Source organism: Bradyrhizobium erythrophlei (assembly GCF_042430365.1).
Classification (GTDB): domain Bacteria; phylum Pseudomonadota; class Alphaproteobacteria; order Rhizobiales; family Xanthobacteraceae; genus Bradyrhizobium; species Bradyrhizobium erythrophlei.
Map to the genome: position 1 here is coordinate 59,822 of NZ_JBHMET010000036.1, position 106,423 is coordinate 166,244.

General features: G+C 62.5%; 106 protein-coding genes and 2 pseudogenes. 34 read left to right on the forward strand and 74 right to left on the reverse strand.

The window, feature by feature from the left end; all coding sequences use genetic code 11:
• Positions 1–483 precede the first annotated feature (483 nt).
• A complete protein-coding gene (locus ACFFWD_RS05490; protein WP_376962251.1) occupies positions 484–1,743 on the reverse strand; it encodes a serine hydrolase domain-containing protein in 1,260 nt (419 codons plus the stop codon).
• A gap of 114 nt (positions 1,744–1,857) precedes the next feature.
• Between ACFFWD_RS05490 and ACFFWD_RS05495 the strand changes: the two are divergent.
• From ACFFWD_RS05495 to ACFFWD_RS05505, 3 genes and pseudogenes are all read left to right on the forward strand, one after another.
• Positions 1,858–2,040, forward strand: a pseudogene (locus tag ACFFWD_RS05495) (peptide deformylase); the annotation flags it as partial.
• 66 nt (positions 2,041–2,106) lie between these two features.
• The gene (locus ACFFWD_RS05500; RefSeq protein ID WP_376962253.1) at positions 2,107–2,523 is read left to right on the forward strand and encodes a nuclear transport factor 2 family protein; all 417 of its coding nucleotides are present in this window, start codon (positions 2,107–2,109) and stop codon (positions 2,521–2,523) included.
• Positions 2,524–2,533: 10 nt separating this feature from the next.
• Positions 2,534–3,160: a TetR/AcrR family transcriptional regulator gene (locus ACFFWD_RS05505; RefSeq protein ID WP_376962255.1), complete on the forward strand. Its 627-nt coding sequence runs from the start codon at positions 2,534–2,536 to the stop codon at positions 3,158–3,160.
• Positions 3,161–3,167: 7 nt separating this feature from the next.
• Here ACFFWD_RS05505 and ACFFWD_RS05510 read toward each other — a convergent pair whose 3' ends face one another.
• From ACFFWD_RS05510 to ACFFWD_RS05565, 12 genes are all read right to left on the reverse strand, one after another.
• Entirely contained in the window at positions 3,168–3,998 is an 831-nt protein-coding gene (locus ACFFWD_RS05510) for an HNH endonuclease (protein WP_376962257.1), read from the reverse strand.
• A gap of 72 nt (positions 3,999–4,070) precedes the next feature.
• The gene (gene rpiB, locus ACFFWD_RS05515) at positions 4,071–4,520 is read right to left on the reverse strand and encodes a ribose 5-phosphate isomerase B (protein WP_376962259.1); all 450 of its coding nucleotides are present in this window, start codon (positions 4,518–4,520) and stop codon (positions 4,071–4,073) included.
• 504 nt (positions 4,521–5,024) lie between these two features.
• Positions 5,025–5,741 (reverse strand): SDR family oxidoreductase, encoded by a 717-nt coding sequence (locus tag ACFFWD_RS05520; RefSeq protein ID WP_376962261.1) that lies wholly within the window; start codon positions 5,739–5,741, stop codon positions 5,025–5,027.
• 22 nt (positions 5,742–5,763) lie between these two features.
• On the reverse strand, positions 5,764–9,135 hold the full coding sequence (locus ACFFWD_RS05525; protein ID WP_376962263.1) for an indolepyruvate ferredoxin oxidoreductase family protein: 3,372 nt from the start codon (positions 9,133–9,135) through the stop codon (positions 5,764–5,766).
• On the reverse strand, positions 9,108–9,503 hold the full coding sequence (locus ACFFWD_RS05530; protein ID WP_376962265.1) for a RidA family protein: 396 nt from the start codon (positions 9,501–9,503) through the stop codon (positions 9,108–9,110). Before ACFFWD_RS05530 ends, ACFFWD_RS05525 begins: the two co-directional genes overlap by 28 nt.
• 6 nt (positions 9,504–9,509) lie before the next feature.
• The gene (locus tag ACFFWD_RS05535) at positions 9,510–10,340 is read right to left on the reverse strand and encodes an alpha/beta fold hydrolase (RefSeq protein ID WP_376962267.1); all 831 of its coding nucleotides are present in this window, start codon (positions 10,338–10,340) and stop codon (positions 9,510–9,512) included.
• On the reverse strand, positions 10,330–11,664 hold the full coding sequence (locus ACFFWD_RS05540) for an amidase (RefSeq protein ID WP_376962269.1): 1,335 nt from the start codon (positions 11,662–11,664) through the stop codon (positions 10,330–10,332). The genes ACFFWD_RS05535 and ACFFWD_RS05540 overlap by 11 nt, the downstream gene beginning before the upstream one ends.
• A 49-nt stretch (positions 11,665–11,713) precedes the next feature.
• Positions 11,714–12,457, reverse strand: coding sequence for an ABC transporter ATP-binding protein (locus ACFFWD_RS05545; RefSeq protein ID WP_376962271.1), 744 nt, complete (start codon positions 12,455–12,457; stop codon positions 11,714–11,716).
• 2 nt (positions 12,458–12,459) lie between these two features.
• On the reverse strand, positions 12,460–14,256 hold the full coding sequence (locus tag ACFFWD_RS05550) for a branched-chain amino acid ABC transporter ATP-binding protein/permease (RefSeq protein WP_376962273.1): 1,797 nt from the start codon (positions 14,254–14,256) through the stop codon (positions 12,460–12,462).
• Between the two features lie 2 nt (positions 14,257–14,258).
• Entirely contained in the window at positions 14,259–15,287 is a 1,029-nt protein-coding gene (locus ACFFWD_RS05555; RefSeq protein WP_376962275.1) for a branched-chain amino acid ABC transporter permease, read from the reverse strand.
• Positions 15,288–15,290: 3 nt separating this feature from the next.
• A complete protein-coding gene (locus tag ACFFWD_RS05560; RefSeq protein WP_376962277.1) occupies positions 15,291–15,425 on the reverse strand; it encodes a hypothetical protein in 135 nt (44 codons plus the stop codon).
• Positions 15,426–15,454: 29 nt separating this feature from the next.
• Positions 15,455–16,066, reverse strand: coding sequence for an ABC transporter substrate-binding protein (locus ACFFWD_RS05565; protein ID WP_376962279.1), 612 nt, complete (start codon positions 16,064–16,066; stop codon positions 15,455–15,457).
• A 167-nt stretch (positions 16,067–16,233) separates the two neighbouring features.
• Here ACFFWD_RS05565 and ACFFWD_RS05570 point away from each other — a divergent pair, with 167 nt between their 5' ends.
• The gene (locus ACFFWD_RS05570) at positions 16,234–16,764 is read left to right on the forward strand and encodes a flavin reductase family protein (protein ID WP_376962281.1); all 531 of its coding nucleotides are present in this window, start codon (positions 16,234–16,236) and stop codon (positions 16,762–16,764) included.
• An 8-nt stretch (positions 16,765–16,772) separates the two neighbouring features.
• Here the strand turns inward: ACFFWD_RS05570 and ACFFWD_RS05575 are convergent, their stop codons facing one another.
• Positions 16,773–17,432, reverse strand: a complete 660-nt coding sequence (locus tag ACFFWD_RS05575) for a Crp/Fnr family transcriptional regulator (RefSeq protein ID WP_376962283.1) — start codon at positions 17,430–17,432, stop codon at positions 16,773–16,775.
• A gap of 206 nt (positions 17,433–17,638) precedes the next feature.
• Between ACFFWD_RS05575 and ACFFWD_RS05580 the strand changes: the two genes are divergently transcribed.
• Positions 17,639–18,769 (forward strand): acyl-CoA dehydrogenase family protein, encoded by a 1,131-nt coding sequence (locus tag ACFFWD_RS05580; protein ID WP_376962285.1) that lies wholly within the window; start codon positions 17,639–17,641, stop codon positions 18,767–18,769.
• Between the two features lie 34 nt (positions 18,770–18,803).
• Complete coding sequence (locus ACFFWD_RS05585; protein WP_376962287.1) at positions 18,804–19,217, forward strand: RidA family protein; 414 nt, start codon at positions 18,804–18,806, stop codon at positions 19,215–19,217.
• Positions 19,218–19,987: 770 nt separating this feature from the next.
• On the opposite strand, the gene ACFFWD_RS05590 is transcribed toward ACFFWD_RS05585, so the two are convergent.
• The 8 genes from ACFFWD_RS05590 to ACFFWD_RS05625 all read right to left on the reverse strand — a co-directional run bounded on the left by ACFFWD_RS05590 (position 19,988) and on the right by ACFFWD_RS05625 (position 29,195).
• Complete coding sequence (locus ACFFWD_RS05590) at positions 19,988–20,701, reverse strand: ABC transporter ATP-binding protein (RefSeq protein WP_376962289.1); 714 nt, start codon at positions 20,699–20,701, stop codon at positions 19,988–19,990.
• Positions 20,682–21,446, reverse strand: coding sequence for an ABC transporter ATP-binding protein (locus tag ACFFWD_RS05595; protein WP_376962291.1), 765 nt, complete (start codon positions 21,444–21,446; stop codon positions 20,682–20,684). Before ACFFWD_RS05595 ends, ACFFWD_RS05590 begins: the two co-directional genes overlap by 20 nt.
• On the reverse strand, positions 21,443–22,441 hold the full coding sequence (locus ACFFWD_RS05600; protein WP_376962293.1) for a branched-chain amino acid ABC transporter permease: 999 nt from the start codon (positions 22,439–22,441) through the stop codon (positions 21,443–21,445). Before ACFFWD_RS05600 ends, ACFFWD_RS05595 begins: the two co-directional genes overlap by 4 nt.
• Position 22,442: 1 nt before the next feature.
• Positions 22,443–23,309: a branched-chain amino acid ABC transporter permease gene (locus ACFFWD_RS05605; RefSeq protein WP_376962295.1), complete on the reverse strand. Its 867-nt coding sequence runs from the start codon at positions 23,307–23,309 to the stop codon at positions 22,443–22,445.
• Positions 23,310–23,429: 120 nt separating this feature from the next.
• Entirely contained in the window at positions 23,430–24,605 is a 1,176-nt protein-coding gene (locus tag ACFFWD_RS05610; RefSeq protein ID WP_376962297.1) for an ABC transporter substrate-binding protein, read from the reverse strand.
• A 51-nt stretch (positions 24,606–24,656) separates the two neighbouring features.
• Positions 24,657–26,093: a glutamine synthetase family protein gene (locus ACFFWD_RS05615; RefSeq protein ID WP_376962459.1), complete on the reverse strand. Its 1,437-nt coding sequence runs from the start codon at positions 26,091–26,093 to the stop codon at positions 24,657–24,659.
• A gap of 32 nt (positions 26,094–26,125) precedes the next feature.
• Entirely contained in the window at positions 26,126–27,484 is a 1,359-nt protein-coding gene (locus ACFFWD_RS05620; protein WP_376962299.1) for an aromatic ring-hydroxylating dioxygenase subunit alpha, read from the reverse strand.
• A gap of 49 nt (positions 27,485–27,533) precedes the next feature.
• Positions 27,534–29,195: an amidohydrolase gene (locus tag ACFFWD_RS05625; RefSeq protein ID WP_376962301.1), complete on the reverse strand. Its 1,662-nt coding sequence runs from the start codon at positions 29,193–29,195 to the stop codon at positions 27,534–27,536.
• A gap of 39 nt (positions 29,196–29,234) precedes the next feature.
• Here ACFFWD_RS05625 and ACFFWD_RS05630 point away from each other — a divergent pair, with 39 nt between their 5' ends.
• From ACFFWD_RS05630 to ACFFWD_RS05640, 3 genes are all read left to right on the forward strand, one after another.
• On the forward strand, positions 29,235–29,558 hold the full coding sequence (locus ACFFWD_RS05630; RefSeq protein WP_376962303.1) for a 2Fe-2S iron-sulfur cluster-binding protein: 324 nt from the start codon (positions 29,235–29,237) through the stop codon (positions 29,556–29,558).
• Positions 29,555–30,793: an NAD(P)/FAD-dependent oxidoreductase gene (locus tag ACFFWD_RS05635; protein WP_376962305.1), complete on the forward strand. Its 1,239-nt coding sequence runs from the start codon at positions 29,555–29,557 to the stop codon at positions 30,791–30,793. The genes ACFFWD_RS05630 and ACFFWD_RS05635 overlap by 4 nt, the downstream gene beginning before the upstream one ends.
• A gap of 62 nt (positions 30,794–30,855) precedes the next feature.
• A complete protein-coding gene (locus tag ACFFWD_RS05640; RefSeq protein WP_376962307.1) occupies positions 30,856–31,653 on the forward strand; it encodes an IclR family transcriptional regulator domain-containing protein in 798 nt (265 codons plus the stop codon).
• 28 nt (positions 31,654–31,681) lie between these two features.
• Here ACFFWD_RS05640 and ACFFWD_RS05645 read toward each other — a convergent pair whose 3' ends face one another.
• From ACFFWD_RS05645 to ACFFWD_RS05675, 7 genes and pseudogenes are all read right to left on the reverse strand, one after another.
• Positions 31,682–32,020 (reverse strand): 5-carboxymethyl-2-hydroxymuconate Delta-isomerase, encoded by a 339-nt coding sequence (locus ACFFWD_RS05645; protein ID WP_376962309.1) that lies wholly within the window; start codon positions 32,018–32,020, stop codon positions 31,682–31,684.
• A gap of 156 nt (positions 32,021–32,176) precedes the next feature.
• Positions 32,177–32,260, reverse strand: a pseudogene (locus ACFFWD_RS05650) (DUF4863 family protein); the annotation flags it as partial.
• A 205-nt stretch (positions 32,261–32,465) separates the two neighbouring features.
• Entirely contained in the window at positions 32,466–33,044 is a 579-nt protein-coding gene (pcaG, locus tag ACFFWD_RS05655; protein ID WP_376962311.1) for a protocatechuate 3,4-dioxygenase subunit alpha, read from the reverse strand.
• Positions 33,045–33,071: 27 nt separating this feature from the next.
• Positions 33,072–33,773: a protocatechuate 3,4-dioxygenase subunit beta gene (gene pcaH, locus ACFFWD_RS05660; RefSeq protein WP_376962313.1), complete on the reverse strand. Its 702-nt coding sequence runs from the start codon at positions 33,771–33,773 to the stop codon at positions 33,072–33,074.
• Positions 33,774–33,829: 56 nt separating this feature from the next.
• Complete coding sequence (locus ACFFWD_RS05665; protein WP_376962315.1) at positions 33,830–34,369, reverse strand: 4-hydroxylaminobenzoate lyase; 540 nt, start codon at positions 34,367–34,369, stop codon at positions 33,830–33,832.
• A gap of 26 nt (positions 34,370–34,395) precedes the next feature.
• Positions 34,396–35,100, reverse strand: coding sequence for a nitroreductase (locus ACFFWD_RS05670; RefSeq protein WP_376962317.1), 705 nt, complete (start codon positions 35,098–35,100; stop codon positions 34,396–34,398).
• Positions 35,097–36,320 carry an ABC transporter substrate-binding protein gene (locus ACFFWD_RS05675; protein ID WP_376962319.1) on the reverse strand — a complete coding sequence of 408 codons (1,224 nt, stop codon included), beginning with the start codon at positions 36,318–36,320 and terminating at the stop codon, positions 35,097–35,099. Before ACFFWD_RS05675 ends, ACFFWD_RS05670 begins: the two co-directional genes overlap by 4 nt.
• A 226-nt stretch (positions 36,321–36,546) precedes the next feature.
• On the opposite strand from ACFFWD_RS05675, the gene ACFFWD_RS05680 reads away from it, so the two are divergent.
• Positions 36,547–37,524, forward strand: coding sequence for a LysR family transcriptional regulator (locus tag ACFFWD_RS05680; RefSeq protein ID WP_376962321.1), 978 nt, complete (start codon positions 36,547–36,549; stop codon positions 37,522–37,524).
• Positions 37,525–37,539: 15 nt separating this feature from the next.
• Here ACFFWD_RS05680 and ACFFWD_RS05685 read toward each other — a convergent pair whose 3' ends face one another.
• Positions 37,540–38,664, reverse strand: a complete 1,125-nt coding sequence (locus ACFFWD_RS05685; RefSeq protein ID WP_376962323.1) for an ABC transporter substrate-binding protein — start codon at positions 38,662–38,664, stop codon at positions 37,540–37,542.
• A gap of 292 nt (positions 38,665–38,956) precedes the next feature.
• Here ACFFWD_RS05685 and ACFFWD_RS05690 point away from each other — a divergent pair, with 292 nt between their 5' ends.
• The gene (locus ACFFWD_RS05690) at positions 38,957–39,550 is read left to right on the forward strand and encodes a MarR family winged helix-turn-helix transcriptional regulator (RefSeq protein WP_376962325.1); all 594 of its coding nucleotides are present in this window, start codon (positions 38,957–38,959) and stop codon (positions 39,548–39,550) included.
• 20 nt (positions 39,551–39,570) lie between these two features.
• Here the strand turns inward: ACFFWD_RS05690 and ACFFWD_RS05695 are convergent, their stop codons facing one another.
• The 3 genes from ACFFWD_RS05695 to ACFFWD_RS05705 form a co-directional block, all read right to left on the reverse strand.
• The gene (locus ACFFWD_RS05695) at positions 39,571–40,809 is read right to left on the reverse strand and encodes an NAD(P)/FAD-dependent oxidoreductase (protein ID WP_376962326.1); all 1,239 of its coding nucleotides are present in this window, start codon (positions 40,807–40,809) and stop codon (positions 39,571–39,573) included.
• Complete coding sequence (locus ACFFWD_RS05700) at positions 40,806–41,162, reverse strand: Rieske (2Fe-2S) protein (protein ID WP_376962328.1); 357 nt, start codon at positions 41,160–41,162, stop codon at positions 40,806–40,808. The genes ACFFWD_RS05695 and ACFFWD_RS05700 overlap by 4 nt, the downstream gene beginning before the upstream one ends.
• Positions 41,163–41,229: 67 nt before the next feature.
• Positions 41,230–42,453 carry a Rieske 2Fe-2S domain-containing protein gene (locus ACFFWD_RS05705; protein ID WP_376962330.1) on the reverse strand — a complete coding sequence of 408 codons (1,224 nt, stop codon included), beginning with the start codon at positions 42,451–42,453 and terminating at the stop codon, positions 41,230–41,232.
• Between the two features lie 102 nt (positions 42,454–42,555).
• Between ACFFWD_RS05705 and ACFFWD_RS05710 the strand changes: the two genes are divergently transcribed.
• Positions 42,556–43,434 carry an SDR family NAD(P)-dependent oxidoreductase gene (locus ACFFWD_RS05710; RefSeq protein ID WP_376962332.1) on the forward strand — a complete coding sequence of 293 codons (879 nt, stop codon included), beginning with the start codon at positions 42,556–42,558 and terminating at the stop codon, positions 43,432–43,434.
• A 19-nt stretch (positions 43,435–43,453) separates the two neighbouring features.
• Positions 43,454–43,960 (forward strand): cupin domain-containing protein, encoded by a 507-nt coding sequence (locus tag ACFFWD_RS05715; RefSeq protein ID WP_376962334.1) that lies wholly within the window; start codon positions 43,454–43,456, stop codon positions 43,958–43,960.
• A gap of 524 nt (positions 43,961–44,484) precedes the next feature.
• Here the strand turns inward: ACFFWD_RS05715 and ACFFWD_RS05720 are convergent.
• From ACFFWD_RS05720 to ACFFWD_RS05780, 13 genes are all read right to left on the reverse strand, one after another.
• Positions 44,485–44,991: a RidA family protein gene (locus ACFFWD_RS05720; protein WP_376962336.1), complete on the reverse strand. Its 507-nt coding sequence runs from the start codon at positions 44,989–44,991 to the stop codon at positions 44,485–44,487.
• The gene (locus ACFFWD_RS05725; protein ID WP_376962338.1) at positions 44,906–45,709 is read right to left on the reverse strand and encodes an enoyl-CoA hydratase/isomerase family protein; all 804 of its coding nucleotides are present in this window, start codon (positions 45,707–45,709) and stop codon (positions 44,906–44,908) included. The genes ACFFWD_RS05720 and ACFFWD_RS05725 overlap by 86 nt, the downstream gene beginning before the upstream one ends.
• Positions 45,710–45,721: 12 nt before the next feature.
• Complete coding sequence (locus ACFFWD_RS05730) at positions 45,722–46,540, reverse strand: ABC transporter permease (protein WP_376962340.1); 819 nt, start codon at positions 46,538–46,540, stop codon at positions 45,722–45,724.
• Complete coding sequence (locus ACFFWD_RS05735) at positions 46,537–47,322, reverse strand: ABC transporter permease (RefSeq protein WP_376962342.1); 786 nt, start codon at positions 47,320–47,322, stop codon at positions 46,537–46,539. The genes ACFFWD_RS05730 and ACFFWD_RS05735 overlap by 4 nt, the downstream gene beginning before the upstream one ends.
• Positions 47,306–48,085, reverse strand: a complete 780-nt coding sequence (locus ACFFWD_RS05740; RefSeq protein ID WP_376962344.1) for an ABC transporter ATP-binding protein — start codon at positions 48,083–48,085, stop codon at positions 47,306–47,308. The genes ACFFWD_RS05735 and ACFFWD_RS05740 overlap by 17 nt, the downstream gene beginning before the upstream one ends.
• Positions 48,086–48,107: 22 nt before the next feature.
• The gene (locus ACFFWD_RS05745; protein ID WP_376962346.1) at positions 48,108–49,052 is read right to left on the reverse strand and encodes an ABC transporter substrate-binding protein; all 945 of its coding nucleotides are present in this window, start codon (positions 49,050–49,052) and stop codon (positions 48,108–48,110) included.
• A 50-nt stretch (positions 49,053–49,102) separates the two neighbouring features.
• The gene (locus tag ACFFWD_RS05750) at positions 49,103–49,495 is read right to left on the reverse strand and encodes a RidA family protein (protein ID WP_376962348.1); all 393 of its coding nucleotides are present in this window, start codon (positions 49,493–49,495) and stop codon (positions 49,103–49,105) included.
• Between the two features lie 28 nt (positions 49,496–49,523).
• Positions 49,524–50,237 carry an ABC transporter ATP-binding protein gene (locus ACFFWD_RS05755; RefSeq protein WP_376962350.1) on the reverse strand — a complete coding sequence of 238 codons (714 nt, stop codon included), beginning with the start codon at positions 50,235–50,237 and terminating at the stop codon, positions 49,524–49,526.
• On the reverse strand, positions 50,234–50,929 hold the full coding sequence (locus ACFFWD_RS05760; RefSeq protein ID WP_376962352.1) for an ABC transporter ATP-binding protein: 696 nt from the start codon (positions 50,927–50,929) through the stop codon (positions 50,234–50,236). Before ACFFWD_RS05760 ends, ACFFWD_RS05755 begins: the two co-directional genes overlap by 4 nt.
• A gap of 79 nt (positions 50,930–51,008) precedes the next feature.
• Positions 51,009–51,887 carry a branched-chain amino acid ABC transporter permease gene (locus ACFFWD_RS05765; protein WP_376962354.1) on the reverse strand — a complete coding sequence of 293 codons (879 nt, stop codon included), beginning with the start codon at positions 51,885–51,887 and terminating at the stop codon, positions 51,009–51,011.
• 11 nt (positions 51,888–51,898) lie between these two features.
• Positions 51,899–52,771, reverse strand: a complete 873-nt coding sequence (locus tag ACFFWD_RS05770) for a branched-chain amino acid ABC transporter permease (RefSeq protein ID WP_376962356.1) — start codon at positions 52,769–52,771, stop codon at positions 51,899–51,901.
• Between the two features lie 24 nt (positions 52,772–52,795).
• Positions 52,796–53,926, reverse strand: coding sequence for an ABC transporter substrate-binding protein (locus ACFFWD_RS05775; protein ID WP_376962358.1), 1,131 nt, complete (start codon positions 53,924–53,926; stop codon positions 52,796–52,798).
• A 79-nt stretch (positions 53,927–54,005) separates the two neighbouring features.
• A complete protein-coding gene (locus ACFFWD_RS05780; protein ID WP_376962360.1) occupies positions 54,006–55,046 on the reverse strand; it encodes a LacI family DNA-binding transcriptional regulator in 1,041 nt (346 codons plus the stop codon).
• Between the two features lie 111 nt (positions 55,047–55,157).
• On the opposite strand from ACFFWD_RS05780, the gene ACFFWD_RS05785 reads away from it, so the two are divergent.
• The 6 genes from ACFFWD_RS05785 to ACFFWD_RS05810 are packed head-to-tail and all read left to right on the forward strand — an operon-like array spanning position 55,158 to position 60,494.
• The gene (locus ACFFWD_RS05785) at positions 55,158–56,273 is read left to right on the forward strand and encodes an acyl-CoA dehydrogenase family protein (RefSeq protein WP_376962362.1); all 1,116 of its coding nucleotides are present in this window, start codon (positions 55,158–55,160) and stop codon (positions 56,271–56,273) included.
• Positions 56,274–56,287: 14 nt separating this feature from the next.
• Positions 56,288–57,823, forward strand: a complete 1,536-nt coding sequence (locus tag ACFFWD_RS05790) for an AMP-binding protein (protein WP_376962364.1) — start codon at positions 56,288–56,290, stop codon at positions 57,821–57,823.
• Positions 57,824–57,833: 10 nt separating this feature from the next.
• Positions 57,834–58,613, forward strand: coding sequence for a citryl-CoA lyase (locus tag ACFFWD_RS05795; protein WP_376962366.1), 780 nt, complete (start codon positions 57,834–57,836; stop codon positions 58,611–58,613).
• A 10-nt stretch (positions 58,614–58,623) separates the two neighbouring features.
• Complete coding sequence (locus ACFFWD_RS05800) at positions 58,624–59,082, forward strand: acyl-CoA thioesterase (RefSeq protein WP_376962368.1); 459 nt, start codon at positions 58,624–58,626, stop codon at positions 59,080–59,082.
• Between the two features lie 2 nt (positions 59,083–59,084).
• A complete protein-coding gene (locus tag ACFFWD_RS05805) occupies positions 59,085–59,846 on the forward strand; it encodes an enoyl-CoA hydratase/isomerase family protein (RefSeq protein WP_376962370.1) in 762 nt (253 codons plus the stop codon).
• 3 nt (positions 59,847–59,849) lie between these two features.
• On the forward strand, positions 59,850–60,494 hold the full coding sequence (locus ACFFWD_RS05810) for a flavin reductase family protein (protein WP_376962372.1): 645 nt from the start codon (positions 59,850–59,852) through the stop codon (positions 60,492–60,494).
• 303 nt (positions 60,495–60,797) lie between these two features.
• Here the strand turns inward: ACFFWD_RS05810 and ACFFWD_RS05815 are convergent, their stop codons facing one another.
• Genes ACFFWD_RS05815 through ACFFWD_RS05840 form a run of 6 tightly spaced genes read right to left on the reverse strand, consistent with a single transcriptional unit; the run spans position 60,798 to position 65,483 of the window.
• A complete protein-coding gene (locus tag ACFFWD_RS05815; protein WP_376962374.1) occupies positions 60,798–61,178 on the reverse strand; it encodes a PaaI family thioesterase in 381 nt (126 codons plus the stop codon).
• Positions 61,178–62,371, reverse strand: coding sequence for a CaiB/BaiF CoA transferase family protein (locus ACFFWD_RS05820; protein ID WP_376962376.1), 1,194 nt, complete (start codon positions 62,369–62,371; stop codon positions 61,178–61,180). Before ACFFWD_RS05820 ends, ACFFWD_RS05815 begins: the two co-directional genes overlap by 1 nt.
• A 2-nt stretch (positions 62,372–62,373) precedes the next feature.
• Positions 62,374–63,174 (reverse strand): enoyl-CoA hydratase/isomerase family protein, encoded by an 801-nt coding sequence (locus ACFFWD_RS05825; RefSeq protein WP_376962378.1) that lies wholly within the window; start codon positions 63,172–63,174, stop codon positions 62,374–62,376.
• Between the two features lies 1 nt (position 63,175).
• Entirely contained in the window at positions 63,176–63,931 is a 756-nt protein-coding gene (locus ACFFWD_RS05830) for an SDR family NAD(P)-dependent oxidoreductase (protein ID WP_376962380.1), read from the reverse strand.
• A gap of 2 nt (positions 63,932–63,933) precedes the next feature.
• Positions 63,934–65,085 (reverse strand): thiolase family protein, encoded by a 1,152-nt coding sequence (locus tag ACFFWD_RS05835; RefSeq protein ID WP_376962382.1) that lies wholly within the window; start codon positions 65,083–65,085, stop codon positions 63,934–63,936.
• A complete protein-coding gene (locus ACFFWD_RS05840) occupies positions 65,082–65,483 on the reverse strand; it encodes a Zn-ribbon domain-containing OB-fold protein (RefSeq protein WP_376962384.1) in 402 nt (133 codons plus the stop codon). Before ACFFWD_RS05840 ends, ACFFWD_RS05835 begins: the two co-directional genes overlap by 4 nt.
• Before the next feature lie 137 nt (positions 65,484–65,620).
• On the opposite strand from ACFFWD_RS05840, the gene gcvA reads away from it, so the two are divergent.
• Positions 65,621–66,559, forward strand: a complete 939-nt coding sequence (gene gcvA, locus ACFFWD_RS05845) for a transcriptional regulator GcvA (RefSeq protein WP_376962386.1) — start codon at positions 65,621–65,623, stop codon at positions 66,557–66,559.
• A gap of 41 nt (positions 66,560–66,600) precedes the next feature.
• Here the strand turns inward: gcvA and ACFFWD_RS05850 are convergent, their stop codons facing one another.
• From ACFFWD_RS05850 to ACFFWD_RS05865, 4 genes are all read right to left on the reverse strand, one after another.
• A complete protein-coding gene (locus tag ACFFWD_RS05850) occupies positions 66,601–66,813 on the reverse strand; it encodes a hypothetical protein (protein WP_376962388.1) in 213 nt (70 codons plus the stop codon).
• A 104-nt stretch (positions 66,814–66,917) separates the two neighbouring features.
• Positions 66,918–68,396: an aldehyde dehydrogenase gene (locus tag ACFFWD_RS05855; protein ID WP_376962390.1), complete on the reverse strand. Its 1,479-nt coding sequence runs from the start codon at positions 68,394–68,396 to the stop codon at positions 66,918–66,920.
• A 77-nt stretch (positions 68,397–68,473) separates the two neighbouring features.
• Positions 68,474–70,270: an MFS transporter gene (locus tag ACFFWD_RS05860; protein ID WP_376962392.1), complete on the reverse strand. Its 1,797-nt coding sequence runs from the start codon at positions 70,268–70,270 to the stop codon at positions 68,474–68,476.
• The gene (locus tag ACFFWD_RS05865) at positions 70,224–71,660 is read right to left on the reverse strand and encodes an FAD-binding protein (protein WP_376962394.1); all 1,437 of its coding nucleotides are present in this window, start codon (positions 71,658–71,660) and stop codon (positions 70,224–70,226) included. The genes ACFFWD_RS05860 and ACFFWD_RS05865 overlap by 47 nt, the downstream gene beginning before the upstream one ends.
• 336 nt (positions 71,661–71,996) lie before the next feature.
• Between ACFFWD_RS05865 and ACFFWD_RS05870 the strand changes: the two genes are divergently transcribed.
• Both ACFFWD_RS05870 and ACFFWD_RS05875 read left to right on the forward strand, forming a co-directional pair.
• Positions 71,997–72,944: a D-2-hydroxyacid dehydrogenase family protein gene (locus tag ACFFWD_RS05870; protein ID WP_376962396.1), complete on the forward strand. Its 948-nt coding sequence runs from the start codon at positions 71,997–71,999 to the stop codon at positions 72,942–72,944.
• A 230-nt stretch (positions 72,945–73,174) separates the two neighbouring features.
• On the forward strand, positions 73,175–73,528 hold the full coding sequence (locus ACFFWD_RS05875) for a hypothetical protein (RefSeq protein WP_376962398.1): 354 nt from the start codon (positions 73,175–73,177) through the stop codon (positions 73,526–73,528).
• 795 nt (positions 73,529–74,323) lie between these two features.
• Here the strand turns inward: ACFFWD_RS05875 and ACFFWD_RS05880 are convergent.
• The 9 genes from ACFFWD_RS05880 to ACFFWD_RS05920 all read right to left on the reverse strand — a co-directional run bounded on the left by ACFFWD_RS05880 (position 74,324) and on the right by ACFFWD_RS05920 (position 83,250).
• Positions 74,324–75,121, reverse strand: a complete 798-nt coding sequence (locus ACFFWD_RS05880; protein ID WP_376962400.1) for an enoyl-CoA hydratase/isomerase family protein — start codon at positions 75,119–75,121, stop codon at positions 74,324–74,326.
• A 27-nt stretch (positions 75,122–75,148) separates the two neighbouring features.
• Complete coding sequence (locus ACFFWD_RS05885; protein ID WP_376962402.1) at positions 75,149–75,961, reverse strand: amidohydrolase family protein; 813 nt, start codon at positions 75,959–75,961, stop codon at positions 75,149–75,151.
• A gap of 73 nt (positions 75,962–76,034) precedes the next feature.
• On the reverse strand, positions 76,035–76,913 hold the full coding sequence (locus ACFFWD_RS05890) for a helix-turn-helix domain-containing protein (RefSeq protein WP_376962404.1): 879 nt from the start codon (positions 76,911–76,913) through the stop codon (positions 76,035–76,037).
• Between the two features lie 93 nt (positions 76,914–77,006).
• Complete coding sequence (gene trxB, locus ACFFWD_RS05895) at positions 77,007–77,993, reverse strand: thioredoxin-disulfide reductase (protein ID WP_376962406.1); 987 nt, start codon at positions 77,991–77,993, stop codon at positions 77,007–77,009.
• A gap of 18 nt (positions 77,994–78,011) precedes the next feature.
• Positions 78,012–78,911: an ABC transporter permease gene (locus tag ACFFWD_RS05900; protein WP_376962408.1), complete on the reverse strand. Its 900-nt coding sequence runs from the start codon at positions 78,909–78,911 to the stop codon at positions 78,012–78,014.
• A 4-nt stretch (positions 78,912–78,915) separates the two neighbouring features.
• Positions 78,916–79,740 carry an ABC transporter ATP-binding protein gene (locus ACFFWD_RS05905; RefSeq protein WP_376962410.1) on the reverse strand — a complete coding sequence of 275 codons (825 nt, stop codon included), beginning with the start codon at positions 79,738–79,740 and terminating at the stop codon, positions 78,916–78,918.
• Positions 79,741–79,747: 7 nt separating this feature from the next.
• Positions 79,748–80,710: an ABC transporter substrate-binding protein gene (locus tag ACFFWD_RS05910; protein ID WP_376962412.1), complete on the reverse strand. Its 963-nt coding sequence runs from the start codon at positions 80,708–80,710 to the stop codon at positions 79,748–79,750.
• 88 nt (positions 80,711–80,798) lie between these two features.
• Entirely contained in the window at positions 80,799–82,025 is a 1,227-nt protein-coding gene (locus tag ACFFWD_RS05915; protein ID WP_376962414.1) for a CaiB/BaiF CoA transferase family protein, read from the reverse strand.
• 7 nt (positions 82,026–82,032) lie between these two features.
• A complete protein-coding gene (locus ACFFWD_RS05920; protein WP_376962416.1) occupies positions 82,033–83,250 on the reverse strand; it encodes an acyl-CoA dehydrogenase in 1,218 nt (405 codons plus the stop codon).
• Between ACFFWD_RS05920 and ACFFWD_RS05925 the strand changes: the two genes are divergently transcribed.
• From ACFFWD_RS05925 to ACFFWD_RS05940, 4 genes are all read left to right on the forward strand, one after another.
• Positions 83,226–84,269: a LysR family transcriptional regulator gene (locus ACFFWD_RS05925; RefSeq protein WP_376962461.1), complete on the forward strand. Its 1,044-nt coding sequence runs from the start codon at positions 83,226–83,228 to the stop codon at positions 84,267–84,269. The two genes, ACFFWD_RS05920 and ACFFWD_RS05925, sit on opposite strands and share 25 nt — an antisense overlap.
• A gap of 115 nt (positions 84,270–84,384) precedes the next feature.
• A complete protein-coding gene (locus ACFFWD_RS05930) occupies positions 84,385–85,506 on the forward strand; it encodes a hypothetical protein (RefSeq protein ID WP_376962418.1) in 1,122 nt (373 codons plus the stop codon).
• Between the two features lie 20 nt (positions 85,507–85,526).
• A complete protein-coding gene (locus ACFFWD_RS05935; RefSeq protein ID WP_376962420.1) occupies positions 85,527–86,078 on the forward strand; it encodes a UGSC family (seleno)protein in 552 nt (183 codons plus the stop codon).
• 128 nt (positions 86,079–86,206) lie between these two features.
• Positions 86,207–87,865: a thiamine pyrophosphate-binding protein gene (locus ACFFWD_RS05940; protein ID WP_446680513.1), complete on the forward strand. Its 1,659-nt coding sequence runs from the start codon at positions 86,207–86,209 to the stop codon at positions 87,863–87,865.
• 181 nt (positions 87,866–88,046) lie between these two features.
• On the opposite strand, the gene ACFFWD_RS05945 is transcribed toward ACFFWD_RS05940, so the two are convergent.
• The 6 genes from ACFFWD_RS05945 to ACFFWD_RS05970 form a co-directional block, all read right to left on the reverse strand.
• The gene (locus ACFFWD_RS05945; protein ID WP_376962421.1) at positions 88,047–89,045 is read right to left on the reverse strand and encodes a C-terminal binding protein; all 999 of its coding nucleotides are present in this window, start codon (positions 89,043–89,045) and stop codon (positions 88,047–88,049) included.
• A 21-nt stretch (positions 89,046–89,066) separates the two neighbouring features.
• Positions 89,067–89,504 (reverse strand): VOC family protein, encoded by a 438-nt coding sequence (locus ACFFWD_RS05950; RefSeq protein WP_376962423.1) that lies wholly within the window; start codon positions 89,502–89,504, stop codon positions 89,067–89,069.
• Positions 89,505–89,526: 22 nt separating this feature from the next.
• Positions 89,527–90,387: a phosphoenolpyruvate hydrolase family protein gene (locus ACFFWD_RS05955; RefSeq protein WP_376962425.1), complete on the reverse strand. Its 861-nt coding sequence runs from the start codon at positions 90,385–90,387 to the stop codon at positions 89,527–89,529.
• Positions 90,384–91,628, reverse strand: a complete 1,245-nt coding sequence (locus ACFFWD_RS05960) for a Tm-1-like ATP-binding domain-containing protein (RefSeq protein ID WP_376962427.1) — start codon at positions 91,626–91,628, stop codon at positions 90,384–90,386. Before ACFFWD_RS05960 ends, ACFFWD_RS05955 begins: the two co-directional genes overlap by 4 nt.
• Before the next feature lie 39 nt (positions 91,629–91,667).
• Positions 91,668–92,771 carry a Gfo/Idh/MocA family protein gene (locus ACFFWD_RS05965; RefSeq protein WP_376962429.1) on the reverse strand — a complete coding sequence of 368 codons (1,104 nt, stop codon included), beginning with the start codon at positions 92,769–92,771 and terminating at the stop codon, positions 91,668–91,670.
• Positions 92,772–92,847: 76 nt separating this feature from the next.
• Positions 92,848–93,753 carry a sugar phosphate isomerase/epimerase family protein gene (locus ACFFWD_RS05970; protein ID WP_376962431.1) on the reverse strand — a complete coding sequence of 302 codons (906 nt, stop codon included), beginning with the start codon at positions 93,751–93,753 and terminating at the stop codon, positions 92,848–92,850.
• Between the two features lie 389 nt (positions 93,754–94,142).
• Between ACFFWD_RS05970 and ACFFWD_RS05975 the strand changes: the two genes are divergently transcribed.
• The 7 genes from ACFFWD_RS05975 to ACFFWD_RS06005 all read left to right on the forward strand — a co-directional run bounded on the left by ACFFWD_RS05975 (position 94,143) and on the right by ACFFWD_RS06005 (position 101,524).
• The gene (locus ACFFWD_RS05975) at positions 94,143–95,204 is read left to right on the forward strand and encodes an ABC transporter ATP-binding protein (protein WP_376962433.1); all 1,062 of its coding nucleotides are present in this window, start codon (positions 94,143–94,145) and stop codon (positions 95,202–95,204) included.
• Between the two features lie 50 nt (positions 95,205–95,254).
• Positions 95,255–96,571 (forward strand): ABC transporter substrate-binding protein, encoded by a 1,317-nt coding sequence (locus ACFFWD_RS05980; RefSeq protein ID WP_376962435.1) that lies wholly within the window; start codon positions 95,255–95,257, stop codon positions 96,569–96,571.
• 88 nt (positions 96,572–96,659) lie between these two features.
• Positions 96,660–97,517 (forward strand): carbohydrate ABC transporter permease, encoded by an 858-nt coding sequence (locus ACFFWD_RS05985; protein ID WP_376962437.1) that lies wholly within the window; start codon positions 96,660–96,662, stop codon positions 97,515–97,517.
• 7 nt (positions 97,518–97,524) lie between these two features.
• Positions 97,525–98,400, forward strand: a complete 876-nt coding sequence (locus ACFFWD_RS05990) for a carbohydrate ABC transporter permease (protein ID WP_376962439.1) — start codon at positions 97,525–97,527, stop codon at positions 98,398–98,400.
• A gap of 105 nt (positions 98,401–98,505) precedes the next feature.
• Positions 98,506–99,783 (forward strand): ABC transporter substrate-binding protein, encoded by a 1,278-nt coding sequence (locus tag ACFFWD_RS05995; RefSeq protein WP_376962441.1) that lies wholly within the window; start codon positions 98,506–98,508, stop codon positions 99,781–99,783.
• On the forward strand, positions 99,783–100,697 hold the full coding sequence (locus ACFFWD_RS06000) for a carbohydrate ABC transporter permease (RefSeq protein WP_376962443.1): 915 nt from the start codon (positions 99,783–99,785) through the stop codon (positions 100,695–100,697). Before ACFFWD_RS05995 ends, ACFFWD_RS06000 begins: the two co-directional genes overlap by 1 nt.
• Positions 100,694–101,524, forward strand: a complete 831-nt coding sequence (locus ACFFWD_RS06005) for a carbohydrate ABC transporter permease (RefSeq protein ID WP_376962445.1) — start codon at positions 100,694–100,696, stop codon at positions 101,522–101,524. The genes ACFFWD_RS06000 and ACFFWD_RS06005 overlap by 4 nt, the downstream gene beginning before the upstream one ends.
• 11 nt (positions 101,525–101,535) lie before the next feature.
• On the opposite strand, the gene ACFFWD_RS06010 is transcribed toward ACFFWD_RS06005, so the two are convergent.
• Positions 101,536–102,264 (reverse strand): FadR/GntR family transcriptional regulator, encoded by a 729-nt coding sequence (locus ACFFWD_RS06010; RefSeq protein WP_376962447.1) that lies wholly within the window; start codon positions 102,262–102,264, stop codon positions 101,536–101,538.
• A 1,182-nt stretch (positions 102,265–103,446) separates the two neighbouring features.
• Positions 103,447–103,743, reverse strand: a complete 297-nt coding sequence (locus ACFFWD_RS06015) for an HU family DNA-binding protein (RefSeq protein ID WP_376962449.1) — start codon at positions 103,741–103,743, stop codon at positions 103,447–103,449.
• Between the two features lie 280 nt (positions 103,744–104,023).
• Between ACFFWD_RS06015 and ACFFWD_RS06020 the strand changes: the two genes are divergently transcribed.
• Complete coding sequence (locus ACFFWD_RS06020) at positions 104,024–104,464, forward strand: 2-dehydropantoate 2-reductase N-terminal domain-containing protein (RefSeq protein WP_376962451.1); 441 nt, start codon at positions 104,024–104,026, stop codon at positions 104,462–104,464.
• On the opposite strand, the gene ACFFWD_RS06025 is transcribed toward ACFFWD_RS06020, so the two are convergent.
• Positions 104,458–106,188, reverse strand: coding sequence for a putative bifunctional diguanylate cyclase/phosphodiesterase (locus ACFFWD_RS06025; RefSeq protein WP_376962453.1), 1,731 nt, complete (start codon positions 106,186–106,188; stop codon positions 104,458–104,460). The two genes, ACFFWD_RS06020 and ACFFWD_RS06025, sit on opposite strands and share 7 nt — an antisense overlap.
• Between the last annotated feature and the right edge of the window lie 235 nt (positions 106,189–106,423).

Below are 106,423 nucleotides of genomic sequence, written 5' to 3' on the forward strand. Positions count from 1 at the left end.
GCCGCCGTCCTCGCAAAAACGCCTTCACGTCTTGCGAGGAGACACCAGCCACTGGGGCGTCAGGACCACACGACTTCGCCGTCCACGTCTGCCACGCTCGTCAGTCGTGACATCAGCGTCCACCGGATCTCGACCCGCGTTCGTGACGATCGCGATCCGCCCCTCGTTCGGGTGAGACGGGCGAATTCATACACCGATTCCAACTTGCGAAAAACCGAAATATTTTTCACGAGGGCACTTGCGCCGTCGGGCAAATCAGTGGCATGGGCCGCGGAGCTGTAGGATGGGTAGAGCGCAGTGAAACCCATCAACACTCCCGGCGATGCGATGGGTTTCGCTTCGCTCTACCCATTCTACAGCACCGGTTTGCCGTCGGGTTGATTTGTCGCATGCGGGCCAGGCAGACCGGCGCAAATCAATCGCGTGGCGGAGCGCGCGCGGACGAGCCCCGGATGTCGCCACGCTCATCCAGGCTTCGCTTGCTTAACCGCCTGCCATCAAATCCCTGGCCAGCGCCATATAGGCCGGCAACGTCACGGGGTCGTTGGCGACATTTCCCGCGGCTGGGTGCGAGGCGTAGCGCGCGATCACCATCTCGGCTTTCGGGTCGACATAGATGCCCTGGCCATGAATGCCGCGCGCCATGTAAGCGCCGTGCGCGTTGTGCGTGACCCACCATTGATTCCGGTACGAGGCGCCGGGCAGCGTGGTGTAGCCGGCGGGCTTGAACTTCTCGGGATCGCCGCCACGCGCGATGTCCTCGACCACGGATGCCGGCACGATCTGGCGACCGTTGAAGCGGCCGTGATTGCGCATGGTCTCGCCGAAGCGGGCCAGATCGCGCAGCGTCGTCGAGAGACCGCCACCGCCGCTTTCTGCCCCGATGCGGTCGACGTGATAATGCGCGTCCTCCTCCGCGCCCATCGGCATCCAGATACGCTCAGAGAGAAGATCAGACAGCGTCATGCCGCTCGCGCGCCGGCAGATCCAGGCGAGTACGTCGGTGTTGACGGTCTTGTAGGCAAAGGCCTTGCCGTGCTCGCCCTGCTTGCGCTGCGCGCACAGGAAATCGAAATTGGTGGTCGGGCCGTCATAGCCAGGCTCGATCGGCGCCATGCCGTTAGCGCGGCGCAGCCCCCACACATGCGAATTCTTGTCAGTATAGACCTCGGTGTATTCGAGGCCCGTGGTCATATCGATGACCTCGTGGACGCGCGCGTCACCGAACGCGCTTGCTTTCAGCTCCGGCAGATAGTCCGCGACCAGGGCCTGCGGATCGATCCTGCCCTCGGCGATCAGAATGCCGGCCAGCGTGCCGGTGAACGATTTTGTCACCGACATCGCGATATGCGGCTTGTGCGGCTTTAGCGCCCCGAAATAGCGCTCGTAGATCAACTTGCCCCGGTGCAGCACGGCGATGCCGTCGGCATAGGTTTCCTCGAGCATGCGCGCGAAGGTCATCGGACGGCCGTCCATCGTGACCGACGCGGACGCGCCGATATCATGCTCCTCGCGCGGCAGCACCGACGCAGGCCCTGCCCCGCGCCACACATTCACGGTCGGCACCAGTTGGCGGATGTTGCTCCAGGCCCAGCGCAGCTCAGGGAAGCTGCGGAACGAACCGTCCTGGAATGTGATCGTCTTATCCTGCGGCGGCGGAAAGCCCTGCATCCAGCCAAGCGTTTGCGGATCGGTCTCGGCGGCGGTTGCGGGCTGCTGGTTGGGGGCGGTCGCGACGGACATGAGGGCTGGCTCCGGAGGGACGATACTGATGTCGTATCATGCGAGGGCATGCAGCACATCGCGCGTTTGCGCTGGGGTGACCGTCGTCGTGCGCGGTTGGCTAGACACGAGCCGAGGCATTCCCAGGGGCGGGTCCGCATCAGCTACCAGGACGTTCAGGGCCACATGCAGACCGAGGAATCGGAAGGCCTGCGCGCGGTCTATCACCAGCATGAGATCGATCAGCTGAACGGCGTGTTCTGGATCAAGCAGTTGTCCCGCGGCAAACGCGAGCGGCTGGGCGGGCGCAGGACTTGACACGATCGTATCTTGATGAGACATACGTCTCATTACGCACAGATAATCTCACGAAGGAGAAGCACCTTGGCCCTGACCTATGAATTCATGGATCGAAAGATCGAGGAGCATTTCGGTTTCGAGGCGCGCGACGACATTGACGGCGTGCTCTCGACCCTCACGCCCGATTGCGAGCACGACGTCGTCGGTTGGCCGGGCGGCCCCTCCATCGGCCATGCGCAGGCCCGCAAGTTCTACGAGGCGCTGTTCGCCGATCTTGCGGAGAGCAAGACCGAATGCGTCCGTCGTCTCTACGGCGACCACTTTCTGATCGACGAAACGCTTTGGCGTGGACGCGCTGTCGGCAGACCATTCGGCCTCGAGGGAAAGGGGCGCCCTCTCGCGTTCCGGATGCTGCACGTGCTCGAGTTCACCAACGCAGGCGACATCCAGCGCGAGCAGGTCTGGCTCGACTTCGGAGCCATCCTCCAGCAACTGTCCTGAAGGATCGGTCATGTCGGATCGCAAATCCCGCGACCGCGGCAACCAGCAGTACAGAACCCGCAAGGACCTTCTCGCGGCGGCCGCGCAACTGATGAAGCAGGGCCGCAAACCGTCGCTGGAAGAGGTCGCGGAGGCGGCCCTTGTGTCGCGGGCCACAGCGTATCGCTATTTCCCTGACATCGAGATCCTGCTGGCGGAAGCGTCGATCGACATCGCCACGCCCGACGGTCCGACAATGTTCGCGAACGACACATCGAGCGATGCGGAGGCCCGTCTCGAGCGGGCCGAAGCCGCCCTTCACCGCGCGGTCTACGACAACGAACCGGCGCTGCGGGTCATGCTGGCATCCTCGGTGATGGTGGAAACGCAGGGGGTGCCGGTTCGCCAGAACCGGCGCCTGCCGCTGATCGAGGCGGCGCTCGCGCCTGTGCGCAGCAGACTGGATCGCCGCGAGTATGAGCGGCTGTGCAACGCGCTATGCCTGATCTTCGGCCCCGAAGCGATGATCGTATTCAAGGATGTGCTCCGCATCGACGAACAGGCCACGCGCGACGTGAAGGCGTGGGCCATTCGGGCGCTCGTGCGGGCCGCACTCGACAGCAAGCCAACTCGCGGGGCCCGGTCAGCGAAGGCATAACCCGCGATCACGCGCATGACTCGACTACGCCACGGCTAATCGATCGTATCCCTTGAGGATCGTTTGTTTGCCGAGAGATCAATATTTCCAAATCGTCAGTTAGGCTAATAAGACCACGATCAAACATCCAATGTGCGGTGCCGGAAAGAGCGATTCCATTGCTGACGATATCTGGTCCGCTTGCTTCCACCGGCCGGATGTGTGCGGCAGCGACTTCCGCTCGTCCTCTTCCGTTGATGAGCTTTAGCCCGGTGATGGCGCAGCGTTCGTCGTAGGCACGCAGGACAACACGACGAAAAACTCGGTCACGCAATATCCTCGACACGGTGACGCTCATACGGTCGCGCTGCTGGTCAAACGCAAATGGTGTCTGCACCTCGTCAAAATTCGGCGATGGCATGTCATTGTCGAGCCGCGGCAACAGGGGTGCTTTTTCTTCGAAGCCGCGTTCGACTATTCTGCTGAAATCTTCGGGAGAAATTGGACGGACCGCCGCATGAGCGCGGCCGGAAATCCGTCCTTGGTCATTGAGCACGCCTCGCTCGACCGGTCCCATTGCTCCGTTAAACGGGACTGGATTAGCAAAGTCGAGGTAGCTTCCCGGCTCGATCAGCGCGAGGTACATCCCTGAAATGCAGGGATCGGGAATAACTTGACGAACTTTTGCGATTGCAAAGTAGCCTCGCGTCTCAGCAACCTTGCTGGGTTCATAATAGATTATCCAGTCACCGACGCAGGCCTCAACACGACGCAGATACTGGCTGGGAAATTGATATTGCTCTGCTGGGCTGTCGTTGTAGATCGAGTCCGAGCGATGAATGAAAACTCCAAATCCCATGGTTATCTCGGCACGACCCTTCCGCAGATCAAATCTCGTAGGGCCGCTTCTTTCCAGTAGGCATTTGCGCCCCTACCCCTCCAGCGCCCCAATCATCTCCACCCGCGTCGCATGCCGGCCGCCCTCGAACTGGGCGGTCAGGAACGCATCCACGATATCGAGCGCCAGCCCTTCGCCCACCACGCGCGCGCCAATCGACAGCATGTTGGCATCGTTGTGCTGGCGGATCATGCGGGCAGAGAATGTGTCGCCGCAGACGCCGCAACGGATGCCCTTTACCTTGTTCGCCGCCATCATGATGCCCTGGCCGGTGCCGCAAAGGACGATGCCAAACCGGCAATCGCCGGAGGCGACGAGCCGCGCCGCCGCTTCGCCGTGCTTAGGATAGTGTGTGCTCTCCGGCGTCGTCGGTCCGATGTCGACCACCACCCAGCCATGGGCCGCGATATGAGCGGCAATGGCCTGTCGGAGCTGAATGGCGGCGTGGTCGCTGGAGAGGGCGATGCGGTTGCTGGCTGTCATGGAGAAGTCGTCCCGTTTCCGGAAGCAATTTGGCGGCTTGGCCGAGTTGGATCAACTCACCCCTACTCCCACTCAATCATTTAGGACGACATTACCGCGTTGATTTTCAAGCGCAAAGTTCAAAGCTGGCCAAGAAATCCCGACGGAGTTTCCGCTCTAACTTTTTGTTCTTGAATTCACAGGAAAATTCATACGTCTCGCAGGAAGGGCGACTTCGGCAACTATCGGAGTCAATCGACCAAGTGGGCCCGCGTACTTGGCGGGAAGGTAACCGCTCGCCCTTGTGCGGCGTTGGCTCCGATACCGTCAATGATAAGGATTTCGGTGATCGCCCTCACCGCTCATCCGTCCCTGGACAATCAGGTTCTCTTCGCGCCAGAAGCACTCGTGGCCGACAATTGTAGCGCGCCATCCTGGCGGGCCAACTTGCTTGTGGACAAGGCGAAGCCCAGCCAATCAGGCCGGCAGATAAAAGCGCGCGCTCGGACACCGTGGAGTGTGTCGTCAAGCAATAGTGCCGCCTCCATCCACTACGACGGTCGAACCTGTCGCGAAAGGCGTGCATGCCAGAAACAATACAGCGTTCGCGACATCCGAAGAATTCCCAATACGCCGGACCGGTAACCGCTCGGCGGTACTCGCAAACATCGCCTCGCGATCCGTTTGGGACATGCCCGACCATAGGGATGTCGCAATCAATCCAGGCGAGACGGCGTTAACTCTTACGGGGGCCAGCTCCAAAGCAAGGCCACGGCTGAGAGCCTCGAGTGCGGCATTGACAGCGCCTTGGAGAACAGTATTTCCCGACGGACGAACACTCCGAAAACCGGAGACAAAGCAAAGTGATCCGTGGTCTCGAATTTTGGCCGATCGGGCCACATGGTAAGCGCCCCAGAATTTGCTATCCATCGTAGCATGGGCCTCCGATAGACTCAGCTTCCGGACCGAACCACTGGTCGTCTGGGCGGCCGATATGACGACATGGTCCCAAGCCGCTCCTCCGGCAAAGAAGGCTTCGACCGACGCAAGATCGGTCGTATCGAGTTGGCGTCCTGTCGCAGCAGGCCCCAAGCCTGCAAGAGCCGAGTCGAGCTTCGCTTGCGAGCGCGAAGCGATGGTAACCGCCGCACCAGCGGCGGCGGCGGCGGTTGCCACGGCCAGGCCGATGCCGGAACTGCCTCCTACAACAAGAAACTGCGAATCTCTTAGATCGACATGCATACGGGGAATTCCTTGATTAGCTCTAGGCAGCGTTGGTTAAGCCATTGGGAGAGCCCCGGCGAAATTGCGCGCACAATGCCTTGGCGCGGGATTCTGTTCGCCTCACCGATTCATCCTTCACAAGGCCGTAGCCTCGGATCTCGTCCGGATAGCAAGCCAGGGCCACGGCCGCTTCGAAGTTGGTGCCGTCGAGGTTGGCCACGATTTCGTCGACCTTCGCGAAGTACCGATCGCGCAAGGTTCGCTCCGCGCGGCGCTCTTGCATCCAGCCGAACGGATCCAGCGCCGAGCCGCGCAGCACCTTGCATCGCGCCAGCACACGCAGCACAGGCAGCAGAACTCTTGCCGAAAACGCCCTCTTGCGCGGGCGCCCGGTAGCCGGATCACGGCCAAAGAGGATGGGCGGAGCCAGATGCAGCCTGAGTGCGCCGCCGTCGAACCGGCGCCGCACGCCGTCCCAGAAGGATGGATCGGTCAGCAAGCGAGCGACTTCGTACTCGTCCTTGTAGGCCATGAGCTTGAAGGCGTTCCTGGCGACCGCTTCGGTCAGCCGGGTCGAGCCCGCGGCAATGTTGTCTTCCACGCTCCGCACGCGCTCGACAAGAACGCGGAAGCGTTCGGCGTACGCGGCATCCTGATAGGCCCGCAACGCATCGATTCGAACGGCGATACGCTCCTCCAGCGTGTCGCGGGGCTTGGCCGCCATTGTCACTTCCGGCTCATCCGGAGCCAGCAAGCACCGCGCCGCCTCTGGTTCCGCGAAGTACAGTCTGCCGAGGCGGAACGCGCGTAGCGTTCCGGCCACATCCGCGCCGTTCAGCCGGATTGCCTGCTCCATCGACTCCGGCGACAGCGGCAGCGCTCCCATCTGCAAGGCATATCCCAGCATGATCATGTTGGCGGAGATGGGATCGCCAAATGCGCGCCTCGCAAGGTCGTTCGCCGGCACGCGAACGGGCTGTCGGTCGACCCGCCGCTCGAGGCGACGGACGAGGCGTTCGGCGTCGAGATCGATGTTGCTGTTCTCATGAAACGTCTGCGTCGCCACCACCTCGCTTTCAACGAGGACCGTCGTCGAGGGCGCCACTGCCTTTAATGCTTCAAGTTGGGTTGCCGCGACGACATCGGATGCGATGAGGATGCCGGCATCCTCCAGTCCGAGCCGGAGCGGCGCCACGCTTCCTGGCTTGGGCAGGATCCGCATGTGGCTGTAGACGGCCCCGCCCTTTTGCGCGAGGCCGGTCATATCGTAGATGCCGACGCCGCGCCTCTCCAGATGAGCCGCCATGCCGACGATCGCAGAAGCCGTCACCACGCCGGTGCCGCCGATACCCGCGAACAAAATGCCGAACGGCTCTCCGTTGGCTCCGTCGGTTCTGGGTCTTGGCAAATGGGCGACGACGGCGTCGAGGTCCATGGGCTCAGGCTTCTTGAGCTCGCCGCCTTCAATCGTGACGAACGAAGGACAGAAGCCTTCAAGGCAGGACATGTCGCTGTTGCAGCTCGCCTGGTCGATGCGGCGCTTGCGGCCGAATTCGGTTTCCAGCGGCTGCACGGACATGCAGTTCGAGGCACGGGAGCAATCCCCACATCCTTCGCAGACCGCGGGATTGATGACCACCCGTTTCGAAGCAGCAGGGATTTTGCCGCGCTTGCGTCTCTTGCGCTTCTCCGTGGCGCACATCTGCACGGAGAGAATGACCGTCGTTCCGGGGACCTCGCGCAACTCCCGCTGCACGCCTTCCATGTGGCTGCGGTGAAGGACTGCAACGTTAGCCGGCAACGCGTGCCCGGAGCGTAGGCCATCCGGATCTTCGGCCACGACCACGACGCGCGTAGCTCCTTCCAGCAAGACCTGTCGGACCATAGCCTCGACCGACAGACCGCTCCCGACGGTCTGGCCGCCCGTCATCGCGACCACGTCGTTGACGAGGATCTTGAACGTCACGTTCGCGGCGGAAGCCGCCGCAGCACGAATGGCGAGCGAGCCCGAATGCGAGAAGGTGCCGTCGCCAAGATTGACGAACACATGCTTCGTGTCCGTGAAATGCGACAACCCGATCCAGTTCACCCCCTCAGCCCCCATATGGGTGCAGGGCAAAGGGTTGCGGTCCATGAACTGCACCAGGCCATGACAGCCGATTCCGGCGACGCCAAACGAACCCTCCGGCAGCTTCGTCGACCGGTTGTGAGGACAGCCTGAGCAGAAGACCGGACGGCGCGCGAGCGAACCGGCCTCGATCTGCTTGAACGAGGCGAGGCGTCCGGAGAGCCGCCCCAGCGTCGCCTCCAGCGCTGCGCCTTCTGTGAGATCGGTCGGAACGACGGCGAGGACACGACGGCCGATCGCCAGGCCGGCGCCGGCGGCATCCAGCGGTTCGTCCGCTGGAAGCAACGGCTCTCCATCCGGGGTGCACTTCCCCGAAATGTTCGGTCGCCGGGCCCAATGGTACATCAGCGCGGCAGCCTGGAGCTCCATGTGGGGCCGCTTCTCCTCGACGAACAGCAGCTCGGCAGCGTCCTGCGCGAATGCATTCAGGGGCTCCGGGTCGAGCGGATAGATCAGGCCCACTTTCAGGACGCCAATACCCAGCCGGCGCGCGAGGGCGTCGTCGATGCCGAGCAGACGCAACCCATCAACAACGTCCTGGAAAGCCTTGCCGGCGGTCACGATGCCCAGACAAGAAGGCCGTTCCGCTCCGAACGCGACGCGATCGATCCCGTTCCGCCGCGTGAACGCGTGCACGCGCGGCAGCTTGTTTCGGACCATCCTTTGGTCCTGCGCCCTGACCGCGAGCATTTCCACGCGAATGCTAACGTCGTTGCGCGCAGTCGGCGTCTCTTCGAGGACAGGCATCACTTCGTCGAGCGAAAACTCAACCGCCTGGGTGCAGTCCGCTGTCTCGTTGACGAGCTTCAGTCCGGCGAGGAGTCCGCATTCGCGCGACATCGCAAAGCCGGCCAGGCTGATCGCATCGCCGGATCGATCGACACCCGGGCCCTTGCCGTACCACATGCCGAACACGCCATCGACGCGGCGGCCCGGCACGAAGTCGAGCTGCTGACTGCCCCACACGGCGGTCATCGCGAGATCTTCGTTCAGCCCAGGCTCGAAGACGATGTCGGCAGCCTTCAGGCGATCGGCGATCTTCAGGAGCTCGTTGTCGATCGTACCGAGGGGAGAGCCCCGGTAGCCGGAAATATAGCCCGCAGTGCGCAAACCGCGCCGCCGGTCGAGCTCCCGCTGCAGCAGCGGCACTCTCGACAAGGCCTGTTTTCCGGTGATGAAGATCGTGCCGCTGGTGAGGTCGAACTTGCCCGAAAGCGACACTTCGCGCATGGCCCGAGGGGTCTTCGTCTTATCGTTCATTTTTCTGGAATCGCCGCGATGCATTCGATCTCCACCCGGACATCCGGGCGCACGAAATTGGAGACTTCGACAAGCGTACTTGCTGGCGGATCCATGCCTGCGAAGAACTCCTCGCGGATCTTGTTCGTCGCGGGATAGTCGCGGATGTCGAGCACGAACACGTTCATCTTCAGGACGTGACGGAATCCTCCGCCCTCCTCGTCGAGGACCGATCGAATACGCTCATAGATGACGCGCGTCTGCGCTTCCGTATCCTGCGCGCCTGACTCCCGAGCCGTGACACCCGACACAAACACCAGCTTAGTTCCCGCGAGCGGCAGCACTGTCGCATGAGCGAACTTTCCGAGCGGCGCAGGCAGCGCGTCGTAGGTCCGCGATCTCGTCGTCGTCATAATCAGCTACTCCGAGGTGGTGATCGCCGCGGCATCGCGCACAATGTGGGCCAGTGCTCGCTCGCGGAAAGTACGGTCGGCAAGCGCCGAAGCATGATTGGCTCCAGGCACGGTCTGTCCCACGCCTGCGGCAAAGAACGCCGCCACGGGATATGGGGCGCCTGCCAACTTGTCCTGGTCGCCGACCATAACGAGCGTCGGCGCAGTCACCGCCGCGAGGCGATCGAGGTCAAAAGTCCCGGACTGCCCACGCAGGCATGCCGCGAGAACGCTGAGATCGTTGAACGGCCGCGACGCCGCGTGCTGCCTGAACCGAACGGCGTAGGACGGAATCTGCGGTCGGTCGCCAGAGACCTCCTCAGCCTCGTCGAGCGCGTCGGCGAATTCCGGCGCGAGCCCGACGGTTGCGGCGATCCGATCGCCCATGCCACCCAGAACGAGGTTTGCGACATAGCCCGTCAACGCCAGCGCAACTGACATCGCGACGTGCGCCCCCATCGAATAGCCGACCAGGCTGAATGAACGCGTTCCCCAGCAATCGTGGCAGAGCGCGATGACGTCGCTGGTGAACGCATCCAGCCGGTAGTCCGCGGGATCGCGGGATTTGATGCTGCGGCCATGTCCACGCAGGTCCGGAGCAACGACGTCCAATCCTGCGGCGACCAGTGCGTCGAACCAGCCGGTCTCAACCCAATCCTCGTTCGCGTCGGAAGCGAAGCCATGCAGCAGAAGAACGGGTGCACCCTGCCCCGCCCTCAAAAACGAGACGTGAGCCCCTCCGCCCGCGGCGAGAGGACCGACCTCCAGGACATGGCGCGTTGCGCGATCAGCCGACATGACCGGATGTCCGCGAGCCTGCTGCACATCTGCGAGCGTCGAGGGCCTCTATCGTCGCAGCGGCAGCAAGGACGTTGCCATCCCTTCCCGGCGCGGCGCCGACCTGGAGCCCAATTGGAAGCGCGGCGCCCTCACTGTGCCAAGGCACCGAGACGGCCGGACCATGCGAAAGATTGAACAGCGGCGTAAACGGACACCACTTTAACCAATCGACCGCTGCGGAGGCCGGCGCGTCCGTGCGAAGCGGCAGGCATGGCATGGTCGGTGTCAGCAGGACGTCGATCTCGTCGACCAAGAGCGCTGACAACCGGCTCGCAATCTCTTCCCGACGCCGCTGCAGCCCCAGTAAATCCTCGGCTTTAAGATGCTTCACCGGTTCGATGAACGCGAGAAGATCATCATGCAGGCCATCGCGCTTGTCCTCGGAGACCTGAGACACGGCGTAAGCGCAGCCGAGACGATAGAGCGTGCCGACGATGTCCCTCGACTCCTCGATCGGAATCTCGACGGTCGAGACAGGCGTATCGACCGCGATGACGGAGAGAGCATCGTCCCAGGCATTCCTGATATCCAGGTCGAGATGGCCGTCCAGTCCGGCCGGCACCCCGATCCGGATCTTCGACGGCCGCCCTTGGCCCGACAAATGCTCACCAAGCGTCGTCCGGGCCAGCGACGTCCAATCCGATCCCGCCGCACCGCTCATCACGGAGGCGGCAAGCGCTGCGTCCGCCACGCTCCGCGTGATCGGCCCGATATGCGGAAGCTGCCAGAACGCAGCCGGATAGGGATCGAGCGGTATCGCTCCGAACGTCGGTTTGTATCCGACCACACCACAGAACGCGGCCGGAATGCGGACCGATCCGGCAGCGTCGGTGCCTATTCCAACGATGCCGAGCCCCAGGGCCGTGGCCGCTGCGGCTCCACCACTGCTGCCACCCGCATGACGGGCCGGATCCAGAGGACTCACCGTGACGCCGTTGAGCGGGCTTTCGGTCAGCCCTTTCCAGGCGAACTCCGGGGTTGTTGTCTTGCCGAGGAAGACCGCGCCGGCCGCGCGCAGGCGCGCGATCGAGACTGCGTCTTTCGGCGCCGCCGCATTCGACGTCGTCTGTGATCCCCGCCGCGTCGGCCAGCCGGCGACGTTGAGCGTGTCCTTGACCGTGATCGGGACGCCATCCAGCGGGCCAAGCGGCTCGCCCCGGCGATACCGCCCTTCGGACTCCCGCGCCATTTTCAAAGCGAGAACCTCGTCGATCAGGACGAAGGCGTTCACGCCTTGATTCAAGCGGTCAATCGCATCGAGCTGTGCCCGCGCGACGTCCACCGGCGACAGTTCGCGCTTATAGCGTTCGTGCAGCCCTGCGGCTTCGCCTTCAGTCGACATAGACTTGGTCCCGCGCAGCGGCGTAATCGGCGGCGCCTCCGAGGTAGGCCTGGCTCAGCCGAGGATCGGCCGAAAGCTCGGCACTTGAACCTTCAAGCACGATGCGGCCGAGCTCCAGCACATAGCCTCGGTCAGCCACGGACAGGGCAAGTCGCGCGTTCTGTTCGACCAGGATGATGGTCAGCCCTTCCGATTTGAGCTGGCCGATGACACGCAGGATCTCCTGGACGATCAGCGGAGCCAGGCCGGTCGACGGCTCATCGAGCATCAGTAGGCGAGGTTCGGCCATCAATGCCCTGCCGACCGCCAGCATCTGCTGCTCGCCTCCCGACAGCGTCGCGGCCTTCTGGCGACGCCGCTCGGCCAGGATCGGAAACAAGCCGTAGATCCTGTCCAGCGATTTGGCCGGCGCACCGGAGCGATAGCCGCCGAGCCGCAGATTGATTTCCACGCTGAGATTCCCGAACAACTCTCGCCGCTCGGGCACAAGGACCACGCCACGACCGACCAATTGCTCCGGGCGAAGGCCTGCGAGCTCGACGCTGTCGAGCGTGACGGCCCCCGCACGCGGCGGACAAAGGCCCATGATCCCGTTGAGCAGGGTCGTCTTGCCCGCGCCATTGGCACCGAGGACAGTGACCAATTCTCCGGGCTTCACGTCGAGGTCGAGGGATTCAATCACCGTCGCTCGACCGTAGCACACGTTCAATCCGCTGACGCGCAGGTGCGGCATGATCACGCTCCCAGATAAGCGGCGATGACGCGCTCGTCGCGGCGGACCTCATCCGGTTGGCCGGTCATCAGGCCCTGCCCGCGGTCCAGAACGACGACCCGATCGACACAGTTCATGACCAGATCCATGTCGTGTTCGACGAGAAGAACCGACATTCCCGCCCGCTTCAGACGATGCAGCAGCGTGACGAGCTTGAGTTTCTCGCCGCTGCGCAGGCCAGCGGCCGGCTCGTCCAGCAGCAGAAGCCTCGGTCGACTGATCAGCGCGCGGGCAACCTCAACCAGCCTGGCCTGCCCCATCGCCAGGCATGACGCCGGCTCATGGGCCAACCCATCCAGCTCCACGATCTCCAGTGCACGCCAAGCCTTGGCGAAGGTCGCGGCCTCCTCGCTGCGGTCGAAGGCGAACATTCCGGAGACGATTCCGGAACGCCCCTGGGCGTAGGCGCCGAAGGCCACGTTCTCGAGCACGGTCCGCTCCGGCACGATTCGCACATGCTGGAACGTGCGGGAAACTCCCCGATGCACCAGGTCCGACACCCGTGAAGGTGGCGACGCCCCCATGAGGAGAACACTGCCCTCGGAGGGCTCGAGCAGCCCGGTTGCGATATTGAACGTCGTGGATTTGCCCGCACCGTTGGGGCCGATCAGACCCACGATCTGGTCCGGGCCCACCGAGAAGGATACGCCCTGCAGCGCCCTCAGCCCGCCGAAGTTTTTCGCGATTGCCGTGACCGTCAGAAGATCCTCGCCCTCGGCGCCGCGCTTCGACGGGGTGAGTTCTATATTCCAGCTGGGCCGCGCCACCGAGAACGTGGGCCAGCCGCGCTGCAACGCGAACCAGATGCCGCCGGGCCATCGCAGCAGCACGCCGATCAACACGATGCCGAACACGATCATCTCGACATGTCCCGACAATCCAAGCATGCGCGCCACCGTGTTCTGCAAAACCATTTCGAGCGCGGTGATCGCCATCTCGCCGAGCACGGCACCGAGCGGATGGGCCATTCCGCCGAAGATGCAGGCGATCAGAAGGTTGATGCTCGACGTCAGTCCGAACGGCGCCGGACTGAGGAACTTGAAGTAGAAGGCATAGAGGCCGCCGGAAAGCCCCGCCAACGTCGCGGCGACGATGAACACCAGCAACCGCAGTCGCGTGGCATTCACCCCGAATACTTCCGCCATTTCAACATTGGTTTTCAGCGCGGCAACGGCGCGCCCGGTCCGGCTGTGCAGCAATCGCGACAATCCGCCGCCCAACACCGCGACAATCGACCAGACCAGAACCGCGAAAGCGCGCTCGTTCACCAGTTCGAGCCGACCAATCGCAAGCGGGGGAATCTGGCCAAGGCCCGAGGCGCCGCCCGTCATCGATCCGGCAGCGACGATGCCGGCGCTGGTGGCGATGCCGACGGCAAGGGTCGCGAGCGGCAGGAAATGGCCTTTGAGCCGCAACGTGATCGCACCCACGACAACGCCCGCGGCCGCCGACGCCGCGACCCCGATCAAAAGGGCGAGGAGCGAGGGAACACCATGGTCGCGGGCGAGGATCGCCGCAACATAGGCACCGATGGCCATGAAGGCGCCCTGTCCCAGCGACACCTGGCCTGCGATCAGCAGGAGGGTGAGGCCCATCGCCGCAAGTGCGGCCAGCCCCACCGTGACGAGAAGAGTGACGTCGTATTGCGGGCCGAGAATGGCGATGATGCAGGCGAGCACGAACAGACCAATCGCGGCGGCGAGCGAGGCGACGCCGGGCGTACGCCAGGACGATCGGATACCAGATTGCGGAGCGCTCATGATCAATGCTCGTGCGCTTCAGGTGGACGGACCGCGTTCCGCCACAACAGAATGGGAATCACCATCAGAAAGACGACGACGTCGCGGAAGGCGCTCACCTGAAACGCGGAAAACGACTCGGTCAGCCCGACCAGCAGCACGCCGAACAGCGCTGTGGGATATTCCACGATCCCGCCGAGCGCCGCCGCGTCGAAACCCTTGAGACCGATCGGGAAGCCCATGTCGTAGTTCGCGGTCACGAGCGGAGCGAGCAGCAGACCAGAGAGCGCGCTGAAGCCCGCTCCGATCGCGAAGCTGAGCTGGCCGGCCACGCTGACGGGAATGCCGCAGAGCTGCGCCCCGGTCCTGTTGGCCGCAGTGGCCTGCAAAGCCTGCCCGACCAAGGTTCTCTCCGAGAATAGATAAAGCGTGATCATCGCCAGCACCGAGAAGGCGCAGATCCAGAGGCTCTGATAGGTGACGAAGACGGGTCCCAGCGTAAGACCTCCGTCGACGACTGGCGGAACGGAGCGCGGCTCTGCGCCCCAGATCATCACGGCGGTACCGTGGAAGACCATGTAGACGCCGACGCTGACGATCAGGAGCACGATCGGAGATGCGCCGGACACGGGCTCTACGGTCAGGCGATACGCCAATGTTCCCAGCGAGGCGGTCGCCACCAGTGAGGCGAGAACGGCGAGCCAATAGGATCCCGGCAGAAGGCTGGCGGCCCAAGCGGTGGCAAGCACGACCAGGATCCACAGCACCCGCGAGAGGATGATGCGAACTCTGACCGTGGCAGACAGCCGCCGGTCCGCGACATCCTTCAGTGCGAATGCAGCGAGCCCGCCAGCGACGATTGCGCTCAGCACGTTGAACGACCCGGACAGCGCGCCCGCGAACGAAAGCGCTCCTAACGTCACGTACTCGCCTTGCGCAATGTTCACTACGCGCGTCACCGTGTAGATCACGATGAGGCTGAGGGCGACGAGCCCGTAGACGGCACCGTTGGTGACGCCGTCAGCAAGCAGGAACAGGAGCGTGTCGAGCAAGGGTCACTCCTCGACTAGGACGAACTTGCCGCCCTTGATCTGCGACAGGAAGGTCGAACGCTTGTCGAGACCCAGATGGTCGGTCGGGGTGATGTTGAAGACGCCGTTCACGCCCGGCCATTCCTTGGTCCGCTCCATCGCATCCTTGATCGCGACGCGGGCGGCGTTCAGATCATCTGCCTTCGCCCCACATTCTGGAGCTCCTTGAGGCCCCCTTCGCCGTAAGCGTCTTCGAGGCCGAAAAAGCCGATCTTCTTGATACCCTGTCGCTTCATGTAATCGAGCGTGCGCTGGAGCATCAGCTTGTCGGACGTCGGCGTCTTGAAGGTGAACGGGCGAGCGCTTGCCGGCTCGACGATGGTCGCCGACGAGGCCATCGAGATCATCGTGATCTTGGCGGCGTTCACGGTGTCGATGATCGCCATCGAGCTCGGCGTGGTCGTGCAGCAAACCACGACATGGGCCTTGTCCTCCTCGATCGCCTTGCGCGCGAGGCTGACCGACTTGGTCGGGTCCGAGCCGTCGTCGTAGGAAATCACCTTGATCCTGAACGGGAGATCCTCGCGGTTCGACCAGGTCTTGTCGAACAGATCGACTGCGTTCCGCTCCGGCGCCCCGAGGGCTGACGCCGGCCCTGTCACCGCGATGATTGCGGCGATGCGCAACTCCGGCTTCTCCAGAGCATTGGCTGGGCGATGATCGAAAATTGCGATAGCCCCGGCAGTAAGCAGTGTGGACAGGCCGAATGCGATGGAGGCGCACTTCGCGGTCGTGGTCATGTTCCCCTCACGGTTACCGTTATGACTCCAGCGTGACACTGACGCGGCGCGCTCCGCTGTATCTGCGGATACATCGGCCAGTTTGTGCTGCTGGATACAGCGGAGCACGGGTGCCTGACTTAGAACTGGGCACAGAGAGAGCGGCTGAGCTCATGGAGATTGACAACATGAACGGGGATCCCGCCCAGGACTTTCGGACGTTCTTCCGCAGGCTAACGACCGGCGTGACACTGATCGCGGTCGCAGGGGAATCAGGTCCGGCCGGCATGACGGTCAATTCCCTCACGCCGGTGAGCCTAGATCCTCCGCTGCTGCTATTTTGTGCTGCGCTGACCAGTGCAACGGCAAAGCGGATTACCGTTGTCGGCTCTTTTTCCGTCAACCTGCTTGCGGGTGACCAGCAGGATGTCTCAATGCATCATGCCGGCAAGCCCCTCGCCGCGCCGACGTGGCGCTGGAAGGAGACTGAAGGCGTGCCCTGGATCGAGGGAGCCAACGCCACCTTCCGCTGCCGGCTCGTTGCGGAACATCCCGGCGGGGACCACCGCATCCTCATCGGCCAGATCGACGACATGTTCGGGCCGACGACAGCTGCAACGCCACTGCTCTATCATGGAGGCAGGTATGCCCGCCTTCCCTACGATGAGCCGAACCAGGCCACGGAACAACGCATCGACGAACTCTGGTGGACGGGTTGAGTCCAGGCTTAGACGTCGAGGTTCTTGGCGAGGATGGTGAAGCCGTCCTCGACGGACAGCATCCCCTTGTCGCGCAGCCGCCCAAGGGTCCGGGTGACGGTTACGCGGGAAGTGCCCGTCATAGACGCAATCTGCTCGTGCGTCAGATGCGTCAAGATCTTCCGGCCTCGCTCGTGATCGACGGCAAACATCCTGCTCAGCCGATTGAGCAGTTCGAGGATGCGCTCTTCCGGATCGTTGGAGACGAGATGCTCCAGTCGTAGCGCAAGAATCCGCTGCTTGAGACTGGTGAGCCGGAGCATGGCGAGGGCAAATTCCGGGTCCTCTCGAATCAGGGATTCCAGCCTGGCCACGTCGAACTCAAGCGCTTCGGTCGGTTCGACTGCGACAGCCGACGAGAACCTCGGTAGTCCATCGAACGCAGCGCCTTCGCCACACAGGGCGTTCGGTCCCATGTTCTCCAGCACGACTTCAGTGCCGTCCCGCCTGAAGATCGACACCTGGACGAGACCAGACTTCACGAAATAGAAGCAGCCATTGACCTCGTCCTGCCGGTAAAGCTGCTCGCCTTCCGCAAAGCGGCGCAGCCTGACCTTACCCTCGAACGAACGCAGCTTGGCCGCGAGCGCATCCGTCATGCGCCAGGTCGCGGCGGGCTTTTTCGTCATTCATGCCCTCCGCAGATTTCTCCAAAGGAACAATAAGCACGTATCCGGCGATACAGCGCGCAAACGTCACCCCACGGTATCCGACGAGAATGATAGCGCGAGAGGAGGCAATCGCAATGGGCTTGGCACAACGAACCGCAGGCCCCGCATCCGTGGAAGCGGGAGCTGAACAGGTCATTGAAAGAACCGCCGCCCTTGTACCCTGGTTGAGCGAACAAGCGCCTCGGATCGAGGAAGCGCGCCGCATCCCCGACGACGTCGCCGGACGCCTGTTCGAGACCGGGCTGTTCAACCTGATGCGACCTGCGCGTTTCGGCGGTTTCGGCGCATCGCCTCGGCTCGCTTGGGAAGCGACGTTCAACATCGGACGCGGCTGCTCGTCCAGCGCCTGGCTGTCCGGATTGACCAGCGCCAACATCGTGATGCTCGGCAAGTTCTCGGCCGAGGCGCAGGCCGAGATATTCGCGGACGGCGTCTCGCCAATCGTGCCGATGCTGACCGGTGGTGTCGGTCAGGACATCCAGGTCGACCTCGTCGAGGGCGGCATCGTCTTGAGCGGACGCTGGCGTTACGCGTCCGGCGTCGACGTCGCCGATTGGCTGGGCCTTCTGGTTAACATTCCCGGAGCGACCGGAGCACCCGCGCCTCACATCGTTCTTGTTGGCCAGTCAGAGTTCGTGATCGACCACCAAAGCTGGCGCGTCATCGGCATGCGTGGCACCGGCAGCAAGAACATCACTCTCGAGAAATCGTTCGTGCCTCAGCATCGCTTCATGAGCTGGGCCGATCTGCAAACCGGAAAGAAACATCCGACCAGCCCCAACGACGAGAGGTGCTACGACTTTCCGCTCAACACCGCATTCGCGATGTCCGTCCTGGCGCCAACGCTGGGCGTGGCCAGCGCCTGCAGCGAGGAATGCATCAAGATCATGCGCGGCCGGATCAGCTCCGGTAACCAGCAGGCCCAGATCAACGACAAGATCGCACAGGTCGATGCGGGCAGCAGCGCGGCGACCATGAGCCTGCTGCGTGATTTCCTTCTCTCGGAAACCGCCATGATCGAGGACCGCATCGGCCAGGTCGGTATCCTCACGCCGGAAGAACGCGGCCTCAGCCGCACCAAGATCGCCGTCGCCTCGCGACAGGCCCTCGCTTCGACGCAGCGGCTCTTCGCGGCGCTTGGCGGGGCCCTCCTGCCGGAAGGCACGCGGATCGAGCGCCTCTTTCGCGACATCCATGCGATGAGCTCTCACTTCCTTCTCCAGCCCGAACCGATCTCGGAGGCCTACGGACGCCTTCTGCTAGGTCTCGAACTGACACCCGGGACGCGCCTCTGACATCCACAACCTCGAAAACCGTGAGGACTCTTGAATGACCAAAACAGTGTACAGCTCGACGAATCCGATCTTTGCTGCCGCCGGCGGCGGAAAGATCTTCGACAAATTTCAGTATTCATCAGCGGTGAAGGCTGGAGGCCTCGTTTTTGTCGCTGGACAAATTGGGCTCAACCCCGACGGATCAATCCCGGAGAAGCCCGAACAGCAGTTTGTGAACGCCTTCGAACGTTTGAAGCTGGTTCTGGAAGAGGCCGGGTGCCAAATGAGCGACTTGGTCGAACTGGTTTCCTACCACGTCGGGCTAAACACGCATCTCGCCGATTTCGCGAAGGTCAAGGCCCAGTACGTTCCCGCCCCCTTCCCAACCTGGACCATCCTCGACATCGCCGGACTGGCCCGCCCGGGTCTGATCATTGAGATCAAGGCGGTTGCCGCTGCCAAGAACTGAACGAAATCCGTTTTCTCCCAGACTGGGTCGGGATCAAGGTCGATCCCGGCCGCCTTTCTCTTGCGAGTCGCGGCCCAATGAGGGAACAAGGTCGGTCCTCGAGGGCAAACACGACATGTACCGCTTGTCGGCTAATGCAACTCCCGCCTGCGGGCTCCCGAAGCGACTCGCCCCCGACACCAGCATCCTTTAACTCACCGCAGAAAACGATAGGCCCCTACTGCGCGGCGATACGAAGGCAGGTCCGTTCGCCACGCCGCCGTGCGATTGGGCCGCATTGCACGACCTTTCTGCACGCTCGCAGTGCCCCCGCTAACGGAGCGGAGTGGAATGCCGAGCTCAATCGGGTTAAGCGGAGGTCGTAACTCTGGACAATCCCACTGGATACGAAACGTGGACTGCCAAAACATACGCAAAGCTGCGCGATAGCAGCCGGCCACACTACTCCCCATTCAATCATTTAGGACGTCATTATCGCCTTGATTTGCAAGCACAAACTTTCAAAGCTGGCGGTCAAATCCCGACGGTACACCCGCCTAACCTTTTGGTCTTGAATCACAGGAAAATTTATGAGGCTCGGAAATTGGCTACTGCGGCAAGTATCGGAGTCAATCGATTAAGCGGACGCGTGTGCTTACACAAAAAGCCACCGCTCCCCCTCATCGGTTTGCATTCGATACCGTCGATGCTCAGGCAAGGCCTGGTTCGGTTTGCACCGTGACCGCCCGCACCGCTCACCGAACAAATGAGTCATCTTGCCCGACTCGTGCTCAATGGATGCCAACTCCGAGAAGGCGGTCGACGAGAGACTGGTTGGATCTGAGTTCGCTCGAGGCCCCCGACCAGGCCTCCCGCCCGCGCTCCAGGATCAGCACGCGGCTTGCAAAATCCAGCGCGCGCTCGATTTGCTGCTCGACGAGCACGACTGTCACATCACCGGAAGCCGCCATGTGGGAGATCATCGACATGAGCTCGTCGCAGATGACCGGCGCCAGTCCTTCGAGGGGCTCGTCGAGAAGCAAGATGGAAGGTTTTCCAAGCAGAGTCCTCGCCATCGACAGCATTTGCTGTTCGCCACCGGACAGTTGCATCCCAAGATGATGTCGCCGCTCAGCCAGCCTTGGGAACATCTCGTATGCCTCCGCGAGCGCACTTCGCGGCCGATCCTTCAACCCCGTCGAGAGATTATCCTCGACGGTCAGGGAGCGGAATATGCCGCGCGTCTGCGGGACGTACCCAACCCCGAGACGCGAGCGTGACGACGTGCGAAGGTCTGCGAGATCGATCCCATCGACCTTGATTTGCCCAGCGTGACGGGTTGAGAGTCCCATCAGCGTCGCGAGCAGCGTGGTTTTGCCCATCCCGTTCCTGCCGAGGATCGCCAGGCGATCCCCGGCCGCCACGTCGAACGACATGTCGGTGATGATCCTTGTCGCGCCGTAGCCGGCGCTGACATTTGCGACCTCAAGCCGTGCGGCGGGCATCGGCGTAGCTCCCAAGATAGGCACGACGGACCTCTTCATCCGACGTGACCGCTGCCCGCGTTCCTGCAAAAATCAGCGTGCCGTTGGCCAGCACCAAAACCCGCTTCGCGAATCGAAAAACCAGATCCATGTCGTGCTCGATCATGAGGACGGCGATATCGGACGGCAGCCGCTCTATGGCCTCCAGTATCCTCGGCGCCTCGTCGTGAGGCACCCCCGCCGCCGGCTCGTCGAGGAGGAGCACCTTCGGCCTGAGCGCCAGACCGGTCGCCATCTCAAGCAGCCTCTGCTGACCGTAGGCGAGCTCCGATACACGACGGTCTGCAAGGTGGACAATGCCGAGCGTCCCGAGCAACTCCCGGCATTCGTCACGAACGTCGGACGCGCGTCCGGCGACCGACAGGAATTGCCGGGTCATTCCCTTGCGCTGCATCACTGCCAGCGCGACGTTTTCGATTGCCCTCAGCGTGGGAAAGAGGCGCGTGATCTGAAACGTCCGGACGAGTCCACGACGGGCGCGCGGCGCGATCGATAGATCTGTCACGTCCTCGCCGTCGAACATGACCCGCCCTTCAGTCGGCGCAAGGTTACCGGAGATCACGTTGACAAGCGTTGTCTTTCCTGCGCCATTTGGTCCGATCAACGCAACGCGATCGCCGCTCGACAGGTCGAACGAGACGTTTCGGTTCACGTGCAGTCCGCCGAACGATTTCGAGACATCGCGCAGGCTGAGCAGTATCGTCATGCTCGCGTTTTCCACCCCCGCAGTTTCGACCATCCAACCGCCGCGCCGTCGGAGATGCCGCGCGGGACAAAGAAGACAATCAGCACGAGGAGCACTCCGACCAGTGTCATCCAATGGAACGGATTTGTCGCAGCGACGACATGCTCGAAAACCTGAAAGAGCACCGCACCGGTCAATGCTCCCCAAAGATTGCCGGCTCCCCCGAGAACCAGCATCACCAAGGCCTCAGCCGAACGCTCGAACCCGACGCTATCCAGGCCAACCACGCCGGTCGTGATCGCCGTGAGCGCGCCGCCAATGCCCGCAACGGCTCCGGACACGGCGTACATGGCGACCAGCCGCGGGTAGACCGACGCGCCGATCATTTGCACTCGCAGATCGTCATCCTTGATGCCCCGGCAGAGCAGCCCGAACGGCGACCGGACGAAGCGCACCAGGAACGTGAAAACGACGGCCAGTATCGCGACGGAGAACACGAACGCGGTCCGACCATACATGTCGAATGAAAAAACGCCCAGGACAGGCGCGGGCGCGATACCCGACAGCCCGTCGCTTCCGCCCGTCACCCACGCGAGCTTGTTGGACAGTGCCGCAATGAGTTGACCGAAGGCGATCGAGATGACGAGTTGCGGCAATCCTTTGAACCGTGTGATCAACGCACCCGATAGCGACCCTGCCAGAGCCCCGCAGGCCGCACCGACCCCGAGCAGAGCGAAAGGGTCCTTGACCCCCGCGATGCAGGCGTTGCCGGCGGCATAGGCGCCGATGCCGAAGAGCGCTGCATGGCCCAGCGTCGCGACACCGCAATATCCGGTCACGAGGTCGAGCGACAGGACCAGGAATGCGACACCTATCAACCTTGTCAGGAACGCAAGATCGTCGGGAAACAGGACGTACCCGCACAACCCGAGCACGGCGATCGTCGCGACGCCGATCAACTCGGGCGGAAAAGACGGCCTGACCGTCGGCACCTCTCTCGTCACAGCCATCGCCATCTCAATGCGCCCGGCCGAACAAACCGTTCGGGAACAGAAATACGATCAGAATGACCGCAAGATAAAAGAAGAACTCGCCGAATTCGGGGGCCAGATATTTGCCGGTGGTATCCGCCAGTCCGAGCAACAACGATGCAGACATCGCCCCGAAGATGGACCCGGCTCCTCCCACCGAAACAACAACAAGAAAGACGACCATGTAGCGAAGAGCGTAGAATGGCTCGATCGGAAGCAACTCGGCGCCGATGACACCGCCGAAGGCACCGAGGCCAACCGCCAGCGCGAAGGTCGCGGAATAGATTAGCTCGGTCCGAATTCCGAGCGCTTCTGCCATGTCGTTGTCGTCGACCGCGGCCCGGAGGCGTACGCCGAATTCGGTCCGCTCCAGCAGATACCAGAGCGCAAGCGCCACAGTGCCGCCACAGCCGATCACGAACACCCGGTGGGTCGGGAGCATCCGAAAGCCGATGTCCAGCGGACCGCTGAGCGACGCCGGCAGGGGTATCGGCTTGAGCGTGGGGCCGAAGATGAAGTTCGCCACCCCGATGATGAAGAACGCAATTCCGATTGTCATCAGCAATTGGGTCAGGGCATCGGACTTGCGGTAAATTCGACGGTAGAGCAGAAACTCCAGGGGAGCCGAGATCAGGATCGTTCCGGCGATGGCAGCGACAATCGCCACCGGATAACTCATTCCCATTCCGCGCAGCGCGTATGATGCAAGATATCCGCCGATCATGGCGAATGCGCCATGGGCGAGGTTAACGACGCGCATCAGGCCCATCATGACCGACAGGCCGATCGAGATCGTGAACAGCACCATGCCGTATGCGACGGCATCCACGCCGATGCTCAAGATTGTTCGCACGGTTTCATCCCATCGGGCCGGCTGCGCCGCGGCACCAGATCAAGAGAGAGAGAGAGAGAGAGAGAGAGAGAGAGAGAGAGTAACGAAGCCGGCAGTCCGGCTGCGAGCGCCGGATGAAGGTCAGTTTTTGCTGAGCGCCCAATCCGGTTGAGCGTCGAACGTCTGGATTTCCTTGTTGATCAGCTTGCCGTCCTGCTTGGCCACTTCGCGCAGGTAGACGTTCTGCCGGATGTGCCTCGTTTCCGGATCGATCGAAACCGGTCCACGCGGGCTGATCCATTTCATTCCCTTGACCGAGGCAACCGCCTTTTCCGGGTCCCGCTGTCCGTTGGTCGCCTCGATCATCCGGTAGATCAACCGCGCCCCGTCATAAGCCGCGACCGAGGTCATCGTGACTTCGTCGAGCTTGCCACCGTCCTTGACGATCTGATCCAGGAACGCCTTGTTCTCCGGTGATGAATGGGAGAGAGCGTAGTGGTAGGTTGACAGGATGCCGATGCCGCTCTCTCCGATGTTCGGGAGATCCGGCTCCGTCACGACGTCGCCTGTCGACACCAGCTTCACACCGGCCGCCTTCAATCCATTGTCGATATAGGCCTTTACGAAGCCGAGCGTCGGAGGACCTGCCGGCAGGAACGTGAAGATGGTATCGGCGCCAGAGTCCTTGATCCGCTGCATGATCGGACTGAAGTCGGTCGTATTCAGCGGCATGCGAATGACTTCGGTCACGGTGCCGCCGTCGGCTTCGAAGGTCTTCCTGAATGCGCTTTCTGCGTCGAGGCCCGGACCGTAGTCACTGACCGCGATAGCGACCTTCTTCGAGCCACTCCTCATCGCTGCCTTCGCCGCCGGAACGGCGTTCTGCCACATCGTGAACGATGTTCGCACGATGTACGGACTCTTCTCGACGATGGTGGAGGTCGCAGCGTTCAGCACGATGAGCGGCGTCCGGGATTCTCCCAAGAGCGGCGCCACCGCCAAGGCATCCGGCGTGAAATAGAGTCCGGCAAGGTAATGCACCTTGTCCTTCACCAGCAGTTCTTGCGCCAGCGCCTTGGACTTTGCCGGATTGGGAGCCTCCTCGTCGCGATAGATGAACTCGACCTGGTGATCGCCAACCCTGGAACCGTTCTGGGCGACCCAGGCTTCGATCCCCCTTTTGAAGTTCTGGCCGAACAGCGCAAAGGGACCGGACATGGTGCCGATCACCCCAACCTTGATGACGTCCGCGGCCGCCGCCGAACTCATCAGTCCGAATACGGCCACGGCGGAAAGCAGGCTGGTCGGCTTGATCATTTCATCCCTCTCGTGTCGACGGCTTGTCGGGCCATGGTTGCTCGGCTTGGCTCAGAACATCTCGAAATATTCACGCTGTTCCCATTCGGTGACCTCCGCCTGGAAGCGATCGATCTCCGCATTCTTGATATGGACGTAGTAGTCCACCAGCTCCGCGCCCATCGCATTCCGGAAGAAGGGATCCTCCTGCAGAGCGAATACCGCTTCGCGCAAGGACTTGGGCAACAGTGCGGCGTTGGTCTCGTAAGGTGTATCGGCTGACGGCCCTGGATCGAGGGCGCGGTCGACGCCGTCGAGTCCGGAAAGGATCTGCGAGGCCATGTACAGATACGGATTCGCCGCAGGCTCTCCGACCCGGTTCTCCAGGCGCGTCGCCCTGTCGTCTGGACCGCCGAGAACGCGCAGCATCACGCCGCGATTGTCGCGCCCCCAGATGGCGCGATCCGGTGCCAGCGAATAGGACCGATAACGCTTGTAACCGTTGATCGTCGGCGTGGTGAAGACGGTAGCAGCGCGGGCGTGCTCGAGCAGGCCCGCCAGATAATGCCGTCCAAACGTAGACAGCGGCTCTCCCGCGACTTTCGACATGAAAGCGTTCTCGCCCCCCTCGCGGCTGACCAGCGACTGATGCAAATGCCAGCCGGACGAGACGACGTTTGGAATGCGCGGCCTGCACATGAAGGTCGCGTGATAGCCATGGCGGCGCGAGATCTGCTTCACGGCGCCGCGGAACAACACCATGGTATCGGCCGGAACAAGGCCCGTCGTCGGTGCAAAAGTGAGTTCTGCCTGGCTCGGTCCGTACTCGACCTCCATCGAACGAAGCGGAAGACCCAGCGCGACGAGGTCGCGCCGGATGAGCTCGAGCACGGGCTCCATCTGATCGTAGCGCTGCTCCGTCAGATACTGATATCCATGAGAGAGAAGGCTGATTTCGGGCGGCTCGCCGGGTTGGCCTGCATGTTGCGGCTGCATCTTCGGGTCGTTGACCCGAAAGATATGGAATTCGACCTCGAGCCCCGCGACGAAATCGTAGCCGCGTTGGGACAGTTTTTCCAACGCCGCCTTGTACACGCCACGCGTGGCGAATGGGACCGGCCGCCCGTCCGCGAAGTGCAGGTCGCACAACAGCCAACCCGTCGTCGGCGCCCATGGCAGGATCTTGAAGGTGGTCGGATCCGGCACCATCAGGACATCGCTTCCGCCCTGCATCTCGCTCCTGCCGAAGCCGCCGCCGGGCGTAAACACCGGAAATACCGTGCGATGCGAGGTGTCCTTTGCCAGCATCGTCGTCGTGATCGAGCAGCCGCTTTCCAGCGCTTGCAAAGCCTCGGACGCAATCAGCGTCTTGCCGCGCAGGATCCCGTGCTGATCCGGAAACGACAGCCGTATGGTTTCGAGCTTGCTGTCCTCGGCGATCCGCCGCAGCCGCGCGGCCGCATCGTGTTGTTCGTCGGACCAAAGCCCGTGTTTCCTGACAAAGCTCAGGCCAGGTTCATCGGAAGGGAGCCGCAGCAGCATCACTTTGCCGCCGTCAGATGAGGGACCTTCTGCGCGATATCGGCGGGAACCGGCGCCGCCCAGGGAGCGCCCCTCCTCCGCTTCACGTCGACCTCCATCCAGTAGGTCTCCCAGCCTTTGGTCGGGCCGATGCCGTCCATCGTGGCGGGGCCCTGAATGCTCCGGGCGTGCGCCTCGTCTAGAAACATGAAGGGCTTTCCGCCCTGTGAGACCTTCTCGATCTCCTGGCGGAGCAGCCGGCGGTATTGAATGATGGCCTTGTCCGTCTGGCCGAGATGCTCCCGCGTACGATCCTGGATCGCTCCCATTGACTCGACCGCCCACTGGTCATGGACGTTGATGTCCGCCCCCATCCCCGTGTAGGTCGCGTGCGCCTGCTCGTGCGGATCGAAACCGTAGTCGTTGGACTTGTTCTTGCGCGATCGGTATTCAGGCAGTTCATAGAGCTCGAGGCGTTGCTCGCGCATCTTCTGCTTGTTCACGGGCGTGGTGTAGCTGGTGAAGATTGCGTACCAGTAGCAATTCCTATCATCCACCGGCACGTGCCACTGCGTGATCGTCATCTCCGTGCTCATCGGGATTACGAACGCATGCGGGAAGAGCTGATTGGTGACGCGGACATGCGTCCGCTCCTCATCGATAGTGCGCAAGGCGATAAGCCGAAGCCCAAACTCGGTGTGCTCGACATTGATGATCGGCCGATCATATTCGCGCAGCACCTTCGTCATCGGCATTTCACTGTCGGCCGACGCGCCGCGGAACTGCTTTCCATACGCGATCGAGGTGTCTTCATCCTCGAAAAAGCGATGCAGGAACGACGCATGAGCCGGATCGATGCCGACTTCCAACGCCTGAAGCCAGTTGCACTCCATCAAGCCCTTAAAGGCGAAGGTGTAAGCTTCGGGGGCCGCAAAGCAATCGAGCTCCGGAAAAGCCGGCGGCTCGCCCTCAGCGAGATAGGTCCAGAGGATGCCGCCCTTTTCCACGACCGGGTAAGAGCGCTGCCTGATGTTCTTGCAGAGCGACGATCCTGCCGGCTCTGCCGGTGTTTCCAGGCACTGCCCGTTCACATCGAAGAGCCAGCCGTGAAAGGCGCAGCGCAGCCCGCCATTCTCCAACCGTCCGAACGCCAGATCGGCGCCGCGATGCGGGCAGTCGCGATCCATCAGCCCGTAGCGGCCGCGCTCGTCGCGGAACAGCACAAAGTTCTGGCCAAGCAGCTGGACCGCCTTGATCGGCCGCTCGCCCTGGAGTTCATCGACCAGCGCCGCCGGCTGCCAGTACATCCGCATCAACTTGCCTGCGGGATCCGCCGGGCCGATGCGAGTGATCAGGTCGTTTTGCTGTTGGCTCATCATCGTGCGGTTCTCCTTCGAGTCTCGATGTCTTGCTTGCCGGGACTACGGCTTAACGCTGAAAGACGACCTTGCCGCCGACCAGCGTCAGGTCCGCCTTGATGTCCTTGATCTGCGCTTCCGGCACGGCCATGTAGTCAGCGGAGACCACCACGAGGTCGGCAAGCTTTCCGGGTTCGATCGTCCCCTTCCGCGCTTCCTCGAAGGTGTAGTGCGAAGCCGCGCTGGTGTAGAGACGCAGGGCCTGCTCGCGACTGACGGCTTCCGACGCACCGTAGACGTTTCCATTCGGATCCTTCCGGGTCACCATGATGTACATGTTGAGGAAGGGGTTGATCGGATTGACGGGGAAGTCCGTTCCGGCGCCGAGATTGTCGAGCCCCATTTTCGCGATCAGTGTCCTGGTCGGCACGGCGCGGTCGGCGGTCGCCCGGCCCAGAAACCGCTCGACGGTCGCGGCCTTGTCCCACATGAAGACGTTCTGGAAATCGATGCGGACCCCCAGCCTGTGCGCACGCTCCATCTGCTCGGGCCTGATCAGACTGGCGTGGATGAGGACGAAGCGACGATCCTGGATCGACTTTTCCTTGTTTGCCGCCTCGAACGCGTCGAGCACCTGGTCGATGCCGAGGTCGCCCACGACGTGCACGCCGACACGCCAGTCGTAGCGGTTGCAGATCGAGACGAGTTGCTTCAGCCGCTCGGGGGTCTGCTGCGTGATGCCGTGATAATCGTCATGTGAATCGGGATAGACGTCGCGCATGAGCGCCGTCTTCAGCGTCATGCCACCATCGTAGAAGATCTTGATGCCGGCGAATTTGAGCCAGTCGTCGCCAAAGCCCGACGAAGCCCCGTTGCCCGACATGATCGCTTCCCAGGCGGACAGATCAGCAGGGGGCTCAGGCCTGACCATCACGCCGGTACGCAAGGTTGCGTTTCCGGACGCGGCGATCTTCTGCAGCGTGCGGATATCGCGGGCTTCCGTTGCGCCCTCGACCGCGCTCGTAATTCCGAAACTGTTCAGCACGCTCTCGGCAATGGTGAACTGCCGCACCTCGTCGTCCTCCGTCCACGGCGGCACGGCCTTCTCGACCCGATCGATCGCCGTTTCGACGAGGACGCCAGTCAATTCACCGGCAGCGTCCCGCTCGAAGGATCCGCCACTCGGATCCGCGGCGGTCTTGTCGACCCCCGCCTTTTGCAGAGCCATGGTGTTCGCCATCGAGAAATGCCCGACGGTGCGCAAATAGACCGGATTGTCTGGAGCGACGCTGTCGATCTCCTGCCTGGTCAGATAGCGCTTCTCGGCGAGTTGCGACGGCGGATGCCACGCGCCGCCCACGATCCACTCACCCGGCTTCTTCCTGACCGCGAATGCCTTGATCGCCTCGAGCGCTTCCGCGGCCGTCTTCGCACGGCTCATGTTGACGACATAGTCGGCAAGACCAGCCGCCTTGAAATGAGCGTGAGTATCGATCAGTCCGGGAATGACGGTCTTGCCGGACACATCGAACACACGCGTCCGGGCGCCCGCAAGGGGCTTGATCGACGCGCTGCTTCCGGTCGCGAGAATCTTTCCGTCCCTGACGGCGACCGCCTCAGTCACGGTCGATCGTTCGTCCAGCGTCAGGACCTTTCCGTTGATGAGAACGAGGTCTGGCGCATTCAAGTCCACCTGCTGCGCCACCGCATGGGTCGCACCGGCGAACCACATCCCCGCACCCAAAACCGCAAGCGCCACCGGAGGTTGCAAATGTCCAGGGTGAAATTCGTCCAGACGGACGGAACGGAGAGCGTGATCGATGTTGCGCCGGGCGTCAGCGCCATGCTCGCCGCGGTTCGCAACGGGGTATCGGGGATCGAGGGCGAGTGCGGCGGCTGCCTGGATTGCGCGACCTGCCACGTCTACGTCGACGAAGCGCAATTGGGCGCGTTGGCTTCGCCGAACGCCGATGAGCTGGAGTTGCTCGGCTCGGTCGCGGCAACCAGAAAGCCCAACAGCCGATTGAGCTGCCAGCTCAAGGCCCCCTTCCCCGCCGAGACGCTCATCGTCTACATCCCCGGAGTCCAGTCATGACCGGGCTCGTCGTCATCGGCGCTTCGTATGCTGGTATTCAGGGCGCGCTTGCCGCTCGTGACGCCGGATACTCCGAAACCATCACCGTTGTGGCCGACGAAACGTGGTTGCCTTACCAGCGACCGCCGCTGTCCAAGGATTTCCTCGCGGGTGCCGCAACGGAAGAGAGCCTCGTGCTACGCGATCGTGCCTTCTTCGCGAACAAGGGCATCGACCTTGTGGTCGGCGTGCGCGCGGTCGACATCGACCGCCGTGCGCGAAAGGTCGGGCTTGCCGGCCATCCGGAGCTCAACTTCGACAAGCTGCTGATCGGGACCGGATCCCGTGCGAGAAGGCTTGCCCTTCCCGGCGCCGATCTCAGCGGGGTCCTATATCTGAGGACGCTGCAGGATGCGATCGATCTCAGGGCCTCCTTGCTGGATGCTGCCGAGATCGTGATCGTGGGAGGGGGCTTCATCGGTCTCGAAGTCGCCGCCTCGGCTTGCAAGCTGGGCAAGAAGGTGACCGTGCTCGAGAGCGCTCCGCGCCTCCTGGAACGGGCCGTTTCGCCGACTGTGTCCGAATTCCTGCTGGACGTGCACCTCCAGCACGGCGTCGACATACACCTCGGCGAGACCATCGTATCGATCGAGGGAGAGAACGGTCTCGTTGCGGCAGTTCAATGCGGGAACGGCACTAAGATCCGAGCCGACCTCGTCCTGGTGGGGGTCGGAGGCCTGCCGAACGATCAGATCGCCAGGGACACCGGATTGAGCTGCACCAACGGCATCACAGTCGACGACCACGGGCGCACCAGTGACCCGAACATATTCGCCGCAGGGGACTGCGCCACGCACTACAACTCCTTCGCGCAGGATTGGATTCGTCTCGAATCTGTTCAAAACGCCCAAGATCAGGCCAAGGCGGCGGGGTTGGCGATAGCCGGAAGCACCGGGCCGTATGCATCGGTGCCGCGTTTCTGGTCCGACCAGTACGATGCCAAACTCCAGATCGTGGGGATATCGCGCAACTTCGACGACCAGGCGCTTCGGGGTTCGATCGACGACGGACAATTCTCGATCTTCTACTACAGGCAAGGGAAGCTGATCGCAGTGGACAGCATCAACCGGCCGGGTGAGCAGCTCGCGGCCAGGAGGTTGATTGCGGGCGGGATATCCCCAACCCCGGACCAGGTCACAGACCTGTCGTTCGACCTCAAATCCCTGCCTAAACCGGCTAATGCCGCTAGAGTATAGTCGGGAGATTCGGGCACCTTTTGCCACGCAGGCGAACCAACGGAACGGACGGCTCACGCGAAATGCCAAAACTCAAGCGGACGGCAGAAGAAGCGGAGGCCAGGCGGGAGGGACCCGAGTTCGTCGAAAGCCTCGATCGCGGCCTGCGCGTTCTCCAGGCCTTCGGAGTTGAGCGACGGCCGATGACGCTCAGCGACATCGCCAAAATCGCGAACCTGCCGCGAGCGACCGCCCGCAGGCTCCTGATGACGCTTCAGAAGGCCGGCTATATCGCGGGCGACGAGCGACTTTTTTCGCTGACGCCGCACGTATTGACCCTGGCTTCCGCCTACCTTGCCTCCAATCAGATCAGCACCGTCATGCAGCCGCTGATGGACGAGGTCTCCACCAGGGCCAGGGAGGTCTGTTCGCTGGCGCTGCTGGACGGAAGCGAAGTCGTCTTCGTCGCTCGCGCGAGCCCGGCGCGTGTCTTTCCCTCGGGCATTGACATCGGCTACCGGCTTCCGGCCTTTTGCACCTCCGTCGGACGGGTCCTGCTCGGCCGCCTATCGAACGAAGAACTCGCTGCCGCGATCGACGCGATGCCCTTGAAGGCGCAGACGTCCGAGACGATCGTGGACAAGTCCCTCGTGCTTGCGACGATCATCACCGACAGGAGCAAGGGCTATTCGCTGGTCGATCAGGAGGCCGAGGCCGGATTCCGTTCGATCTCCGTCCCGATCCAAAGGTACGACGGGGGCATCATAGCGGCCGCCAATATAGGAGCGCACGTCGATCGCATCACAACGGGCGAGATGATCGACCGGTTTCTTCCGCTGTTGCGGGAGATGGCGGCCAGGGCCAAGCCTCTGCTGGTCTGAGTCTCGACGGCTTATCCTTGCCAGCTCATCACTTCAATCGCTTCTTGTAGGCGTCCGGATCCATGTCCCGGATGTCGACGCTGAGGCTGTAAGTGTCTTCGAGAAGTGCGACCAGGGTCTTTCGGATTTCGATGCTCAGCTTCTCTTTTTTTTGCGGCGTCCTGCCGGCCAGCATGTAAAGCGTGACATGGAAGAACGATCTCTCCTCCCCCGCGACGAGATAATCATCGAACGCTTGGGCGCGGATCTTCAGGTCGTGGCTCCTGACGACACCGGTGGAAGCGGCCGCCCGATGGATCGCCGACAACACGTCGCGCATCGGCGACATCTTTTGTCCGGTCGAGTAGTGACATACTATATGGGGCATCTGATAGCTCTGTCGATGACAGTGTCGGCCTGAGCGCTCAATCGAATGCTAGACAACGTCGTCTCCTATCCGACGAAAGGCGCGCCGGTCGAAACAATAGCGACGACTCCCCTCACAGAGAAGATATTTCGCAGTGTCTCAGAGCCATGACGAACCTCAAGATGGAGGTTTGAAATCGTAGGAGATCCGTCCTGCCGGAAGATAGAACAGCGCAATGAGCGCGCCGCCCCTGAGTGCCGGCTCGCCTCCTTGGAAAACTTCACGGTCTTGACGTTCAGCACCACAAGGACCAGTCGAGGATTGCAATCTCCTGGTCCGTCAAGCCGCTCTCGACCGTCACCTGCGGCACGACATGGGCGATCTCCGCAATCGCGCGGTCGGCAACCGCCAATCCCTTCGCCGTCAGCCGTACCAGCTCCGATCGACCATCATCGTTTCTCCATCGCTAAACTTCGAAGAACACAGTCTCGTCGTCGCCCTGCAGATAAATGTCGAGGGCGTAGACTGCGTTGCCCGATCCGGCCTTGCGTTTCGCGATCAGGGTCGCACGGCGGTCGGCCGGCACCAGCGCCAGCACGGGATCGCTGGCGTTGCCGGCTTCATCGTCGAAATAGATCCGGGTGTAGAGGTGCAGCAGCATGCCGCGCGCGAACACCGCGAGCACGATGTGCGGCGCCTGCGGCTTGCCGTCGGGATCGGCGACCTGCCCCGGCTTGATGGTGTCGAAGGCGTAGCCGCCGCTCTTGTCGGTGCCGACGCGGCCAAACCCCTTGAAGGAGGAATTCGGCTGCGCGCGCGTGTCCTGCGGATCGGAGAAGCGGCCCTGGGCATCGGCCTGCCAGATCTCGAGCATGCAGTCCGGGATCACGGCGCCGTCGCCGTCATAGACCTTGCCCTCGACGCGGATCCGCTCGCCCGAAGTATCAGACGTGACAAGGTTGTTGTTGAAGGCGTCGTTCCATTCGTAGTCGCCGCCCGGCGTCAGGCCGTACTTGAAATAGGGGCCGACGGTTTGCGACGGCATGATTCCGTCAGGACGCTGGTTCGACACTTACCTGGTCTCCATCGGCGTGGCGTTGCGCCCGCGCAGCACAATATCGAAACGGTAGCAGAGCGCCCATTCCGGCTTGGTGTTCTCGAGATCGAAGGACGAGATCATCCGCGCGCGCGCCTTCTCGTCCGTCACCGAGTTGAAGATCGGATCGAACGGGAACAGCGGGTCGCCCGGGAAATACATCTGCGTGACCAGACGCGAAATGAAGGAATGGCCGAACACCGAGAAGTGGATGTGCGCCGGCCGCCAGGCGTTGTGGTGATTGCCCCAGGGATAGGCGCCGGGCTTGATGGTGATGAACCTGTAATAGCCCTTGGCATCCGACTGGGTGCGGCCGGCGCCGGTGAAGTTCGGATCGAGCGACGCCGGATGCTGGTCGACGACATGGACATAGCGGCCGCAGGCATTGGCCTGCCACAGTTCGACCAGCGTGTTCGGCAAGCCGCGGCCATCCTCGTCGCGCACATGGCCATGGACGATGATGCGTTCGCCGAGCGGCTCACCCTTGTGCTGGATGGTGAGATCGTTGTCGTGCGCGCGCACCGTTTCGTGGCCATAGACCGGACCTGTGAGCTCGGACAGCGTGTGCCGCATCGGGATCAGCGGCTTCTGCGGCGAGCGCTTGACCGAGCTCCTGTAGGCGGGAGACAACGGCGCAGGGTGGATACCCTTAGAAGTGACCGGATAGATCAGCGTCATGTGCTTTGCTCCAAAGACGGGTGACGCCGTTGCATGGCGCCACGCGCGGTCAGCAGTCAGGCCGGAGCCTTGAAATCGTAGGAGATGCGTCCGGCCGGCAGATAGAACAGCGCGATGACCGCGCCGCCCCTGACCTCGGGATAGTGCCGGCTGCCGGGATCGGGCGCCGTCCAGCCGGGTCCCTGCCACCCCTGCAATCCCTTCAACTCCGCACCCTTGTTCAAGGGCACCACAAGGTTGAGCTCTCCATAGGGATGGCCGTGATACTGCCCGCGCAACACGTCGTGATCGTCCTCGTCCTTGAAGCGGCGCGGATCGGCGCTGTTCATGTAAACAGCGGTAATGCTGAACTGAAAGGTCTCGGGAGTCGGCTCCAGGATTCGGCTGCGCCGGTAATTCGGGCCGTCCACCTCCTGGTTCGCCGCCCACCCCTCGTCGACCCCGATCTTGATCAGGCGAGCGAGATCCTGATAGAGCGGGCTCTCCTCGCCATATTTTTCGTTGAGCCAACGCTCCATCTCGGCGCCGGGCGTCATATCCTTGACTTCCCGGAGAAACGGAATGCTGCGCTGAATCAGTTCTTCTCGGCTTCCCATGACCGTCTCCCTTTCTCGTTTGGGTCTTATGCTTCGAATCCCGCGAACGTGACGAACTCATCGACGTCAGCTCGCGGCATCAACCTTTCCCTCGCCTCAACCTTGCCACGCCCGATCGAGATGCCGCACACCACCATCTGCTCCGCAGGGATCGACAGAAGCGGGCGCAGGATCCTGTGATATTTCGCGAAGGTTTCCTGCGGACAGGATTGCAGCCCGCGTCCTGCGGCAGCCAGCAACACGTTCTGAACGAACATTCCGAGGTCGACCCAGCTCCCCACCTCGAGCCGACGGTCGATAGTGACGATCAATCCCACCGGCGCGCCGAAGAATGCATAGTTTTTGGCGGTCTGCCTGCTGCGGGCGTCAATATCGGTCTGAGCGATGCCGAGCGAGCCGTAGAACAACCGCCCGAATTCTTGTCGCCTTTTCAAATACGGCTCGGGCAGATCGCTGGCGTAATATTTGTATTCCGAGACGTGCTCGTCGCGACACGTTTCGTGCGCCTCCAAGAGCGCCGCCGACGCCCTCTCCTTTACGGGGCCCGCGAGCACGTAGACGTGCCAGGGCTGGATGTTCGCGCCACTCGGCGCGAACCGCGCCACGCCGAGGATCTGCTCGATAGTCCGTCGCGGGACCGGCGTATCTGAAAATTCACGGCACGCGAAGCGGCCAGCCATGATTTCGTCGATGTGGTTTCGCGCTGTCCGACCTGCGCCTTCGCCGATCACGGCTTCTTCAAGAGCGGACATCCGCCTTCCTCCATCGGTTTGAAGGCTTCCTCCCCGGGAATTGTCGCGAGCAGCTGGTAGTAGTCAAACCTGTATCTGGACTCCTCCGGCGACTTTACGCGGAACAGATACATGTCGCGGACCAGCCGGCCGTCCTGGCGGATCCGGCCGTTCTTCGTCATGAAATCGTTCACCGGCATTTCGCGCATCTTGGCGGCAACGGTCGGTCCATCCAGCGTACCTGCCGCTTCGACCGCTTTGAGATAATGCATCACTGCGCCATAGGTGCCGGCATGGATCATAGTCGGGACCTTCTGGATCTTCTCGATGAAGCGCTTCGCCCATGCGCGCGTCTCGTCGTTGAGGTCCCAATAGAATGCCGAGCTGAGCATCAGGCCCTGGGAGCTCTGCAGTCCAAGACTATGAATGTCGGCAATGAAGACGATCAGGCCCGCAAGCTTCTGCTCGCGCGTGATCCCGAACTCGCCCGCTTGCTTGACCGCGTTGATGAAATCGCCGCCGGCGTCGGCGAGCGCGATCACCTCCGCCCTGGACGATTGCGCCTGCAGCAGGAAGGATGAGAAATCAGGGGTGTTGATCGGGTGCTTGACGGCTCCGACGACCCTGCCGCCGGTCGCGTCGATCACCTTGCGGCTGTCGGCCTCAAGCTGCGCGCCGAGAGAGTAGTCCGCTGAAAGGAAGAACCAGCTCTTCGCGCCGAGACGCGAAATTGCCTTGGTTGTGCCCTGCGACAGGGCGTAAGTGTCGTAAGTCCAGTGAATGCCTGTCATCGAGCATTCGTCGCCGGTCAGGCGCGACGTTGCGGCGCCTGTGGCGAGAAAAAGCTTCTTCTTGTCACGGGTGATGCCTTGCACCGCGAGCGCAACGGCGGAGTTCGGCACGTCGAGGATCGCCTCAACACCTTCGTTCTCAAGCCAGCGCCGTGTGATCACCGATCCCACGTCAGCCTTGTTCTGATGGTCGCCGGCGATAATCTGGACGGAGCGCCCCAGCACCTTGCCCTTGAAATCGTCAACGGCCATCTGCGCGGCAACCACCGAGCCCTGGCCGCCGTTGTCGGCGTAAAGCGAGGACATGTCGGTCAGGATACCGAGCTTGACCGGACCGTCCTGCGCGATCGCTGATGTCGCGAATATCGCCGACGCCAGCACCGCGCCGATCGCGCTGTCTTTGACACCCGACATCACGCTGGATTTCATTTGCCCGCCTCCTCCAAACACGGCGACGGGATAATGACGGGATCGGCCGGTTGCGGAAGTGAAACTCTTGCAGATTGATCCTGAACTGCCTTCAGATTGCCGGCGATGGCGCCACGACGTGTTCGGACCGTCCGCTCGGTTGCGTCTGCCGCACGCCTGGCTTTAACTGGGGACGATCGCGGCAACATGTCCGGGCGCGCGGTCAGCCCCCAACTGGATCCTCATCGTGTCCGTTTCCTTCAAGACATTGGACCTGAACCTGCTCAAGGTGTTCGACGCCGTCATGGAGGAGCGCAGCGTGCTGCGCGCCAGCCAGAAGGTTGCGCTGAGCCAGTCCGCTGTGAGCCATTCGCTCGCCCGGCTCCGCGAGATGCTCGAAGACGACCTGTTCGTCCGCACCGCAACGGGCATGCAACCCACGGCGCGCGCGCTGACGATGGCGCCGCAGGTTCGCGAAGCCCTGCGCGCCCTTGAGGCGGCGGTCGAACTGCCGACCTTCGTCCCGGCGACATCCACCAAGCAGTTCACGCTCGCTGCCAACGACTTCACCACGATGGTGCTGGCGTCTCCGCTCCTGAAGATACTCGGCCGCGAGGCGCCTTCCATCGACCTGACCATCAAGCCAGTGACCCGGATCGACCTTGCCGAGCAGATCGACCTCGGCCGCATCGACGTCGCGATCGGCGTCTTCTCGGCCCCGCCGAGCCGTTTCCGCACGTCGCTGCTGTTCGAGTATGACGACGTGCTGATCGTCGGCGGAAAGCGCAAGCTCGGCCGGCTGGACAAGGCGAAGCTCGCGCGCCTGCCGCTGGTTGTCGTCTCCTTTGGCGGCGAGCAGGAGGGCGCGATCGGCGGCTTCATCTCCGAGCGAGGGCTCGCCAGGCGCTCGGAAATGTACGACCGCGCGGCACTCGAGCGGGCGCTCGCCGAGAGCGACCGGCCGCCTCGGATCGCGGTCTCATTGCCGCATTTTCTTGCCCTGCCCGCGCTGCTCCTGGATTCCGAACTGGCGGCCATCGTCCCGCGTCCACTGGCAAAAGCGCTCGCGCAAAGCCATGCGATTGCGACTTATGAGCTGCCCTACACCACGACGCCGGTCGAGGTCCGGTTGCTGTGGCATGAGCGTGTCGAAGGCGAGCCATCGCACGAATGGCTTCACGAAATCCTCCGACGCGCGGCCGAGGACCTCAGGCGCGGGAGTTAGGGGATCGCCGCGCCCTTATCGAACTGCCATGGTGCCGGACATCGGGATCCAGCGCTCGCCGTCGAAGCGTTGCGGCCGCAGCGCCTTGATCAGGCGATAGTCGTCGGGGGACGTGCTGACTGTAATGCCGGGAATCAGGCCCGGAAGCGCCACGTTCTTCAGTGCCGTAGCATGCTTCATGAGATTCTGCGGTGAAAGGTCGTCACCGCAGGCTTCGATCACCCGAGTCATGAGCACCGCGACGTTCCATCCGGTGAAGTTGAGCTGATCCTCGATGTCGCCTTCCGGATAGTACTTCTTCATGAAGGCCAGCCATTCCAGATAGGCCGGGTCGTTAGTCCACTCGGGATCGCCCACGGTCTTGGTCGGCGTAGCCGAAATCGCGCCCTTGGCGTTATCGAGTCCCGCCGGCTTGAGGATCGTCGCGACGAAGTTGCTTCCGATCGGCAGGAACTGTTGCGCATGCCAGCCGAGTGCACCGGCCTTGCGGATCGCCTGCGACGTGAACTTGCCGGTCGACGCGTTCAGGAAGACGTTGGCATTGGTGCTGGCCAATGAGACGACCTGGGAGTCCACCGTCGGCGACGTCACCTCGTAGGGCGCGACGGCAACGATCTCCGACTGCGGATCGAGCCGTGCCAGTTCGGCCTTGAAGCTACGGAGATACTCGCGTCCATAGTCGTCGTTCTGGTAGAGCACTGCGACGCGGGCCCGCGGGATGCTCTCGGACACAATCCGCGCGTAGGTCGCCGCTTCGGTGCTGAACAGCGTCATTCCCGAGATGGTGTAAGGGCTGGTCTTCGGATCGGCGAAGCGGTCGCTGGCGGCAAAGACAAAAAGCTGCGGTACCTTCCGGCCGTTGAGATATTTCTGGACCGCAGCGTTCTGCGCCGTCCCCATACTGCCGAAGATCGCGACGGCCTCGTCATTCTCGACCAGCCTGCGGGTCTGTTCCACTGCCTTGGGCGGGCTGTAGCCATCGTCGAGCGAGATCAGCTTAACCTTGCGGCCGTTGATTCCACCGCGCTCGTTGATCATCTGGAAATAACGGGTCTGCACCTTGCCGACTGCGCTCAGCGCCGAGGCCGGACCGCTATAGGGCATCGTCTGCCCGAGGATCAGTTCGCCTTCACCCGCCATGGCTGCGCTTGAGGCAGCCAGTGAAGCCACGAAAAAAAATGCTGCGCCAAATCCCCGCATGCCACGTCCCCGCATACGACCCTCCCTATATTTCTTACTTGGAATATTCTTCCTTGGAAGATAATTGTCAATATCGGCCGTGGCGGCAAATGGCCGCCGCATCGGGCGCGGTCCACGGTCCTTCGACCAACACCGGGAACTTGCCGCGCGACACGTGACGTCGAGAGTGTTAGATTGAACCAAGGTATGATGCCAGCGCCTTCTGGCGCAGGACCAAGGTGGGTAGCAAGGAATGGGGAAGAAGAGTGTGTCGCGCGGTGCAGTGCCTGTCGGCAAGCCGACGTCCAGGCCTGATAGCAGCCTGTACGACGATATCGAAGCCGCCTGGCTCGAGCAGCGCCCCGACCTCGACCTGGCGACCGCTTGCACCCTGCTGAGGCTGGAGCGGGTCAACCAGCTTCACGAAATGCGCCTGCAGGAGATATCGAAGACCGTCGGCCTGCAGACCGGCGAGCTCTATGTCCTGCTCGCGTTGCGGCGCTCGGGAAAGCCGTACGAATTGCGCCCGACCGACCTGTTCCGCGCCCTGCTCGTCACGTCCGGTGCCATGACCAAGCGCGTGGCGCGGCTCCAGGAAGGAGGGTTCATCCTGCGGGTCTCCGCGAACGATGATGGCCGCTCCGAGCTGGTCCGCCTGACCGCGAAGGGCCTTGCGACCGCCGACCGCGGTATCACCGAGATCGCGAAGGTCGTGGAAAGCGTGACCGAGGCCAGTGGACTGTCCAAGGCCGAGATCGCGATGCTCGACCGGTGCTTGCGCAAGCTTTTGGCCGTGAAGACGGTGAAGGCGACGAAGAAAGCGAGCCGGCTGGCAGCGGCGGGCTAGGAGACGCGAATCCCGCGAAACTAGACGACGGCTTTGTCGATCGTCTTCAGCAGCGCTTTGATATCGAACGAGCCGTCTGCCGCCTGCCCCGGCGTCGGCGAAATCCGCGCTGCGATCAGGCGCCGCGCCGCCATTTGATCACCCGGCCTGTTGATGCTGTCGACCGCGACCAGCCTCCCCTGCCTGTAGTGGAATATGGAGAACCTGCCCTCCTGGATCGAGCCGCGGGTCACCATCTGGTCGCAACCTCCGGAGAGCCCCACGATCTGGAGCTTGAGATCGTACTGATCCGACCAGAACCTTGGGACACTGTCGTAGGGCTCATGGCTATCCGCGATCGCGAGCCCCGCCGACTTGCCCTGGTCCTGGGCGTGCTGGACCGACTCCAGCCTGAGCCAGCCCTCCGCAAACCGATTGTAATGGTTTGCGCAGTCGCCGGCGGCATAGATGCCGGGCACCTCGGTACGGCCATGCTCATCCACGACGATTCCATTGGCGCATTTTAGTTCGGCAGCGCTGGCGAGTTCATCGTTTGCGATTCCGCCAATGCCGACGACGACGAGATCCGCGCGCAGGCGGCCGCCGCTGCCGAGATCAATGCCCGCGATTCGACCGGCATCACCGGTCATCGAAATGACCGTCTCGCCAAGCCTCACATCAACACCCGCTTGCGCATGGGCATCGAGCAGGAAGCGCGAGACAACCGGGGACACCGCCCGCTCGAGCAGCCGCGAGGCGGCCTCTATCACCGTGACCTTCTTGCCGAGCTTCGCCGCCGAGGAAGCGACCTCGAGTCCAATGAACCCGCCGCCGACAGTGACGATCTCGCCCGCCCGCCCCAGGCGCGCCTTGAGATCGATGGCATCAGTGACCGTTCTGAGATAGCAGACCCCATCGAGCTCGGCGCCAGGGATTGATATCCGCCGCGCCCGCGATCCCGTGGCAATCACGAGCTTGTCGAAGTCCAGCCGCGCGCCGTCCACCAGCGCGACCTGCCTGGCTGTCCGGTCAATCCTGATCACGCGGTGGCCGAGCAGCAGATCGATTTCCTTGCTCGCGAAGAATGCTTCGTCGCGCAGGACGAGCTTCTGTTCGCGGGTCTTGTCGAGCAAAAAAGCCTTCGATAGCGGCGGCCGCTCATAGGGGAGCGAATGTTCGTCGGCAACGATGGTCACCGGCTCGGAATAACCGGCCTCGCGGGCACCGAGCGCCGCCTGAACACCGGCATAGGATGCTCCGATGATGACGAGCCCGCTCACGCTTCGGCATCCAGCGCGCGGTCGGGGGCCCCCTCATTCGCAGCACCCTCCTCGAGATCCACGTAAACCTCGCCGTCGCGGATCTCGACCTTGAATGACCTGATATCCTTGTAGGCACCGGACCGACACCTGCCGTCACGCACGTCGAACATAGCACCATGCAGCGGACATTCGACGACATGGCCTTCGAGAAAGCCGGTGGAGAGCAGCGCGAACGCATGCGAGCAGACGTCGTCCGTCGCGTAGATGGCGTCGTCGACCTTGTAGAGCGCGACGCGTTCGTCACCGACCTTGAAGCCCAGCGGCTCCCCGTCGGACAGTTTCGAGGCGGCGCACAGATGCTTCCAGGCCATGGCACGATATCTCCTGAGCCGGGGAATGGACGCGGACGAGATGTCCGCGCCCGGCGCTTCCGATCAATCAGCGGGGAATCTGCCGCCAGTTCTCGGCGGCGGACGCCAGCCGGCCGCCGACCGCGCGGATCTCCTTGTAGGACGTGGTTTCGCTCTGGCCGCTCTTCGGCGGTTTGCCGTCCATGAAGCCGCGCACTTCCTCGAGCAATTGGCGGCGCACCCTGACGATCGCCTGGTCCGCCGAACAGAGATATTCCTGCGAACGGTCGACGATCGGGCCCATGCTGACCATCACCACGAAGTCCTCGATGACGATCTCGTGGAAGCCGGTGCTGTTGCCGGAATCCATGATCTGGCGGTTCTGTCCCCAATTGTTGGACTGGTCACCCGGGAGACCGCCCGCCATCGGCCACTGATTGGCCCGCTGCACCTTGCGCCAGGAATCCACCGGCTTCTCGGGATTGTAGAAGATGTACCACTGGATCAGGTTCTCATCGTCGATCGGCACGGCGATGATCGCGGTGCGATCCTGCTGCGGCCCGGAGAAAATCGGTGCGATCAACCCGTAATAGGGCATCACGAACTCCGTCACGCGTGCAAGACAAGATCCGTCAGGGGCGGAGCGAAGCGCAGCGGCCCGGAATCCGTATGGCATCTTGTCGAACTGGTAGCTGACCTCGGTGTTGACCCGCGTCGCGCCAAAGTCCGTTGCCGAGCTTGCGGTCCAGCTTTGGTGCAGCAGGGCGACATGTGATGAATCGATGGTTGCCTCGACACCCTGCAGCCAGTTCGCATTGAGCTCGATGCCGGCCGCGTAAACCTGGTCCGGCGGCAAATCCATCCATTCGAAGTCCGGCGCGGGTGGCGCTGCGCCTTCGCCGAGCCAGACCCAGATCAGGCCTGCGCCTTCGCGTGTCGGGTAGGCCTTCGCCTTGACTGTCTTGGCGAACTCGCTGGGGTTGTTCGGCTCGTTGGGAACGTCCAGCACCTCGCCGCCGGCGCTGATCTTCCAGCCGTGGAACAGGCAGGTCAGCGAACAATCGTCGACCCGCGCCAGTGCAAGCGAGGCGCCCCGGTGCGGACAGGCTTCATCAAGGAAGCCGACGGTTCCATCCCTGCCCCTGAAGGCCACGAAGTTGCGGCCGAACAGCTTGACGCGCACGGGCGCCTCGCCCCTGCGCACCCGCACCGAGAGGACGGCCGGCAGCCAGTAATGCTGACGCAGCATGCGCCCCATCGGGGCGTCGCCGGTGACGCGGCACAGCAATTCATTCTCTTCCTTCGTGACCATAGCGAGATATCCCTGGTTGACGCGTTTCGTTATCTCGGCCATTATCTTCCTGGGAAGATTGTTGTCAATACACCTTCCTAGGAAGAGATGTCGGAGGATCAAATGGCCGAGCGACGCCTGAAGGATTGTGTTGCGCTGGTGACGGGAGGAAGCCGCGGAGTCGGGAAGGGAGTAGCCATCGGCCTGGCCGAGGCCGGAGCGACGGTGATCGTGACCGCACGCACACGCAGCAGCGCCAGCGGCTCGGAATGGCCCGGCTCTCTCGACGAAACCATGGCGGCAATCGAGGACGCCGGCGGCAAAGGCGTCGGCCTCCTCTGCGACCATTCCGAGGACGGTTCGGTCAGGGATGTGTTCGATTTGATCCGACGCGACTACGGACGCCTCGATGTGCTCGTGAACAACGTGTTTGCGGCGCCGAACGTCATGCCGGTCAACGTGCCCTTCTGGCAGGTCCCGACCTCTCTGTGGGACACCCTGCATCGCGTCGGCCTGCGCTCACACTTCGTCGCCAGCCAGTTCGCTGTCCCGCTGATGCTGCCGCAAAGACGCGGCCTGATCGTCAATACGTCCTCGGGCGGCGGCGTCCGATACACATTCAACGTCCCGTTCGGCGTGCAGAAGTCGGGCGTCGACCGGATGGCGCGCGACATGGCCCATGAACTGAAGCCGTTCGGCATTTCCGCGGTCTCGATCTGGCCCGGCTACATCAAGAGCGAGAAGCTTGCGGTACAGCCTGGTCGGGTCCCGGCGGCGCTCGCCAGGCTGATTGCCGAGAGAGGCGAGACACCGGTCTTCGTCGGGCGCGCGATCGCGGCGCTGGCCGCTGATCCCGACGTGATCGCCAAGACCGGAGAGATCCTGCTCGCATCGGAGCTAGCGGCCGAATATGGCTTCACCGATGTGGACGGAAAGATCCCGCCTCCGCCGAGCCGCGATCCCGCGCCGCTTTCGGTGTTCAAGCCCGCCACAGCGATTTGAGATCAAACAGGAGACGCCAATGACCATTACATTGGGAACAATGAGGCCGCTCGCAGAGCGGGACTGGCATCGGCTGTCGCTGGCTGTTGTGACGGGTTTCGCCTGCGCGGTGGCGATCGCGAGAACGCTGCCGGTCGCGATGGACGCGATATCGGCAAGTCCCGCGCCGCTGTGCGCCGACAATGCGTCGGGCTCATCGCTCAACAAGGTCGAGGTGATCGCCTCCCACGCCTTGACGAATGTCCCGGGCAAGAGGGTCACAGTGGTGCGCGTCAGTTACGGCCCCGGAGGCTTCACTCCGCCGCACCGCCACGGCGGCGCGGTTACGGCCTACATCACCAGGGGCCAGGTCCGCTCGCAACTCAAGGGTGGCCGGCTGGAGACCTTCGAAGTCGGGCAATCGTTCTTCGAACCGCCGGGTGCGACACATCTCGTTTCTGCCAATGCAAGCAACACGGAGCCGGCCGAACTGATCGCCGTGTTCGTCGTCGACGAGGGGGCGGAATTGACCACCCTCCTCAGGTGAGCCGCTTTGCGTCAATAGCTGCCGCTATTCCAAACTGAGGCTTTGGGCCACCCCAGCCGCCCTTCTGCACGATGAAATGCGCTGCAATACTTCGCTGGCGAAAACGCGGTGGAATGCCCACCTCGATCGGGTTAAGTGGAGGCCACAACTTTGGTCGCCCAGATGTGAAAGGAAGTGAGAACAACCTCACCAAACCTACGCCAAACTGCGCGACAGTAGCCGGTCGCACTACTCCCACTCAATCATCAAGAACGCCATCACGGCATTGATTTGCAAGCACAGATTTTCAAAGCTGACGGACCAATCCCGACAGCGTGCATATCCGCCCTTCCGGTCTTGAATTCACAGGAAAATTCAAGCTGTCCGAAGGAATGGCGACTTCGGGAAGTATCGCAGTCAATCGACTAAGTGGCCGCACGCGCTAAGCCTAAATGGCCTTTCGCACTCGAACGCTTGCGATACCGTCAACGACGAGGAAACAGCTGATCAGTTGCGCGGTGATCGCGCGCAAGCGGCTCGGTGCGTCAGCGCGACGGCACGAATGCCACCGCCTCGATCTCCACGCGCGTGCCGGAACCAAGGAGCGACCCGGCTCCGATAGCGGTGCTGGCGGGCGGCTCCTTGCTGTCCATGAATATTTCGACGCGAACCCGGTTGAAGCCGTCGTAGTCGGCAAGGTCGGCCAGATAGGATGTGGTCTTCACAATATCCGACAACGAGGCGCCGTGTTTCGCCAGCACGCGGGCGATGCGGTCGAAGATACGACGGGTCTGGGCCTCGATGTTGTCCCGTGCGTCCTCGTCGACGCAAAGAATTCCCGACAAGAACAGGAGATATCCACTCGGCCCAAGCGGGACGCGGCGGGCCGGCGAGTATCGCGGTCTGTTTTCGTTTGTTGTCGACATGGGATTGAGCCTTTCTTCTCTACACGATCGGCATGCGTCTTTACTTTTGCGCCGGTATGGCGGCGGCAGCGGTCGCATACACCGGCGGCCGCCGTTCGGCGAAGGCGCGAAGCCCCTCTTCCGCATCGTCGGATTGAAGCAATTGCTTCTGCAGCGCGCCTTCGAGGACCAGCCCCTCCTCCAGCGAGCCGTCCAATCCGTACTGGACGGCTCGCTTCGCGGCCTTGACCGCGAGCGGTCCGTTCGCCGCGATGCGCTCCGCAATCGCGAAGGCGGTATCGAGCAACACGTCGGCCGCGACCACGCGGTTCACGAGGCCAATGCGTTCGGCGCGCTGTGCATCGATCGACTCTCCGGTCAGGATCATCTCCAGAGCGCAGCCCAGGGGTACAAGCCGCGGAAGCCGCTGGGTGCCACCGCCGCCTGGCAGCACACCCCATCGCACCTCTGCAAGCCCGAACCGCGAGTCCGGCGTACAAACGCGCAGGTCGCACGCCATCGCCAGTTCCAGTCCGCCAGCGATGCAATGCCCCTGGATCGCGGCGATGACCGGCTTGGTGATCTCGTCGACCAGCGTCATGCCGCCGAAACTGATGGTGCTTTCGGCGCCATGCAGGGCGCGGTCGCGGCGCCACGGCATATACGTCTTCAGATCGCCGCCTGAACAGAATGCACGACCGCCCGCACCTGTCAGAACTGCGACCAGCAACGTCGCGTCCGCCTCGAACTCTCTCCAGACCTCGGCGAGCGCGCGATCGTGCTCGACGTCGAGGGCATTCATGGCGTCGGGCCGGTTGATCGTGACGAGGGCGACGGCGCCCTTCCGTTCGAAATCGATGGACATGATCCGTTTCCTTCAGGTCCGGCCTTGAGGCATCAAGGCCCAGGATTCAAAGGCGGCAAGCGCCGCGTTGAGGATGAAGCCGAACGCCCCGACGACGGCCAGCAGGCCGAAGACCTCGGCCGCGTTGAAATTGCGTTGGGCCGTCAGGAGCAACGCGCCGAGCCCCGGCATCAGCGTCAGCATCTCCGCCAGCAGCGATACGATGATCGCCAGGGGAGCGGCGACGCGCACGCCCGTCAGAATCGACGGCAGCAGCGCCGGCAGGAAAATCTTGGTCATCCGGGCGATCGGACCGAGCTGCAAGGATCGCGCGGCCTCGAGCAACGTCGGATGGAGCGACCGTACGCCCATGGTGGTATTGAGCAGAACGGGCCAGAGCGCCGCGAACACGATCACGAACAGCTTCATCGCTTCGTTGACGCCGATGATCAGAGCCGCCACCGGCACGATGGTGGGGGGCGGCAAGGTGCGCAGAAATTCCAGCGTCGGCCCGAGACAGCGAGCAAGAACCGACGAGGCGCCGATCAGCCCGCCGATGCCGACGCCCAATGCCGTGGCAAGGACAAGAGCCGCAGCGACCGACTGGAACGTCACCAGCACGGCGGGAACGAGATCTCCCGAGTTCGTCCGGTCGATCAGGGCGGCCGCCCATGTAGACGGAGGCGGAAAATATGGCGAGCGCGGATCGCCCAGCATCTGCCAGAGCAACAGCAAGGCGACCAGCGGCAGCAGCCCTTGCAGCGCCAACCATACGTTACCGGCCGCATGGAAGGCCCACCGGCGTCCTCTGCCACCCGCGACGGCTTGTGCGGACACGTTGGTTGCGATCATGATTGCTGAATCTCCCGAATGCCGGGAAACAGCCGAGCGAAGGTCAGCCGAAGGCAAGCGTTGAGGAGAACGCCGAGCGCGCCCGTGGCAACGAGGTAGCCAAACATGAGGCCTGGCTGGAGAGCTTCCTGCGCCGCCACCAGCCCCCAGCCGAGCCCGGCCGGATTGCCGACCATCTCCGCGATGACCGCGACGACGAGTGCGAGCCCGAGTGCGACACGAGCACCGACCATGGTGGATGGCAACACCGCGGGAAGGACGACCTTGCCGAGCCGTTGTGTTCGCGACAAATGCAGCGTCGCGGCCGTATCGAGGAGCCTTGGGTGGATGGCTCTCGCCCCAGCGACGGTGTTGACGATGATCGGCCACACGCTCGCGAAGACGATCACGGTGATCTCCGTGGTGACGGTGAACCCGAACAGCAGGACCGCGACCGGAACGAACGCAACCGCCGGCAAAGGCCGGAGCAGCTCGAGCGACGCGCTGAAGAATCGATGGACCGTGCGCGAAAACGCGAGCGCGAGCCCGATGGCCGCGCCAAGCGCGCCTGCAACGGCCCATCCGGCCAAGGCGCAGGCGACCGTGTGCACGGAATCGCCGATGATCTGGCCGGATCGGATCGCGCCGTAGAGCGCCTCACCGATCTCTGTCGGCGCCGGCAGGAATTCGAACCGGGTCGCGGCGGCCCTGACGCCGACTTCCCACGCGACGAGAAGGACCGCCGCGGTCGCGAGCGCTGGCGCGTTAAACGCCACCCCTGACCGCCTAAGCATGGATTTCATGGCGAAACGCCTCGTAGAGCAGATGACGCAGCCGCAGATATTCGGGAAGCTCCTTGGTCACGATCTGGTCTCGCGGCCGCGGCAGGTCGACGGTGATGCGCCGCGCGATGTGGGCCGGACTGCCTTTCAAGAGGATGATCGTATCGCTGAGATAGATCGCCTCCTCGATGTCGTGGGTGACGAACAGGACGGTCGCGCCGGTTTCGGCCTGGACCGCCAGAAGCTGGTCCTGCAGCGAGGCCTTCGTCATCGCGTCCAGCGCCCCGAACGGCTCGTCCATCAACAGAGCGCTCGGCTCCATGGCAAGCGCCCGGGCGATCTGCACCCGCTGCTGCATGCCGCCCGACAGCCGCCACGGATATTCGTCCTGGAATCGCTCGAGCCCGACCATGCGGATCGCGTTCTGAACTTTTCGATCGAGCCCACCGTCGCGCAGGCGCCCTTCCACGCCGAGCGCGACGTTTCTCCGCACGGTTCGCCACATCAAGAGAGCGTGCCCGTAGTCCTGGAACACCATGGCCATGCCGGGGACCGGGGAGCGGACCTCGCGCCCCTCGTATACGGCGCGGCCCGAGCTGTAGGGCGTCAGCCCCGCCAGCGTCCGCAGCAGGGTCGTTTTACCGGTACCGGAGCCGCCGAGGATCGAGACGAACTCGCCTCTTCCGACTTCGAGATCGAGATCCTCGATGATGCGGCGAACACCCGGCACACCGGGCAAATCGATGCAGAGGCGCTCGCACTCAAAACTGGGTTGGGTTGTCATGATCAGCGCCAATCGCCTCGTGTCACTTCAGCACCAGATCGGATGCACTCAACTGAGCGTTGAGTTGCCCGGTCTCCCGCGTCGCCTCGATCCACGCCGAGATGTGCCCTGCAGTCAAAGATGTGCTGTACGTTGGCAGCACGATGCTTTCGATCACGTCATTCGGCAGACGCGTCCATTTGGCAAGGATCGCGCGTGCTTCTACCTCGTAACCCGCGATATAGGCCCTCGCCTCCTCGAGCGCGGCGACCCAGCGCACAATCGCGTCTGGATTGGCGCGCGCCCAGGTGCCATTCGCCATCCAGCACGTCAACGTAATGGGATCGCCGACCTGTAGCATCGGATCGCCCAGGTCGACGTGGCCCGACTTCTTCAACGCAATGACGAATGGCTCGACCGCCTCGACCGCGTCGACGCGTTGCGCCTTGAGCTGGTCCGCCATGTTGGGAAACATCATCTCGATGAAGCGCACGCCTTTTGGATCCACCCCGCCGCGCTTGAGGGCAAGCAGGGTCGCGATGTGAACGACGCCGTTGATCGATGGCGTGCCGATCGTCTTGCCGTTCAGCTGGCCGATCGAGGTGATCCCGGACTGATTGCCAGCCATGAGGCGCATCTGCCGATTGGCTGCGGTCTCGATCGTGTTGCCGCACACGCCCACGACATCGAGACCGCCCGCAGCCGCCTTCACGATATCGATCGCGGTAGCGCCCGAAATGTCCAGCTGGCGCCCAAGCGCGCCGATTGTCGTGGAGAGGTTCTGGACCGTCATGATTTCGACGTCGAGCCCTTTCTCCAGAAAGAGGCCCTTGTCCTTTGCCACCCAGAGCGGAAGCCAGGCCGACGAGATCACCGAAGCGACGCGGATCTTGATGGGTGCGGCGCCGCCTTGCGCGAAGGCGCGCGATGCGGGGTGTGCGGCGGCCATGCCAAGCAGGCCGAGAATGATGGAGCGCCTCGTGGGCATCACGCTTTCCTCCATGTTGTGCAGCGTTCCTGTTAAGCGCACCGGCCCGTTCAGGCTGGAGCAAGCGCGACGGCTTCGATTTCCAGCAGCGATCTGAAATGAAGGGACGCCACGCCGGCGACCACCCTCGCCGGCCGGACATCGCCGATCCAATCGGCATAGATCTGGTTGAATGCCGGCCAAGAGTTCATGTCAGTCACGTAGATGCGCACCTGGACGAGCCGGCTTCGATCGGTCCCTGCGGCTTCGAGGCAGGCGTCGACATTGGCAAGCACCTGTCCGGCCTGCCGCTCGAACGGCTGGTCGGTCATGGGGGTCCCGTTCACATCGACCGGAAGCTGTCCGGACACGAACACGAGTCCTGCGGCGGTGCAGGTGTGGGAATAATGGCCGGCAGGCGGACGCAGCCGGTCACTGTTTGCGAATAGGATACTGTGTTGCATGACGCTGCCTTCGATGTCTGCCTTCAGTTCAGTAGAACTGCATGAGGACCTTGTTGTCCGCCAATTCGTCGGGCGACGTTTCGTGGATGATCGCTCCCGAGCGCATCACCAGGACGCGGTCGGATATCTTGAATGCTTCCTTCACGTTCTGCTCGACCAGCAGGATTGACAGTCCAAGCTGCTGCTGGAGCTGCCGGATCGGCTGCAACAGATCCTGAAACAGCTTTGGCGCCAGTCCGATCGACGGCTCGTCCATCAGGAGACAGCGGGGGCGGCTCAGCAAGGCGCGCGCGATGCTGACCATCTGCTGCTGCCCTCCCGACAGCGTGCCCGCGCGGCGGGCGTAGAACGTCTTGATGCGGGGCAGGATCGACATCACCCACTCGATGCGCTCGGGCTGCTCTCGCTGCGGCACGTCGGTCGCCCACATCGCAAGGCGGAATATCTCGTCGACCGTAAGGCCCGGAAAGATGCCGCGGCCTTCGGGCACGAGGCCAATCCCCAGGGCCGACATCTTCTTCGGCTCAGGTTGGTGCAAGTGCTCGCCGTCGACCGATATCTCGCCGCCCTGGCGGGAGACCACCCCGAACAGCGAGTTCAACAGGGTCGACTTGCCGGCGCCGTTGTGACCGACGAGGCAGAGCACCTCGTTCCTGCGGATGTCCAGGCTGACATTGTCGAGCACGACGCGGCCGCCGTAGCCGACGCGGAGATTATCAACGCTGATGAGAGCATTGGTCATGAGTTGCGTTCGCCGAAATAGATGGATGACAACTCGGGATTCCCGAGGATCTCCTCGGGCTCGCCGTCGGCCAGAAGGCGCCCCTGATCGAGGAAGCTGATCCTGTCGGAGATGCTCACGACGATCTCGAGGTTGTGCTCGATGATGCAGATCGTGATGCCGCGGCGAACTTCGCTGCGCAGCAGCGCCACGAAGCGTTCGTAAGATCTGGGATCGAGCCCCGACGCCGGCTCGTCGAGAAGCCACATCCTGGCCCTGGTGGCCATGATCCGCGCCATGCTCAGAAACTTGCGCTCCGCATAGGCCAGATCGTTCGCACGCACGCCGGCCTTGTGCAGCAGGCCGATGGCGTCGAGTATTTCGTGCACCCGCTGGTACCGTTCCGCGCCGCTGCCCGCCTCGGATTGCCAGAACCAGGCACTCTTCTCCATGACCGTGAGAACGTTCTCGAAGACCGTCATGTGGGAGAAAAGACGGAGATCCTGGAAGGTCCGGGCAACACCGAGGCGCGCGATCTTCCACGGCGCGGTGCCGACGATCGATTCGCCCTGCCAGCGGATGTCGCCCGAGGTCGGCCGGAGATGTCCAGTGATCAGGTTGAAGAGCGTTGTCTTACCTGCTCCGTTCGGACCAACCAGCGTAGTGATGATCCCTTCGCGCAGGTGTAGCGAGACATCCTCGACGGCCTTCACGCCGTCAAAGCTCTTGGTGAGATTGGCAATCTCAAGAAGCGTCGCCGGCGGCGCGGGTGATTTCGACACTTGCAGCACGTCACGCCTCCCCTTGCTTCACGCCCATCAGGCCGTCCGGCTTGAAGATCATCAGGAGGACCATCGCGAGCCCATAAATCATCTGCTGCACGGATCCGATTTCGGTGCGCGGGAGGAACGGCAGATAAGTCAAGGCGGCCGGTAGCAGCGTGAGAAGAACCGCGCCGACGACCGGCCCCCACACCGTTCCGATGCCGCCGACAATCACCATGGCCATGAAAAGCGTCGAGGCATCGATGGTGAAGCTCTCGACGTTGATGAAGCTGAGGTAGTCGGCATAAAGGACACCCGCCACGGCGCAGATCGCGGTCGAGTAGAACACCGAGAGCGTCTTGATCACCGCGACATTCTTCCCGAACGCCAGCGCGGCCGACTCGCTGTCGCGGATGGCCTTGAGGCTGCGACCGAAGCTCGAACGAACGATCGCCGTGGTGAGCACGACCACCAGCGCCAGTGTCACGCCGGCGAGGCCGAGGAACTGGGCGGGGTCGCCGAACGCGTGTCCCGCGATGCTTGCCGGCGGGATGCCGACGAGCCCGCCGATGCCGCCCGTGACCGACTTCCACTCCGAGAACACCGTTGCGGCGAGGACCTGAAAGCCGAGCGAGGCCGCCACGAAGTAGTCGCCACGTACCCTCAAGGCTGGCAGGGCCAGCGCCGCGGAGATCACGCCGGCGATGAGCATCGCGGCCGGCAACTGAAGCAGCAACGAATCCGTCCATTGCAAGGCAATGAATGCCGCGACATACGCGCCGACACCGAAGAACACCGCATGGGCAAGCGAGAAGATGCCCGCATATCCCATGATGAAATTCAGGGTGATCGCCAGAATGGCGTTGATGCAGACCAGCGTTGCAAGGTTTACGAGATAAGCGATCACGATGCAGACCCTCAATTAGTCACGACGCGGCCAAAGAAGCCTGACGGACGCAGCACGATGAACGCGAACAGAATGAGGAAGGTGACCGCCTCGCTCCACTGCGGATCGAACCGCCACAACGCCAGATTCTCCGCAATGCCCAGCAACAGTCCCGCGCAGGCGGCGCCACGCAGGCTGCCGACGCCGCCGACGATGGTGGCGGCGACGCTGATCAGCATGACGCGGCCGCCGATCGCCGCATTCAGCCCCGACGTCATGCTGGTGAGCACCGCGGCGGGGACGACGAGCAGGGAGCCGAGCGCGAATGCGCATGTCGACACGGCCTTCGGGTTCAGACCAAACGTTCGCACCAACGCGGGGCTCTCAGAGAGCGCGCGGAGTGCGATCCCGATATTGGTCCTGCCGAGAAACAGCTGGAGCGCGACGAAGCAAACCACCGCGGTGACGAGGGCAATCCCCGCCGTGGGAGCCACGTAGAGTCCGGGCACGAGCTCGACACTCCTGCTCAATGCCGAAGGCACCGAAATGAAGCCCCGCCCGAAGACGGTCCCGATCAGGTTCTGGATGACGACGGCGACGCCGAAGGAGCCGACGAAGATCGTAAAGAACGATCCGTCGGTGCTCTGGATCGGGCCATAGACGTAACGGTCCAGGGCAACTCCGAACACCACGACCACGATGCAGGCCGCAAGAATCGCGATCGGCCACCAGACCAGGAGAACCGCATAGAGATAGTAGAAAACGTACGCGCTGATCGCGAAGCTCGCGCCGTGGGCGAAGTGAAAGATCTTCGTGGCCCCGAAGATGAGCGAGAAGCCGACCGCGGTCAGGCCGTAGAGCGCCCCGACCTGGATTCCGTTGATGATAAGCTGGAGTAGCAGCATTGTTCCTCGCACAGGCGTCAGATGCTAGGGAGCCGCCGCAACGGTCTCGACGACAGCCGGCTCGCCGTCCACTTCGTTGATCTGCATCGCGGATCGGATCGTGCCGTCCTTCTCGAAGGTCACACGCCCGCCGACCAGATCGAACGCTCCAATCTCACGACGTTTCGCCAGCAGGTTCTGGCCCGTGATCGGCATGCCGGCCTTCTGCAAGGCCGACGCCAGGGTCCCGTAGAGGATCACGGCATTGTAGTAGTTCGCGGCGTAGGCAGTCGGCGCCCGGTTGGTCCTGGTCTGGTACTCCCGCGTGAAGCGCTTGGTCACCGGATCGTCTGAATTCCAGTCGATTCGCTGCGTCGTGAAGAGCGCCCCCTTGGCCTCGGGAAGATTGGCGATGGCGGGAATCGCAAACCCCGAGTAGCCGGCGAGTTGCTGCGTAACCCCGTTGTCACGCAGCTGCTTGATAATCTGCGATTGCTGCGCGCCGAAGGAGGCGATGTATACGACATCTGGTTTGGCATCCCGTACCCGGGCCGCGACCCCGCTGAACTGCTGGGCATTCGACGGAACGGACAGCGCCTCGGCAAGCGTCGCACCGAGCGAAGGCAGGCTGGATTCGAGCTCGCGCTTGATCGACTGGCCGAGCGGATCGTCGACATAGACGAGGACAAACCGCTTCAATCCCCGCTTCTGGACGAGGTAGGGCGCCATCGCCCGCACCTCGAAATTGGCGAGCGGGATGACGTTCCAGAAATACTCGCCGAGCTCGGCAAGGTCGGGCCCGACCCCGCCACCATTGACGGCAACCGTGCGGCTTCGCGCCGCGGTCGTCGAGATGGCCTTGGAAACCCCGGTGAACGCCGAGAGCACGTAGCTGACCTTCTCGACGTTCACGAGCTTGTTCATGGCGATCACGCCCTGCTGCGGGAGCGCCTGACTGTCTTCGTAGGCGATCGACAGCTTTCCGCCGAGGACTTTCGCGTCGTTTAGGTGGGAAACCGCAAGCTCGGTCGCTCCCATGTAGAGATCGCCGTAATCGGCGTTCGCGCCGCTCAGGGGAAAGATGGCTCCGATGCGAAGATCCTCGGCGGACGCCGGCCCGGCGAGTGCAAGAAGCACCGAAAACGCAAGAACCGCGACTTTCCGCAGAGGCCACATCGCAAACTCCCGATTTACGAAAACGATTTCGTAACCTAGGTCGCGCCGGCCCGGCTTGTCAAGCGAGAGATGTCGGCTTTCAGATTTCGCCGGCTGCGACCAATTGGCTGCCGTGGGACGAGCGCAGAATCAGCTCGGGCGACCAGATTTCCTGCAATTCCTTGGGCGAACGGCCGTCCATGAGGGCAAGAAGCAGATCGACCATCCGGCGCCCGGCCTCGAACGTCGGCGCGGAAAACGTGGTCAGAGGTGGATTCAAGTAAGGCCCGAGCGGGTGATTGTCGCACCCGATCACCGGAACATCGACGCCCGGGCGCCTGCCCGTTTCCGCGATCGCCTGCATCGCGCCGGTGGCAATCAGGTCATGACCGCACATGATCGCCGTCGGCGGATCGCTCATGGCGAGCAGCTGCCGGGCGCCGTTCAGCCCACCCTCTTCACTGGTGCTGGTTTCGACCACGAGATCAGCATCGAACGGCAGCTTCGCCGCCTTCAGGGCCGCACGATAGCCTTCCTGCAAAAGGTGGCTGATCATGAGATATCCCGGCGTGCTCAATAGCCCGATCCGGCGATGCCCAAACCCTACGAATCGCGCGGTTCCGTTACGGCCGGCGACCGTTCGGTCGATATCCACGAAGGGAAACGGCTTGCCGGTCTCGCTGCGGCCCAGCGCCACAAACGGAACGTTGCGCTCCTGGAGGTAGCGGATCCGGGGGTCGTCGCGGCGCGTGCGGCCGAACATCACGCCGTCGACCCGCTGCCGCTCGACCAGGCGGCGGAAGCTCTCGAGCTCAGTCTCCAGCGTTCGTCCCGCGACGATGATGAGCTGAAACGGGGTCTGGCTGAGATTCTGGTCGATCCCCATAAGCAGATCGAGGAAGAACGGATGCGCGAAATGGGTCTGCGGCGGCGATAGCACGAAGCCGATGGTCTCTGACGTCTGCGTGCGCAGCCGCCGTCCCGCCGGATCCGGTGAAAAGCCAAACTTTTCCGCCGCTTCCAGCACACGCCGCTTGGTCTCATCGCTCACATCGCCGCGGTCATTGATGGCCTTCGAGACCGTCGACACGGCGAGCCCCAAATGCCGGGCGAGCTCTACGATACTGATCCGCTGCTTCATTCAAGCCTCTTGCCGACCAACACTTGACACAGGAGTTCGCCGGCGTCTAGGTTGTTTACGAAATCGTTTTCTGAAATTTCCATGATCGACCTTGCTTCACATGAGATGACGATGCTCCGCCAGACGGTGCGGGGATTCGTCCGCAACCGCCTGGAGCCGCTCGAGCAGCAGATCGAGACCGACGACAACGTGTCTCCAGACTTGCTGGCCAAGTTGCGCAGCGAGGCCGCGGAGCTCGGGATCTACGGCTTCAATCTTCCGCCTGAGCTCGGCGGTTACGGCCTTCCGGTCGCGGCACAGGTCGGAATCCTGGAAGAGGTCACCCACACCTCCGTTCCGCTGTCCGAGGTTGTCGGGTTCCTGCCGCTCTCGCTGATCCATCTCAACGAGGAGCAGCGCGGCCGCATTCTTCCCGATCTAGTGTCCGGCCGCGTGACGATGACATACGCCCTCACCGAACCGGATGCCGGCTCGGATTTGGGCGCGATCCGAACCAAGGCGTTGAAGGTCGAAGGCGGCTGGCGTCTCGAAGGGGCGAAGCAGTTCATCTCCAACGTCGAGACCTGTGACTACGTCATCGTGCTAGCTGTGACCGATCCTTCCGCCTCCCTCAAGGGGCGGCTGACCACGTTCATCGTCATGCGCACCAATCCGGGGCTCGTGGGCATGACGCGCTACAAGAAGATGGGGTGGCACGGCTATCATCTGAACGGCTTTTCGCTCGAGGACTGCTTCGTTGCGGATATCGACGTTCTTGGCCGCCCCGGCGACGGCTTCCTCGTCATGATGGCCTCGATCAACCACGACAGAATCCTCTCTGCCTGCCGGTCGTTGGGATTGGCTCAACGCGCGCACGACATGTCCGTCGCTTACGCCAGGGAGCGTCGCGCCTTCGGCTCGCAGCTTGCAGGCCATCAGGCCATTCAGTTCATGATCGCGGACAACGATGTCGAGATCGAAGCGACACGAGCGTTGATCTATCGCGCCGCCGCACTGTGCGACCAGAATGATCCGACCTCGCGGATCGCGGTGTCCAGGGCCAAGCTGTACGCCAGCGAGATGGGATGCCGCGTCGTGGATCGCTGCCTCCAGATCTTCGGCGGAATGGGATACATGTGCGAGCTCCCCATCGAGCGTTTCTACCGGGATGCCCGCGCGTTCCGGCTGGGCGAAGGCACGTCCGAGATGCAGCGAATTCAAATCGCTCGCCAGGCTCTTTCCAACTGACGCAGGGAATCACAATGAGTGGAGCGCCAAACCCCTTTTTCGGGCTGCTCGATGACTATGCCGAAGCGCCGGCGATCTATCTGGGCGACTATGTCGCTACGCGCAGGGATCTGGCCGAGGCGTCGAACCGCGCCGCAGCGTTTCTGAACAGCCTCGGGTTGACGCGCGGCGATGTGATCGCGCTCTGGCTCCCGGACGGCCCGACCTGGCTGCAATTCCTGTTTGCCGCCGCGCATCAGGGGATTCTGGTCGTTCCGATCAGCACAAGATACCGGCGCGCCGAAGCACTCCATGTCATCGCGTTGTCCCGCGCGAAAGCCGTCGTGGCAGCGACCAGCTTCCTCGATGTGGCATTCGCGCAGATCGTGCGCGAAATCCAGGGCGAGGTGCCCACGCTCGCGCACGTCATCGAGATCGCCGACCCGACCCGTTTCCATGCAGGTGTCGATGGTCATGTTGAAGCTGCGGGCCGGCCTCAGGATCTGTTGTGCACATTCAGCACGTCCGGAACGACCGGTGCGCCGAAGCTCGCCGTTCACGACCAGCACAGCTGCCGCACCCACGCCCACACTGTTGCTTCCGCATTCGACATTCATCCCGGCGACAAGACGCTTTGCGCATTGCCCCTCTATGGCGTGCTGGGATTTGTCCAGGCCATCGCGACGCTGGCGGGCGGCGGGGCCTGCGTTCTGCTTCCTGTCTTCAAGGCCGCCGAAGCCGCGTCGGCGATCGAGCGGCATGCGGCAACCCACGTGTTCGGCTCCGACGGGCTGCTGGATGCCGTCTTCAACGTGCCCGCGGCGAAACTCTCGACGCTGCGCGCCGGAGGTTTTGCCGATTTCGCAGGCCTGACCGACCGGGTGATGAGGACCGCCGAAGACAAATGGGGACTGCGCCTGGTGAGCGTGTACGGCTCGTCCGAAGGTTTTGCTCTGATGGCCGCGCGCTCGCCCTCCGAACCGATCGAGGCCAGGGCGCTGCCTGGCGGTCGTTTGCTATCCGGCGAGATGGCGTTTCGTATCGTCGAGCTCGACAGCGCAACGCCGGTGGCACCCGGCGCGACCGGCGAGTTGCAGATCCGCGGCTACAATGTGATGCCCGGCTATCTGAACAACGAGGCCGCAACCGCGCGGTCGTTCACCTCCGACGGCTGGTACCGGACCGGCGATTTTGCGTACGCGGACGACGATGCTTTCGTTTTCCTGTCGCGCATCGGCGACGGCCTGCGCCTGCGCGGTTATCTGGTCGATCCCAGCGAAATCGAGACGTTTCTCTGCCGGCATCCGGACGTGTCCGCCGCGCAGGTCGTCGGTGTGCGCCTCGAGGGCGAAGGCGATGTTGCGGTGGCCTTTGTCCGCGCCGACCGCCAGCTCGGCGAGACCGAGCTGCTCGCCCACTGTCGCGAAGGCATCGCCAACTACAAGATCCCGCGTCGCATTGTTCAGGTCGACGCGTTTCCGGTCATCGACGGCCCGAACGGCACCAAGATCCGGAAGGCGGCCCTGAGGGAGCACGCCTCCCAGCTCCTTAGTTCCGCTCCCATCACCTGACGAGGTTGACATGAAACGGCACGAGATCAAATCCGACATCGCCTGGGCGACCCCCACGCAAATCAAGGTCCACGGGCTGGACCTCTGCTCCGAGATCGTCGGCGTCGTCGATTTCGGACAGATGGCGTTCCTCGAGATTTTCGCCCGCCTTCCGAACGCGAACGAAGCCCGCATGTTCAACGCCATGATGGTGATCCTGGTGGAGCATGGAATTACCCCCTCTTCCCTCGCCACGCGCATGACCTATTGCGGGGCGCCGGAGGCCGTCCAGGCTTCGGTCGCCGCGGGATTATTGGGGCTCGGTTCCGTGTTCGTCGGCTCGCTGGACAACGCGGCGAAAATGCTCCAGGACGCCCTGCCCGATCCGCAGGCGTCCGTCGATCTAAAGCAACTGGCGGCCGACATCGTCAGCGCCCACAGGGGTCGGCGAGAGATTATTCCAGGCGTCGGCCATCCCTTCCACAAGCCGATCGATCCGCGCACGCCGGCACTGTTCAAGGTCGCCCGGGAAACCGGTTTTGCCGGTCGCTACGTCGAGCTGATGGAGAAGATCGGCGCAGAGGCAAGCAAACAATACGGCCGGCCGCTCCCTGTGAACGTTACGGGCGCCATGGCAGCCATTGCCTCGGAGTTCAAGCTGCCCTGGAAGATGTGCCGCGGCCTCGCCGTGGCAGCTCGCGCGGTCGGGCTTGTCGGACACATCATCGAGGAAATGCGTCAGCCGATGGCCGAGGAGATCTATTACCGGATCGAGCACGAGGCCACCGAACACTCCCGCCCGCGCGAGTAAGGAACGACGGATGATTAAGGATCCGGCTTCGCCAGCTCCTTCAACGCCACGGCTGACGCCGGAGCACTTCCGGTTCTGGAGTCTGGAAAAGCTGCGCAACGCAGATACGGATCAATTCCGGCACGTCAACAATGCCGCGATCGCCAGCTTCATGGAAGGCGGCCGGATGGAGCTGTTTGCGGACCCCGCGGTAAGCCGCCTGATGAATGGGCTGAATGTCGTGGTCGGACGGCTGAACATCGAATTCCATGCCGAGATCTTCTATCCGGGCGAGCTGAGTATCGGCTCGACGGTCACCCATGTCGGCCGCGCTTCGTTCGAGGTGCTGCAGGGCGTCTTCCGCGACGATACGTGCGTGGCCTCCGCTGTCGCGTCTTGCGTGCTGCTCCAGGCGGGAAAGCCGCATGCCGTTCCGGACGAGATCCGGCGGCACCTCCTCGGCGATTCCTCCAATTCGGCAGGAGCCTGAACATGCCGGTGCTTTACAGCCGCCACGGCGATGTCGCCATTCTCACCCTGAACGACCCGCAGCGACGCAATGCCCTGTCGAGAGCTTCGGTCGCGATGCTGCTCGAGCTGATCGAGCGATCTCGTGCCGAGAAAGCGCGAGCCATCGTGATCGCCGCCCAAGGTCCGGTCTTCTGCGCGGGCGCCAACATCGACGATTTGAAGGCCGGATGGATGAGCGGCGCTCCCGATCCGACCGATCCTGCCCTTCTGTTTCGTGCATTGGCCGAGGAGAAGCGTCCGACCATAGCGGCGGTCCAGGGCGGGGCTCTCGGCGGTGGATTTGAACTGACGCTCTGCTGCGATCTCGTCGTGATGGGAACGGAGAGCTATTTCGCTCTCCCGGAACTGGGTCACGGTGTCATCCCCAACACCGCGCTGGCGCGCCTCCACCGGGTGGTGGGCACGAGGCGTGCGGGCGAACTGATATTGACGCGCCGCCGGTTGAGCGCAGCTCAGGCCGTCGACTGGGGATTGGCAAATCGCGTGGTGCCGACGGCTGACGTCCTCTCAAGCGCCATCGACCTCGCGCTCGGCATCGTGCAGTCGGCGCCACCGGGCGCCATCGCTGCCGCGAAACGCAACCTCGCCCATCACGGCGAGACGGATTGGGCGCGCGTGCTGTCTTCGCCCGAGGATGTTCCGCCGGCCGAGTGGCGAGAGGGATTGCGATCCTTCGATGAGCGGCGCAAGCCCAGCTATGATCGATTCTGGCAGGACATTTGAACAATGGAGCCAAGGGCAACCCGCGCCGCGTCGCAAGACATCCACTTCTACGAGCCGGCGAAGGGGCACGGCTTGAAGCACGATCCCTTCAATGCCATCGTCGCGCCGCGGCCGATCGGCTGGATTTCCTCGCGCGATGCCAAGGGCAACATCAACCTCGCGCCTTACAGCTTCTTCAACGCTTTTTGCTACACGCCGGCGATCGTTGGCTTCTGTTCGACCGGCTGGAAGGACACCGTTGCGAACGTCCAGGAGACCAAGGAATTCTGCTGGAATCTCGCAACCATGGATCTGGCGAGACAAATGAATGCGACCGCAGTCCATGTCGGCCGGGAGGTCGACGAGTTCGCGATTGCCGGACTGACGAGAGCGCCGAGCAGGTTCGTCAACGTGCCGCGCGTGGCGGAGAGCCCGGTGTCCTTCGAGTGCAGGCTGACGGAGATCATCCAGCTCAAGGGGGCGACAGGTGAACAGGCGGAGGCCTGGCTGACGCTCGGCGAAGTCGTCGCCGTCCATATCGACAAGGCGTTCATCAGGGACGGCGTCTATCTCACCGAGCTCGCGCGCCCGATCGCACGCGCCGGCCGGCGCGGCGACTATTTCGAGATGACGCCCGAGACCATGTTCGAGATGGTACGGCCGGACTGACGACATTGGCCATGCCAAGATATATGCGCCTGTGTGGTGTGCAGCCTTCGCTTCATCTCCGACTGCGGTGTCTTTCCTGATACCGTCAATTTCCGGAAATCAAGTTAGCTCCACCAATGCATGCGGCCCTTGGCCCAAAGACGACCTTCCGATAGTATGGGAACGGTACCGCCTGTCACTACTCAAGACGCGCTAACTCATCCAATCTTAGGCATAGGTCGGTTGGGGGGCAGCGTAGCTTGCGCTCATACAGAGGAATGTTGAAGCACTTCGGACTGCAGATCGGGTGAAAGCGACCCCGCCTTATTGGCTTCGCCGAAAAGTTCCCTGTGCGCTCGCTATAATCTTATTCTCGGAAGTAGCCACCTGACCCGAAGCGAAATATAGCCGCCTGCCCATATGGGTTAAGCGCCCGGTCGCAAACAATCGGCCGCTGTCGACCTTGGCAAGATAGCTGATCGTCAGCATGACCGTTACCGCATGGTCCTGAGCTTCCTCGCCATCGGGAGTTAGCCCGGCATAGCCGCATGCAGCGTCGAGCAGGGTGGCGATGACACCGCCTTGAAGGCTAGCCTGGCGATTGAGGTGACGCGGCTCGACATCGAGATAGAACCTGCAGTGTCCTGCCGTCCATTCCGACAAGCCAACTCCCAAATACGCCAACAGCGGATTCTGCAGATCCATCACTCGCTCTCGGCACTCGCGAGATCGGCCTCACCTCTGACAAGCAAATGGTTGTGCTGGCCCAGAATTGGCGGCGGCATCCGAACGGCCAGGGCCGGACCGCCGATCGCAAATCCCGGCATCTCAACCTCACCTGCGCGTGGATGGTTCACTAAGGCGACGATTCCCGCTGTTGCGAAGCGCTGGGACGTTTGCAGGTGCGCATAATCCGCGATCGGTCCGCAAACGATGTCAGCGGCCTCAAGAGCGCAAAGCCAGGTCGCGCTGTCATTCGTGCGGAAGATCAGACCGAGCTGCCTGGTCAACTCCTCACGATTGTCCATACGTCTGGGAAGCGTCGCGAACCGTTGATCGTCCGCGAGCTCGGGGCGATCGATTACGCGACAGAGCTTGCGCCAATGTTCCTGCTGGTAGGCAGCGACCATGATGTAGCCGTCAGCTGTCTCATATGCCTCGTTCGGCGTCGAATAGGGTGCGCCACTTCCGCAGCGCCTCGGGAGCTCGCCGGAAATTAGGAAATCGGTCAGCGGAACCTGCTGAAGAAGAAGAGCCGAAGCAAACAGGCTAATGTCCAGATGGGACGGAACCGTGCCGAGGCTGCGTTTGAGCAGAGCTCCGAGAATCGCAATCGTCGCTTGGTATCCAGTGACCATGTCCACCACCGGAGCCTGGAGCTTCGCGGGCGGCTGCCCGTCAAACCCTGTGATACTCATTAGCCCGGAGACAGCCTGAAGGACGCCGTCCACACCCGGCTTTCCATGCTCGGATTGACCATACGCGGACACTGAGCAATAGATCAGCTTGGGATTAAGCGCCCTCGCCTGCGCGTAACCGATGCCGAGCCTGTCCGCGACGCCCGGGCGGAAGCTCTCCACGAGAACGTCGGCGGTTTCGATTAGGCTGCGGGCATCCATCAGCCCCTGCTCGGTCTTGAGATCCAGGACGACACTGCGCTTGTTGCGATTCAGCGAAAGAAACGTGGTGCTTTCCCCGCCGGCAAAATTCGGGCCCAACGTCCGGCTGATATCGCCGCCCGGCGGCTCGATCTTCACAACGTCGGCGCCCATGTCGGCCAGCAGCATGGTGCAGAGCGGGCCAGCAGCGATCTGCGAGAAGTCGACCACGCGGACGCGGGACAGAGCGCCTTCGAGCGGATGCGAGATCGCCGGGGTGGACGTTCGAACACTGGTCATCGTCATCGTCCCTGAAAGCGTGGCGGCCGTTTCTCGGCGAAGGCATTGCGGCCTTCGATCCGATCGGCCGTGTTCTTGATCATGCCGAAGACCATTTCGGTCATGTTGAGAAGCATCGAGCGCGACGATGTCTCGGTTTCCCGGGCCAGGCGCTTGGTCGCATAGAGCGACAAGGGCGCGTTGCTGGCCACGGCCTGCGCCAGTTCGCTTGTGCGTTCGGCCAGCGACGCCGACGGCCAGACGTCGCTCACCAGTCCGATACGAAGGGCCTCCGCGGCATCGATGCGCGCCCCGGTCAGCAGCATCTTCGAGGCCGCTGCGGCCGGGATCGCGCGCAGCAGCAGCGGTCCACATACGCCAGCGACGCTGCCCACCTTGACTTCCGGCAACGCGAAGCTCGCGGTATCCGCCGCGACACGCAAATCGCATTGCAGCGCAAGCTCGAGCCCCCCGCCGAGACAATAGCCATTGATCGATGCGATGATCGGCTTCCAGATCTCCAACCGGTCGATGTTCATGAAGCGGACATAGGCGCCGCGCTCGATTGCGACCTCGTCGCGAGCCGTCCAGGCTGCGGCGTATGGATGCTCCGCGTGAGCCGTCCGCTTCAGGTCGGCCCCGACCGAGAACGCGCGTTCGCCGGCGCCGGTCAGCACGATCACGCGGACCGCATCGTCGTCCCGGGCAGCAATCAGCTCGTCGCGCAGCCGCCTCTGGGTCTCGAGATCCAATGCATTCAGGGCGTCTTGCCGATCGATGGTGATCGTGGCGACCGCCCCTTCGCGCGTTTGGTGGAGGGCCATGTCAGACGCTCACGCTGGAGAGGCTGCGGCCGCCGCAGACATAGATGAGCTGCCCTGTGATGTAAGAGCTTGCCCGCGCCGCGAAGAACTGTACGGCCTGGGCAATATCCTCCGGCAGCCCGATGCGCTGCATCGGAACGCTCTTTTTGAGCCGCTCCTGGACATCCGCCTTGAAATCCCGAAACAGCGGTGTGTCGACGATCCCCGGAGCGATCGCGTTGACGGTGATGCCCTTGGTCGCAAACTCGATGGCAAGGCTTCGGGTGAGGCTCACGACGCCGCCCTTGGCTGCGGAATAGTTCGCCTGACCAAAGCCTCCGAGCCACGCGCGCGACGAGATGTTGACGATGCGGCCGTAGTTTCGCTCGACCATCCCCGGAAGCACGGCCCGCGACATCAGGAACTGCGATCTGAGATTGGTCGATACGACGAGATCCCAATCGTCGTCGGACAGATCGAGGAAACGTCGGTCGCGAACGGCGCCCGCATTGTTGACGAGGATTTCGATACCGCCAAAGGTTTGCTGCGTGAGGCGAACCGCGGCTTCGATCTCGCTGCGGTCGGTGACGTCCACCGGCACCGGCAGCAATTGCTGCTCGGTTTCGGCCTTCCGCAATTCCTTCACAGCAGCCTCCAATGCCGCGGGGTCGCGATCGAAGAGAGCAACGTTGTAGCCGGCGCTCCAAAGGCTCCGGGCAATGCCGAGCCCGATACCTCGGGCGGCGCCGGTGACGATCGCGCTGTCTTGCTTGGTCATGGCTACACTCCGAGCACGTGAACGGCTGACGCGGCATGATCGACGCCGGCGATGCCGCCGCCCGTACACTGGGTCAGTCCGATCCGTGCACCTTCGACTTGCCGCTTCCCGGCCCGGCCTTGGAGCTGCCAGGCGATCTCGACCATTTGCGCGACGCCGGTGGCGCCGAGAGGGTGACCCTTGGCGAGCAACCCTCCGCTCGGATTGACGGGCACGCGCCCACCGAGAGCCGTGGCGCCGCTGCGGAGCAGCGCAGCCCCCTCGCCTGGCTCTGCGAGGCCCAGCGCCTCGTAGTACAGGAGCTCCGCGATCGTGAAAGCGTCGTGCAATTCGACGACGTTGACGTCGCGCGGGCCCAGACCCGCGCTTTCATAAGCCAGCCGCGCGGTTCGCGCGGTGATCTCGGCGTCGAGAATATCGTCGCAGCCTTCCTCGAGCAGGCCGGATTGCACGGCCGAGCCGAGGACGCGCACGGTCGGGCGCGCGGATGATGGACGAACCGTCGTCAGCACCACCGCCGCGGCGCCATCGACCATGGAAGGACAGCACTGGAGCAATGTCAGCGGCTCTGCGACGGGTCGCGACTGGAGCACTTCGTCGACCGACACGGCCTTGCGCTGCTGCGCCAAGGGATTCAGCTCGCCATGAGCCCGGTTCTTGACCGCAATGCGGGCCAATATCTCGGGCTTTTCATTGCGTTCGTGCAGATAGCGGGTCCCGCGCATGGCGTAGACGGTCGGCAGCGTCATACCCTGCGCAGCGTAGAGCTCTGTCTTGTAGTCGTTCCGCTGCAGCGGGATCGTCCCACCGCCGAGCGACGTCAGCTTCTCGACACCCCAGACGAGAACGGTGTCGTAAACGCCGAGCCGAAGCGCGTGGCAGGCGAGATGCACCGCTGTTGCCCCGCTCGCGCACGCGTTCTCCACGTTGTACAGGGGCGGCCCTGTGATGCCGAGGTCCCGCATGAGCACCTGGCCCAGCACCATGCCGCCATACACATTGGCGTTGTACATGGCTTGAATGCGGTCGGCCGTGACGTCGGCGTCGGCGAGCGCACGCACCACCGCGGACTGCGCAAGATCCTGCATGGAGAGGTCGTTGTGGCGACCGAAGGCGGTCATCGCGGCGCCGGCGATATAGACGGTCGTTGTCACGATCGGGCCTCCTCGACGGGTACGAATGAGTAGGTCGCCGCGGTGCCCCGTTCGGCGATCCGTGCTTCGACCTCCATGCCGACCAGCGGGTGGCGCTCCCGCGACAGGAGCAATCGTCCGAACACGCGCGCGCCTTCCGGAAAATCTGCGTAGATGACGACGAAAGGCTGTTCGCCGGTTTTCGGGTTCGGGTGGATCACCGAGAAGGTGTACAGCCGTGCAATTCGCGACAGGGTCACCGGCTCATAGCGGTGCGCGCTCGGCGAGCGCGCCGGAACGGGAGGGAAAACACACCGGCCGGTTGCGCGGTCGCGGGACGCGAACAGCCTCCCGGACGCTTGCGAGCCGATGGCGTCGCGATCTGCCGAGAACGTCTCGACGTTCGAAAGCTGGTTCATTGATCCTCCCGGGAAACCGAGGCGTGCCGAGCAAGCCATTGGCCGAGAGGTTTAGGCGGATATCCCGCGGGCTCAGAACGAGAAACGCGGGGGCTATTGTTGACTAAAAGGCAACGATCGGCGCATAGTCACTCTCGATGGACCGATTGCCTCCACTCAATCCGCTGCGCGCCTTCGAAGCCGCCGCAAAATTACGCAGCATCCGCGGTGCGGCGGAGCTGCTTTCCGTGACACCCGGCGCCGTGAGCCGGCAGGTGCAGATTCTCGAATCTTATCTCGGTGTGAAGCTGTTTCGCCGCGAGCCGCGCGCGGTGGCGTTAACCGCCGAGGGAGAGCAATATCTGGAAGCCATCGCTCACCATCTCGACGGGATTCGCGACGCGACCCGCAAGCTGACGGGAGAACGCTCCGGCAATGTCCTGAAGATCAGGGCCTACACCACGTTTGCGATGAAATGGCTGGTGCCGCGCCTGTCGTCCTATCAGGCGATGAACCGTCTGAACGAGGTTCGCCTCACGACCTCATTGGAAGAGGTCGATTTCCGGAACGAGGATGTCGACTGCGCGGTGCGCCTGGGTGACGGAAACTGGCCTGGACTGGGCGTGGACAGGCTCGTGGCAAACCATTTGATTCCCGTCTGCAGCCCCAAGTATCGGCGCGAGATCGGGTTGAAGCAGAAGGGCGATCTTCGCCGCGCGCCGCTGCTGCACTCGCTGGCACGGCCGGACGACTGGATGTTCTGGCTCAAGGAGGCGCAACTCACCGACATCGATCCCTATGCGGGACCGAAATTCACGAGCTCCGTCCTCGCCTATCAAGCCGCTCTCGACAGCCAGGGCGTCGCCATCGCGCAGCGCGTGCTTGTGGCCGATGACCTGCGCGCAAGGCGCCTGGTTCAGCCCTTCGGCCCGACGCTCGACCGCGAGGGATTCACCTATTACCTGATCTATCCTCAGAAAAGCCTGCGCAAGCCGGCATTCAGGCAGTTTCGAAGCTGGCTGGTCGAGCAGACCCAGGCCGAAGACGACCCGCCCACGTCGCCGGCGGGTCGCAAATTGCGCAAGGCGATGGCCTGACCGGAGTTGCACTAACCCGGTCAGCACCAAACGCATATTGTTCAGGCGATGCAGGCTGTGAAAATCGCTTCGGCCTGGCTTACCGTCATCTTCCTCGGCGCAACGCTCTCGATCACCGTGTCGTCGGTAATCTTCATCGACTTGAACCGCTCGATGCCGGCTGTGCCGGCGTAGAGTCCCGGCACGGCGCGTTCTGCCATGAGCGCGCCGGTCCCGCAGATGATGCGGGTCGGCATATGATAGACACTGGACACGATTGATGGCTCCGAGCTGACGGGTCAGTTCGCTGACGCCGCGACAACGGTTCTGTCTTGCTACTTGCTTTGGATAATGGCTCTTGAAAGCGACCTGGCCTGCCTCAACCGAGCACGAACGGGTTTGCGACGCCGGGCTTCGGATTGATGAACACGCTCTTTTCCTCGAGATATTCGTAGATCGCGTTCAGACCGTTCTCGCGGCCAAGCCCTGACGCCTTGACGCCACCGAAGGGGGCGAGATAGCTGACCAGGCGATAGGCGTTGACCCAGACCGTGCCCGCCTCAAGCTGTTTCGGCAGCAGCATGGCGCGCTGCAGGTCCCTCGTCCAGACTCCTGCTGCCAGCCCATAGGGGCTGTCATTTGCGATCGCGATCGCTTCGTCATCGGTCTCGAATTTCAGCACGGCAAGGACCGGCCCGAACACCTCTTCGCGGGCGATCCGCATGCTGTTGGATACGCCGGTGAAGATTGTCGGCTCGACGAAAAGCCCCTTCTCGCAGCCCGGCCGGCGCGAACGCTCGCCGCCGAGCACGCATTCGGCCCCTTCCTTCCGGGCGATGTTGAAATAGGCGAGAACCTTCTCGAATTGCGGTTGGGTGGACACCGGGGCGATATTCGTCTCGGGCTTTCGCGGATCTCCAAGATGGGCCGTCTGCATGAATTTCACCAGACGCGAGACGAATTCGTCATGGATCGAGGCGTGAACCAGAAGGCGCGAGCCTGCCATGCAGGTCTGCCCCGTGGCCGCAAAGATTCCCGATACGACGCCCTTCACCGCGTCATCGACGTCCGCATCGCTGAAGACGATGTTGGCCGATTTGCCGCCGAGTTCGAGCGAGACCCGCTTGATGTTCTCAGCGGCCGCCGCGTAGACATGCCGGCCGCCATTTTCGCTTCCGGTGAACGCGATGCGCGCCACGAGCGGATGCCTGACCAAGGGTTCGCCGACCTCCGGTCCAAATCCGGTAATGACGTTGACGACGCCCGGCGGGATACCGGCCTCCTCGCACAGCCGCGCGAACGTAATCGTCGAGGCCGACGAAAATTCGGATGGCTTGATGACGATCGTATTGCCCGCGGCAAGCGCGGGCGCGATCTTCCATGCGGCGAGCAGAAGCGGAGAGTTCCAGGGTGCAATCGCCGCGACGACGCCCAGCGGCTCGTGCAGCGTGTAATGAAAAACGCCTGGCTTATCGATCGGTGTGACTCTGCCTTCGACCTTGTCCGCCAATCCGCCATAATAGTAGAACCATTGCGGCAGATATCGCATCTGCCCGAGCATCTCAGCCTTGAGTTTCCCGTTGTCGTTCACCTCAAGCTCCGCCAATTCCTCTGCATGACGGGCAATGAGATCACCAAGCCGGTTTAGAAGGAGCCCCCTCGCGCTGGCTGTCATCGACGGCCAGGGGCCACTCCGGAAGGCTCTGGACGCCGCCAGGACTGCTGCGTCAGCGTCCGCGGCTTTGCCGCGCGGCATACGGGCCCAGTCGCGCCCGGTGTAGGGATCCATGCTCATGAACCATTCGCCGTCTTCGGCCCGGCGCCACTCGTTGCCGATCCGCATCAAGAATTCCCGCATTTCCAGACCTTTCGCTGAAGCGGCGGTGCGACGCACCGCCCAAACAAACCATCTCTTCCGCACCGTCCTGACGCGCATCACGCCCCGGAGATGTCGGTCCCCTTCGTCTCCCTGGCGAGCACGAGTGCAATGATGAAGGCGACTCCGGCCACGATGCTGGGATAGAGGAGCCCGGCATAGATATCTCCCGTCGCTGCGTTGATGGCGAAGGTGGTCGCGGGCAGGAAGCCACCGAACCAGGCGGCTCCGAGATGGTAGGGAAACGACATCGCCGTATAGCGGATGCGCGACGGAAAGAGCTCAATGAGTGCTGTGCAGCTCGGCGCGAAGGTCATCGTTCCAAGACTGAGCAGGAGGACGAGGACGAGGACGATCCCGGGCTTGTTGATCGAGGCCGGGTCAACCTGATCCAGCACGTATCCCCGTTTCTTCAGGGTCGCCGCCAGGGCCGCACTGAATTCCCGTTCCTTGCTCGCGGCCTGACCGCCAGAGGCGTCGAAGCCCTGGATGACGTCGTCTCCAATCTTGACCTGGGCCACCGCTCCCGGCGTCGCTGCGCTGCTCTGATAGTTGAGGCCGAGCTTGGCGACGGCCGCCCTGACGACGTCGCAGGACGACGTGAAGCGCGCGGCACCGCTCGGGTTGAACTGTAGCGAACACTGCGCAGGGTCCGCGACGACGACGATCGGAGCCTCGCGCTGGGCATTGTCGAGATCCGGGTTGCCGAAATGCGCAAGCCCGTGAAACAGCGGAATGATGAGAATGGCGCCGAGCAGATAGCCGGTCAGGTAGACCGGCTTGCGGCCGATGCGATCCGACAGGGCGCCGAAGAGGATGTAGAGCGGCGCCGTCACCACGGTCGCGGCAATGACGAGCAGATTTGCGGTGGTTCCGTCGATCTTCAGAACTTTCGTCAGGAAGAAGAGCGAATAGAACTGGCCCGTGTACCAGATGACGGCCTGGCCGGGCACGATTCCGAAGAGCGCGATGAGCACGAGCTTCAGGTACCGCCACTCACCGAACGTCTCGCTGATCGGCGCCTTGGAAGCGCGGCCCTCCTCCTTCATGCGCCGGAATTCCGGTGTCTCATCGAGCTTCAGGCGGATCCAGAGGGAGACCGCGAGCAACAACACCGAAACAAGGAACGGGATTCGCCAACCCCACACGGCAAAGTCGGGTTCGCTCAGGCAGAAGCGGAGCGGAATGATGACGCCGACCGCGAGGAGAAAGCCAAGTGCTGCGGTCAGAATGATCCATGCGGTCCAGGCGCCGCGCCGCTCGGCGGGAGCGTGCTCCGCGACGTAGATCATTGCGCCGCCGAACTCGCCGCCCAGCGCAAGACCTTGAAGCATGCGCATCGTGATGAAGAGAACGGGTGCGGCAATGCCGATATTGGCGTAGGTCGGCAACAGACCAATGGAAAGGGTCGACAGCCCCATCAATACGATCGTCACGAGAAACGTGTATTTGCGGCCGATCAGATCCCCCGCACGCCCGAACACGAGCGCACCGAACGGCCTGAGAAGGAAGCCTGCGGCGAAACCGAGCAAGGTGAAAATGAAGCCGGCAGTCGGATTGACGCCGGAGAAGAACGCCTTGGTGATTTCCGTAGCGAGCAAGCCTATCAGAAAGAAGTCGTAGATCTCGAACACGCTTCCGAGCGATGCGGCGAAGATGACGCGCTTTTCCTTCCGCGTCATGGTCACCGTATCGTTGGCCGCGATGGCTGCCGTCATATCCATAAATCCCTCACTCTCTATCATTCGTGACGTCCCGGGCCCGGCTCGTCCGGGCCCGGACACTTGAAAATGTAAAATCAGCAATCGGTCAGGCGACGGCGGCGACCTTCGATTCCGCCGTTTGCGCCGCTGCATGCGCGCCGGCGATGCGGCCGAATGTCAACGAGCGGAGCACAGATGTCGCCGGCGGATATTCGTGGTAGAAGAGGCCCGTGACTTCCCCGGCCGCATAGAGATTTGGGATCGGGATGCCCGCGGGGGTCACGACGCGCGCGTGAAGATCGGTGCGAACGCCGCCATATGTGAAGGTGATCGCAGCGGTCAGCGGGATGCCGTAGAATGGTGGCGTGTCGAGCGGCACCGCCCAATTCGATTTGGGCGGTGTAAGACCGGTCGTGCGCCGGCCGTCCAGCCTTCCGGGTTCGAACTTTCCGGGGACGGCTGCGGCGTTAAACGTGGCGACCGTCTTTCCGAGTCTGGCAGGATCGAGCCCCAGCTTGCCGGCCAGCGCTTCGACCGTATCGGCCTTCTCGGGCGGAAGATCGCTGAGCATTCCCATCTCGACGCCGGGTATCTGCATCGTCTTGGCGTCCGCGATCCAGGAGGCCTTCTGGTTCTGGTTGCGCCAGATCTCATAGCCGATGTGCTCGAAGGTGTTGTCCCAGGTGTCCTTGCCTTCGTCATAGAACCGGTCGGCCTCGCCGTTGACGAAAATGCCGCCGGTGTATGTGTAGATGACGGCGTCGGCCCTGGTGGTGCGCGTGTCGATGGGCTCGGCATGAATCATGTCAAACTGACCCGCGGTATCGGCGCCCAGCTCGAGCGCCATTCTCAGCCCGTCACCCCGGTTGTTCGCAATTCCCGGCGCGATGAGCGGCAGGTCGCAGGCGCGCGCGCCGATATACCGCGTCAGCATCTCGACATTACCTTCGAAACCGCCGGACGCCAGCAGGACCGCATCAGCTCCGATGCGTTTGAGCTTGCCATCATTGCCGCGCACGATCAGACCGTCGACGGCGCCCGCATCCGACACCGACAGGCGTACGGCTTCGGTTTCATAGAGCATGTCGACATTGGCGTGCTTCTCAAGCGCGTTGAACAACGCCGAGACGATCGCCGCGCCGCCGCCGACTGGAAGGCCGGGCGGCGTGACGCCGGCCTCACCATTGAAGGTATGCGCGAACGGAAACTCCGGGAAGACGAGCTCGACCCCCCTCTCCTCGATAAAGCGAAGGGTTGCCGGCGTCTCCTGTTCGAGCTTGCGGCAATATTCGTAGTCCGAACGCCCGCCGGAAACGCGACGGACGCGATCCGGCCAATCGGCGTCGAGCTTGCGGCTTTCGTTGATCCGCAGGAAAGCTCCCGTCCATTGGGTCTCTCCGCCACGCGCCTCTTTTGTTGCGCGTTCGAGCACGGCGATCCGGACCGGCCGTCCGGCCGTGGACTCGGCGTAAGTGACGGCAGCGGACAAGCCCGCTGCACCGCAGCCGACGACGACAAAATCGTAGCTCTTCAATGTTTGCATGTGGTTTCCTCCTGTCCGATTTTTCATTGAATTGGCTCTGCCCTAGCGGACCGGCATGGCACGCGGCGACCATAGGCAGGTCGACGGATCGGCCAGCACGAGAAATTGGGAGGTTCTTGTTGACTAAAGAGCAACGATCCGGCGACTTTGGATCGGGCAACCGGGAATGCGGAGGTCCGGCATTAGCAATCGCGCGACTGGCGGGCTGTTGACCGCTGCGCAACAGTCCCGGAGAAAAACTCGATTGCATGGTTCATTGTATTTGGCCTAGGCCCGGGAATGCAGTTGCGGGCCTTGGGCTATCACGATCGCCCGAAGGAGACGGGAGCAAGTTCGATGCGTGTTGCCTTTCTGGATGATTTTCATTGCGCCTATCACGAGACGGCCGGCGTTCGGCGTTTGCGCGAACGGGCCGAGGTCGAGATTCTGACCACGCCCTTTGGCGAGGCGTCTGCGCTCCGCGGATTCGATGCGCTGGTCGCGACGCGCGAACGGACGCGCTTTACGAAGGAGCTTTTCGAACAATTGCCGGATGTGAGGATCATCGCCCAGACGGGCAATCATGCCTATCACGTCGATCTCGCCGCGGCGGAGCAGCGCGGCATTCTCATCGGCAAGGCGACAGGAGGTTTCTGCACCGCCGCCGGCGAGCTTGCCATCGGACTGATGATCGCGATCATGCGCCAGATCCCTTCCGTGGATCATGCTGTGAAGGCGGGAGGATGGCCGACGCCGATGACGCGGGTTCTGCGCGGCAAGACGCTAGGAATCGTGGGGCTGGGAAACATCGGCAAATACGTGGCGCGGGTCGCGAACGCGTTCGACATGAAGGTTCTGGCCTGGGGTAGCCGGCTCACGGCCGAAACCGCGTCGCAGCATGGCGCCGAGCGCCGCGAGCTCGATGACCTCATGCGCTGTTCGGACGTCATCTCGATCCACGCAACGCTCAGCCCCGACTCACGCGGCCTGATCGACGCGGCGAGGCTCGCGTCGATGAAGCCGACAGCCTATCTGATCAACACGGCGCGCGGACCTATTGTCGACGAGACGGCTTTATACCGTGCGCTTGCCGACGGCCGCATTGCCGGTGCCGCTCTCGACGTGTTCGATGAGGAGCCCTTGCCGGCCGCTCACCCATTGAGGCGGCTTTCCAATGTTGTTCTCACCTCGCACCTCGGCTGGCCGACGGACGAAATGTACGAGCAGTTTGCAAACGCCGCTGCCGACGTCCTCCTTGGCTACATTGATGGGAAAGACGTTCCGCGTTTCGTGTCGCAGCACTGAACAGAATAGCGGCTCGGTCCATTGGTGACCGCCGGCAGGGTCGCATTCGGCGTCGCGATTTTCGGACCTGGCATCACGGCAACGTCCTTCGTGGTGTCGCTCGGTCCATCGGTGCTTTCAAAACTCCTTCATGTCACTAGCCCCCTCGTGGCGGGAGGAACGGCCTGCGCCATGTTCTTGACGGCAACGGCGTCCAGTTCACGGTCAGGCGGCTTCCGATTTGAACGATCATGTTGATCGGTGCGGCCGCGCCGGTCATGTCCATGATCAGCATTGCCGTCGCGGTCGACGCGTCGCTGGCGGGTCTCTTGACCCTTGCCGCCTTGCTCGCCGGCGCGGGCCAGGGTCCTGGTCAGCTCGGCGGTCTTTCACTAATTGGCCTGCATGTTCCGGCGGAGCGCCGAGCGGAGGCCAACGCGGTCATGAACTTTGGCGGATACGTACCCGCCGGACTGCTTCCTGTGTTGACGGGCTATCTGATCGACTTTGCGGGGCTTGCCACCGGCGCGACCATTTTTGCCGCCGCGCTCGACCTTGCCGCTGCGGCGGGCGCGTGCTTCGTCCAAATTCACCTCAGGGAATAGTTTGATCAATCCGCGGTAGTAATTCCAAAAGGACAGATCGCGCGCCGGGCACAGCCTCGAGTACTGCTACCATGGAGCGCAGGTTATCGTTGAAAATCGTAGATGAGCACACAGAAGCGTGCCCGTTGTCGCAGGGGAGCGACTCGCGCCCCGACATCGACATCCTTCAACCTCGCTGCTTGAACGATAGGTCCTGCTCCGCAGCATACACAAGGGCTGGTTCATTTCGCCCCGCTGACGAGCGGCCTACTCAGCCTTGCGGGACCTTTCTGCACGCTCCAACGCGCTCCGGTACTCCCGCTAACGAAGATGGATGGATTGCCGAGCTCAATCAGCCTAAGTGGAGGTCTGTAACTCTGGTCCCTCAATGGATAGGAAAGGAAGTAGACACCCTCACCAGAACATAGCCGGCCACACTACTCCCACTCAATCATTAAAGACGACCCTATCGCGTTGACTTGAAAGCACAAACGCTCAAAGCCGACGGTCAAATTCCGATGGTATATCCGCCCTAACTTTTCGATATTGAATTCACAGAGAAATTTGCGTTGCTCTGGGAGAAGGATATTTCGACAGCTATCGAAGTGTATCGAAAGAACGAGCGCGTGCGCCTAGAAACAACGCTTGATCCCGGTTCTCACCTTCTCCGTCCGATACCGTCGATTGAAAGTGATCACCAGTCGAAACGGACGCCTGGCCCGCGCGCATCGCTTCCTCCTGCGAAGGCTTGTCATCGTCTGCGACGACGTCCTCGCCGCTCCCCTCGTCAGGCGCGCCGGGATCGGGTCGCCTCACCTAGGCGGGCAACGGCCAGGTGACGTCTCTGCCCTTCAATTCCTTGTAGCGTCGAGTATGGGCGCGGATGCTCCCGAGGTCCGACATTCCGCGCGACAGCAGGTCGCGGTCGAGACGAGCTGCGACATCGATCGCCACCAACGTAGTGGCCTGAAGCGCCCGCTTGGCGAAGGCGTAGGCCGTGTAGCAATCCGGAGGCACCAGCGCCGCCCAGGCGACGGCCGCATCGATCAACCTGTCCGGCGCGACCGTCTGCTGGACGGCGCCCATCCGGGTCGCGGCGGCGAGGTCGTAGATCTGACCGAACAGGGTCAGTTCCGAAGCCGATTGCGTTCCGATCGCGTACTTGATGATCTCGCAGTAGACGGCGGGCATCGGAATGCCGATCGGCACCTCGTTCAACGCGAACTGCAACGAGCCCTCGCTCGCGATCCGGTGGTCGCAATCGATCGCGGTGATGAACCCGCCCGCGTAGGCGTGGCCGTTGATCGCCGCCACGGTCGGCCTCGGATACGTGAACAGACGCAGGTTCGTCGCGCGATACTCGTCGAACCACGCGTCGATCTCCTTGATCGACCGGCGTGCGAACATCGGAAAATGATGGTCGAAATCGAGGCCCGCGGTGAACACCGCCCCCGTCCCGGTCAACACGACGGCGCAATCGGCGAATTCGGACTCCAGACGATCGAACGCAGCGTGAAGATCGGTAAAGAATGCAGGGTTCTGCGCGTTGACCTTGTTTGTGTTCATCGTCACCACGGCGACGTTCGGGTGTTTGCGTTCGATGATCCAGGGCATCGGTGTTCCTACGGTTGGGGATCGGGGTCAGGCCAACTTGAACAGACGGCGTGCGTTATCCGTCAGGAAGGAAGAGCGGGCGTCCAAGCCGAGCTGCAGGTCGCCGAGGCCCGCAAGGCACTCGCCCGCCGGCCAGAACGGATGGTTGGATCCGAAGAGGACGCGATGTCGCTTGTTGCCGCGCATGTACGCGACGAGATCGGCCGGGTAGCGGCTGACCTTGTAGGCCGACGTGTCGATGAAGACGTTCGGGTACTTCATGATCAGCGACAGCATCTCGTCGAGCCAGGGCACGCCGATGTGGCCGCCTAGGATACGAAGCTCGGGAAACTCCAGCGCGATGCGATCGAGGTAGGGGATGGGGCGTCCCGGCTCGGACTCCCGCAGCGGTCCCGCGTGTCCCACCTGCGTGCAGAACGGGATGTCGAGCTCGCAGCACTCCGCGAACAGCGGATAGTAGCGACGATCGTCCGGAGGCAGCCCCCATATCCAAGGCAAAACACGGAGGCCCTTGAAGCCGTCCCTCTTCACCCGCAGCCTCAACTCCCGCACGGCATCCATCGGGCGGAAGAGGTCTACCGAAGCGATCCCGACGAATCGGTCCGGGTGAGCCCGGCAGTGCTGTGCCACCTCGTCGTTACTGATCATGGGACCCGCCGGGCCATGCCAGCCGCAGAGCATACCGACAGCGACGCCTGCACGGTCCATTTCGGCCAGGGTTTCCTCGATGGGAGGCGCCGTTTCCGACCACTTTCCGGGCCGCCATCGCCGCAGCGACTCGAACATCGGATCGCCGATCCAGCCGGCGTTGGGGTGCTGCATCCAGGCGTCGATGATCATTGGAAAGGTGCCCGCGTCTGACCGTGGATCGAGGTTGGGACCCACGACCCATCGGCGCGGAAGGCGAACCTGCTCAACCGGCTTCGGTCGTGGTCCCGAGTGGCCACACCGCCATCATTAGACGCGTGGACCTTCCGGCGTCTTGAAGAAATCGGACAGCCTGTGCGCGGGGCCTGCACCAGGCCCGCCTGAACGCGCCGGGCGTAACGCCGGCATGGCGCCGAAACTCTCTGGTCAGGTGGGCTTGATCGGAGAATCCGAGATCGGACGCGATCGCTGACAGACCCTCGCCGCCCGCTGCGATTTCGTACAAGGATCGACGAAAACGCTGAGCGGCGAGAAAGCGCTTCGGAGGGCAGCCCGTCCAGATCCTCACCCGCCTCTGCAGCGTCCGGACGGAGCTACCGACCCGGACCGCGAGATCGCTCACGCGGCCTTGAGACGGCTCCAGAGGGGCGTCGCCTGCAATCGAGACTTGCCCTGTTTGGAGCGAGAGCGCGAACAGGGTCCGGTCCACCAGATCGAGGATGTCCGAGCAGGATGCCCCTTCTTGGATGATGTGCTCCAATGCATCGCGGCAAGCAACAATCGCCGCATCGGCGACGCTCGGCTCCCCCGGGCAGGTCGGCTTGAGCTTGACTCCCACGATCCAGCCGAAGAACGCCCTCGCCTTCCGCCGGTGGTCGAGACTCGGCCCGTTGAAGACCACCTTGCCGCCTGGCGCGTCCTTTCGAAATATGAAAGCGAGTTCCCTGAGCGGTGACGCGAACGACATGCGGCTCCCGGTCAGTCGGCCCCGATCCTTCAGGATGTAGATAGAGTCCACGACGGCGGCCTGTTCCTCGCGCGGCGCAAATTCGGCATAGAACGAGGAACGGGCGAAGATGCTTTCTTCGTCTTCGTCCGTTTTGACCGGCCCAGCGGGTATCCGCTTTCGATGTTTGGTCAGCAAATGGGCTCCGAAAATCTAGGTAGCGCGCCTGCGCTATCTATTCCTGCTAAGGGCCCGAAAACAAGCGTGCAGCCGTTGGAGCGTCGGCGCTCCTCAGGCGACGATTGCCCCCTTCCGGGAGGCTGCGGAATCCGGAACCGCGTGGACCGTCAGGTAGCGATCGGCCTCGAGCGCGGCCATGCAGCCCAGTCCCGCCGCGGTGACGGCCTGGCGGTACACGCCGTCCGCGACGTCACCTGCCGCGAACAGCCCGGGCACGCTCGTCGTCGTCGTGCCCGGCTTCACCTTGATGTAGCCGTCGGCGTGCAATTCGACCTTGCCCTCCAACAGCGCGCTCGCCGGAGCGTGTCCGATGGCGACGAAGACGCCGTCGAGGGCGAGTTGCTCGATGGCTCCCGTCGTACGGTTCTTCAGGGCTATCGCCTCGATCTTCGCGGGATCGTTGTTACCAACGAAGGAATCCACTTCGCTGTTCCAGCGGACCGCGATCTTGGGATGTGCGAACATTCGATCCTGCAGTACGCGTTCCGCGCGAAGCGTGTCACGTCTGTGGACCAGCGTGACGGAACTGGCGATGTTCGCGAGATACAGCGCTTCCTCGACGGCGGTATTGCCCCCACCGACGACCGCAACCCGCTTGTCGCGGAAGAAGAAGCCGTCGCAGGTGGCGCATGCCGATACGCCGAAGCCCCGGAAGGCTTCTTCGGAGGGAATCCCGAGCCACTTGGCCTGCGCACCGGTCGAGTAGATCAAGGCGTCGCAAAGATAGTGGCCGCCGCTGTCGCCGATCAAGCGGAACGGACGGACGTCGGTCACGATCTCCGCGATATGGTCGTAGATCACCCTTGTGCCCATGTGCTCGGCCTGCGCCTGCATCTGCTCGACCAGCCAGGGCCCCTGGATGACGTTGGCGAAACCGGGATAGTTCTCGACATCGGTCGTCGTGACCAGTTGGCCGCCCGGCTGCATGCCCGTGATCAGGATCGGCTTGCGGCTCGCGCGGGCGGCGTAGATCGCGGCCGTGTATCCGGCCGGACCTGCGCCCAGGATGATGATGTCTGTCTTGTGTTCGCGAGTCATGTCGTCGTCCTTGTCCGATTAGAACTTCTGCATTCCCCAGCGCCTCACCGTCCGGCGTTCGATTGTGCGGAAAATGACGCTTTCGACGAAGAGACCGATGAGGATCACACACAGCAATCCGGCGAAGACGTTGGCCGTCTCGAGGTTGTTGCGGTTTTCGTAGATGAACCAGCCGAGACCGCCCTGTCCCGAACTCACGCCGAACACCAGTTCGGCGGCAATCAGGGTGCGCCAGGCGAAGGCCCAGCCGATCTTGAGGCCGGCCAGAATGGAGGGAAGCGCGGCGGGGATGAGTATCTCGGCCACGAGAGACAGCCCCTTCAGGCCGAAGCACCGGCCGGCCATCCGCAGCGTCTCGCTGACGGACTGGAAGCCCGTATGCGTGCTGAGAGCCACGGCCCACAGGACCGAGTTCACGATCACGAAGACCAGACTTCCCATGCCGAGACCGAACCACAACAGCGCGAGCGGCAGCAGCGCCACGGCCGGCAACGGGTTGAACATCGACGTGAGCGTAGACAACACGTCGCTGCCGAAGCGCGTGGTGGAAGCCAGGATCGTGATCGCCCCGGCTGCGGCGATGCCGGCGGTGTAGCCGATCACCAGCACCTTCATCGTCATCAGGATCCGCGCGAAGAGACCGCCCGAAACCAACGATGAGAAGAGTGCGACGACGACCTCCGAAAGGCGCGGCATCATGAGCGGATTGTCGAGCCAGGTCGCGTAGCCTTCCCAGACGGCGGCCAGAACCCCGACGACGACGAGCCGGCGGAATACGGTGCTTTGGAGAATCCGTTCGTGGAGCGGAAGCGGACGCTCGACGTCGGCCGACGGCTCGATCACGCTCGACAATTCGAATTCGTCGCGAACTGGAGGAAGCGCGAGCGCTAGACCCGCGGTCTGTTCGATCGTGGCCATCGTCTCAAGCTCCTTTCGGGTGCCGTGGGCACGGCGTGAAGAGCATGTGATGGATACGACCGCAGAGGCTGCCGAATTCCGTGCTCCCCATGTCGGCGAAGGCGAATTGTTGGGAATTGATCTCGGCTCGTACCTGCCCTGGGTGCGGGGTCAGCACCAGGATGCGCGACCCGACGATCACGGCCTCCTCGATGGAATGCGTGACGAAGAGGATGGTGGAGTGCGTCCCGCTCCAGAGTTCGAGCAGATCGTCCTGCATCTTCCGGCGGGTCAGCGCGTCGAGCGCGGCGAACGGCTCGTCCATCAGGAGTATCTTCGGCTCCATCGCCATGGCGCGGGCGATCGCGACCCGCTGCTTCATGCCGCCCGAGAGCGTGTGCGGGTAGGCGTCGCCGAACTTCTCGAGGCCGACCTTGGCCGTGAAGAGTTTGGCCCGGTCCATGACTTCGGCCGCCGACCATCGCTTCGACTTCTGCATCGGATAGGCGACGTTTTGCAGAATGGTCTTCCACGGCAGCAACTGGTCGAATTCCTGGAACACCATCATCCGGTCCGGCCCGGGCGCATCGATTGTCCTGCCGTCGAGCCTGATTTCGCCGGCGACGGGTTTCAGGAAGCCACCCACCGCCTTGAGCAGCGAGGACTTCCCGCATCCGGACGCTCCGAGAAGGATGAACCGGTCCCCCCGATGCACGTCGAAGCTCACGTCGTAGGCCGCGGTCACGATGCTCGCGTCGGTCCGATAGCGGAGCGTCACGTTCTTCAGGCTCAGCACCGGCTTGGATCCGGTTGCGGTATAGGCCTGCTTGATCTGGGGCTGATTGATCATGTTCATCTCAGGACCCCTGCCGTTCCTGAATGAACGGGAAGAACGGATCCTGCCACTTGGCCGGCTTCGTCTTGAGCTGGCCGGTACGCTGCATGAAGTCCGCGTAAGCCATCACTCCACCCGGGGCGACACTGAACACGTTCTCGGGGTCGCGGAGAATCCTTTCGACGTATTCGGGGCTCAACGACTTGGACGGCTCCTGCTTGAGGTAGAGCGCGGCCGCCTTAGCGGGGTCCGCCTTGATCCGTCGCATCGCCGCCTCCATGGCCTTGACCATCGCTGCCGAGACCTTCGAGTTTTGGTCGACGAAACGGGTACTCGCCGCAAGCAGCACGAACGTTGATGCCCTGCCGAGAACGTCTTCTGAACTGAGCACCCGGTGCACCCGCTTGTCGTCGGCTTCGAATTGGTCGAACGGAGCGTTCGTGAAGTGCGCGGAGACCTCGGTGCCGGATAGCATCGCGGCCATCGCATCGGGGTGAGGCAGATTCACGACATTCGCGTCGAGCTTCTTGGCGTCGCCGAGCGTCTTCTCCGCTGCCATCCGGAGGCATAGATTCTGGGGCGACGTGGTCGCAGGGAGAGCGATCCGGTCCTGAGGCTGGAAGTCGGCGATCGTCTTCACCCGATCGAGCACCGTATTCAGCACCATGGGGAACGAAGAACAGCCGGCGAGGCCCTTGAAGGCTCCGCGGGATTTTTCCGCGAGGATCAGGAGCGACGGGGAACCCATCACGCCCATGTCCGCCGTTCCGGCCAGAAGTCCCTCGTTCACGGCGTTCGAACCGCTCACCCGTTGCAATTTGACCTCGACGCGGGGATCGCCCTGTTCGGCCAATGCCGCGCCGAGCAGCTTTTCTTCCTCGATCATCATCAGCGGCAGATAGGATACGCCGAACTGGATGATGACCCGTACCTCGGTAGCAGCCTGCGCTCTCGCCAGGCCCGGTAGAGCCATCGCTCCCGCCATGGCACCCAGCGCCTGGCGTCGTGAAATTCCATTCCTTGCCATGTTTCCTCGCTTCTACGTGTTCGCGCCGTCCGCTTCTTCGTCGGACCTAGGCTCTGTTCTTCGAGACGATTCCTTGCTCTTCCAGCCGGTTCACTTCGCTCACCGCCATCGATAGATCGCGGCGGAGGATCTCTTCGGTGTGAGCACCCAGACGCGGCGGCGCGCCTCCGTATTCGATTGGCGTGCGCGAGAATCTGATCGGATTGCCGATCAACTTCGTGGCTGCCCCGCCGTCGTGCAGGTGCTGCTCGACAACCAGACCTCTGGCGACGACGTGCGGGTCTTCAAACACTTCATTCATTTCGTTGATCGGCCCTGCGGGAATCTTCTCGCCGTCGAGCGCGCGCAACAGTTCCGCCTTGCTCCACGTCCGGATCTTCGAGATCAGGATGGATAGAAGCTCGGCGCGATTGCGCACTCGGTCGGCGTTGCGCTGGAATTTCGGATCCGAAGAGAGCTCGGAAACGCCGAGGATCGCGACGAACCTAGCGAACTGCGCGTCGTTGCCGACCGCCGCGACGATGTGGCCGTCGCGGGTCGCGAAGGCTTGATACGGCACGATGTTCGCGTGAGCGTTGCCGTGACGTTGCGGCTTCTTTCCGGACGCGAGGTAGTTCATGCCCGCGTTGGCGAGCGTCGCGATCTGCACGTCGAGAAGCGCGAGATCGATGTGCTGGCCCAGTCCGCTCGTCCGCCGTTCGTTGAGGCTGGCGAGGATCGCCACCGTGGCGTAGAGGCCGGTGAAGATGTCGGCAACTGCGACGCCCACCTTCATCGGCTCGCCGTCCGCCGCGCCGGTGATGCTCATCAGGCCGCCCATCGCCTGCACCAGCAGGTCGTAGCCGGGCTTGTCCTTGTAAGGTCCGGTCTGCCCGAACCCGGAGATCGAGCAGTAGATCAACCGCGGGTTCAGGGCCGAAAGGGCTTCGTAGTCGAGCCCCAGGCGCTTTAGCCCGCCGACCTTGAAGTTCTCGACGACGACGTCGCAGGATTTCGCCAGTTCGGTGACGAGATCGCGGCCCTCGGGCTTGCTGAAGTCGATGGTGACGGATTTCTTGCCGCGGTTGGCGGCCAGATAGTAGGCGGCGAACACGTCGCCGGCGTCCTTTCCGACGACGAAGGGCGGACCCCAACCCCGGGTGTCATCGCCCTCGCCCGGTCTTTCGATCTTGATCACCTCGGCGCCGAGGTCGGCCAGAAGCTGCGTTGCCCAGGGCCCCGCGAGGATGCGGCTGAGGTCGAGAACGCGCAGACTGTCCAGACATGCTTTCATGATCGCCTCAGGAAAAAGCTTGGATACCGGTGATCGCTCGCCCGAGTATCAACGCGTGCACGTCGTGGGTGCCTTCGTAGGTGTTTACCGTCTCCAGGTTCTGGGCGTGCCGCATGACTTGGAATTCACTTGAGATGCCGTTGCCGCCGTGCATGTCGCGGGCGGCCCGAGCGATATCGAGTGCCTTGCCGCAGTTGTTGCGCTTCACCACCGAGATCATCTCCGGGGCCATCTGACCGGAATCCATCAGACGGCCGACCTGGAGCGAAGCCTGTAGACCGAGGGAGATCTCCGTCAGCATGTCGGCGAGCTTCTTCTGGATCAGTTGCGTGGCCGCGAGCGGCCGGCCGAACTGCTTGCGGTCGAGCACGTACTGCCGGGCCCGATGAAGGCAATCCTCGGCGGCGCCCATCGCCCCCCACGAAATCCCGTACCGCGCACGATTGAGGCAACCGAACGGACCCTTGAGGCCGGAGACGTTCGGCAGCAGCGCGCTTTCCGGCACGACCACGCCGTCCATCACTATCTCGCCGGTAATCGATGCGCGCAGCGAGAGCTTGCCCTTGATCTTCGGCGCCGAAAGACCCTTCGTTCCCGTCTCCAGGACGAAGCCGCGGATCTGATTGTCGTGAGCGGCCGACTTCGCCCAGACGACGAACACGTCGGCGATCGGTGAGTTCGAGATCCACATCTTCGAACCGGTCAACCGGTAACCGTCGGCAACCTTCTCGGCCCGCGTCTTCATCCCGCCGGGATCCGATCCGGCATCCGGTTCCGTCAGACCGAAGCAGCCGACCCACTCGCCGCTGGCGAGCTTTGGCAGATAGCGCTTGCGCTGCGCGTCGTCGCCGTAGGCGTAGATGGGATACATCACCAACGACGACTGCACGCTGTTCATCGAGCGATAGCCCGAATCGACCCGTTCTATCTCGCGCGCGACGAGCCCATAGGACACGTAGCCTGCGTCGGCGCAGCCGTACTCTTCGGGAAAGGTCACGCCGATCAGACCGAGCGCGCCCATCTCGCGGAAGATCTCGCGGTCAGTCTCCTCGTTCAGATAGGCCTCGGTCACGCGCCGCAGCAGCTTCTCCCGCGCGTAATCCCGGGCCGTGTCGCGGATCATGCGCTCGTCTTCGGTAAGCTGCTGATCGAGCAGGAACGGGTCGTCCCATGCGAATGCGGGATGATGCGTCGTTGGACGTGGCGCTCGTTCCACTTGGGCCATCTGTCGCTCCGGATTGCCGAGGAGGCGACGGTCGGCGGAAAGGCTGGTTATATCAAGGAGTTTCTGATACCATCAATAATTGCAAAATAGGTATAAATGAGATGAACACGTCAGGATTGCCCGATCTTACTTCCCGCCAACTCGAGACGGTGCTAGCGCTCGCCGAGTATGGCAGTTTCATCGCAGCCGCCGCCCTGCTCAAGACTTCGCAGCCCGCCGTGACGCGCACGGTCAAGCACGTCGAAGAGGTGCTCGGTGTCAAGCTGTTCGACCGCAGCACCCGGTCGGTCCAGATCACCGCGGCGGGAAAGGAATTCGTGGGCGTGGCGGGCCGCATGCTCAACGACCTGAAGATCACCATTCGCAGCATGCGCGAGCTCGCGGACCAGCGACGCGGCCAGATCATCGTCTCCTCGATCATGTCGGTCGCGAACGGCAAGCTGCCGGGCCTGGTCTCCGAATATCGCCTCGCCTATCCGGGCATCGAACTCCATGTCCGCGACGGCGTCCACGGGACTGTCATCGAGGACGTGCGCAGCGGCGCCGCCGACTTCGGCATAACCTATCTCGACGACCTGCCGGATCCCTTCCAGTCGACACTTCTCGGCAAGGAGGAATTCACGGTAGTGCTTCCGCGCGATCACGTTTTGGCCAGGAAGAAAGCCCTCAGTCTTTCGGACCTGAAGGATGCACCGCTCGTCTCTCTTCCTAGCGATTCGAGGACGCGGCGCGTGATCGACAGCGCGGCCTCGTCTCTGGGCCTGACGTTGAATCACGTCGTCACCGTCTCGCAATTCGCGACTATGCTCGGCTTCGTGCGGGCGGACATCGGCCTGGCAATCGCTCCGCGCAGCGGCGTCGCCAGCTTCCTCGGTAAGGAATTGAGCGCTGTGCCGATCAAGGGCAGACCCCTTGCCCGCGAACTTGGCCTCATCACCTTGAAGGAACGGGACCCCTCACCAGCCGCGTCAGGTCTGATGTCGCTCCTGCGGACGAACTGGAACAAGACGCTTCGGTAGTGCCCGCGGCACCCACTTATGCGATTTCTGTATTAATCCCGGCTATCAGGATTTCCTTGGCATATAATGGATTGGGCATAGGGTGACTCCGGGTTGAAACAGCCGGAGCGAGATAATGGCACTTGAGACATTGGAACAGGTCGGCGCGGCCGCAATCGAGCGGGTACCGACCAGCACGGATCTCATCGAACTCTACTACGAACGCGGATGGTCGGATGGACTTCCCGTCGTCCCGCCCACCCAGGAAAAGATCGACGCGGTCGTGACCGCGCTCGGCGGCGACCCGCAGTTCGTCGAATGCAAGGTGGCGCCGCGCTGGGGTGCCCTGACCCGCGAGATACTCGCCATCAATGTGGTGATGGCCGGCTGCCGTCCCGAATACGCGCCGATCGTCCGCGCCGCCATGCTGGCGCTCACCGACCGCGCCTTCAATCTCAACGGCGTACAGGCGACCACCCACGTCGCCTCTCCGCTCATCATTGTCAACGGACCGCTCGCCGCGGAAGTCGGCATGAACGGCGGCCCGAACGCTTTCGGATCCGGAAATCGCGCCAACGCGACCATCGGCCGGGCCGTCCGTCTGATTATGCTGAACGTCGGCGGCGGATGGCCGCCGGATTTCGACAAGAGCACGCTCGGTCACCCGGGCAAGTACAGCTACTGCGTCGCGGAGAACGAGCTCGACAGCCCGTTCGCTCCGTACCACGTGGAGCACGGCTACAGCGCCATGGATTCGACCGTGTTCGCGATCGCAGCCGAAGCGCCCCATAGCGTGACCGACCACCAGTGCAACGACCCGGAAGGCATCCTCGACACGATGTGTTCGGCGATGAGCACCATCGCCTCGAACTCCGCCGTCCTGGGCGGACACTGCACCGTCGTGCTCGGTCTCGAACATGCGAAGACGATCGCGAAGGCCGGCTGGACCCGCTCCGACATCCGCCATTACCTCTGGATGAATTCGGGCAACGCGTTCCGCTTGATCTCCCGCGACCACCGCTACGGCAAGGTCTACAACCGCAACCTGCCCAAGTGGCTGAAGCGCGATCCCGACACCCGCATTCCGATCGTGCCCTCCGCCGACAACATCCACCTGTTCATCATGGGCGGACACGCCGGACGTTTCTCGGCCTTCATTCCCGGCTGGGGTCACATGAGCACGCCGGTGCTCAAGCCGATCAATTCCGCTGCCGGTCCGGCCGACGACGGATGCGCCGACGGCGCTTGCGCGCTCTAACGAAAGCAGAGGAAACTGACATGTTGATGAAGGTAACTGACGCGAATTCGGTAACGGTGTTCGACCCGCGTGGCGTCGTGGAATCGGCGAATACGCCGATCGCGGCCCGCCCGAAGAGCCTGGACGGTCTTCGCCTGGCGATTCTCGACAATTCGAAGTGGAACGCCAACAAGGTCCTGAGGGCGTCCACGGCGACGCTCGAGAAGAGCATCAAGTTCGGCAAGGTGAACTACTATGTGAAGGGCTCCTTCTCGAAGGACGCCGAGCCCGAACTGATCGCCGAAATCGCCGCCAACAATGATCTGGTCCTGACCGCGATCGGCGACTGCGGATCCTGCTGCTCCTGCTGCATCCGGGATTCGGTGGCGCTCGAGAAGCTCGGCATCCCCTCCGCGGCAATCATCACCACGGAGTTCGAGAAGGAGACCGTGCTCACCCGGACCGCGATCGGCATGGAAGGCTTGATTCCGGTGGTCATCGACCACCCGGTCAGCAGCATCACCCAGGCCGAAGTCGAATCCCGCGCCGCCCGGGTCGCCGAGATGGCGCCGAAGGTCTGGCTCGGCAAGTAGCGCGTCTTTCCTCCCAGACTTGGGCCCCGTCTTGAAGAAGCCGGGGCTCTTTTTTCGCCTGCTGTTCGTCGACTTTTTGCATCGATAGCGATGCATTGCGGCAGGCCAGAGCAGAAAGAACCAGGATCATGACTCGCACAACCGGCCGCTCAGCCTTCCTGTCCCTGCTGAAGGATGAAGGGATTACGCATCTGTTCGGCAATCCAGGGACCACCGAATTGCCGGTCATGCACGCTCTGAAGGACCATCCGGAGTTGACCTACGTGATGGCGATGCAGGAAAGCCTGGTCGTGGCGATGGCCGATGGCTTCAGCCGTGCCTCGGGGAAACTCGTCGCTTGCAACGTTCACGTCGCTCCCGGTCTCGGTAACGCCATGGGTTCGCTCTACAATGCCAGGTTCACCGGCACACCAATGATACTTACTGCCGGCCAGCAGGAACAGGGTCACGGTCTTATGGAGCCGCTTCTCTACGGTCCGCTGGTTCAAATGGCCGAACCTCTGGTCAAATGGGCGGTAGAGGTAACGCGACTGGAGGACCTTCCGCGTATCGTCCGGCGGGCCGCCAAGATCGCCACGACGCCACCGACCGGACCGGTCTTCATTTCTCTACCTGGCGACATTCTGAATGCAGAGGCCGACATCGAGCTCGGTCGGTCGACGCGCGTCGATACGCGGGTCGCCCCGTCGAGGGAGGCACTCGATGCACTCGTCGACCGAATCCTATCCGCGCGGCGTCCGGTCCTGGTGGTCGGCGACGAGATCGTCAAAAGCGACGCGCTCGACGAAGCGGCCCTTCTCGCCTCGCGGCTCGGCTGTCCGGCTTATCAGCAGACTATCGCTTATGGCACGCATTTCATCTCCGATCATCCATGCTTCATGGGTGCGTTGCCGCGCGACCAACAGCAAACGAGCAAAATCCTTGGGGCTTACGATCTCCTTATCGTGCTCGGTTCAGATCCTGTTCGCATGTCGGTCTATAGCGCCCATGAGCCCCTGCCACGGGGAATTCCGATCGTGCAGGTCGGACTGGTGGACAACGATCTCGCGAAGAATTTTGCCGCCGAGATCGCTCTCAAGGCCGATGTACGGGAAACCTTGCGCGTTCTTGTTCCCGCTATCGAATCCGCAGGAGGTCCTTCTTTGGCGAAGCTCGCCTCGGACCGCATCGAAAGCCTGAAGCAAAAAAACTGGTCGGCAAACCGCCATAGGCTCGAGCGGGAAATCTTGCAAAAGAATGGGGCCATTCCGATCGATCCCGATTGGATAGCGTTGCAAGTCATCAACAGCCTTCCCCCGAACGCGATCCTTGTCGACGAAGGCCTGACCTCTTCCCGCTACATGTCCGCTCTGCGGGCTCACCGCGACCGATACGGCTACCATCAAATGGCGTCCGGAGGCATCGGCTGGGGCCTGCCGGCATCCGTCGGCGCCAGTTTTGCAAATCCCGAAAGACCCGTAGTTTGCTACTCGGGAGACGGAAGTGCGATGTACTCGATCCAATCCCTTTGGACAGCCGCGCACCACAACCTGCCGCTCACTGTCGTACTGCTCAACAATGGAGGATATCGGATTATCAAGCAGCGCCTGCAGGCGTTCCACGGAACGAACCACTTTGTCGGTATGGACTTTCGTGAGCCATCCGTCGACTTCACGGGCCTCGCCCGGTCGCTTGGTATCCGCGCCACTCGCGTCAACGAAGGCGACCAGTTTCGGGACATTCTATCGGCGGCGATCGAGCGCCGCGCACCGGAACTCATAGAAGTCTTCGTCGATGATGCAGTCTAGATCGTAGCCTCGTTCGATCAAACTCGATCCGGTAGCACAACGCCGATGGCGGGCGACCTCAAGTGGAGGCTGCGGCTCAGGCAGCTTCAGCTCTTCTGCACGCTATGGTTCGACGCGGTACTCCGTCAGCCAAAACGCGGTGGAGTGCCGTCGGAGGCAACCGACGTCAATGCGGTGATCCTCAGTCTGCTTCCGGCGGGACTACGTTTTGTGGCCGGTTGTCGATCAGCACCGCCCGCATCGTTTCGGCCGATTTGCGCTTGATGTCCTCGTAAGCTTCCGGAGAGGCGAAAGCGCTGTGCGGGGTGACGATGAATCGCCCCTCTAACCATGGCTCGTGGGCGCGATAGGCGCGCAGCAATCCGGATATCGGCTCGACCGGCGGCTCGATCGGCAGGACATCGAGACCCGCGCCGGCGAGCCGGCCGGTGCGGAGCGCCGCCTCAACCGCATCGAGATCCAGCACCGGGCCGCGCGCCGTATTCACGACGATCGCACCGTTCGGCAGTATTGCGATCTCCTGCGGCCCAATTATACCGCGCGTCTCGCGCGTCAGCGGCACATGCAGCGAGAGGATGTCGGCCTGACGAAGCAGATCCGGCAAGCTAGCCACCCGCGACACGCCGAGCGCAAGCTCGATCCCGTTGGGCAGGTGCGGATCGAAGAATATGACCCGGCAGCCGAGGGCCTTGAAGCGCAACGCGGCGGCGGTGCCGATTCTCCCAAGCCCGACGATGCCAACGGTCAATGAGGACAGGCGGCGCACCAGGGGATCATCGATCGGCTTCCAGGCCGCTGCGCGCCGCTGCGCCTCATGATGCAGCAGCACCCCGCGACGAAGCGTCAGCGCGAGCGCGACCGCATGGTCGGCGACCTCCGTCGTGCCGTAGTCCGGGCAATTGCACACTGTGATGCGCCGCCGCGCTGCCTCGGCACGATCGATGCGGTCGTAACCGACGCCCATCCTGACCACAACCTTCAGCTTCGGAAAGCGCACCATTTGTTCGGCCGGGAAGAAGTGCCGGAACAACATCAATCCGTCCGTGCGCGCACAATCGGTATCATCCAGTTCGGCGAGCTGTCCGACGTCGCGGCGGATGATCTCGACGTCCGGCCCGAACAGTTCGCGCTCGAAGGCCGCGTCAGTAAACGCCGCTTCCGGATAGAGAATGGTGGTCATTGGCCCGCCCGCACGCCGGCGCTACTTCGATTCAAGGAGCTCGATCAGCACGCCGTAGGGGTCGCGCAGATAGAGGCCGCGGATTCCTGCGGCCGGGCCCTCGGTGATTTCCGTGATACGGCCGGCAAGCTTGCCGCCGCCCGCGAGGATGCGCTCGACTGTGGCATCGAGGTCCTGCACCTTGAAGCACACATGCCCGGTGCCGCAGTCGTTGGCCCTCGGCTCGCCGGACGCGCCGCCGGCCGCGCCGAACTCGATGAACTCGAGGTGCGTTCCATGACCGAACAAGTGCGCAATCTTGAGCTCCGCACCGTCAACCCCCGTGAAGGGCGCGACCCAATCGCCCTTGCGCTCGACGCTGGGCATCGGGTCAAAGCCCATCACTTCCGACCAGAATCGAACCGACCCCTCGAGCGATGGCGTGATGAAGCCGGTATGATCGAATATGACTTTTTTCATGGTGTCTCCTCGATGCGATGGACTAGGCCCGAAGCCTCGCGCCGGCATCGGCGACCTTGATGCCCTTGAAGCCGCGGCACGCGTCCTTGAGCGCCTGCTCGATCGGGATGCGCTCAATGCTCGAGGCCGCCACGAACCCGACCGCACCGGTCTTGAGATTGGCCAGCTCGGCATCGGCCATGCTCGACAACGGGCCGCCATGCGACAGCAGGACGACGTTCGGATTGACCTTCCGCACAGCATCGAAGATGCCGTTCAGCACGTTGAACGCCTTCTCGAGCGCCATCGCATTGGTCGAGCCGACATCGCCGCCTGCAGTCAGCCCGCAATGACCGACGATTAGGTCGCAGCCCGCCTCCACCATGCGCACCGCATCCTCAGGCGTGTAGACATAGGACATCGTCAACATGTCCTCGGCACGCGCCCGACGGATCATCTCGACCTCACGCGCGAAGCCGAGACCGGCGGCCTCGAGGTCGCGGCGGTATTGCCCGTCGATCCGGCCCACCGTCGGGAAATTGATCACGCCGGAGAAGCCGGCGCGGCGCATGTCCTCGAACAGCAGCCCCATGTCCCGGGTCGGATCAACGCCGTAAACACCGCCGACCACCGGAACGTCCCGGGTAACCGGAATCACCGACCTTCCGCCGAGCTCAAGCATGATCTCGTTGGCGTTGCCGATCGGAAGATTGCCCAGCATGCTGGGATGGCCGTTGAGGCGAAAATAGCCGGAATTGTAGACCACGATGATATCGGCGCCCGCGTCCTCGGCGCAGCGCGCGACGAGCCCATTGCCGGCGCCGACGACGAGGATGGATCGGCTGGCCCCGATCTGCTTGTTGAGACGGTCGAGAACTTCGGTTCGCTTGAATCTGCGGCTCATGGTGCCTCGACGCGGTTCGAACGGGAAATCATGTTGGTCAGGAGTCGCGTGGCGCGGTCGATCACGACGCGTTCGTTGATGTGCGCATCGACGCGCTCGACTGGAATGGCCGGATCGAGCCTCGCCGTGAGTGCTGCACAGAAGGCGGCATCGGCATCCGGATCGAAGAACGGGCCGCCCGCGATGTCGTAGGCCGAAAAGCCTCGGAGCGGCAGCACCACCGCCGCCGGGCCTTTGGCGCGATTGAGCTTCGCCGCGATGAATTCGGCGATCGCGACATTTTCATCCGCCGTGGTCCGCATCAGCGTGGCGTGCGGCGTATGGGAGGTGAAGGTGCGGTGCTTGAACCGCTCGGGCACTGTAGCGGGCGGACCGAAGTTGACCATATCGATGGCGCCGGGCAGCACGACTTGCGGCACGCCCATCTCAGAGGCCGCCGACAGCCGATTGGGTCCCGCGCTGCAGATCCCGCCGACGAGCTCATCGGCAACTTCCGTCGTGGTCAGATCGAGTACGGCATGGACGCGCCCTTCCCGCACGAATGCCTCCATCGCTTCGCCGCCGATACCGCGGGCGTGAAACGAGAGGATGTCGTAGGTCCCGACAAGAGTATCGTGCGCGATCGTCGCGCCTTCGGTGGTCGAGCCAAAGGTCGTCATGCCAATGCAGACACGGCTGGCGCGCTCCGGTTTTTCCGCTGGCGAGTCCAACATAGCGCAGAACGCGCTAACCGCTCTCGCCAGAACATCCTCGAGGAATGCATTGAGGCCGAGAACGTCGACGACGGAGTGGACGAGCACTACGTCCTTCATGCCGATGAACGGTCGGGTATTGCCGCAGGCCACCGTCGACACGAGCATCTTCGGCTGACCAAAAGGAAGCAACGCGAACGCAGCCGATGCAAGCGCGGCGTTGGTCCCGCCACCCAGGCCAAAATATCCGGCAATCTGCGCCTTGCCCTGCAGATCAAGCAGAATGGCCTCCAGACCGCGGATCATGGTCGGGATGGCGCTTGCCCGGTCGCGCGAGGCGCGCATCGCCGCGATGTCCCCGCCGCCAGCCCGAGCAACGGCGGCACGCGTGAAGGTCGCCTCCGTTCCGGGTTCGCCGAGGATGCCGCAATCGATCACAGTGACGGCCATGCCCCGCCGCTCGAACTCGCGTCTGACGAATGCGACCTCGGTGCTTTTTGTATCCAGCGTGGCTGCGATGACCACGGCTGGCCGGCCGGGTACCGTCATGGCCACCTCCGGGGTGCAACGCGGCCGTCGAGAGAGTCGTTACACACGTCCTGCTTCCTTCGCCTCGCGCCAGTCCTTCTTGATGTGCTCCGGAATTTCGATTTTCACCACCCGCTCCTCAAGCCCGGCTCGAACCAGGCCATCGAGCGTGAAGCTGTTCACCACCGACTCTACCAATAGTGGCCTTGAATTCTTCGCCTCGCCCGAGACCGCTTTCGCAAAGTTTTCCAGCTGCGGGCCGTACGCGAGGAACGACGGCAGATCATCCTGGACCGGCAGCGGCGATTTGACGGTGTGGACATGCTCGCAGATGTGCGAGAACTTCAGGGCCTCGATTTCGACGATGGTGCCGTCACCAGGCATCGTGAACGGTGTGGCAAGACGGTAAATGCGGTTCGAGCAGGTAACCTGCACCTCCTGGCCGAACACCGCGCCGTTGCTGCTTTCGATCAGCGCCACGCGGCCGTTCTCGTACGTCACTTCGCCGTAAAGACGCGTGACGGTACCGAGCTTCTCGCTAACCGTTGCGGTCGCGGCGACCTTGACCGGCAATGCGTGGGCATAGCGCGCGCAGATATTCACGGGATAGCAGGTCCGGTCGTATGGCACCGAACCGCCGGTCTCCTTCCGCTGGCGCCAGGTGAGCTGCTGGCTGCCGTCGGGCTCCGGCAAATACATGTGGAAACTCGCCCGCACCGAATCGACCGTGCCGCTAACCTCGCGCTTCACCAATTCGTCGAGTCTGGCGATTACGGGGTGGTGCGTGTACATGAAGCCTTCGACGATGGTTACGCCGGCCTTCTTGGCAAGGTCGTAGATCTCGACCGCCTCCTCGCCCGTCAGAGCGAGTGCTTTTTCGCACAGGATGAAGCGCGCGCCTGACTTGATGGCGGTCTCGAGCTGCTCGCGGTGCTGCGCCGGCCAGGTCGCGAACACAACCGCATCGAGCTGCTCTTTCTTTAGCATCTCCTTGTAATCGGTGAAGAAGGAATTGCTGCCATAGGAGGTCGCAAAACTGCGCGCAGCGTCTTCGTTCACGTCGGCACAGGCCGAGAAGCGCAGTCCCTTGCCGATGCGCTGGGCGGCAATGCCGTGGGCGTGAGAAATGCGGCCGCAGCCGACGATGCCAAGTCGCAGGTCCATTTTCTTCTCCTTAAGGTCGACAGCGACAGCAGCGCCGCAACCGAAACTTTTCCAGGCCGCGCCTGAAAGCCGCCCGTCAGGGCTTCGGGAATTTTCCGGTCACGATCCGCTTCCCTTCAAGCGGCTCGCGCGGCAGGAACGACAGTCCGGCGCCGCGCGCGATGTGATGCAGACGGGCGAAATTCAGGGCGTAATCGCGCTCCTCGTAGAAATGCTCGAGATAACAGGTCATGTCGGCGTCGAGCGTCGCGATGTGACGCACATAGGTGGCGATATCCATTGTGCCCTCGCCCAGCGGCACCTCGTTCCAGCGCAGGCCGAAATGCGCTCCCTCCCACTGGATGTCCTTGATGTGGACCGAGACGACATCATCCTTCAGCAGCGCGAAGGTGCGCTCGATCATGGCGGTCGTATTATAAAAGCTGGCGTGGGAGATCATGTTGCCTTGATCCATGTGTAGACCGAAGCGCGGATGGCCAACCGATACAATGAACTCCTTGATGTCCTCCGGCTGATAAAAGAACGTCGTGTACCAGGGCTCGATCCCGTATTTGGTGTTCTTGAGCTCGAGGCCGTCCAGGATACGGAGTACGATTTCGCGAAATTCGGCACGGCACTCCCGGGTGAAGTTGTAGGCGTGGGGGAACAGCGGCCGATCCGACGGATGCTTGGTTCCGACCAGCGTGTTGGCCGAGCGCACGCCGGCAATGTCGGCGTTGCGCAACAGCTTGCGGAACCGCTCGATCCGATCCGCGCGCAGCTCCTTGTCGTCGGTCAGGAAATTTTCCCATAGACCTGTCTCGCCGATCACAAGACCAAGGTCTCGGGTCCGCTCGCCATAAGCGTACGCCTCGTCCTCAGTGAATTCGCCGAACGTTTTGGGCCCGATGATCGCCGACAGTCCGTAGACATCGAGGGTCTCGACCAGCACGTCGAGCTCCGCAAGGGATTGGGGAGCGAGAAAGATGCATCCGAGCCGCATAGACATTCTCCGATCGGTTTCCAAACGGCGGCCCCAGCGCGATCATTCGCAGCCCTTCGGGGCGAGACCTCCGAAGCCCCGAGCTCCCTTTCTTGTCCACCTAAGCCACTCCGGTAAAGATGTCAACAAACTTGTAAAATCAAGTCACTCACCACAATTTTTCAGTTATCCCACTGCGTTCGCGCAGGAAATTCTCCCAAGGCGGCTGGCGCGACCCGACCAGACGATGCTTGTGACGATTGGCATATTGACATGCTCTAGGGAGTTATCCAAAGATTTGTAACATTTCCGGATAACAACTAGTCGAAGTTGTCCCGATAAGCAGAACAGAGTCCGTCGCGCCGGCAATCGGTCCCGTCAGACTCCGCAATCATAATCAGGGAAAACGAATGGCGCCGGTCACGATCAACGGCTTGAGGAAACGCTTCGGCACTCTCGATGTGCTCAAGGGCATCGACATCGATATCGCGAATGGCGAATTCGTCGTCCTTGTCGGCCCGTCCGGCTGCGGCAAGTCCACTCTGTTGCGCATGCTCGCCGGACTCGAAGGCATCAGCGCGGGCGAAATCAGGATCGGCAGCAGGGTCGTCAACGACCTCGCCCCGAAGGACCGCGACATCGCGATGGTGTTCCAGAATTACGCTCTCTATCCGCATATGAAGGTCGCAGACAACATGGGCTTCTCACTGAAGCTCAGAAAGATGCCGAGACCGAACATCGGCGTCCGGGTGGATCGCGCGGCCGAGGTATTAGGACTCCAGCAATTGTTGGATCGTTACCCACGCCAGCTGTCCGGCGGCCAGCGGCAGCGCGTTGCCATGGGCCGGGCCATCGTGCGGGCTCCGCAGGTGTTCCTGTTCGACGAGCCGCTGTCCAACCTCGATGCCAAGTTGCGGGTGGCGATGCGCGCCGAGATCAAGGCCCTGCACCAGAAACTCAAGACGACAACAGTCTACGTCACGCACGATCAGATCGAGGCGATGACGATGGCAGACAAGATTGTGGTCATGCGCGACGGTGTGGTCGAGCAGATCGGCTCGCCGCTGGAGCTCTACGATCGGCCCGCCAATTTGTTCGTTGCCGGCTTCATCGGCTCACCCGCGATGAATCAGATCCGGGGCAAGGTGAACGGCGGCGCCTTTGAAGCGGCCGACGGAGTCCGGCTTCCCCTCAGCCAAATCCCAGCGAACAGCAGTGGACGCGCCGCGGTCTACGGTGCGCGGCCCGAACATTTCACGCTCTCCGACAACGGGCTGCCGGCGGAGGTCTCAGTGGTCGAGCCGACCGGCTCGGAAACGCACGTCATGGCCACGCTCGGATCCACACCCGTGGTCTGCGTCTTTCGCGAGCGGATCAGGGCCAAGCCCGGCGACACAATCCGGATCGCTCCGGTGCCAGAGTTCGCGCATCTCTTCGACGCCGACACTGGCCGCAGCATCCGTGCCGCCTGATCGGCACCATCTGCAACGATAATTCAACGAGGAAGCAAAGGAAGGCCACCATGACCAGATCTCCACGTCCGGCCGCCAAGCTATCGCGCCGGTCCTTTCTAGCCGCATCGGCGGGGGCCGCCGGCGCGCTCTATGCGCCGTCCATCCGGGCGCAAGGCAATGTGACGCTGCGACTGATGAACACGGAGACCGCGATCGGAAGCATCGAGGCGCTCAAGAAGATCGTGGCCGCCTACAAGGAGAAGACCGGCGTAACGGTCGTCTTCGACAATGTAGCGCCCGCCGATGAATATCCGAAGCTGTCGAGCGCGATGCGCTCCGGCTCTCCTTACGACATCGCCGCGCTCGGCTTCATCGGCGACGTCATCCTCCTCGCCGACCAGAATTTGCTCGTTCCGATGAACGAGCTCGTGGACCAGTACCAGTGGGGGCCGAAAATCCTGTTTCCCTACAAGGGAAACAAGTACTGGCTGCCCCATGACTACAATTTCTGCATGATTTACTACCGCAAGGACTTGTACCAGGCGAAGGGACTCAAGATCCCGAACAACTGGGCGGAATATCGCGAGAATGCCGAAAAGCTGAAGAGCGGCGAGATCGCCGGGTGCTTCCACCCCACCGGCAACACCGGTGCGACCCAGTGGATGTCCACCGGTTTCCATTTCGCCGAAGGCGTCCAGTTCCTGAGCGACAAGCTTGAGGTCGTGTTCGACAAGGGCGACAACGGCAAGAAGGCGATCGCGGCGCTCGAGTATTTCACATCGATCTACCCAACCATGCCCGCCGGTATGGCCCAGGCGAGCTGGGCGCAGTCGCTGGGCCTGTTCTCTAGCTCGCAGGTGGCCCATGCTCCCTATTCCGGGCGCATGATCGAGGTGCTCGACGACAAGGCGCCGCAGATCGCCGCACAGGTCGGCGCCTTTCCCTACATGGACAGCACCGGCAAGCAGAAGGAGGTCACCCACGGCTATGACGGCTTCGTAGTCCTGACCACGCCGCGCGCCGAGGAAGCCATGAAGTTCATGACCTGGTTCGCCAAGGAAAAGTATATCGACTGGCTGCATGCCGCACCGGTGCACCAACAGCCTTGCCGGCTCGATGTCTATGACGATCCGCGCTGGCGGAGCCATCCGATGCTGCAAAAATATGCCGACCTGGTCGCGGAGATGCGCGGTTTCCTGACCCGCCCCGATGTGATGATTACCTCGATCGACACGCAAGGGCCGAGCGCCAATCTCAAGGCGGCCAAGGTGTTCGAGTCCCTGGCCTTCAACGAGATGCTGCAGAACGCCACGCTGAAGAAAATGCCGGCGGCCGAGGCGGTCGGTATCGCCGGCGAGAAAATGCGCCGCGCCACCGCGGATTAGCAGTGGCAAGCGCCAGTCCCGCCGCGCCGTCGCTGTCGACGGCGCGGCTCCATCTGCCTCATGCCGTTCCGACGGCCGGAACCAGCCCGTGAAGCCAGACGCCACCGTTAGGGTCTTTTTGCTGCTTGGCCTTGCAGTCACGGCGGTGTTTATCGTTTTGCCGGCGGCACAGGCGATCCTGCTCAGCTTCCAGTCGATCAACTCCTTCGTGGCCGCGGGCAAGTGGATTGGCTTTGCCAATTATCGGCGCATCCTTGCGGTGCCGGAATTCTGGCGCGACCTCTGGACCGGGACGTTATATGCGACGGTGAGCGTTGCGCTTCAGGTGGTCCTGGGAATCGCCTCGGCTCTGGTCCTGCACGCGCCGATCCGGGGGCAATCGCTGTTCCGGGCGATCGCCATCCTGCCCTACATCCTCCCAACCGTTGTGGTCGCGATCAGCTTCCAATGGATGCTGGATGGCAATGTCGGAATCGTCACCCACTGGCTGAAGGCGCTGGGTATCACCGGTTTTGTCTGGTCCGATTCGAGCTCTGCTGCGTTCGCCACTGTGGTCGCGATCAGCGTTTGGATGTGGACGCCCTTCGTCACGATTTGCGTGCTGGCGGCGCTGCAGACCATTCCCGATGATCTCTATGCCGCCGCGCGCGTCGATGGCGCCGGCCCCCTGCAGCGCTTTCGCTACGTGACGCTTCCCGCGATCCGCGACGTCCTTGTCGTGGTCGTTCTGCTGCGCGCGATCTGGATGTTCAACAAGTTCGACGTGATCTGGCTGATGACGCAGGGCGGACCGCTCGGCGCCACGGAGCATCTGCCCGTCCTCTCCTATCACATGGCGTTTCGGCTCTACGACATTGGTGGCGGCGCGGCGGTCGCCACGGTGTCGCTGCTACTACTCACACTGGCGCTCGGCGCTTTCTTCCGCCGCTTCCCGATCGAGATGTGAGGCATTTATGTATTCGCGCAAACGCATACCTATCGCCAGGACCGGGCTGAATTCGCCTCGACGCGTGCTTTTTGTCAGGACCGGGCAATACCTTCTGGCGCTGCTGCTGGCGATCTATTCGGGGTTTCCGATCTATTACATGATCATCTGCAGCTTTCGCGAGCCGGCCGTGTTCTACACCTCGCGCTCGCTATTGCCGACCTCGGTCACGCTGGAATATTACCGCACGCTGATCCGCCGCACAGATTTCGCGCTGCAGTTCTGGAACAGCGTCGTCGTAGCCACTGCGACGGTGATCGTCACGCTGGTTGTTTCGATCATGGTGGCCTACGCCGTCTCGCGCTTCAAGGTCCGCGGCAAGAAGGCCATCATCGGAACGATGCTCTATGCGTACATGTTTCCGCCGCTGCTGCTGGCGATTCCGCTCACCTCGATTTTCGCGGCGCTGAATCTGGTGGACCGGCTGCCGTCCCTCGTGGTCGCCCATTTTACCATGACCCTGCCCCTTGCCGTGTGGTTCCTGTGGGGCTTCCTGAAGGCGATGCCGTTCGAGCTCGAGGAAGCTGCGATGGTCGATGGCTGTTCGCGTCTCGGGGCTTTCGTGCGCGTGATTTTGCCGCTGTCGCTGCCAGGACTGACGACCGTCGCGATCTTTTCGTTCCTGCTGTCCTGGACCGACTACACGTTCGGCCTGGTGCTGCTGTCGAGCGACACCAACAAGACGCTGCCGGTCGGTCTCGCGTCCCTGCTCGCCGGTGTCGACATGCGCTGGGGCGAGGTGATGGCGGGCGCTACGCTGATCGTGATCCCCTTGTTCGTCCTGTTCGCCTTTTGCAGCCGCTACTTCGTGGCCGGCATGGCGGCCGGCGCGGTCAAAGGTTGACAAGTTTGACTGCTTGGCGCTTATGATGTAAACATGTAAACAAAAGACTGGACCGGTTGTACCGGGCTCGAGGGGCGGGTCGTCCAGCAGCACAGGAGGAATCTCATGGTCAAGATCACACGCCGCCACGCATTGGTGCTCGGCTCCGGCCTGCTGGCCACGCCGCTCGTTTCGCGCTTCGCCCTCGGCCAGGATGTCCGGATCGGATTCCTCTCGTCCCAGAAGCCCGGCGCCTTCGATGCCGTGATCGCGGCATTCGAGAAGGCCAATCCCGGAATCAAGGTCCAGTCGCAGAACGTTCCTTTCGACCAGCTCAACGCGCAGATCCAGGCCCGCCTCGGCGCCGGCGACACCAGCGTCGACGTCTATACGGTCGACGAGCCGCGCGTGCCGGCTTACGCCCACAAGGGATTTCTCACTGACCTGACGGCGACGCGTGCGGAAATCGAAGCGGCATCAGCGCCCGCCGCCATCAAGGGCACGGCGTTCCGGGACAAGCTCTGGACCTTGCCGTTCTGGACCACGTCGCAGTTCCTCTACTACAACGCCGATCTGCTAAAGAAGGCGGGCCTGCCAGCACCTGATGCCGATCCCGCCAAGCGCCTCACCTGGGAAGATCTCCTGGGCAACGCACGGACGGCGCAGAAGGCCGGCGCCAAATGGGGCTTCGCTTTCGACCAGAACGACCGCTACTACGAGCTTCAACCGCTCTATGAATCGCGCGGTTACGGGCCCGGCCTGACTGGCGAGGGTCTGCTCACGCCCGCTCTTACTTCTGATGGTTGGGCCAAGACGACCGAATGGTATCGGGACCTCTATGCCAGCGCTCTCGCGCCGCGAGGCGTCGCCTACGAGCAGATGCCTGCGCTCTTCTCGTCCGGACAGGTGGCTTACATGGTGGCGGGCGTCTGGCACGCCCGGGTGTTCCGTTTAGCCAAGGAGCTCAATTTTGGCATCGCCCCAATGCCCTATTTCGCCGGCGGCAAACCAGTGACACCAACCGGCTCCTGGACCATCGGAATCAATCCCAAGAGCGCCCAAAAGGACGCAGCGACGAAGTTTGCCAAGTTCCTGACGCTGGACAGCGACGGTTCGTTGCTGGCGAGCACGATCGCGCCCCAGCCGCCGGCGAACAAGGCGGCCTTCGCGGCGTATCTCAAGCGCGAGTCCGAGGCCGGCGGTGAAAACACCGCGCCCTTTGCCAGCATCATCAGCTATGAACTGGCCAACACCGCCGTGAGCCGGCCGCGCACCATCGGCTATGTGGTGTTCGAGGAAACCATGAACCGGATGTACAGCGACATCCGCAACGGTGCTGAAGCCAAGCCGTCCCTGGAGCGCGCCGAAGCGGCATTGAAGGCGGCATTCTCCCGATTGGAATGATGACAGTTCTTGCTCCCAGCGACGCAGCAGAAGTGACCCGCAAGGAATCGGTCCGTGCGCGCGGCGATATCAGCGAGGGCCTGGTCGCCGCGATCTTCCTCGCGCCGGCGCTGGTTGCCGTCCTGATGCTGCGCATCTGGCCAACCGGACTTGCGCTGTGGCAGTCGTTTCAGGTCGGGAGCGCGGGCAAGTTCGGATTGGCCAACTATGCCTTCCTGTTTTCCGATCCGTCATTTCATGATGCCCTCGCGGCGACGCTTCTGTTTTCGCTGGTGGTCAATCCCTTTCAGATCGCCTGCGCGCTCGGTCTCGCGCTCGTGCTGCACCGCGTCCTTCCCGCCGGCGCGCTGTGGCGCACGTTGATCCTCCTGCCGGTTGCCGTGCCGCAGAGCGTCTCGGCCATCATCATGGGCGTCGTTTTCAGGCCCGATGGTCCGGCGAACGCACTGCTCGCGACCATCGGCCTGCCGCCGCAGGGCTTCCTGACAACGCCGGGCCAGGCGCTCTACACCATCATCCTTATCGTCAGCTGGATCGGCGTCGGCTACTGGACGACGTTCCTGCTCGCCGGGCTCAAGGAGATTCCGGTAGCGCTGTACGAGGCCGCGGTCATCGACGGCGCAACGCCTTGGCAGCAATTCCGCTACATCACCCTGCCCCAGCTGCGCCGTCCCCTGACGTTCGTTCTGGTCGCCGACACAGTCGCGAACTTCCTGGTCTTCGCCCCGGTCCAGATCCTCACCAAGGGCGGTCCGCAGGGATCTACCAATCTCATCATGAACGATATCTACACGCGCGGTTTCCTGTCGGCGGACATGCGCGGCGCAGCGGCCGAAACCGGGATCCTGGTCGCGATCGTGATCGTCATCGTCGCAATTCAGTTCCGCCTGATGACGGGTGCGAAATCGGAATGAGACAGAAGCACACGATTAGCCTGCTGATCATCGCAGTCGGCGCTGCCGCGGCCGCCATGCTGCCGCTGATCTGGGCGGCGATCAGCGCGCTCCGCCCGAGCGCGGAGATCTTCCGTTACCTGTCGCCGCTTAGCATCCACACCTTCGTGCCGACAGAGGTTACGTTTCAGAACCTGGTCGCGCTGTGGAGTGGCCCTTTCGCTCGGGCAATGCTCAATTCCGCGCTGGTCACCGCCATCACGGTCGCGCTCGGGCTCGTGATCTGCTCGATGGCAGCGTTTGCGTTGGCCGCGCTGCGCTATCGCGGCCGCGGCGTGGTTTTCGCCGCGATGATCATCAGCTTCCTCATCCCGTTCGACTCGATCGCAGTGCCGCTTGCCCAGGTGTTTCGCGACTTCAATCTGCAAAACTCCTATGCAGGGCTGATCCTGCCTGGCATCGGTAATGGCCTAGCGGTATTCCTGCTGCGTCAATTCTTCCTGGGCATCCCGCGCGAACTCGCGGAAGCCGCCATGGTGGACGGCCTTGGGTGGTTTGGCATTTTCACGCGGATCTACGTGCCGCTGTCGAAGCCAGCGTTGATCGGAGCTGCCCTGATCCTGTTCGTCTTCCAGTGGCAGGCCTATCTGTGGCCGCTGCTGATCGCACCCGACCCGGACTATCACGTTGCCTCGGTGGCGATCGCAAGCTTCGCCGGCCAATACGACGTGGATTACGGCCAGATGTTTGGCGGCGCCGTGTTCACTGCGCTGTTGCCGATGGCCGTGCTGCTCGTGTTCCAGCGCTACTTCATCGCTTCCTTCGCCACAACGGGCAGCAAGGACTAAAGAGAGCTTCCTCAGATCCACTTGCCCAGGAAGACTCGCTCCTGCGAGCGGGTGATGTGCTCGCGCATGCGAGCACGCGCACCCTCTGCATCTCCGTCGCGGATGCATTCGAAGATGGGCTCGTGACTGGACCGGACGGACGCCGAATGGTTCGGCGATCCCAACGTCGAAAGATTACGTGCGAGTTCGATCAAGAAGCGGATATGCACGCGCGCCGCATTCCACGCCGCGATGAAGAATTCGTTGTGCGTCGCCTGGGCAATCGCCTCATGGTACTCGAGATCCTCCTCAATACCCTGCGTATTGCTGGAAATGCTCGACTTGATGTCCTGCAACAGGCTGCCAATCCGTTTGATGTCAGCGGGCTGGCGATTCTGCGCGGCGGCGTAAGCGAGTTCACCCTCGAGAGAGATGCGATAGGCGTAGAACTTTTGAATAGCGACAATGCTGTTGATCTGGGGCGGCATCGCATCGGGCGCGATTTGCAACGGCATCGCAACCGCGGCCGAATGCGCCTCGCCGTTGGCCACGAAGCTACCGGCGCCCTGGCGCGAGCGGATCAGTCCCTCAGCTCGCAAGCGCTCCAGTGCCTCGCGCACGATCGGGCGGGATACGCCGAAGCGCTCGCAAAATTCCTTCTCGGAGGGCAGCCGTTGATCGGTTGCGAATGCCCCGGAATTGATCTGCTTCAGGATGTCACTGTAAAGGACATCACTCATCCTGACGCGACGCGGACTCATCCGGATCGTTCCCCTATTCCATTCGTGAACGTCTGCGCGCTGTTGTTCTCGACAAAGTATTGGCTCGGTCCATCATCTGTTGGGCATTGCCGCTGACAATGGCAACCGCCTTCCAGCATTGAGCCGCGGCGCGTTCCTTCGCTGCATCCCAACCGGCCTTATTTCACCCGCAGCGGGTGCGCAAGGGACCCGCTGCGTTGGTTGTTATAATCATGGAACGTAATCATTACAACATTGTTTACAAGTTGGCGGCGGCGCGGTTCGTCACCTGCTCGCTCCGAAGTCGGCCCGTTGAAGGAAGAAGACCGTTACGCCGGTCTGCTCACTCGCGTTTGCCCGCTGCCATCCGAAAGCTCGATCAGACGCTTAATCGAGGGCGTCGGCGAGTGGCGGGTCCAGAACCTCGACGCGACCGGACGATTGTATCAGCTGGCCGCCGCCGGTGCGGGATAGCGATTTGGGCGCTCGCTCCCGTCGCCAAGCTCATTCGGCTGCGAGCGCCCTGTACTCCCCCGCTTCGTGGAGGAGCGAGCCTCGCACCCGCGAGCATCCGCTTCGCGCCAATAGTAGCCGTTCTTCAGACGTGACGATTTGGCCCGCCGGGCTCCGGCCCTTCTGCACGCTGTAATGCGCAGCAATACTCCATTAGCGCGAGCACGATTGAATGCCGGCTTCGACCGGGTTAAGTCCAAGTCCGCAACTCTTGCCAGCCCCGCTGATGTCAAGGGAAGCGAGGACGAAACCTTCACCAAAAAATACGCTAAACTGCGCGATAGCAGCCGGCAGCTCTACTCCCACTCCTTTGTTAAGGTCACGCATAACTCGTTGAGATTTCTTCGAATTTTTCCCTACGGCCAAACATTTTCCGGTAGCAGGTCCGCCAGAAAGTTACGCTTTTGATTTTAAAGGGAAAATCGTCGCAAAAATATTTTTGTGGTTTCGACAACTATCGGCATCGACCGATAAATTTTCGCGCGAGATGACTCCGGGAATCGTTCTCCGGGTCCAATCAGAAGGTACCGTCAAGGATTTTTCGGACGTTCAGAATGCGGCTGCTTGCGCTACGCAAAGCGCCACTCACCTGAGGCCGGGACGTCATGAGCCCGAGCCAGAACGTTTCGATCTATCATCGCCAATGCCGACGACCAGCTCGTAGAGTTCTACATGATAGAGCCGCTGAATTTAAACGGCATCCTTGGCGACCTTCAAGGGCGACGCCTTGACCGACTTGCTCGCAGGCTTTGCCGCGAACTGCATCGGCTCCTTCGTGAAAGGGTTTACACCCATCCGCGCTTCAGTAGCCGGCTTGTTCACAACCGACATCTTCACAAAACCAGGGATGACGAACTCGCCAGACTCATTCAGCTCCTTATAACCGACAGTCGCCATGTGCTCGATCACGGCCTTTACGTCGCCCTTCGAGATCTGCGTGCCTTCAGCAATCGCGTCGATCAATTGATTCTTGGTCATCTTGGCCATTTGAAATCCTCTGAATTTGTTGCGCGCGAGTTATGAGATAACTCTGCTGAGAACACGGTTGAGCCACGCAGCGCGCTTCTGATCCATGCCAACGTTCATGAAGTCCCCGGGCTTAAAACCTATCGAGATCCAAAACGCAAGCAGCAGTTCTGCGTGAGCTCCGGACTCCTCTTCCTAGGCAACACCGTCAACGTGGTCTTTATCGTGAGCTCGCTTCGAGAGCGGCAGGACGAACCAGCCGTGGGCTTTCAACCCTGTCCCGTCTCCCACGTCGGCCCCTTTGGATTATGCCGATCGACCGCCACGTACTAGGAATGCAGTAGCAGCGTATCTCATCGGCAGACGAATGCACGTCGATGCGATCAACACGAATGGCCTTCTCCTAGATGCGCAAATCTTCCAGGGCTGCTTGCCGGCAAAGGCAGCCACAGACGCATGCTCCCTGGCCTCGCCGGACCTGGTGCTCCTTTGTGTGAAGTCGGCTGATTCCCTCGGAAGCAGACGTCTGAACAGACTACCTCCATGTATGCGTTGGGCCAGGAACGGATTCATGCGTTGCAAGTCCGAGATGGGCCCAGATCCGGAAGTGGCAAAACGGCTGTTCACCAACTTCCCAATCGGCAATCAGCGCGTTCGGCCTCGGGCGCGCCGCCCGCTGCCGCAGGGTTTCGCTTGGCGACCCAGAACGCAAGCGAACTCGATCGCTCCGGCAACTTATTGACTACTCACGGAACGAAGCGGCGCGAGGCCGACTTCAGGTTGGTCAAATATGGCTGATCGTAAATAGTTTTCAAATGCGGTTGCCGGAAGAGGCTTAGAGAACAGGAACCCTTGCAATTCCGAGCAACCTTCCGCCGATAGAAAATCGGCTTGGGCCGTGGTTTCGACGCCTTCGGCGATAACTTCAAGTCCAAGGTTGCGCCCCATCACGATAATCGAACGCACGATAGCCGTGTCCTCAGCGGCGGATTGCGCACCGATTTTCTGGATAAAGCTCCGGTCTATCTTTATCCGAGTGAGCGGATAACGCGTCAAATAGCTGAGAGAAGCGTAGCCCGTGCCGAAGTCGTCAAAAGCGATACCTACACCTCGCGCTCGCAATGCTTTCAGCGGTGACAGCGTTCCTTCCTCACGACCAAGCGCAATGTTCTCGGTGATTTCAAGCTCGAGGGCATCGGCAGGTAACCCGCTTTCGGACAAGGCTTGCTCGACATCCTGCAGCAGCGAGCCGTTACGGAATTGGGTGGGGAAGAGATTCACGCCCATGCGAATTGGCGGGAGGCCCTTCGCGCGCCAACTGGCTGCCGTCTTGCACGCGTCGGTGAGGATCCATCGGCCGGTTTCAATCGCGACCACGCTTTCGCAGAGCGCGTCGATGAAGGCTCCCGGCGTCAAAATGCCTCGCTCCGGATGGTGCCAGCGAAGCAGGGCTTCAGCGCCAATCACGGCGCCGTCGCTCGATCTCACCTGAGGTTGGAAGTGTAAGACAAACTCTTGATTAGCGCATGCACGCCGCAGCTCCGTATCGAGTTCGCGGCGATGCTTCGCTCGCGCGCGCAAGGTCGGAACGTAGAGCCGACGCGACCGACTGCCTGCCGCTTTCGCGTCATGGAGCGCGAGGTCGGCATTGGCGAGCAAATCATCGACGTTCGAACCATGGGCCGGTGCAATCGCAAGGCCAACACTCGCGGTGACGAACAATTGGTGACCATCGATTTCAAATTGTGCGGTAAGGCGTTTCAGGACGGTCTCCACGACGTCGGCCGCAACCGATGGATCGCCGCAATTCTCAAGCAGAAGGACGAATTCGTGTTCGCCCAACCGATAAACGCGGGTCTCATCTAATACGGACGTCAGCCGTCCCGAGACTTCCTGCAGAAGTTTGTCGCCAACCGCATGACCAAGTGTATCATTTACGTCCTTGAATCCGTCGAGGCCGATCATCGCGACCGTGATCGGATGGGCAGGATTACCTGCGCGTTCCCTCAATATCGTGTCGATATCCTTATGCAAGCTGACGCGATTGGGCAGGCCCGTCAGTTGGTCGAAGTGGGCCAGTTGCTTCAAGGCCTCCATCTTCTCGTGCACGGTCGCATCGGCGTCAGCGCGTTCTTTCGAGGCCAAAGGAAGCCATCGCAACACGAGTAGGCCGAACACCGCACTAGCCGCCACGATGTTCATCACCTTCGGAAGAATGAGGTACGTAGGATTGCCCAGCACTCCGACGATGGAGGCCGGAAACAGTCCGTACTGACCGCCGAAGTACAAACCGAAATACAAGTTCTCGATGATATTCCGACCGGTGTCGATCACGATAACGGACAGTAACAGGCGCACCGCACCAAAGGTTCGGGGGTTGCGGACAAACGCCACGCACACCGGCGTCAGGACAGAAAGCCAGAGTCCGATGATGACCCAGTAAATCAGTGCCGCAGCGAGGCTCATGAACACGTAGCCTTGGGGGATTCGTCTTCTGTCTATCAGCGGTTGCAATAACGGTTGGTTGATTGTTGACGATTTCAGGCGATGAAACTAACAGGACGTTAATGCGCACGAACGGCCCGCGTATTCTTGAACTAACTTGAGGCATTCGCAGGACTAGGCGGCTTGTTCTGGAAACCCTAGGAGCCTGTCCAGTTAGCTCCGGGAAGGCGGTTTTATCCTAATGATAGCGGTTCAT

Coding starts and splice junctions, on each gene's coding strand:
- ACFFWD_RS05525 (WP_376962263.1), bottom strand. CDS start 9,135: ATGCATCGCGGCGATTCCAGAAAAATGAACGATAAGACGAAGACCCCT.
- ACFFWD_RS05690 (WP_376962325.1), top strand. CDS start 38,957: ATGGGGAAGAAGAGTGTGTCGCGCGGTGCAGTGCCTGTCGGCAAGCCG.
- ACFFWD_RS05730 (WP_376962340.1), bottom strand. CDS start 46,540: ATGATCGCAACCAACGTGTCCGCACAAGCCGTCGCGGGTGGCAGAGGA.
- ACFFWD_RS05595 (WP_376962291.1), bottom strand. CDS start 21,446: ATGACGATACTGCTCAGCCTGCGCGATGTCTCGAAATCGTTCGGCGGA.
- pcaH (WP_376962313.1), bottom strand. CDS start 33,773: ATGACGCTGATCTATCCGGTCACTTCTAAGGGTATCCACCCTGCGCCG.
- ACFFWD_RS05545 (WP_376962271.1), bottom strand. CDS start 12,457: ATGCCGCACCTGCGCGTCAGCGGATTGAACGTGTGCTACGGTCGAGCG.
- ACFFWD_RS05915 (WP_376962414.1), bottom strand. CDS start 82,025: ATGAAAGCATGTCTGGACAGTCTGCGCGTTCTCGACCTCAGCCGCATC.
- ACFFWD_RS05735 (WP_376962342.1), bottom strand. CDS start 47,322: ATGAAATCCATGCTTAGGCGGTCAGGGGTGGCGTTTAACGCGCCAGCG.
- ACFFWD_RS05990 (WP_376962439.1), top strand. CDS start 97,525: ATGTATTCGCGCAAACGCATACCTATCGCCAGGACCGGGCTGAATTCG.
- ACFFWD_RS05520 (WP_376962261.1), bottom strand. CDS start 5,741: ATGCATGTCGATCTAAGAGATTCGCAGTTTCTTGTTGTAGGAGGCAGT.
- ACFFWD_RS05630 (WP_376962303.1), top strand. CDS start 29,235: ATGTCCAGGGTGAAATTCGTCCAGACGGACGGAACGGAGAGCGTGATC.
- ACFFWD_RS05920 (WP_376962416.1), bottom strand. CDS start 83,250: ATGGCCCAAGTGGAACGAGCGCCACGTCCAACGACGCATCATCCCGCA.
- ACFFWD_RS05535 (WP_376962267.1), bottom strand. CDS start 10,340: ATGTCGGCTGATCGCGCAACGCGCCATGTCCTGGAGGTCGGTCCTCTC.
- ACFFWD_RS05970 (WP_376962431.1), bottom strand. CDS start 93,753: ATGCGGCTCGGATGCATCTTTCTCGCTCCCCAATCCCTTGCGGAGCTC.
- ACFFWD_RS05775 (WP_376962358.1), bottom strand. CDS start 53,926: ATGTGGCCTCTGCGGAAAGTCGCGGTTCTTGCGTTTTCGGTGCTTCTT.
- ACFFWD_RS05725 (WP_376962338.1), bottom strand. CDS start 45,709: ATGTCCATCGATTTCGAACGGAAGGGCGCCGTCGCCCTCGTCACGATC.
- ACFFWD_RS05820 (WP_376962376.1), bottom strand. CDS start 62,371: ATGACCAGTGTTCGAACGTCCACCCCGGCGATCTCGCATCCGCTCGAA.
- ACFFWD_RS06025 (WP_376962453.1), bottom strand. CDS start 106,188: ATGAGCCTCGCTGCGGCACTGATTTACTGGGTCATCATCGGACTCTGG.
- ACFFWD_RS05755 (WP_376962350.1), bottom strand. CDS start 50,237: ATGACCAATGCTCTCATCAGCGTTGATAATCTCCGCGTCGGCTACGGC.
- ACFFWD_RS05910 (WP_376962412.1), bottom strand. CDS start 80,710: ATGGCGGGAGCGATGGCTCTACCGGGCCTGGCGAGAGCGCAGGCTGCT.
- ACFFWD_RS05570 (WP_376962281.1), top strand. CDS start 16,234: ATGAACGGGGATCCCGCCCAGGACTTTCGGACGTTCTTCCGCAGGCTA.
- ACFFWD_RS05780 (WP_376962360.1), bottom strand. CDS start 55,046: ATGAAGCAGCGGATCAGTATCGTAGAGCTCGCCCGGCATTTGGGGCTC.
- ACFFWD_RS05885 (WP_376962402.1), bottom strand. CDS start 75,961: ATGATCATCGACGCCTGGATGCAGCACCCCAACGCCGGCTGGATCGGC.
- ACFFWD_RS05830 (WP_376962380.1), bottom strand. CDS start 63,931: ATGACCAAGCAAGACAGCGCGATCGTCACCGGCGCCGCCCGAGGTATC.
- ACFFWD_RS05575 (WP_376962283.1), bottom strand. CDS start 17,432: ATGACGAAAAAGCCCGCCGCGACCTGGCGCATGACGGATGCGCTCGCG.
- ACFFWD_RS05930 (WP_376962418.1), top strand. CDS start 84,385: ATGGCACTTGAGACATTGGAACAGGTCGGCGCGGCCGCAATCGAGCGG.
- ACFFWD_RS05905 (WP_376962410.1), bottom strand. CDS start 79,740: ATGATCAATCAGCCCCAGATCAAGCAGGCCTATACCGCAACCGGATCC.
- ACFFWD_RS05675 (WP_376962319.1), bottom strand. CDS start 36,320: ATGAAATCCAGCGTGATGTCGGGTGTCAAAGACAGCGCGATCGGCGCG.
- ACFFWD_RS05700 (WP_376962328.1), bottom strand. CDS start 41,162: ATGGCCTGGAAGCATCTGTGCGCCGCCTCGAAACTGTCCGACGGGGAG.
- ACFFWD_RS05530 (WP_376962265.1), bottom strand. CDS start 9,503: ATGACGACGACGAGATCGCGGACCTACGACGCGCTGCCTGCGCCGCTC.
- ACFFWD_RS06005 (WP_376962445.1), top strand. CDS start 100,694: ATGAGACAGAAGCACACGATTAGCCTGCTGATCATCGCAGTCGGCGCT.
- ACFFWD_RS05810 (WP_376962372.1), top strand. CDS start 59,850: ATGGAGCCAAGGGCAACCCGCGCCGCGTCGCAAGACATCCACTTCTAC.
- ACFFWD_RS05875 (WP_376962398.1), top strand. CDS start 73,175: ATGTTGATCGGTGCGGCCGCGCCGGTCATGTCCATGATCAGCATTGCC.
- ACFFWD_RS05740 (WP_376962344.1), bottom strand. CDS start 48,085: ATGACAACCCAACCCAGTTTTGAGTGCGAGCGCCTCTGCATCGATTTG.
- ACFFWD_RS05720 (WP_376962336.1), bottom strand. CDS start 44,991: ATGCGGAAGAGGGGCTTCGCGCCTTCGCCGAACGGCGGCCGCCGGTGT.
- ACFFWD_RS05770 (WP_376962356.1), bottom strand. CDS start 52,771: ATGCTGCTACTCCAGCTTATCATCAACGGAATCCAGGTCGGGGCGCTC.
- ACFFWD_RS05490 (WP_376962251.1), bottom strand. CDS start 1,743: ATGTCCGTCGCGACCGCCCCCAACCAGCAGCCCGCAACCGCCGCCGAG.
- ACFFWD_RS05625 (WP_376962301.1), bottom strand. CDS start 29,195: ATGTGGTTCGCCGGTGCGACCCATGCGGTGGCGCAGCAGGTGGACTTG.
- ACFFWD_RS05790 (WP_376962364.1), top strand. CDS start 56,288: ATGAGTGGAGCGCCAAACCCCTTTTTCGGGCTGCTCGATGACTATGCC.
- ACFFWD_RS05585 (WP_376962287.1), top strand. CDS start 18,804: ATGACCAAAACAGTGTACAGCTCGACGAATCCGATCTTTGCTGCCGCC.
- ACFFWD_RS05960 (WP_376962427.1), bottom strand. CDS start 91,628: ATGACGGTACCCGGCCGGCCAGCCGTGGTCATCGCAGCCACGCTGGAT.
- ACFFWD_RS05955 (WP_376962425.1), bottom strand. CDS start 90,387: ATGAGCCGCAGATTCAAGCGAACCGAAGTTCTCGACCGTCTCAACAAG.
- ACFFWD_RS05800 (WP_376962368.1), top strand. CDS start 58,624: ATGATTAAGGATCCGGCTTCGCCAGCTCCTTCAACGCCACGGCTGACG.
- ACFFWD_RS05945 (WP_376962421.1), bottom strand. CDS start 89,045: ATGACCACCATTCTCTATCCGGAAGCGGCGTTTACTGACGCGGCCTTC.
- ACFFWD_RS05645 (WP_376962309.1), bottom strand. CDS start 32,020: ATGCCCCATATAGTATGTCACTACTCGACCGGACAAAAGATGTCGCCG.
- ACFFWD_RS06000 (WP_376962443.1), top strand. CDS start 99,783: ATGACAGTTCTTGCTCCCAGCGACGCAGCAGAAGTGACCCGCAAGGAA.
- ACFFWD_RS05785 (WP_376962362.1), top strand. CDS start 55,158: ATGCTCCGCCAGACGGTGCGGGGATTCGTCCGCAACCGCCTGGAGCCG.
- ACFFWD_RS05795 (WP_376962366.1), top strand. CDS start 57,834: ATGAAACGGCACGAGATCAAATCCGACATCGCCTGGGCGACCCCCACG.
- ACFFWD_RS05880 (WP_376962400.1), bottom strand. CDS start 75,121: ATGCCCTGGATCATCGAACGCAAACACCCGAACGTCGCCGTGGTGACG.
- ACFFWD_RS05860 (WP_376962392.1), bottom strand. CDS start 70,270: ATGCAGCGGCGCAAACGGCGGAATCGAAGGTCGCCGCCGTCGCCTGAC.
- ACFFWD_RS05840 (WP_376962384.1), bottom strand. CDS start 65,483: ATGAACCAGCTTTCGAACGTCGAGACGTTCTCGGCAGATCGCGACGCC.
- ACFFWD_RS05745 (WP_376962346.1), bottom strand. CDS start 49,052: ATGCCCACGAGGCGCTCCATCATTCTCGGCCTGCTTGGCATGGCCGCC.
- ACFFWD_RS05865 (WP_376962394.1), bottom strand. CDS start 71,660: ATGCAAACATTGAAGAGCTACGATTTTGTCGTCGTCGGCTGCGGTGCA.
- ACFFWD_RS05980 (WP_376962435.1), top strand. CDS start 95,255: ATGACCAGATCTCCACGTCCGGCCGCCAAGCTATCGCGCCGGTCCTTT.
- ACFFWD_RS05610 (WP_376962297.1), bottom strand. CDS start 24,605: ATGATCAAGCCGACCAGCCTGCTTTCCGCCGTGGCCGTATTCGGACTG.
- ACFFWD_RS05665 (WP_376962315.1), bottom strand. CDS start 34,369: ATGGGAAGCCGAGAAGAACTGATTCAGCGCAGCATTCCGTTTCTCCGG.
- ACFFWD_RS05705 (WP_376962330.1), bottom strand. CDS start 42,453: ATGGTCACGAAGGAAGAGAATGAATTGCTGTGCCGCGTCACCGGCGAC.
- pcaG (WP_376962311.1), bottom strand. CDS start 33,044: ATGCCGTCGCAAACCGTCGGCCCCTATTTCAAGTACGGCCTGACGCCG.
- ACFFWD_RS05565 (WP_376962279.1), bottom strand. CDS start 16,066: ATGACCACGACCGCGAAGTGCGCCTCCATCGCATTCGGCCTGTCCACA.
- ACFFWD_RS05825 (WP_376962378.1), bottom strand. CDS start 63,174: ATGGCCCTCCACCAAACGCGCGAAGGGGCGGTCGCCACGATCACCATC.
- ACFFWD_RS05965 (WP_376962429.1), bottom strand. CDS start 92,771: ATGGACCTGCGACTTGGCATCGTCGGCTGCGGCCGCATTTCTCACGCC.
- ACFFWD_RS05635 (WP_376962305.1), top strand. CDS start 29,555: ATGACCGGGCTCGTCGTCATCGGCGCTTCGTATGCTGGTATTCAGGGC.
- ACFFWD_RS05900 (WP_376962408.1), bottom strand. CDS start 78,911: ATGGCCACGATCGAACAGACCGCGGGTCTAGCGCTCGCGCTTCCTCCA.
- ACFFWD_RS05995 (WP_376962441.1), top strand. CDS start 98,506: ATGGTCAAGATCACACGCCGCCACGCATTGGTGCTCGGCTCCGGCCTG.
- ACFFWD_RS05750 (WP_376962348.1), bottom strand. CDS start 49,495: ATGCAACACAGTATCCTATTCGCAAACAGTGACCGGCTGCGTCCGCCT.
- ACFFWD_RS05940 (WP_446680513.1), top strand. CDS start 86,207: ATGACTCGCACAACCGGCCGCTCAGCCTTCCTGTCCCTGCTGAAGGAT.
- ACFFWD_RS05600 (WP_376962293.1), bottom strand. CDS start 22,441: ATGGCGATGGCTGTGACGAGAGAGGTGCCGACGGTCAGGCCGTCTTTT.
- ACFFWD_RS05815 (WP_376962374.1), bottom strand. CDS start 61,178: ATGGATCTGCAGAATCCGCTGTTGGCGTATTTGGGAGTTGGCTTGTCG.
- rpiB (WP_376962259.1), bottom strand. CDS start 4,520: ATGACAGCCAGCAACCGCATCGCCCTCTCCAGCGACCACGCCGCCATT.
- ACFFWD_RS05505 (WP_376962255.1), top strand. CDS start 2,534: ATGTCGGATCGCAAATCCCGCGACCGCGGCAACCAGCAGTACAGAACC.
- ACFFWD_RS05620 (WP_376962299.1), bottom strand. CDS start 27,484: ATGATGAGCCAACAGCAAAACGACCTGATCACTCGCATCGGCCCGGCG.
- ACFFWD_RS05640 (WP_376962307.1), top strand. CDS start 30,856: ATGCCAAAACTCAAGCGGACGGCAGAAGAAGCGGAGGCCAGGCGGGAG.
- ACFFWD_RS05550 (WP_376962273.1), bottom strand. CDS start 14,256: ATGAGCGCTCCGCAATCTGGTATCCGATCGTCCTGGCGTACGCCCGGC.
- ACFFWD_RS06015 (WP_376962449.1), bottom strand. CDS start 103,743: ATGGCCAAGATGACCAAGAATCAATTGATCGACGCGATTGCTGAAGGC.
- ACFFWD_RS05805 (WP_376962370.1), top strand. CDS start 59,085: ATGCCGGTGCTTTACAGCCGCCACGGCGATGTCGCCATTCTCACCCTG.
- ACFFWD_RS05975 (WP_376962433.1), top strand. CDS start 94,143: ATGGCGCCGGTCACGATCAACGGCTTGAGGAAACGCTTCGGCACTCTC.
- ACFFWD_RS05715 (WP_376962334.1), top strand. CDS start 43,454: ATGACCATTACATTGGGAACAATGAGGCCGCTCGCAGAGCGGGACTGG.
- ACFFWD_RS05950 (WP_376962423.1), bottom strand. CDS start 89,504: ATGAAAAAAGTCATATTCGATCATACCGGCTTCATCACGCCATCGCTC.
- trxB (WP_376962406.1), bottom strand. CDS start 77,993: ATGACTCGCGAACACAAGACAGACATCATCATCCTGGGCGCAGGTCCG.
- ACFFWD_RS05870 (WP_376962396.1), top strand. CDS start 71,997: ATGCGTGTTGCCTTTCTGGATGATTTTCATTGCGCCTATCACGAGACG.
- ACFFWD_RS05685 (WP_376962323.1), bottom strand. CDS start 38,664: ATGGCGGGTGAAGGCGAACTGATCCTCGGGCAGACGATGCCCTATAGC.
- ACFFWD_RS05560 (WP_376962277.1), bottom strand. CDS start 15,425: ATGGAGCGGACCAAGGAATGGCCGGGCGTGAACGGCGTCTTCAACATC.
- ACFFWD_RS06010 (WP_376962447.1), bottom strand. CDS start 102,264: ATGAGTCCGCGTCGCGTCAGGATGAGTGATGTCCTTTACAGTGACATC.
- gcvA (WP_376962386.1), top strand. CDS start 65,621: ATGGACCGATTGCCTCCACTCAATCCGCTGCGCGCCTTCGAAGCCGCC.
- ACFFWD_RS05935 (WP_376962420.1), top strand. CDS start 85,527: ATGTTGATGAAGGTAACTGACGCGAATTCGGTAACGGTGTTCGACCCG.
- ACFFWD_RS05590 (WP_376962289.1), bottom strand. CDS start 20,701: ATGCCCGCCGCACGGCTTGAGGTCGCAAATGTCAGCGCCGGCTACGGC.
- ACFFWD_RS05855 (WP_376962390.1), bottom strand. CDS start 68,396: ATGCGGGAATTCTTGATGCGGATCGGCAACGAGTGGCGCCGGGCCGAA.
- ACFFWD_RS05710 (WP_376962332.1), top strand. CDS start 42,556: ATGGCCGAGCGACGCCTGAAGGATTGTGTTGCGCTGGTGACGGGAGGA.
- ACFFWD_RS05510 (WP_376962257.1), bottom strand. CDS start 3,998: ATGGGATTTGGAGTTTTCATTCATCGCTCGGACTCGATCTACAACGAC.